Origin of the sequence: Microbacterium sp. NPDC078814 (genome assembly GCF_040702645.1) — a bacterium.
Lineage (GTDB): Bacteria > Actinomycetota > Actinomycetes > Actinomycetales > Microbacteriaceae > Microbacterium.
The window spans coordinates 334,545-444,367 of the sequence record NZ_JBFBLT010000001.1 but is presented as its reverse complement, the minus strand read 5'-3'; the positions used below and the strand labels follow the sequence as shown (position 1 = coordinate 444,367).

The 109,823-nt window shown below is 69.9% G+C and carries 120 protein-coding genes, 2 tRNA genes and 2 pseudogenes (2 of these 124 cut by a window edge); 108 read left to right on the top strand and 16 right to left on the bottom strand.

The window, feature by feature from the left end; genetic code table 11:
* The 40 genes from AB0300_RS02320 to rplQ all read left to right on the top strand — a co-directional run.
* Positions 1-223, top strand: the 3' end of a protein-coding gene (locus AB0300_RS02320) for a hypothetical protein (protein WP_085606386.1). Its footprint begins 428 nt before the window's first position; only the last 223 of its 651 coding nucleotides appear in the window; its start codon lies beyond the left edge, outside the window; its stop codon occupies positions 221-223.
* Between the two features lie 64 nt (positions 224-287).
* Positions 288-440, top strand: a complete 153-nt coding sequence (locus AB0300_RS02315) for a hypothetical protein (protein WP_164498161.1) — start codon at positions 288-290, stop codon at positions 438-440.
* A gap of 112 nt (positions 441-552) precedes the next feature.
* Positions 553-1,656: an ABC transporter gene (locus AB0300_RS02310; RefSeq protein ID WP_366215369.1), complete on the top strand. Its 1,104-nt coding sequence runs from the start codon at positions 553-555 to the stop codon at positions 1,654-1,656.
* A gap of 71 nt (positions 1,657-1,727) precedes the next feature.
* Complete coding sequence (locus AB0300_RS02305) at positions 1,728-2,156, top strand: hypothetical protein (RefSeq protein ID WP_238695598.1); 429 nt, start codon at positions 1,728-1,730, stop codon at positions 2,154-2,156.
* Between the two features lie 49 nt (positions 2,157-2,205).
* A complete protein-coding gene (locus tag AB0300_RS02300; protein ID WP_062765222.1) occupies positions 2,206-2,853 on the top strand; it encodes a hypothetical protein in 648 nt (215 codons plus the stop codon).
* A gap of 227 nt (positions 2,854-3,080) precedes the next feature.
* On the top strand, positions 3,081-3,449 hold the full coding sequence (gene rpsL, locus AB0300_RS02295; protein WP_013584051.1) for a 30S ribosomal protein S12: 369 nt from the start codon (positions 3,081-3,083) through the stop codon (positions 3,447-3,449).
* 5 nt (positions 3,450-3,454) lie between these two features.
* Positions 3,455-3,925: a 30S ribosomal protein S7 gene (rpsG, locus tag AB0300_RS02290; protein WP_017201608.1), complete on the top strand. Its 471-nt coding sequence runs from the start codon at positions 3,455-3,457 to the stop codon at positions 3,923-3,925.
* Between the two features lie 96 nt (positions 3,926-4,021).
* On the top strand, positions 4,022-6,136 hold the full coding sequence (gene fusA / locus AB0300_RS02285; protein WP_062632877.1) for an elongation factor G: 2,115 nt from the start codon (positions 4,022-4,024) through the stop codon (positions 6,134-6,136).
* A gap of 164 nt (positions 6,137-6,300) precedes the next feature.
* Positions 6,301-7,494, top strand: a complete 1,194-nt coding sequence (gene tuf, locus AB0300_RS02280) for an elongation factor Tu (protein ID WP_062632876.1) — start codon at positions 6,301-6,303, stop codon at positions 7,492-7,494.
* Positions 7,495-7,641: 147 nt separating this feature from the next.
* Positions 7,642-7,854: a hypothetical protein gene (locus tag AB0300_RS02275; protein WP_062765219.1), complete on the top strand. Its 213-nt coding sequence runs from the start codon at positions 7,642-7,644 to the stop codon at positions 7,852-7,854.
* Between the two features lie 870 nt (positions 7,855-8,724).
* The gene (gene rpsJ, locus AB0300_RS02270; RefSeq protein WP_017201594.1) at positions 8,725-9,033 is read left to right on the top strand and encodes a 30S ribosomal protein S10; all 309 of its coding nucleotides are present in this window, start codon (positions 8,725-8,727) and stop codon (positions 9,031-9,033) included.
* An 8-nt stretch (positions 9,034-9,041) separates the two neighbouring features.
* Positions 9,042-9,701 (top strand): 50S ribosomal protein L3, encoded by a 660-nt coding sequence (gene rplC / locus AB0300_RS02265; RefSeq protein WP_062632874.1) that lies wholly within the window; start codon positions 9,042-9,044, stop codon positions 9,699-9,701.
* A gap of 2 nt (positions 9,702-9,703) precedes the next feature.
* Positions 9,704-10,366 (top strand): 50S ribosomal protein L4, encoded by a 663-nt coding sequence (rplD, locus tag AB0300_RS02260; protein WP_025102407.1) that lies wholly within the window; start codon positions 9,704-9,706, stop codon positions 10,364-10,366.
* Positions 10,363-10,686 carry a 50S ribosomal protein L23 gene (gene rplW / locus AB0300_RS02255; protein ID WP_025102406.1) on the top strand — a complete coding sequence of 108 codons (324 nt, stop codon included), beginning with the start codon at positions 10,363-10,365 and terminating at the stop codon, positions 10,684-10,686. The genes rplD and rplW overlap by 4 nt, the downstream gene beginning before the upstream one ends.
* 20 nt (positions 10,687-10,706) lie before the next feature.
* Complete coding sequence (gene rplB, locus AB0300_RS02250) at positions 10,707-11,546, top strand: 50S ribosomal protein L2 (protein ID WP_025102405.1); 840 nt, start codon at positions 10,707-10,709, stop codon at positions 11,544-11,546.
* Positions 11,547-11,558: 12 nt separating this feature from the next.
* The gene (gene rpsS, locus AB0300_RS02245) at positions 11,559-11,840 is read left to right on the top strand and encodes a 30S ribosomal protein S19 (protein WP_017201589.1); all 282 of its coding nucleotides are present in this window, start codon (positions 11,559-11,561) and stop codon (positions 11,838-11,840) included.
* A 25-nt stretch (positions 11,841-11,865) separates the two neighbouring features.
* On the top strand, positions 11,866-12,264 hold the full coding sequence (gene rplV, locus AB0300_RS02240) for a 50S ribosomal protein L22 (protein WP_025102404.1): 399 nt from the start codon (positions 11,866-11,868) through the stop codon (positions 12,262-12,264).
* Positions 12,264-13,016: a 30S ribosomal protein S3 gene (rpsC, locus tag AB0300_RS02235; protein WP_025102403.1), complete on the top strand. Its 753-nt coding sequence runs from the start codon at positions 12,264-12,266 to the stop codon at positions 13,014-13,016. The genes rplV and rpsC overlap by 1 nt, the downstream gene beginning before the upstream one ends.
* Positions 13,016-13,435 carry a 50S ribosomal protein L16 gene (rplP, locus tag AB0300_RS02230; RefSeq protein WP_025102402.1) on the top strand — a complete coding sequence of 140 codons (420 nt, stop codon included), beginning with the start codon at positions 13,016-13,018 and terminating at the stop codon, positions 13,433-13,435. The genes rpsC and rplP overlap by 1 nt, the downstream gene beginning before the upstream one ends.
* Complete coding sequence (rpmC, locus tag AB0300_RS02225) at positions 13,435-13,752, top strand: 50S ribosomal protein L29 (protein WP_025102401.1); 318 nt, start codon at positions 13,435-13,437, stop codon at positions 13,750-13,752. The genes rplP and rpmC overlap by 1 nt, the downstream gene beginning before the upstream one ends.
* Positions 13,752-14,069 (top strand): 30S ribosomal protein S17, encoded by a 318-nt coding sequence (rpsQ, locus tag AB0300_RS02220; protein ID WP_025102400.1) that lies wholly within the window; start codon positions 13,752-13,754, stop codon positions 14,067-14,069. The genes rpmC and rpsQ overlap by 1 nt, the downstream gene beginning before the upstream one ends.
* Positions 14,066-14,434, top strand: coding sequence for a 50S ribosomal protein L14 (rplN, locus tag AB0300_RS02215; protein WP_025102399.1), 369 nt, complete (start codon positions 14,066-14,068; stop codon positions 14,432-14,434). The genes rpsQ and rplN overlap by 4 nt, the downstream gene beginning before the upstream one ends.
* 2 nt (positions 14,435-14,436) lie before the next feature.
* On the top strand, positions 14,437-14,796 hold the full coding sequence (gene rplX, locus AB0300_RS02210) for a 50S ribosomal protein L24 (RefSeq protein WP_025102398.1): 360 nt from the start codon (positions 14,437-14,439) through the stop codon (positions 14,794-14,796).
* Positions 14,796-15,386 (top strand): 50S ribosomal protein L5, encoded by a 591-nt coding sequence (rplE, locus tag AB0300_RS02205; RefSeq protein WP_025102397.1) that lies wholly within the window; start codon positions 14,796-14,798, stop codon positions 15,384-15,386. The genes rplX and rplE overlap by 1 nt, the downstream gene beginning before the upstream one ends.
* A gap of 132 nt (positions 15,387-15,518) precedes the next feature.
* Positions 15,519-15,917, top strand: coding sequence for a 30S ribosomal protein S8 (gene rpsH / locus AB0300_RS02200; protein WP_025102396.1), 399 nt, complete (start codon positions 15,519-15,521; stop codon positions 15,915-15,917).
* A 6-nt stretch (positions 15,918-15,923) separates the two neighbouring features.
* Positions 15,924-16,460 (top strand): 50S ribosomal protein L6, encoded by a 537-nt coding sequence (rplF, locus tag AB0300_RS02195; protein WP_025102395.1) that lies wholly within the window; start codon positions 15,924-15,926, stop codon positions 16,458-16,460.
* A 2-nt stretch (positions 16,461-16,462) separates the two neighbouring features.
* The gene (gene rplR, locus AB0300_RS02190) at positions 16,463-16,822 is read left to right on the top strand and encodes a 50S ribosomal protein L18 (protein WP_025102394.1); all 360 of its coding nucleotides are present in this window, start codon (positions 16,463-16,465) and stop codon (positions 16,820-16,822) included.
* A 20-nt stretch (positions 16,823-16,842) separates the two neighbouring features.
* Entirely contained in the window at positions 16,843-17,517 is a 675-nt protein-coding gene (gene rpsE / locus AB0300_RS02185) for a 30S ribosomal protein S5 (protein WP_200838869.1), read from the top strand.
* On the top strand, positions 17,517-17,702 hold the full coding sequence (rpmD, locus tag AB0300_RS02180; protein ID WP_017201575.1) for a 50S ribosomal protein L30: 186 nt from the start codon (positions 17,517-17,519) through the stop codon (positions 17,700-17,702). Before rpsE ends, rpmD begins: the two co-directional genes overlap by 1 nt.
* Positions 17,702-18,319 (top strand): 50S ribosomal protein L15, encoded by a 618-nt coding sequence (gene rplO, locus AB0300_RS02175; RefSeq protein WP_082758410.1) that lies wholly within the window; start codon positions 17,702-17,704, stop codon positions 18,317-18,319. The genes rpmD and rplO overlap by 1 nt, the downstream gene beginning before the upstream one ends.
* Positions 18,320-18,472: 153 nt before the next feature.
* Positions 18,473-19,795 (top strand): preprotein translocase subunit SecY, encoded by a 1,323-nt coding sequence (gene secY / locus AB0300_RS02170; RefSeq protein WP_025102391.1) that lies wholly within the window; start codon positions 18,473-18,475, stop codon positions 19,793-19,795.
* Positions 19,792-20,397, top strand: coding sequence for an adenylate kinase (locus tag AB0300_RS02165; protein ID WP_062765215.1), 606 nt, complete (start codon positions 19,792-19,794; stop codon positions 20,395-20,397). Before secY ends, AB0300_RS02165 begins: the two co-directional genes overlap by 4 nt.
* Before the next feature lies 1 nt (position 20,398).
* Positions 20,399-21,250, top strand: a complete 852-nt coding sequence (gene map, locus AB0300_RS02160; protein ID WP_085606378.1) for a type I methionyl aminopeptidase — start codon at positions 20,399-20,401, stop codon at positions 21,248-21,250.
* Positions 21,250-21,921 (top strand): thioredoxin domain-containing protein, encoded by a 672-nt coding sequence (locus tag AB0300_RS02155; protein ID WP_126893296.1) that lies wholly within the window; start codon positions 21,250-21,252, stop codon positions 21,919-21,921. The genes map and AB0300_RS02155 overlap by 1 nt, the downstream gene beginning before the upstream one ends.
* Before the next feature lie 172 nt (positions 21,922-22,093).
* Entirely contained in the window at positions 22,094-22,315 is a 222-nt protein-coding gene (gene infA / locus AB0300_RS02150; protein WP_018171468.1) for a translation initiation factor IF-1, read from the top strand.
* Positions 22,316-22,379: 64 nt separating this feature from the next.
* Positions 22,380-22,496: a 50S ribosomal protein L36 gene (gene rpmJ, locus AB0300_RS02145; protein ID WP_005050492.1), complete on the top strand. Its 117-nt coding sequence runs from the start codon at positions 22,380-22,382 to the stop codon at positions 22,494-22,496.
* 147 nt (positions 22,497-22,643) lie between these two features.
* Entirely contained in the window at positions 22,644-23,018 is a 375-nt protein-coding gene (rpsM, locus tag AB0300_RS02140) for a 30S ribosomal protein S13 (RefSeq protein ID WP_062632862.1), read from the top strand.
* A 30-nt stretch (positions 23,019-23,048) separates the two neighbouring features.
* Positions 23,049-23,447: a 30S ribosomal protein S11 gene (gene rpsK / locus AB0300_RS02135; RefSeq protein WP_045249905.1), complete on the top strand. Its 399-nt coding sequence runs from the start codon at positions 23,049-23,051 to the stop codon at positions 23,445-23,447.
* 130 nt (positions 23,448-23,577) lie between these two features.
* Positions 23,578-24,567, top strand: coding sequence for a DNA-directed RNA polymerase subunit alpha (locus AB0300_RS02130; protein WP_025102386.1), 990 nt, complete (start codon positions 23,578-23,580; stop codon positions 24,565-24,567).
* 34 nt (positions 24,568-24,601) lie between these two features.
* Entirely contained in the window at positions 24,602-25,174 is a 573-nt protein-coding gene (gene rplQ, locus AB0300_RS02125) for a 50S ribosomal protein L17 (RefSeq protein WP_062632861.1), read from the top strand.
* A gap of 53 nt (positions 25,175-25,227) precedes the next feature.
* Here rplQ and AB0300_RS02120 read toward each other — a convergent pair whose 3' ends face one another.
* Positions 25,228-26,448, bottom strand: coding sequence for a PAS domain-containing protein (locus AB0300_RS02120; protein ID WP_366215368.1), 1,221 nt, complete (start codon positions 26,446-26,448; stop codon positions 25,228-25,230).
* A gap of 160 nt (positions 26,449-26,608) precedes the next feature.
* Here AB0300_RS02120 and AB0300_RS02115 point away from each other — a divergent pair, with 160 nt between their 5' ends.
* The 18 genes and pseudogenes from AB0300_RS02115 (at position 26,609) to AB0300_RS02030 (ending at position 43,726) form a co-directional block, all read left to right on the top strand.
* A complete protein-coding gene (locus AB0300_RS02115) occupies positions 26,609-27,628 on the top strand; it encodes a tripartite tricarboxylate transporter substrate-binding protein (protein ID WP_315107486.1) in 1,020 nt (339 codons plus the stop codon).
* Position 27,629: 1 nt separating this feature from the next.
* Positions 27,630-28,190, top strand: a complete 561-nt coding sequence (locus AB0300_RS02110; RefSeq protein ID WP_082758408.1) for a tripartite tricarboxylate transporter TctB family protein — start codon at positions 27,630-27,632, stop codon at positions 28,188-28,190.
* Positions 28,190-29,736, top strand: a pseudogene (locus AB0300_RS02105) (tripartite tricarboxylate transporter permease). Before AB0300_RS02110 ends, AB0300_RS02105 begins: the two are co-directional and overlap by 1 nt.
* A 46-nt stretch (positions 29,737-29,782) precedes the next feature.
* Complete coding sequence (locus tag AB0300_RS02100) at positions 29,783-30,580, top strand: sulfite exporter TauE/SafE family protein (RefSeq protein ID WP_025102380.1); 798 nt, start codon at positions 29,783-29,785, stop codon at positions 30,578-30,580.
* A 191-nt stretch (positions 30,581-30,771) separates the two neighbouring features.
* Positions 30,772-31,776, top strand: coding sequence for an SIS domain-containing protein (locus AB0300_RS02095; RefSeq protein WP_062765192.1), 1,005 nt, complete (start codon positions 30,772-30,774; stop codon positions 31,774-31,776).
* A gap of 19 nt (positions 31,777-31,795) precedes the next feature.
* Positions 31,796-33,079, top strand: a complete 1,284-nt coding sequence (locus tag AB0300_RS02090) for an extracellular solute-binding protein (RefSeq protein ID WP_161973035.1) — start codon at positions 31,796-31,798, stop codon at positions 33,077-33,079.
* 65 nt (positions 33,080-33,144) lie between these two features.
* Positions 33,145-34,026 carry a sugar ABC transporter permease gene (locus AB0300_RS02085; protein ID WP_085606364.1) on the top strand — a complete coding sequence of 294 codons (882 nt, stop codon included), beginning with the start codon at positions 33,145-33,147 and terminating at the stop codon, positions 34,024-34,026.
* 1 nt (position 34,027) lies between these two features.
* Positions 34,028-34,870 carry a carbohydrate ABC transporter permease gene (locus tag AB0300_RS02080; RefSeq protein WP_126893303.1) on the top strand — a complete coding sequence of 281 codons (843 nt, stop codon included), beginning with the start codon at positions 34,028-34,030 and terminating at the stop codon, positions 34,868-34,870.
* The gene (locus tag AB0300_RS02075; protein WP_082758402.1) at positions 34,867-35,781 is read left to right on the top strand and encodes a PfkB family carbohydrate kinase; all 915 of its coding nucleotides are present in this window, start codon (positions 34,867-34,869) and stop codon (positions 35,779-35,781) included. The genes AB0300_RS02080 and AB0300_RS02075 overlap by 4 nt, the downstream gene beginning before the upstream one ends.
* 14 nt (positions 35,782-35,795) lie before the next feature.
* Positions 35,796-36,533 (top strand): GntR family transcriptional regulator, encoded by a 738-nt coding sequence (locus AB0300_RS02070; RefSeq protein ID WP_025102374.1) that lies wholly within the window; start codon positions 35,796-35,798, stop codon positions 36,531-36,533.
* Positions 36,534-36,626: 93 nt separating this feature from the next.
* Positions 36,627-37,082 (top strand): MaoC family dehydratase N-terminal domain-containing protein, encoded by a 456-nt coding sequence (locus AB0300_RS02065; protein WP_062765177.1) that lies wholly within the window; start codon positions 36,627-36,629, stop codon positions 37,080-37,082.
* Positions 37,079-37,483, top strand: coding sequence for a MaoC/PaaZ C-terminal domain-containing protein (locus tag AB0300_RS02060; protein ID WP_062765173.1), 405 nt, complete (start codon positions 37,079-37,081; stop codon positions 37,481-37,483). Before AB0300_RS02065 ends, AB0300_RS02060 begins: the two co-directional genes overlap by 4 nt.
* Positions 37,480-38,610, top strand: a complete 1,131-nt coding sequence (locus AB0300_RS02055) for a UDP-N-acetylmuramate dehydrogenase (RefSeq protein WP_062765170.1) — start codon at positions 37,480-37,482, stop codon at positions 38,608-38,610. The genes AB0300_RS02060 and AB0300_RS02055 overlap by 4 nt, the downstream gene beginning before the upstream one ends.
* Positions 38,607-39,317, top strand: coding sequence for a FadR/GntR family transcriptional regulator (locus AB0300_RS02050; protein WP_085606360.1), 711 nt, complete (start codon positions 38,607-38,609; stop codon positions 39,315-39,317). Before AB0300_RS02055 ends, AB0300_RS02050 begins: the two co-directional genes overlap by 4 nt.
* A gap of 136 nt (positions 39,318-39,453) precedes the next feature.
* Positions 39,454-40,881 (top strand): four-carbon acid sugar kinase family protein, encoded by a 1,428-nt coding sequence (locus tag AB0300_RS02045; RefSeq protein ID WP_062765164.1) that lies wholly within the window; start codon positions 39,454-39,456, stop codon positions 40,879-40,881.
* Positions 40,878-41,768, top strand: a complete 891-nt coding sequence (locus AB0300_RS02040; protein WP_062765161.1) for an NAD(P)-dependent oxidoreductase — start codon at positions 40,878-40,880, stop codon at positions 41,766-41,768. Before AB0300_RS02045 ends, AB0300_RS02040 begins: the two co-directional genes overlap by 4 nt.
* Positions 41,769-41,807: 39 nt before the next feature.
* Positions 41,808-43,229, top strand: a complete 1,422-nt coding sequence (locus AB0300_RS02035) for a GntP family transporter (protein ID WP_062765157.1) — start codon at positions 41,808-41,810, stop codon at positions 43,227-43,229.
* 95 nt (positions 43,230-43,324) lie between these two features.
* On the top strand, positions 43,325-43,726 hold the full coding sequence (locus tag AB0300_RS02030; RefSeq protein ID WP_062765154.1) for a VOC family protein: 402 nt from the start codon (positions 43,325-43,327) through the stop codon (positions 43,724-43,726).
* 93 nt (positions 43,727-43,819) lie between these two features.
* Here AB0300_RS02030 and AB0300_RS02025 read toward each other — a convergent pair whose 3' ends face one another.
* Positions 43,820-45,022 (bottom strand): pyridoxal phosphate-dependent aminotransferase, encoded by a 1,203-nt coding sequence (locus AB0300_RS02025; RefSeq protein ID WP_126893305.1) that lies wholly within the window; start codon positions 45,020-45,022, stop codon positions 43,820-43,822.
* An 81-nt stretch (positions 45,023-45,103) separates the two neighbouring features.
* Entirely contained in the window at positions 45,104-46,198 is a 1,095-nt protein-coding gene (ald, locus tag AB0300_RS02020) for an alanine dehydrogenase (RefSeq protein WP_102208876.1), read from the bottom strand.
* A gap of 106 nt (positions 46,199-46,304) precedes the next feature.
* Here ald and AB0300_RS02015 point away from each other — a divergent pair, with 106 nt between their 5' ends.
* Positions 46,305-46,823 (top strand): Lrp/AsnC family transcriptional regulator, encoded by a 519-nt coding sequence (locus AB0300_RS02015; RefSeq protein ID WP_029989076.1) that lies wholly within the window; start codon positions 46,305-46,307, stop codon positions 46,821-46,823.
* A 16-nt stretch (positions 46,824-46,839) separates the two neighbouring features.
* On the opposite strand, the gene AB0300_RS02010 is transcribed toward AB0300_RS02015, so the two are convergent.
* The 3 genes from AB0300_RS02010 to aceA all read right to left on the bottom strand — a co-directional run bounded on the left by AB0300_RS02010 (position 46,840) and on the right by aceA (position 50,429).
* Complete coding sequence (locus AB0300_RS02010; protein WP_315107460.1) at positions 46,840-47,271, bottom strand: hypothetical protein; 432 nt, start codon at positions 47,269-47,271, stop codon at positions 46,840-46,842.
* Between the two features lie 89 nt (positions 47,272-47,360).
* Complete coding sequence (aceB, locus tag AB0300_RS02005) at positions 47,361-48,995, bottom strand: malate synthase A (RefSeq protein ID WP_366215367.1); 1,635 nt, start codon at positions 48,993-48,995, stop codon at positions 47,361-47,363.
* A gap of 108 nt (positions 48,996-49,103) precedes the next feature.
* Positions 49,104-50,429 (bottom strand): isocitrate lyase, encoded by a 1,326-nt coding sequence (aceA, locus tag AB0300_RS02000; protein ID WP_249521557.1) that lies wholly within the window; start codon positions 50,427-50,429, stop codon positions 49,104-49,106.
* Positions 50,430-50,671: 242 nt separating this feature from the next.
* Between aceA and AB0300_RS01995 the strand changes: the two genes are divergently transcribed.
* From AB0300_RS01995 to AB0300_RS01965, 7 genes are all read left to right on the top strand, one after another.
* Positions 50,672-52,117, top strand: coding sequence for a helix-turn-helix transcriptional regulator (locus AB0300_RS01995; RefSeq protein ID WP_085606343.1), 1,446 nt, complete (start codon positions 50,672-50,674; stop codon positions 52,115-52,117).
* A gap of 22 nt (positions 52,118-52,139) precedes the next feature.
* Positions 52,140-53,264, top strand: coding sequence for a DUF6226 family protein (locus AB0300_RS01990; RefSeq protein WP_366215366.1), 1,125 nt, complete (start codon positions 52,140-52,142; stop codon positions 53,262-53,264).
* Between the two features lie 190 nt (positions 53,265-53,454).
* Complete coding sequence (locus tag AB0300_RS01985; RefSeq protein WP_231729496.1) at positions 53,455-54,558, top strand: ABC transporter substrate-binding protein; 1,104 nt, start codon at positions 53,455-53,457, stop codon at positions 54,556-54,558.
* Positions 54,558-55,355 carry an ABC transporter ATP-binding protein gene (locus tag AB0300_RS01980; protein ID WP_029989074.1) on the top strand — a complete coding sequence of 266 codons (798 nt, stop codon included), beginning with the start codon at positions 54,558-54,560 and terminating at the stop codon, positions 55,353-55,355. The genes AB0300_RS01985 and AB0300_RS01980 overlap by 1 nt, the downstream gene beginning before the upstream one ends.
* Complete coding sequence (locus AB0300_RS01975) at positions 55,348-56,196, top strand: ABC transporter permease (protein ID WP_062765124.1); 849 nt, start codon at positions 55,348-55,350, stop codon at positions 56,194-56,196. Before AB0300_RS01980 ends, AB0300_RS01975 begins: the two co-directional genes overlap by 8 nt.
* Positions 56,197-56,304: 108 nt before the next feature.
* Positions 56,305-57,684 (top strand): NtaA/DmoA family FMN-dependent monooxygenase, encoded by a 1,380-nt coding sequence (locus AB0300_RS01970; RefSeq protein ID WP_062765121.1) that lies wholly within the window; start codon positions 56,305-56,307, stop codon positions 57,682-57,684.
* On the top strand, positions 57,677-58,561 hold the full coding sequence (locus tag AB0300_RS01965) for a ribokinase (RefSeq protein WP_062765118.1): 885 nt from the start codon (positions 57,677-57,679) through the stop codon (positions 58,559-58,561). Before AB0300_RS01970 ends, AB0300_RS01965 begins: the two co-directional genes overlap by 8 nt.
* A 31-nt stretch (positions 58,562-58,592) precedes the next feature.
* On the opposite strand, the gene AB0300_RS01960 is transcribed toward AB0300_RS01965, so the two are convergent.
* On the bottom strand, positions 58,593-59,195 hold the full coding sequence (locus tag AB0300_RS01960; protein WP_062765115.1) for a PadR family transcriptional regulator: 603 nt from the start codon (positions 59,193-59,195) through the stop codon (positions 58,593-58,595).
* Positions 59,196-59,298: 103 nt separating this feature from the next.
* Here AB0300_RS01960 and AB0300_RS01955 point away from each other — a divergent pair, with 103 nt between their 5' ends.
* Positions 59,299-59,808, top strand: a complete 510-nt coding sequence (locus tag AB0300_RS01955; RefSeq protein ID WP_060923367.1) for a flavin reductase family protein — start codon at positions 59,299-59,301, stop codon at positions 59,806-59,808.
* Positions 59,805-60,194 carry a riboflavin kinase gene (locus AB0300_RS01950; protein WP_366215365.1) on the top strand — a complete coding sequence of 130 codons (390 nt, stop codon included), beginning with the start codon at positions 59,805-59,807 and terminating at the stop codon, positions 60,192-60,194. Before AB0300_RS01955 ends, AB0300_RS01950 begins: the two co-directional genes overlap by 4 nt.
* A gap of 167 nt (positions 60,195-60,361) precedes the next feature.
* On the opposite strand, the gene AB0300_RS01945 is transcribed toward AB0300_RS01950, so the two are convergent.
* Complete coding sequence (locus tag AB0300_RS01945) at positions 60,362-61,870, bottom strand: PucR family transcriptional regulator ligand-binding domain-containing protein (protein WP_366215364.1); 1,509 nt, start codon at positions 61,868-61,870, stop codon at positions 60,362-60,364.
* Positions 61,871-61,963: 93 nt separating this feature from the next.
* Between AB0300_RS01945 and gabT the strand changes: the two genes are divergently transcribed.
* From gabT to poxB, 8 genes are all read left to right on the top strand, one after another.
* Entirely contained in the window at positions 61,964-63,325 is a 1,362-nt protein-coding gene (gene gabT / locus AB0300_RS01940) for a 4-aminobutyrate--2-oxoglutarate transaminase (RefSeq protein WP_062633027.1), read from the top strand.
* Between the two features lie 91 nt (positions 63,326-63,416).
* The gene (locus AB0300_RS01935) at positions 63,417-64,799 is read left to right on the top strand and encodes an NAD(P)/FAD-dependent oxidoreductase (protein ID WP_062765104.1); all 1,383 of its coding nucleotides are present in this window, start codon (positions 63,417-63,419) and stop codon (positions 64,797-64,799) included.
* Positions 64,799-65,683, top strand: coding sequence for a universal stress protein (locus AB0300_RS01930; RefSeq protein ID WP_366215363.1), 885 nt, complete (start codon positions 64,799-64,801; stop codon positions 65,681-65,683). Before AB0300_RS01935 ends, AB0300_RS01930 begins: the two co-directional genes overlap by 1 nt.
* On the top strand, positions 65,683-67,239 hold the full coding sequence (locus tag AB0300_RS01925) for an APC family permease (protein WP_062765097.1): 1,557 nt from the start codon (positions 65,683-65,685) through the stop codon (positions 67,237-67,239). The genes AB0300_RS01930 and AB0300_RS01925 overlap by 1 nt, the downstream gene beginning before the upstream one ends.
* Before the next feature lie 14 nt (positions 67,240-67,253).
* Positions 67,254-68,720 carry an NAD-dependent succinate-semialdehyde dehydrogenase gene (locus tag AB0300_RS01920; RefSeq protein WP_312675566.1) on the top strand — a complete coding sequence of 489 codons (1,467 nt, stop codon included), beginning with the start codon at positions 67,254-67,256 and terminating at the stop codon, positions 68,718-68,720.
* 25 nt (positions 68,721-68,745) lie between these two features.
* Positions 68,746-70,110 carry an NAD-dependent succinate-semialdehyde dehydrogenase gene (locus AB0300_RS01915; RefSeq protein WP_062765093.1) on the top strand — a complete coding sequence of 455 codons (1,365 nt, stop codon included), beginning with the start codon at positions 68,746-68,748 and terminating at the stop codon, positions 70,108-70,110.
* Between the two features lie 122 nt (positions 70,111-70,232).
* Complete coding sequence (locus AB0300_RS01910) at positions 70,233-70,670, top strand: pyridoxamine 5'-phosphate oxidase family protein (protein ID WP_025102343.1); 438 nt, start codon at positions 70,233-70,235, stop codon at positions 70,668-70,670.
* 40 nt (positions 70,671-70,710) lie between these two features.
* Positions 70,711-72,435: a ubiquinone-dependent pyruvate dehydrogenase gene (gene poxB, locus AB0300_RS01905; RefSeq protein WP_136052587.1), complete on the top strand. Its 1,725-nt coding sequence runs from the start codon at positions 70,711-70,713 to the stop codon at positions 72,433-72,435.
* 63 nt (positions 72,436-72,498) lie between these two features.
* On the opposite strand, the gene AB0300_RS01900 is transcribed toward poxB, so the two are convergent.
* Positions 72,499-75,291 carry a hypothetical protein gene (locus AB0300_RS01900; RefSeq protein WP_366215362.1) on the bottom strand — a complete coding sequence of 931 codons (2,793 nt, stop codon included), beginning with the start codon at positions 75,289-75,291 and terminating at the stop codon, positions 72,499-72,501.
* 28 nt (positions 75,292-75,319) lie between these two features.
* Positions 75,320-77,140, bottom strand: a complete 1,821-nt coding sequence (locus AB0300_RS01895; protein ID WP_366215361.1) for an HSP90 family protein — start codon at positions 77,138-77,140, stop codon at positions 75,320-75,322.
* Between the two features lie 192 nt (positions 77,141-77,332).
* On the opposite strand from AB0300_RS01895, the gene AB0300_RS01890 reads away from it, so the two are divergent.
* The 9 genes from AB0300_RS01890 (at position 77,333) to AB0300_RS01850 (ending at position 83,060) form a co-directional block, all read left to right on the top strand.
* A tRNA-Trp gene (locus AB0300_RS01890) sits at positions 77,333-77,405 on the top strand.
* Positions 77,406-77,444: 39 nt separating this feature from the next.
* Positions 77,445-77,717, top strand: coding sequence for a preprotein translocase subunit SecE (gene secE, locus AB0300_RS01885; RefSeq protein ID WP_025102339.1), 273 nt, complete (start codon positions 77,445-77,447; stop codon positions 77,715-77,717).
* Between the two features lie 42 nt (positions 77,718-77,759).
* Positions 77,760-78,794: a transcription termination/antitermination protein NusG gene (gene nusG, locus AB0300_RS01880; protein ID WP_025102338.1), complete on the top strand. Its 1,035-nt coding sequence runs from the start codon at positions 77,760-77,762 to the stop codon at positions 78,792-78,794.
* Positions 78,795-79,058: 264 nt separating this feature from the next.
* Entirely contained in the window at positions 79,059-79,490 is a 432-nt protein-coding gene (gene rplK / locus AB0300_RS01875; protein WP_025102337.1) for a 50S ribosomal protein L11, read from the top strand.
* A gap of 11 nt (positions 79,491-79,501) precedes the next feature.
* Positions 79,502-80,191 (top strand): 50S ribosomal protein L1, encoded by a 690-nt coding sequence (gene rplA, locus AB0300_RS01870; protein ID WP_025102336.1) that lies wholly within the window; start codon positions 79,502-79,504, stop codon positions 80,189-80,191.
* A gap of 197 nt (positions 80,192-80,388) precedes the next feature.
* Positions 80,389-81,204, top strand: a complete 816-nt coding sequence (locus tag AB0300_RS01865; protein ID WP_025102335.1) for an amino acid ABC transporter substrate-binding protein — start codon at positions 80,389-80,391, stop codon at positions 81,202-81,204.
* A gap of 3 nt (positions 81,205-81,207) precedes the next feature.
* Entirely contained in the window at positions 81,208-81,873 is a 666-nt protein-coding gene (locus AB0300_RS01860) for an amino acid ABC transporter permease (RefSeq protein ID WP_366215360.1), read from the top strand.
* Positions 81,860-82,663: an amino acid ABC transporter ATP-binding protein gene (locus AB0300_RS01855; protein WP_366215359.1), complete on the top strand. Its 804-nt coding sequence runs from the start codon at positions 81,860-81,862 to the stop codon at positions 82,661-82,663. Before AB0300_RS01860 ends, AB0300_RS01855 begins: the two co-directional genes overlap by 14 nt.
* A gap of 40 nt (positions 82,664-82,703) precedes the next feature.
* Positions 82,704-83,060 (top strand): iron chaperone, encoded by a 357-nt coding sequence (locus AB0300_RS01850; RefSeq protein WP_025102332.1) that lies wholly within the window; start codon positions 82,704-82,706, stop codon positions 83,058-83,060.
* A 4-nt stretch (positions 83,061-83,064) separates the two neighbouring features.
* Here the strand turns inward: AB0300_RS01850 and lysE are convergent, their stop codons facing one another.
* Positions 83,065-83,718: an L-lysine exporter gene (gene lysE / locus AB0300_RS01845; RefSeq protein WP_025102331.1), complete on the bottom strand. Its 654-nt coding sequence runs from the start codon at positions 83,716-83,718 to the stop codon at positions 83,065-83,067.
* A 69-nt stretch (positions 83,719-83,787) separates the two neighbouring features.
* On the opposite strand from lysE, the gene AB0300_RS01840 reads away from it, so the two are divergent.
* A complete protein-coding gene (locus AB0300_RS01840; RefSeq protein WP_025102330.1) occupies positions 83,788-84,672 on the top strand; it encodes a LysR family transcriptional regulator ArgP in 885 nt (294 codons plus the stop codon).
* 30 nt (positions 84,673-84,702) lie between these two features.
* On the opposite strand, the gene AB0300_RS01835 is transcribed toward AB0300_RS01840, so the two are convergent.
* Entirely contained in the window at positions 84,703-85,383 is a 681-nt protein-coding gene (locus AB0300_RS01835; protein ID WP_025102329.1) for a YqaJ viral recombinase family protein, read from the bottom strand.
* Positions 85,384-85,639: 256 nt separating this feature from the next.
* Between AB0300_RS01835 and AB0300_RS01830 the strand changes: the two genes are divergently transcribed.
* From AB0300_RS01830 to rplL, 3 genes are all read left to right on the top strand, one after another.
* Positions 85,640-86,599, top strand: coding sequence for a hypothetical protein (locus AB0300_RS01830; protein ID WP_366215358.1), 960 nt, complete (start codon positions 85,640-85,642; stop codon positions 86,597-86,599).
* A gap of 327 nt (positions 86,600-86,926) precedes the next feature.
* Positions 86,927-87,415 (top strand): 50S ribosomal protein L10, encoded by a 489-nt coding sequence (gene rplJ / locus AB0300_RS01825; protein ID WP_025104226.1) that lies wholly within the window; start codon positions 86,927-86,929, stop codon positions 87,413-87,415.
* Positions 87,416-87,463: 48 nt separating this feature from the next.
* On the top strand, positions 87,464-87,847 hold the full coding sequence (rplL, locus tag AB0300_RS01820) for a 50S ribosomal protein L7/L12 (RefSeq protein WP_025104227.1): 384 nt from the start codon (positions 87,464-87,466) through the stop codon (positions 87,845-87,847).
* Between the two features lie 66 nt (positions 87,848-87,913).
* On the opposite strand, the gene AB0300_RS01815 is transcribed toward rplL, so the two are convergent.
* The gene (locus tag AB0300_RS01815; protein ID WP_062766962.1) at positions 87,914-88,918 is read right to left on the bottom strand and encodes a LacI family DNA-binding transcriptional regulator; all 1,005 of its coding nucleotides are present in this window, start codon (positions 88,916-88,918) and stop codon (positions 87,914-87,916) included.
* Positions 88,919-89,201: 283 nt separating this feature from the next.
* On the opposite strand from AB0300_RS01815, the gene AB0300_RS01810 reads away from it, so the two are divergent.
* The 7 genes from AB0300_RS01810 to AB0300_RS01780 all read left to right on the top strand — a co-directional run bounded on the left by AB0300_RS01810 (position 89,202) and on the right by AB0300_RS01780 (position 97,011).
* Positions 89,202-90,524 carry an extracellular solute-binding protein gene (locus AB0300_RS01810; protein WP_126893315.1) on the top strand — a complete coding sequence of 441 codons (1,323 nt, stop codon included), beginning with the start codon at positions 89,202-89,204 and terminating at the stop codon, positions 90,522-90,524.
* 111 nt (positions 90,525-90,635) lie between these two features.
* A complete protein-coding gene (locus AB0300_RS01805) occupies positions 90,636-91,973 on the top strand; it encodes a sugar ABC transporter permease (protein ID WP_025104230.1) in 1,338 nt (445 codons plus the stop codon).
* Positions 91,973-92,941 (top strand): carbohydrate ABC transporter permease, encoded by a 969-nt coding sequence (locus AB0300_RS01800; protein WP_025104231.1) that lies wholly within the window; start codon positions 91,973-91,975, stop codon positions 92,939-92,941. The genes AB0300_RS01805 and AB0300_RS01800 overlap by 1 nt, the downstream gene beginning before the upstream one ends.
* Before the next feature lie 174 nt (positions 92,942-93,115).
* Positions 93,116-94,486, top strand: a complete 1,371-nt coding sequence (locus AB0300_RS01795) for a cystathionine beta-synthase (RefSeq protein ID WP_126893316.1) — start codon at positions 93,116-93,118, stop codon at positions 94,484-94,486.
* A gap of 54 nt (positions 94,487-94,540) precedes the next feature.
* The gene (locus AB0300_RS01790) at positions 94,541-95,701 is read left to right on the top strand and encodes a cystathionine gamma-synthase (RefSeq protein WP_126893317.1); all 1,161 of its coding nucleotides are present in this window, start codon (positions 94,541-94,543) and stop codon (positions 95,699-95,701) included.
* Between the two features lie 47 nt (positions 95,702-95,748).
* Positions 95,749-96,390: a phosphatase PAP2 family protein gene (locus AB0300_RS01785; protein WP_234024150.1), complete on the top strand. Its 642-nt coding sequence runs from the start codon at positions 95,749-95,751 to the stop codon at positions 96,388-96,390.
* Between the two features lie 18 nt (positions 96,391-96,408).
* Positions 96,409-97,011 carry a GNAT family N-acetyltransferase gene (locus AB0300_RS01780; RefSeq protein ID WP_126893318.1) on the top strand — a complete coding sequence of 201 codons (603 nt, stop codon included), beginning with the start codon at positions 96,409-96,411 and terminating at the stop codon, positions 97,009-97,011.
* A 52-nt stretch (positions 97,012-97,063) separates the two neighbouring features.
* Here AB0300_RS01780 and AB0300_RS01775 read toward each other — a convergent pair.
* Positions 97,064-97,151, bottom strand: a tRNA-Ser gene (locus AB0300_RS01775).
* 165 nt (positions 97,152-97,316) lie between these two features.
* Here AB0300_RS01775 and mpaB point away from each other — a divergent pair.
* The 12 genes and pseudogenes from mpaB to AB0300_RS01715 all read left to right on the top strand — a co-directional run bounded on the left by mpaB (position 97,317) and on the right by AB0300_RS01715 (position 106,920).
* Positions 97,317-98,384: a daptide biosynthesis RiPP recognition protein gene (gene mpaB, locus AB0300_RS01770; RefSeq protein ID WP_238695599.1), complete on the top strand. Its 1,068-nt coding sequence runs from the start codon at positions 97,317-97,319 to the stop codon at positions 98,382-98,384.
* The gene (mpaD, locus tag AB0300_RS01765) at positions 98,381-99,640 is read left to right on the top strand and encodes a daptide-type RiPP biosynthesis aminotransferase (RefSeq protein WP_366215357.1); all 1,260 of its coding nucleotides are present in this window, start codon (positions 98,381-98,383) and stop codon (positions 99,638-99,640) included. Before mpaB ends, mpaD begins: the two co-directional genes overlap by 4 nt.
* A pseudogene (gene mpaC / locus AB0300_RS01760) lies at positions 99,637-100,740 on the top strand (daptide-type RiPP biosynthesis dehydogenase); the annotation flags it as partial. The gene mpaD and the pseudogene mpaC, both read left to right, overlap by 4 nt.
* Positions 100,741-100,807: 67 nt before the next feature.
* The gene (mpaA1, locus tag AB0300_RS01755; RefSeq protein WP_366215456.1) at positions 100,808-100,948 is read left to right on the top strand and encodes an MpaA1 family daptide-type RiPP; all 141 of its coding nucleotides are present in this window, start codon (positions 100,808-100,810) and stop codon (positions 100,946-100,948) included.
* A gap of 43 nt (positions 100,949-100,991) precedes the next feature.
* Positions 100,992-101,117, top strand: a complete 126-nt coding sequence (gene mpaA2 / locus AB0300_RS01750) for an MpaA2 family daptide-type RiPP (RefSeq protein ID WP_257721411.1) — start codon at positions 100,992-100,994, stop codon at positions 101,115-101,117.
* 10 nt (positions 101,118-101,127) lie between these two features.
* The gene (mpaA3, locus tag AB0300_RS01745) at positions 101,128-101,247 is read left to right on the top strand and encodes an MpaA3 family daptide-type RiPP (RefSeq protein WP_301178377.1); all 120 of its coding nucleotides are present in this window, start codon (positions 101,128-101,130) and stop codon (positions 101,245-101,247) included.
* Positions 101,248-101,315: 68 nt separating this feature from the next.
* The gene (gene mpaM, locus AB0300_RS01740) at positions 101,316-102,128 is read left to right on the top strand and encodes a daptide-type RiPP biosynthesis methyltransferase (RefSeq protein ID WP_366215356.1); all 813 of its coding nucleotides are present in this window, start codon (positions 101,316-101,318) and stop codon (positions 102,126-102,128) included.
* Entirely contained in the window at positions 102,125-103,810 is a 1,686-nt protein-coding gene (gene mpaP / locus AB0300_RS01735) for a daptide biosynthesis intramembrane metalloprotease (protein ID WP_366215355.1), read from the top strand. The genes mpaM and mpaP overlap by 4 nt, the downstream gene beginning before the upstream one ends.
* The gene (locus AB0300_RS01730; protein WP_366215354.1) at positions 103,807-104,529 is read left to right on the top strand and encodes an ATP-binding cassette domain-containing protein; all 723 of its coding nucleotides are present in this window, start codon (positions 103,807-103,809) and stop codon (positions 104,527-104,529) included. Before mpaP ends, AB0300_RS01730 begins: the two co-directional genes overlap by 4 nt.
* Positions 104,526-105,254 (top strand): ABC transporter permease, encoded by a 729-nt coding sequence (locus tag AB0300_RS01725; protein ID WP_126893322.1) that lies wholly within the window; start codon positions 104,526-104,528, stop codon positions 105,252-105,254. Before AB0300_RS01730 ends, AB0300_RS01725 begins: the two co-directional genes overlap by 4 nt.
* Positions 105,251-105,982: a hypothetical protein gene (locus tag AB0300_RS01720; protein ID WP_366215353.1), complete on the top strand. Its 732-nt coding sequence runs from the start codon at positions 105,251-105,253 to the stop codon at positions 105,980-105,982. The genes AB0300_RS01725 and AB0300_RS01720 overlap by 4 nt, the downstream gene beginning before the upstream one ends.
* Before the next feature lie 29 nt (positions 105,983-106,011).
* The gene (locus AB0300_RS01715; RefSeq protein WP_126893324.1) at positions 106,012-106,920 is read left to right on the top strand and encodes a rhodanese-related sulfurtransferase; all 909 of its coding nucleotides are present in this window, start codon (positions 106,012-106,014) and stop codon (positions 106,918-106,920) included.
* Positions 106,921-106,939: 19 nt separating this feature from the next.
* Here AB0300_RS01715 and AB0300_RS01710 read toward each other — a convergent pair whose 3' ends face one another.
* Both AB0300_RS01710 and AB0300_RS01705 read right to left on the bottom strand, forming a co-directional pair.
* Positions 106,940-109,204: a DUF3488 and transglutaminase-like domain-containing protein gene (locus tag AB0300_RS01710; RefSeq protein WP_126893325.1), complete on the bottom strand. Its 2,265-nt coding sequence runs from the start codon at positions 109,202-109,204 to the stop codon at positions 106,940-106,942.
* On the bottom strand, positions 109,191-109,823 hold the 3' portion of the coding sequence (locus tag AB0300_RS01705; RefSeq protein ID WP_366215352.1) for a DUF58 domain-containing protein. The gene runs 558 nt beyond the window's last position; the window shows 633 of its 1,191 coding nt (coding positions 559-1,191); its start codon lies beyond the right edge, outside the window; the stop codon is at positions 109,191-109,193. The genes AB0300_RS01710 and AB0300_RS01705 overlap by 14 nt, the downstream gene beginning before the upstream one ends.

Below are 109,823 nucleotides of genomic sequence, written 5' to 3'. Positions count from 1 at the left end.
CGCGGCCACGGGGCTGTCCTTCCTGATCACCTCGACCATGACGGGGTTCTCGACGGGGTCGGCCTCCGGCAGCTCGACCGACGGCGACGCGGTGTCGGACGTGGTGAACCCGCTCGTCCCGTCCTTCGGGGAGTGGCACCTGCTCCTGCTGCTGGGGTTCCTGCTGGTCCCGGCCTCCGGGCTCTGGCTGCTGTGGCGGATGCGCGGCCGCGGCGTCCGCTGACCGAGGCCGCCGCGTCGCGGCGTTGCTCACGGCCCGGGCGGGGGCGCGGGCCTACGGTGGGACCATGGCACGGGTGGGTGGTCGGAACCTCGGGATGAGCTGGTTCGCCGGCATCGTGTGCGCCGGGATCGTCGGCGCTCTGGTCTGGCTCTCACTGCCGATGCTCCCGATCCTCGCGCAGTTCGCCGGCGACGCGCTCCGCAGCACTTTCCCCTGAGCCGCGGAACCCGCGCGGCGACGCGTATGGCGACACGACGGCACGCCTCCGGAAGCGCCGGGACGCGCGGCGGTAATCTCGCACTGCACATCCCCGATGAGAGGCGCATCCCATGAGTGATCCCGAGGCTCGTCAGCCCGAGAAGTCGAACGACGTCGACGACGTCGTCGGCAGCGCGAACGCCGGTCTCGACGCCGCAGCGGCAGCCCGCGGAGATGTTCCCGGCGGCGCGGACGACGTCGACCGCTCGCGTGCCGAAGGCGCGACGCCGGCGTCTGCGGAGACGCCGGCCGACCAGGCCGCAGCGCGGCAGGAGCCCGCGGTCGACCCCGATCTCGCCGCGTTCGAGGCCGCCGAGCGGGAGCACCCCGGCACCTTCGCCTCCGCCGCACCGGCACCGAGCCGCACGGAGGGCGACCGTCCCGGCGCCGACCGCTTCGGTGACGAGCGACGCGACGCGACCCCCGAGACGTCGCTGTACGCGACGCCGGAGACCTCGCTGTACGACACCTCGGCCCCCCGCGCGCACGAGGAGTCGGCCATGGCAGGCGCCGCCTACGCCTCCCATGCCGACGACACCGACACCCGGATCGTGCCCTCCGAGCCGCTCACGAACGGTGCCGCTGCCGCCGCGCCGCAGCCTCAGCAGCCGCAGCCGATCTTCGTGCAGGCGCCGGAGCCGCCGCGCGAGCGCGGCAACCGCGGCACCGCCGGGGCCATCGGCCTGCTCGCCACCGTCGCCTTCGCGCTGCTCTACCTCGCGACCGTCCTCGGCCTCGGCGCTCTCGCCGGCGACGTGAACGGGGAGAACATCGGCGAGGCGCTCGTGGCCCCGCTGCTCACCTGGGGCTTCTGGACGCCGGTGGTCGTGTTCTTCCTCGGCTTCTGGCTCCTCGGAGCGATCATCAACCGTGGCCGCTGGGGCCTGTGGGTGGTGTTCGGCATCGTGGTCGGACTCATCGCCTACGCCGGACACATCCTGGGGCAGCTCTTCGAGGCGCCGTTCTGGAAGCTCACGGCGTCGCAGGGCCTCGAACTCGCGGGGGAGCAGCTGCTGGCACCGCTGGCGATCGCGGCCTTCGTGTTCGCCCGCGAGCTCACGATCTGGTTCGGCGCCTGGGTGGCCCGCAGCGGCGCCCGCAAGACCGAGCTGAACGAGGAGGCGCAGCGCGAGTACGAGCGCACCCTCGAGGCCGGTCCCACCCTGTCGAGGTAATCACGAACACCACCACGCCGAACCCCCGCGGGCCCGAGTCCGCGGGGGTTTCGGCTGTCCTCGCGGCAGTGATGGCCACCATCGCCTTCTTCGCCCTCGCCGTCTTCGGCCTGGGTGCGCTCAGCGTCGCCACCGACCGGGACATCATCGATGCACCGGGCCTCGGGCAGATCCCCGGGGTGTCCGGCATGGTCGCGGCGGTCGTGGTGTTCGCACTGGTCCTGTGGGCGACGGTGCGGCGGGGACACGCCTCCTTCGGCTCCGCTCCCGTGATCGCGCTGCTCACGGCCCTCGTGCACCTGGCCACCGTCTGGTTCGCCGTGCTCGTCGCGACGAGCGACGTGGTCGTGGCCACGGCCGTCGCCGGAGATCTCGTCCGCGGCGGCGCGAGTCTCGTGCTCCTCGCCGCGGCGGCGGTGGCCGCCTGGGGCGGGATCGCCCTGCGCCGCACGAAGTCGGCGCAGCCGCGATGGCCGTGGGAGCGCGACGAGGGGGAATGACACCCCGGAAATCCGCGCCGTGAGCGGCGACGCGCCGTACCCTGGTGGGGTGGAGCGCTCATTGGAGACGCAGGTCGACCAGGCCGTCGAGGCCTGGTTGCGCTGGGTGCCGCGCTGGGAGCCGGCGACGCACCGCGGCCGGACCGCGCCCTGCCGACGCTGTCTCGGCTCGCCCATCCTCGCCGCCGCGGGAATCGCCGGCACCACCCCGCACGGCGTCCAGCACGGCCTGTCGACGCGCATCAAGACGATCGTCGACCACGCGGTCGCCGAGTACACCGCGCGGAACCTCCCCACGCTGCAGCGGGAACTCGACCAGCAGGCCGCGCGCAACAGGGCACGCAGCTATCGACCGACGGAAGACCTCGACCCCGAGTTCGAGGGCATGCCGCTGGACCCGGAGCCGGTGCCCGGTGCCCCCTTCCTCTTCACGATCGCCGGCCTCGCCGACGACTCCGCGGCCGAGCTGCCACCGCTGCCTCCGCTCTCCGACGAGGCCAAGACGGCACTGCGACAGGAGGTCGCCCTCGCGGACGAGTACGCGAACCTCGTCGGCCGGGAGATCTGCGGGATCCTGCTCCGGCACCGCATCACGATCCAGGCGGCGGTGTCCCGGCACGTCGAGCCGCAGATCGAGGCGCTCCTCGCCGAGCTGACGGAGTCGCTGGACTCCCCGTTCGACCCCGACATCCCCTGACTCCGCGCGGGCCGGGCGAGGGCGGCCGTCATTTGACCGTCAGGTTACGCGGCATTACACTTGATCAGGTGTGTGCACGTCCTGACGTGCGCGCTGGGCGTCGGCACCTCGCCGGTCCGCCCCCACGGCATACCCACCACACCAAAAGCTCGCCGGTTCCGGCGTGCCGGTGGGTCATGATGTGAAACCCATCACGCTGTCACCGTGCAGCACTATGAGGAGAGAACGTGCCAACCATTCAGCAGTTGGTTCGCAAGGGTCGCTCGCCCAAGGTCTCGAAGACCAAGGCGCCCGCGCTCAAGTCGAACCCGCAGCAGGCCGGGGTCTGCACCCGCGTCTACACCACCACCCCGAAGAAGCCGAACTCGGCGATGCGCAAGGTCGCTCGTGTGAAGCTCCGCAACGGGACCGAGGTCACCGCGTACATCCCCGGTGAGGGCCACAACCTGCAGGAGCACTCCCTGGTGCTCGTCCGCGGCGGTCGTGTGAAGGACCTCCCCGGTGTGCGTTACAAGATCGTCCGTGGCGCTCTGGACACCCAGGCCGTCAAGAACCGTAAGCAGGCTCGTTCCCGCTACGGCGCGAAGAAGGGTTGAGTTAGATGCCTCGTAAGGGTCCCGCCCCCAAGCGCCCCGTCGTCAACGACCCGGTCTACGGCGCTCCGATCGTCACCTCGCTGGTGAACAAGATCCTCGTCGACGGCAAGAAGTCGCTGGCCGAGTCGATCGTCTACGGCGCCCTCCGCGGCGTCGAGGCGAAGAACGGCCAGGACGCCGTCGCCACCCTGAAGAAGGCGCTCGACAACGTGCGCCCCACGCTCGAGGTCCGCAGCCGCCGCGTCGGTGGCTCGACCTACCAGGTTCCGGTCGAGGTCAAGCCGCACCGCGCGAACACCCTCGCGCTGCGCTGGCTCGTGAGCTACGCCAAGGGTCGTCGTGAGAAGACGATGACCGAGCGTCTCCAGAACGAGATCCTGGACGCGTCGAACGGCCTCGGTGCCGCGGTCAAGCGCCGCGAGGACACCCACAAGATGGCCGAGTCGAACCGCGCGTTCGCTCACTACCGCTGGTAACCCCTTCGACGGGCTCAGGGACCCTTCCGCGTTCCTGGGCCCGTCGCACCCCCTCTTCGCAGTACACCTGCTGCTCCAATAGATAAGGACACTCCTGTGGCACAAGACGTGCTCACGGACCTGAGCAAGGTCCGCAACATCGGCATCATGGCGCACATCGATGCCGGCAAGACCACGACGACCGAGCGCATCCTGTTCTACACGGGCGTCAACCACAAGCTCGGCGAAACGCACGACGGTGCCTCGACCACCGACTGGATGGAGCAGGAGAAGGAGCGCGGCATCACGATCACGTCTGCCGCCGTGACCTGCTTCTGGAACAAGAACCAGATCAACATCATCGACACCCCCGGTCACGTGGACTTCACGGTCGAGGTGGAGCGCTCGCTCCGCGTCCTCGACGGCGCGGTCGCCGTGTTCGACGGCAAGGAGGGCGTCGAGCCCCAGTCCGAGACCGTGTGGCGTCAGGCCGACAAGTACAACGTCCCCCGCATCTGCTTCGTCAACAAGATGGACAAGCTCGGCGCGGACTTCTACTTCACGGTCGACACGATCATCAACCGCCTCGGCGCCAAGCCGCTGGTGCTGCAGCTCCCGATCGGTGCCGAGAACGACTTCGTCGGCGTCATCGACCTCATCGAGATGCGCGCCCTGGTGTGGCCCGGCGACGCCAAGGGTGACGTGACCATGGGTGCCTCCTACGAGGTGCAGGAGATCCCGGCCGACCTCAAGGACAAGGCCGAGGACTACCGCCAGCAGCTGCTGGAGACGGTCGCCGAGACCGACGAGGAGCTTCTCGAGAAGTTCTTCGGCGGCGAGGAGCTCACCGTCGCGGAGATCAAGGGCGCCATCCGCAAGATGGTCATCGCCAGCGAGATCTACCCGGTCCTCTGCGGCTCCGCCTTCAAGAACCGCGGTGTGCAGCCGATGCTGGACGCCGTCGTCGACTACCTCCCCTCCCCGCTGGACGTGCCCGCCATCGAGGCGCACGACCCGAAGGACGAGGAGAAGATCATCGAGCGTCACCCCGACGCGAAGGACCCGTTCGCGGCCCTGGCCTTCAAGGTCGCCGTGCACCCGTTCTTCGGCCGTCTGACGTACGTGCGCGTCTACTCGGGCGAGCTCGAGTCGGGCGCCCAGGTCATCAACTCGACCAAGGGCAAGAAGGAGCGCATCGGGAAGATCTTCCAGATGCACGCCAACAAGGAGAACCCGGTCGACAAGCTGACCGCCGGCAACATCTACGCCGTCATCGGCCTGAAGGACACCACCACCGGTGACACCCTCGCCGACATCGCGCAGCCGGTCGTCCTCGAGTCGATGACGTTCCCGGAGCCGGTGATCGAGGTCGCCATCGAGCCGAAGACCAAGGCCGACCAGGAGAAGCTGGGTCTCGCGATCCAGAAGCTCGCTGAGGAGGACCCGACCTTCCGCACGGAGCTCAACCCCGAGACCGGTCAGACGACCATCAAGGGCATGGGCGAGCTGCACCTCGACATCCTCGTGGACCGCATGAAGCGCGAGTTCCGCGTCGAGGCGAACGTCGGCAAGCCGCAGGTCGCGTACCGCGAGACGATCCGCAAGGCCGTCGAGAAGCACGACTACACGCACAAGAAGCAGACCGGTGGATCGGGCCAGTTCGCCAAGATCCAGTTCAACATCGAGCCGCTCGAGCTCGACGGCGAGAAGACGTACGAGTTCGTGAACGCGGTCACCGGTGGCCGCATCCCGCGCGAGTACATCGGCTCGATCGACGCCGGTTTCCAGGACGCCATGAACGTCGGTGTCCTCGCGGGCTACCCGATGGTGGGCGTCAAGGCGACCATCGTCGACGGTGCGGCGCACGACGTCGACTCCTCGGAGATGGCGTTCAAGATCGCGGGCTCCATGGGCTTCAAGGAGGCCGCTCGCCGTGCCAACCCCGTGCTGCTCGAGCCGCTGATGGCCGTCGAGGTCCGTACTCCGGAGGAGTACATGGGCGACGTCATCGGCGACCTGAACTCGCGTCGTGGCCAGATCCAGTCGATGGAGGACGCCGCCGGCGTCAAGGTCGTGCGCGCCGCGGTGCCGCTGTCCGAGATGTTCGGCTACATCGGCGACCTGCGCTCGAAGACCTCGGGCCGTGCCGTCTACTCCATGGAGTTCGACAGCTACGCCGAGGTCCCGCGCGCGGTGGCCGACGAGATCGTCCAGAAGGCCAAGGGCGAGTAACACTTCTGGGAACCCTGGGTCGCTGAGCCTGTCGAAGCACCCGGGGTTCCCAGGTCACCTACAACTTCACATTCCCTCTCTACTAAACTGAGAACCTAACCCGTAGAGAACCGGTCGCAAACCAGTGCCCGGCACCTCTACAACGACGTCCTGAGGAGGACCCAGTGGCTAAGGCCAAGTTCGAGCGGACCAAGCCGCACGTCAACATCGGAACGATCGGTCACGTCGACCACGGCAAGACCACGCTCTCCGCAGCGATCTCGAAGGTGCTTGCTGACAAGTACCCGTCCGACACGAACGTGCAGCGTGACTTCGCTTCCATCGACTCGGCGCCGGAAGAGCGCCAGCGCGGTATCACGATCAACATCTCGCACATCGAGTACGAGACCCCGAAGCGCCACTACGCCCACGTTGACGCCCCCGGCCACGCCGACTACGTCAAGAACATGATCACGGGTGCGGCGCAGATGGACGGCGCGATCCTCGTCGTCGCGGCCACCGACGGCCCGATGGCGCAGACGCGCGAGCACGTGCTGCTCGCCAAGCAGGTCGGCGTCCCCTACCTGCTCGTCGCGCTGAACAAGTCCGACGCGGTCGACGACGAGGAGATCCTGGAGCTCGTCGAGCTCGAGGTCCGCGAGCTGCTCTCGAGCCAGGGCTTCGACGGCGACAACGCTCCCGTCGTCCGTGTCTCCGCTCTCAAGGCCCTCGAGGGCGACGAGAAGTGGGTCGACGCGATCCTCGAGCTCATGCAGGCTGTCGACGACAGTGTGCCGGACCCGGAGCGTGACCGTGACAAGCCGTTCCTCATGCCCGTCGAGGACGTCTTCACGATCACCGGTCGTGGCACCGTCGTCACGGGTCGCGCCGAGCGTGGCACCCTGGCCATCAACTCCGAGGTCGAGATCGTGGGTCTGCGCCCGACGCAGAAGACGACCGTCACCGGTATCGAGATGTTCCACAAGCAGCTCGACGAGGCCTGGGCCGGCGAGAACTGTGGTCTGCTCCTCCGCGGCACCAAGCGCGAGGACGTGGAGCGCGGCCAGGTCATCGTGAAGCCGGGTTCGGTCACGCCGCACACCGACTTCGAGGGCACGGCCTACATCCTGTCCAAGGACGAGGGTGGCCGCCACAACCCCTTCTACACGAACTACCGTCCGCAGTTCTACTTCCGCACCACGGACGTCACCGGCGTCATCACGCTGCCCGAGGGCACCGAGATGGTCATGCCCGGCGACACCACCGACATGACGGTCGAGCTGATCCAGCCGATCGCCATGGAGGAGGGCCTCGGCTTCGCCATCCGTGAGGGTGGTCGTACGGTCGGCGCCGGTACGGTGACGAAGATCATCAAGTAAGCATCTGCTTCCTCGCAAAGGGGTCGAGCCTTCGGGCTCGACCCCTTTGTCGTTTTCCGGATCGAGGGTTCCGTCGCCCGGTTCTGCCCGGCCCAATGAGGTGTCCGGCGCGATCGTCGGAAGCACACACCTCCGAAGGGGATTCACATGGGTATCGAGGACGCCGTCAACAAGGGCAAGGACCTGTACGAGCAGAACAAGGACAAGCTCGCCGAAGCCGTCAAGAGCGAGCAGGCCGAAGACATCAGCGACAAGGTGCTCGACGGCGTCGCCGACTTCGCGAAGAAGATCGCACCGGGCGCGGCGGACAAGATCGACGAGATCCGCGACAGCGCGGACAAGAGCATCGGCAACGAGTAGAGCCGGACGTCTCCGCGGAAGAGCGGCGGCCCCCGAGACCGGGGCCGCCGCTCTTCCGCGTCCGGGGGAATGCCGGTGCACAGCGCCCTCGGATGTGGCGCATTCGCGGATACATCGAGTAGGATCATGTCGACCGCCTGGGGATCTTGCGGTCGGGGACGCCGAAGGGGTTCGGCTCCCGAATCACGCGGTTCGTCCGCGTTGGAAATCTGGGGAAAACGATTTTGGGGATCATCGTGCGACGCGCGCACTCCGTGCGCCTGAGCGTCTCCCCGCCTGCGCGGCGGGTCTTCCGCCGTGCCCTCGGTCGAGGCGTCCGGCGTCCCTTCACGCTGGATTCCTCGCGTTCGGTGTGCCCCCTCGCACTGAACGCCCTCCCCAAGCGGGGCGAGGCATGGGGATGCCTCGCCCCGCGCTCCTCCGCGGGCTGAACGCTCGCGGAGGAGGGGGTCCCTGAGAGTCCGGTGAGCGCGACACGCCCGGGTTTGCAGAAGTGAAATCCGCCGTGGCAGAATAGACAGGTTCGATATTCCGTCGCCGCTGTGCGTGCGCCGGATCACTGCCAGGGCAGTGCATAGACGGCGCCTCCTCCGGGAGGCCGCAGGGTTCTAGGCCGCGGGCAGCAGAACACAATCCCGACACCTTCATCATCGAGGGCACTGCCGTGCGCGGCGGGGGTCGGGCATCCGTCACCTCCGGGTGTGCGGCTGACAGCAGAACAGTGGTGCAGCCTCTTCGACAGGCTCCCGACCGCGAGGTCGAGGGCCCGAGAAGAACGAGTGCCGAGGCGCGAACAGCGCCGACGTGCGTCCAATGCCCCAGGGCCACCCGGTCCCGGACGGTAAGACGCTTAAAGAGAGAGAGCAGACAATGGCGGGACAGAAGATCCGCATTCGCCTGAAGTCGTATGACCACGAGGTCATCGACACGTCCGCACGCAAGATCGTCGACACCGTGACCCGTGCGGGCGCGACCGTCGTCGGACCCGTGCCCCTTCCGACCGAGAAGAACGTCGTGTGCGTCATCCGGTCGCCCCACAAGTACAAGGACAGCCGCGAGCACTTCGAGATGCGCACCCACAAGCGCCTGATCGACATCGTCGACCCGACGCCCAAGGCCGTCGACTCGCTGATGCGTCTCGACCTGCCGGCCGACGTCAACATCGAGATCAAGCTCTGAGGTTCGACATGGCTGACATCAACTCCAAGGTTTCCAAGGGCATGCTCGGCACCAAGCTCGGCATGACCCAGGTCTGGAACGAGAACGGCAAGCTCGTTCCCGTCACCGTCATCGAGCTCGCGCCGAACGTGGTCACCCAGATCCGTACCCCCGAGAAGGACGGCTACAACGCCGTGCAGATCGCGTACGGCCAGATCGACCCGCGCAAGGTGAACAAGCCCCTCTCGGCTCACTTCGAGGCTGCCGGCGTCACGCCGCGTCGCCACGTGACCGAGGTCCGCACGGCCGACGCCGCCGACTACACCCTGGGCCAGGAGCTCACGGTGGACGGCACGTTCGAGGCCGGCCAGCTCGTCGACGTCGTCGGCACGAGCAAGGGCAAGGGCACCGCCGGTGTCATGAAGCGCCACAACTTCAAGGGCGTCTCGGCATCGCACGGTGCGCACCGCAACCACCGCAAGCCCGGCTCCATCGGCGCATCGTCGACCCCGAGCCGCGTCTTCAAGGGCATGCGCATGGCCGGCCGTATGGGTGGCGAGCGCGTGACCGTCCTCAACCTCACGGTGCACGCCATCGACATCGAGAAGGGACTCATGCTCGTCAAGGGCGCCGTCCCCGGTGCTCGCGGCCGCATCGTCTACGTCCGCAACGCAGTGAAGGGTGCCTGATCATGGCTGACTCCACTCTCGCGCTCGACGTCCTCAAGGCAGACGGCAAGAAGGCAGGCTCCGTCGAGCTTCCCGCCGCGCTGTTCGACGTCAAGACGAACATCCCGCTCATCCACCAGGTCGTCGTCGCCCAGCTCGCGGCGGCTCGCCAGGGCACGCACTCGACCAAGCGTCGTGGCGAGGTCTCGGGTGCCGGCCGCAAGCCCTTCAAGCAGAAGGGCACGGGTAACGCCCGTCAGGGCTCGATCCGCGCGCCGCACATGACCGGCGGTGGCATCGTGCACGGCCCGAAGCCGCGCGACTACTCGCAGCGCACCCCCAAGAAGATGATCGCGGCCGCCCTGCTGGGCGCGCTCAGCGACCGCTTCCGCGGTGACCGTCTGCACGCGATCGACACCTTCGGCACCGACGGCGCGCCGTCGACCAAGGCCGCCGCGGGCTTCCTCGCCCAGGTCGCCACGTCGAAGAACGTCCTCGTGGTCATCGAGCGCGGCGACGAGCTCGCACTCAAGAGCATCCGCAACCTCGGCCACGTCCACGTGCTGACGTTCGACCAGCTCAACGCCTACGACGTGCTCGTCTCCGACGACATCGTCTTCACCCAGGCCGCGCTCGAGGGCTTCATCGCCTCCAAGTCCGGCGCCAACCAGGAGGTCTCCGCATGAGCGAGCAGGCATCTGTTCTCCAGACGGCCCTGAACAAGGACCCGCGCGACATCATCCTGAAGCCGGTCGTGTCCGAGAAGAGCTACGGCCTGATCGATGAGGGCAAGTACACCTTCCTCGTCGACCCGCGCGCTTCGAAGACCGAGATCAAGCTCGCCATCGAGAAGATCTTCGGCGTCAAGGTCGCGTCCGTCAACACGATCAACCGCGTCGGCAAGGCCCGTCGCACCCGCTTCGGCACCGGTAAGCGCAAGGACACCAAGCGCGCCATCGTGAGCCTGAAGTCGGGCACCATCGACATCTTCACGGCAATCGGCTGATCCGGGGGATAAGGACAATCATGGCTATTCGCAAGTACAAGCCCACGACCCCGGGCCGTCGCGGCTCGTCGGTGGCTGACTTCGCCGAGATCACCCGATCGACGCCGGAGAAGTCGCTGCTGCGCCCGATCTCGAAGACCGGTGGTCGCAACAACCAGGGCCGCATCACGACCCGTCACATCGGTGGTGGCCACAAGCGCCAGTACCGCGTCATCGACTTCCGTCGCAATGACAAGGACGGCGTGAACGCCAAGGTCGCGCACATCGAGTACGACCCCAACCGCACCGCGCGCATCGCGCTGCTGCACTACTTCGACGGCGAGAAGCGCTACATCCTCGCGCCGGCGAAGCTGAAGCAGGGCGACATCGTCGAGTCGGGCCCCGCGGCGGACATCAAGCCGGGAAACAACCTCCCGCTGAAGAACATCCCCACGGGTACCGTCATCCACGCCATCGAGCTCCGCCCCGGCGGCGGCGCGAAGATGGCGCGCTCGGCCGGTGCGTCGGTCCGCCTCGTCGCCAAGGACGGCCCTTACGCCCAGCTGCGTCTGCCCTCCGGTGAGATCCGCAACGTCGATGCGCGCTGCCGCGCGACCATCGGCGAGGTCGGCAACGCCGAGCAGTCGAACATCAACTGGGGCAAGGCCGGCCGCATGCGCTGGAAGGGCGTCCGCCCGACCGTCCGCGGTGTCGCGATGAACCCGGTCGACCACCCGCACGGTGGTGGTGAGGGCAAGACGTCCGGTGGACGTCACCCCGTCTCCCCGTGGGGTCAGGCCGAGGGCCGCACCCGCCACGCCAACAAGGAAAGCGACAAGTACATCGTGCGTCGTCGCAACGCCGGCAAGAAGCGCAAGTAGGAGTAAGAGAAGATGCCTCGCAGTCTCAAGAAGGGCCCCTTCGTCGACGAGCACCTGCTTCGCAAGGTGGTCGTGCAGAACGAAGCCGGCACGAAGAACGTCATCAAGACCTGGTCCCGCCGGTCCATGATCATCCCGGCCATGCTGGGTCACACGATCGCGGTCCACGACGGTCGCAAGCACATCCCCGTGTTTGTCTCCGAGACCATGGTCGGTCACAAGCTGGGCGAGTTCGCGCCCACCCGCACCTTCCGCGGCCACGAGAAGGACGACAAGAAGGGCCGTCGCCGCTGACGCGGCGGCGATAGAGGAGAGAGAAATGGTGGAGTCCATCGCACGCGTGCGACACATCCGCGTGACCCCTCAGAAGGCTCGTCGTGTCGTCGCGCTCATCAAGGGCAAGCAGGCCCAGGAGGCTCTGGCGATCCTGAAGTTCGCTCAGCAGTCCGCCAGTGAGCCGATCTACAAGCTTGTCGCGTCGGCCATGGCCAACGCGCAGGTCAAGGCGGATCGTGACGGCGAGTACCTCGACGAGCAGGACCTGTACGTGAAGAACGCGTACGTGGACGAGGGCACGACGCTCAAGCGTTTCCAGCCCCGTGCACAGGGTCGCGCTTTCCAGATCAAGAAGCGCACGAGCCACATCACGGTCGTGCTCTCGACGCCGGAGGCGGCTCCTGCCGCGGCCGGCGACAGCAACAAGAAGGCGAGCAAGTAATGGGACAGAAGGTCAACCCGTACGGCTTCCGCCTCGGCATCACCACGGACCACGTGTCGCGCTGGTTCTCCGACTCGACGAAGCCGGGTCAGCGTTACGCCGACTACGTGGCCGAGGACATCAAGATCCGTCGCCTGCTGCAGACGCAGCTCGACCGTGCCGGCGTCTCGAACATCGAGATCGAGCGCACCCGTGACCGCGTCCGCGTCGACATCCACACCGCCCGCCCGGGCATCGTGATCGGTCGTCGTGGTGCAGAGGCCGAGCGCATCCGCGGCGACCTCGAGAAGCTCACGGGCAAGCAGATCCAGCTGAACATCCTCGAGGTCAAGAACCCCGAGGCCGACGCTCAGCTGGTCGCCCAGGGCATCGCCGAGCAGCTCTCGGCTCGCGTGGCGTTCCGTCGCGCGATGCGCAAGGGTCTGCAGGGCGCGCAGCGCGCCGGCGCCAAGGGCATCCGCATCCAGGTCTCGGGCCGTCTCGGCGGCGCCGAGATGAGCCGGTCGGAGTTCTACCGCGAGGGTCGTGTGCCGCTGCACACGCTGCGCGCGAACATCGACTACGGCTTCTACGAGGCCAAGACCACCTTCGGCCGCATCGGCGTGAAGGTGTGGATCTACAAGGGCGACCTCACCGCCAAGGAGCTCGCGCGCGAGCAGGCCAACGCGCCGAAGTCGCGCCGTGACGACCGTGGTGACCGCCGCCGTGCCCCGCGCAACGAGGCACCTGTTGCAGAAGGAGCGTCGGCATAATGCTCATCCCCCGTAAGGTCAAGTACCGCAAGCAGCACCACCCGGGGCGCTCGGGTCAGGCCACCGGCGGCACGAAGGTCTCCTTCGGCGAGTTCGGCATCCAGGCCCTCACCCCCGCGTACGTGACGAACCGTCAGATCGAGTCCGCTCGTATCGCGATGACCCGTCACATCAAGCGTGGCGGCAAGGTGTGGATCAACATCTACCCGGACCGTCCGCTCACGAAGAAGCCGGCCGAGACCCGCATGGGTTCCGGTAAGGGTTCCCCCGAGTGGTGGGTCGCCAACGTCAAGCCGGGCCGCGTCCTCTTCGAGGTCGCGGGTGTCGACGAGCAGCTCGCTCGCGAGGCACTGACCCGTGCAATCCACAAGCTGCCGCTCAAGGCACGCATCATCAAGCGCGAGGAGGGCGACGCGTAATGGCGATCGGCACCAAGGAGCTCGCTCCGGCAGAGCTCGACACGTTCGAAGACCAGCGCCTCGTTGAGGAGCTGCGCAAGGCCAAGGAGGAGCTGTTCAACCTCCGTTTCCAGTCGGCCACCGGCCAGCTGGAGAGCCACGGCCGCATCCGCGCCGTCAAGCGCGACATCGCGCGCCTCTACACGGTGATCCGCGAGCGCGAGCTGGGCATCCGTGCGACGCCCGCTCCGGTCGAGGCTCCCGCGAAGAAGGCGACCAAGTCGAAGGCGAAGAAGGCGGACGCCGCCGAGGACGCCCCGAAGGAAGAGGCTGAGTGATGGCCACCAAGAAGGAAGCCGCCGTCGAGGCTGAGCACGCCGCTCACGACGTGCGCGACGCCGACGCCCGCGGGTACCGCAAGGCCCGTCGTGGCTATGTCGTCAGCGACAAGATGGACAAGACGATCGTCGTCGAGGTCGAGGACCGCGTGAAGCACCCGCTTTACGGCAAGGTCATCCGCCGGACGTCGAAGGTCAAGGCGCACGATGAGGCGAACTCCGCCGGCATCGGCGACCTGGTCCTGATCAACGAGACCCGCCCGCTGAGCGCCACCAAGCGCTGGCGTCTGGTGGAGATTCTGGAGAAGGCCAAGTGATTCAGCAGGAGTCCCGTCTCAAGGTCGCCGACAACACCGGCGCCAAGGAGCTGCTCACGATCCGCGTCCTCGGTGGCTCGCGCCGCCGGTACGCCGGTCTGGGCGACACCATCGTCGCGACCGTCAAGGACGCGATCCCCGGTGGCAACGTCAAGAAGGGCGACGTCGTCAAGGCGGTCATCGTCCGCACCAAGAAGGAGACCCGTCGTCCCGACGGCTCCTACATCAAGTTCGACGAGAACGCCGCCGTCATCCTGAAGAACGACGGGGAGCCCCGCGGCACCCGTATCTTCGGGCCGGTCGGCCGTGAGCTTCGCGACAAGAAGTTCATGAAGATCGTCTCGCTGGCACCGGAGGTCATCTGATCATGGCGAAGATCAAGAAGGGCGACCTGGTTCAGGTCATCTCGGGCGCCAAGCCCGAGCGTGGTGGCGACCGCGGCAAGCAGGGCAAGGTCCTCGACGTCCTCGTCGAGCAGAACCGTGTCGTCGTCGAAGGCGTCAACTACGTCACCAAGCACACGCGCGTCGGTCAGACGCAGCGTGGCACGAAGACGGGTGGCCTCGAGACCGTCGAGGCGCCCATCCACATCTCGAACGTCGCACTCGTCGACCCCTCGACCAAGAAGCCGACCAAGGTCGGCCACCGGGTCGAGGAGCAGACCAAGGACGGCGTGAAGCGCACCGTCCGCGTGCGCTTCGCGAAGAAGAGCGGTAAGGACCTCTGATGGCAACGACCGACGCTGCGGTGGCTGGCAAGATCCAGCCCCGCCTGAAGGCGAAGTACAACGCCGAGATCAAGAAGGCTCTGCAGGACGAGTTCGGCTACGAGAACGTCATGCAGATCCCCGGCCTGGTCAAGGTCGTCGTGAACACCGGTGTCGGCGAGGCTGCTCGCGACAGCAAGGTGATCGATGGTGCGGTCGACGACCTCACCAAGATCACCGGCCAGAAGCCGATCGTCACCAAGGCCCGCAAGTCCATCGCGCAGTTCAAGCTGCGTGAGGGCCAGGCCATCGGCGCGCACGTCACCCTCCGTGGCGACCGTGCGTGGGAGTTCGTGGACCGCCTGGTCTCGCTCGCGCTGCCCCGCATCCGCGACTTCCGCGGTCTGTCGGCCAAGCAGTTCGACGGCAACGGCAACTACACCTTCGGTCTCCAGGAGCAGAGCGTGTTCCACGAGATCGATCAGGACAAGATCGACCGCGTCCGTGGTTTCGACATCACCGTCGTGACCTCGGCGAAGACGGACGACGAGGGTCGGGCGCTGCTCCGTCACCTCGGCTTCCCGTTCCGCGCGGACGACGCCCAAGCGTGACCCTTCGACGGGCTCAGTGGTCTCGTGTCACTGAGCCCGTCGATGTGCACGTACAATTGAAGATTGCGTGCTCATCGCAGGCCGTCTGTCGTGTAACGGCAGCCGGAACCTCATGAACGAAAGTAGACAACAATGACAATGACAGACCCGGTCGCAGACATGCTGACCCGTCTGCGCAACGCGAACTCGGCGCACCACGACACCGTGACGCTGCCGTCGAGCAAGCTCAAGACGCACATCGCAGAGATCCTCCAGCAGGAGGGCTACATCGCCGGTTGGGAGACCTCCGACGCGCGCGTGGGCAAGAACCTCACGCTGACGCTGAAGTACGGCCCGAACCGCGAGCGCTCGATCGCGGGCATCAAGCGCGTGTCGAAGCCCGGCCTCCGCGTGTACGCGAAGTCGACCGAGATCCCCACGGTCCTCGGCGGCCTCGGCGTGGCCATCCTGTCCACCTCCTCCGGTCTCCTCACGGACCGCCAGGCTGAGCAGAAGGGCGTGGGCGGAGAAGTTCTCGCCTACGTGTGGTAATCCGAAATGTCGCGTATTGGACGACTTCCCATCGACGTTCCCGCGGGCGTGACCGTTTCGGTCGACGGCCGTGAGGTCGCGGTGAAGGGCCCCAAGGGTGAGCTCACCCTCACGGTGGCCAGCCCCATCGAGGTGTCGGTCGAGGAGAACCAGGTTCTCGTCACCCGCCCCGACGACGAGCGCGAGTCCCGGTCGCTTCACGGCCTGACCCGCACGCTCATCAACAACAACATCATCGGCGTGACCCAGGGCTACACCAAGGGTCTCGAGGTCGTCGGCACCGGTTACCGCGTGCAGCAGAAGGGCAACTCGGTCGAGTTCGCCCTCGGCTTCTCGCACCCGGTCCTGGTCGACCCGCCCGCCGGCATCACGCTCACGGTCGAGGGCACGAACAAGCTCACCGTCAGCGGGATCGACAAGCAGGCCGTCGGTGAGGCGGCTGCGAACATCCGCAAGATCCGCAAGCCCGAGCCGTACAAGGGTAAGGGTGTGCGCTACGCCGGCGAGGTCGTGCGTCGCAAGGCCGGAAAGGCTGGTAAGTAACCATGGCTGTGAAGTCGAAGTCCGACGCCCGCGCGCGTCGTCACGCCCGTCTTCGCAAGAAGATCGTGGGCACCGAGGTGCGTCCGCGCCTCGTCGTCAACCGTTCGGCGCGTCACGTCTTCGTGCAGCTCGTCGACGACAGCAAGGGCCACACGGTCGCCTCGGCCTCGACGCTCGAGACCGACCTGCGTTCGCTGGATGGCGACAAGACCGCCAAGGCTCGCAAGGTCGGCGAGCTCCTCGCCGAGCGTGCGAAGGCCGCAGGCGTTTCCGAGGCAGTGTTCGACCGTGGCGGCAACCGCTACGCGGGTCGTGTCGCCGCCATCGCCGACGGCGCCCGTGAAGGGGGTCTGGCACTGTGAGTGACAACAAGGAGAACGAAGTGACCGAAGCGGCTGCTGCCACTTCCGAGACGGCCGCCGGCACCACGCAGGCTGAGCCCACTCGCGACCAGCGGGACGGCCGCCGCGGCGGACGTGACCGCAACCAGGGCGGCCGCGACCGCAACTCGCGCGACCGCGGCGACAACCAGTTCCTGGAGCGCGTCGTCACCATCAACCGCGTCTCGAAGGTCGTGAAGGGTGGTCGTCGCTTCAGCTTCACCGCTCTCGTGGTCGTCGGCGACGGCAACGGTCTGGTGGGCGTCGGCTACGGCAAGGCCCGTGAGGTCCCCCTGGCGATCTCGAAGGGTGTCGAAGAGGCCAAGCGCAACTTCTTCCGCGTCCCGCGCGTCGGCAGCACCATCCCGCACCCCGTGCAGGGTGAGTCGGCCGCCGGTGTGGTGCTCCTGCGCCCCGCCGCCGCCGGTACCGGTGTCATCGCCGGTGGTCCGGTCCGCGCCGTGCTCGAGTGCGCCGGCATCCACGACGTGCTGTCCAAGTCGCTCGGCTCGTCGAACACGATCAACATCGTGCACGCGACGGTCACCGCCCTGAAGGAGCTCGAGGAGCCCCGCGCCGTCGCCGCACGTCGTGGTCTCGAGTTCGACCAGGTCGCCCCGGCCCGGCTCGTCCGCGCCGAGGCCGAGGCCATCGCCGCACAGAAGGTAGGTGCCTGATGGCCGCGCGACTCAAGGTCACGCAGATCAAGTCCAAGGTGAGCGAGAAGCAGAACCAGCGCGACACGCTGCGCAGCCTCGGTCTCAAGCGGATCGGTGACACCACCGTCCGCCCCGACGACGCGCAGACGCGCGGCTACGTCAAGACCGTCGCCCACCTCGTCAAGGTTGAGGAGATCGACTAATGGCTGAGAAGAACGAGGCCGTCGAGGCCGAGAAGGCCACGAAGAAGGCGGCGGCTCCCAAGGCCGACGCCGCCAAGAAGCCCGCCGCGAAGAAGGCACCGGCCAAGACCGCTGCCGCCGACGCGAAGGCCGACGGCTCCGCCAAGGCTGCGCCGAAGAAGGACGCCCCGGCGTCCCGCCCCGGCGTGCTGAAGGTCCACCACCTGCGTCCGGTCCCGGGTGCCAACACCGCGAAGACCCGTGTCGGTCGCGGTGAGGGCTCGAAGGGCAAGACGGCCGGTCGCGGCACGAAGGGCACCAAGGCTCGCAACACCGTGCGCGTCGGCTTCGAGGGTGGCCAGATGCCGCTGCACATGCGCACGCCGAAGCTGCGCGGCTTCAAGAACCCGTTCCGCGTCGAGTACCAGGTCGTGAACCTGGAGAAGCTCGCGGAGCTCTACCCCCAGGGTGGCGACGTCACCGTGAGCGACCTGGTCGCCAAGGGTGCGGTTCGCAAGAACGAGAAGGTCAAGGTTCTCGGCAACGGCGACATCGCCGTGAAGCTCACCGTCGCGGTCGACAAGGTCTCGGGTTCCGCCGAGCAGAAGATCGTGGCTGCGGGCGGATCCGTCAAGTAACCACTGCGGAAGAGGGGTCGGAGATTCTCCGGCCCCTCTTCTGGTTCGGTGGGGGAGAAGCCGACCGCCCGCATTCCCCGGACCTCGGAGTGGGTTACCCTGGTGTTTCAGCCGCCCCTCGGGGGTTCGGCCACCTTTTCAGGAGGAACGTTCTTGTTTAGCGCCATCGCGCGGATCTTCCGCACGCCCGACCTGCGTCGGAAGATCGGTTTCACTCTCGCGATCATCGCGATCTACCGTCTCGGCTCGAACGTCCCCGCGCCGTTCGTCAACTTCCCGAACGTGGAGCAGTGTCTCGCGGCCAATGCCGGCACCGAGGGTCTGCTCGGACTCGTCAACCTCTTCTCCGGCGGCGCTCTGCTGCAGCTGTCGATCTTCGCGCTCGGTGTCATGCCGTACATCACGGCGACGATCATCACGCAGCTCCTGCGCGTCGTCATCCCGCACTTCGAGGCGCTGCACAAGGAGGGCCAGGCCGGACAGGCCAAGCTCACCCAATACACGCGGTACCTCACGATCGCGCTCGCGCTCCTGCAGTCGACGACCCTCGTCACCGTCGCCCGCACCGGTCAGCTCTTCGGAACGACCGACATCGGCGCGTGCACCCAGCTCCTCACGAACGACGTCTGGTGGGCGCAGGTGCTCATCATCATGGCGATGACGGCCGGCACCGGTCTGATCATGTGGTTCGCCGAGCTCGTCACCGAGCGCGGCATCGGCAACGGCATGTCGCTGCTGATCTTCACCTCCATCGCCGCGACCTTCCCCGGTGCGATGTCGATCATCTGGCAGACCCGCGGCTTCGAGGTGTTCCTCCTCGTGCTCCTCGTCGGCATCATCGTGATGGGTCTCGTCGTCTTCGTCGAGCAGTCCCAGCGGCGCATCCCCGTGCAGTACGCGAAGCGCATGGTGGGACGCCGGACATACGGCGGCACCAACACGTACATCCCGATCAAGGTCAACATGGCGGGCGTGATCCCGGTCATCTTCGCCTCGTCGCTGCTGTACATCCCCGCGCTCATCGCCCAGTTCAACACCCCGCAGGACGGTTCGACGCCGCCCGCCTGGGTCAGCTGGATCAGCGCGAACTTCACCACCGGCAACAGCCCGATCTACATGGCGGCGTACTTCCTGCTGATCATCGGGTTCACCTACTTCTACGTCGCGATCACGTTCAACCCCGTCGAGGTCGCCGACAACATGAAGAAGTACGGCGGCTTCATCCCCGGGATCCGGGCCGGCCGTCCGACCGCGGAGTACCTGGACTACGTGCTCACCCGCATCACGCTCCCCGGTTCCCTCTACCTGGGCCTGATCGCCCTCATCCCGTTGATCGCCCTCGCCACGGTCGGCGCCAACCAGAACTTCCCGTTCGGTGGCGCGTCGATCCTCATCATCGTCGGCGTGGGTCTCGAGACGGTCAAGCAGATCGACGCCCAGCTGCAGCAGCGACACTACGAAGGACTTCTCCGATGACAGCATCCGCACGTCTTCTCATCGTCGGTCCGCAGGGTTCCGGCAAGGGCACGCAGGGTGTGCGCATCGCCGAGTCCTACGGCATCCCCGTCGTCTCGACCGGCGACATCTTCCGCGCGAACATCAAGGAGGGGACGGCGCTCGGCCAGCAGGTCACCGCGATCCTCGACAAGGGCGACCTCGTGCCGGACGAGCTGACGAGCGAGATCGTGCGCGACCGGCTGAGCCAGGACGACGCGCAGAACGGCTTCCTCCTCGACGGCTACCCCCGCAACACCGCGCAGGTGTCGCACCTGGACGCGTTCCTCGAGGGACGCGGCGAGGCGCTGGACGCGGTGATCCTCCTCGACGTCCCCCGTGAGGAGAGCATCGCCCGCCTCGCCCTTCGCGCCGCCGAGCAGGGCCGTTCCGACGACACCGACGAGGCCATCGCGCACCGACTCGACATCTACGAGAAGGAGACGGCGCCGATCATCGAGGTTTACAGCAGCCGCGGCATCGTCGACCGCATCGACGGCGTGGGCTCCCTCGAGGAGATCACGGAGCGCATCGCCGCCGCCCTGGCCGCTCGCGGACTGCGCTCCGCCGCCTCCGCCGCCTGAGATGTTCCGCCGCTCGATCTACAAGACCCCGGCTCAGCTCCGAGCCCTGGTCGAGCCCGGCCTCATCACCGCCGAGGCCCTCGACGCCGTCCGCGCCCTCATCAAGCCCGGAGTGAAGACGATCGAGCTCGATGCCGCCGCCAACCGCGCGATCGTGCAGCGGGGAGCGGAGTCGAACTTCCAGCTCGTCAAGGGCTACCACCACACGATCTGCGTCTCGGTCAACGAGCAGGTCGTGCACGGCATCCCGGGGGAGCGCGTGCTCCAGCCGGGCGACATCGTCTCGGTGGACTGCGGCGCCCAGTTCGACGGCTGGAACGGTGACAGCGCGATCACGGTCGTCGTCCCCGATCCCGAGCGCCCGGAGCTCGTCGCCCGCCGCGAGGAGCTCTCCCGCGTGACCGAGGGGTCGATGTGGGCGGGCATCGCCGCGATGGCGACGGCATCCTCGATCGACGAGATCGGCGCCGCCATCCAGGACTACATCGAGGCGCAGGGGCCGTCTGCCGTGAGCGGCGAGCCCTACGGGATCCTCCGCGAGTACGTCGGCCACGGCATCGGGCGGAAGATGCACGAGGCGCCCAGCGTCTTCAACTACCGGACACCCGACCGCGGCGCGGACGTGAAGCCCGGGCTCGTGCTCGCCATCGAGCCCATGGTGACCGCCGGCGGCGAGGCGACCTTCGTGGAGGACGACGACTGGACCGTCACGACGGTCGACGGCACTGACGGCTCACATTGGGAACATAGCGTCGCCCTGCATGATGGGGGCATCTGGGTGCTCACCGCGCCCGATGGTGGAAGAGCCGGACTCGCCCCGTTCGGGGTCGAGCCTCGAGAGATCGGAAAGTAATGGCAGCGGCGAAGAGCAACACCAACTGGTTCGCGATCGGCGTCTCCATCGCCGTCGTCGTGGTCCTGGTGGCCCTCGGCGGACTCGTGGTGTTCCTCAACAACCAGGCGACCTCTCCCGGCGCCACCCCGACCGCGAGCGACAACTTCGACGCCGACGCTGGCTCCATCTCCATGGGTGACGGCGACACCACGGTGTCGGTCTTCCTCGACTTCCAGTGCCCGGTCTGCAAGTCCTTCGAGGACCAGTTCGGCGCCGCCCTCGAGGCCAAGGCGCAGAGCGGCGAGATCACCCTCGAGCAGCACCCCATCGCGATCCTGGACCGCTTCTCGCAGGGCACCGAGTTCTCCTCCCGTTCGGCCGGTGCCGCGTTCTGCGTCGCCGAGTCCGACTCCGACCTCTACTTCGACTACGCGAAGGTCCTGTTCGAGAACCAGCCGGCGGAGAACAGCCCCGGCCTCACGAACGAGCAGCTCGCCGAGTTCGCCACCCAGGTCGGCGCGGGCGACGATGTGGTGTCCTGCATCACGGACGAGACGTACCGCAAGTTCGGTGCCGCGCAGGCGAAGGCCAACGACATCCAGGGCACCCCGACCGTCGAGATCGACGGCGAGCGGCTCGACCTCCAGAACCAGGACGACATGAAGCGGTTCACCGACCTGCTCGGCTGACACGCACTGACCCCTCGACGCCCCGTCCGGCCAAGTTGCCGGATGGGGCGTCGTCGGATAACATAGATCTTTGGTGCCTTGTGCCATGCGTTCGGCGTGTCCGATCCGGCCCGGTACCGCACATCACCCACCCACCGCAGATCGACCGGTCTGCAGAAGCGTCAGCGAGGCTATGGCTAAGAAAGACGGTGTCATCGAGATCGAGGGCGTCGTGTCGGAGGCTCTGCCCAACGCGATGTTCCGCGTTGAGCTCAGCAATGGACACAAGGTTCTGGCGACGATCTCCGGAAAGATGCGGCAGAACTACATCCGCATCATCCCCGAGGACCGCGTGGTCGTGGAGCTCAGCCCCTACGACCTGACCCGCGGCCGCATCGTCTACCGCTACCGCTGATCGGTCGAGAAGTAACACCCCAGGCTCCACGCCTGCCCGGTGAAGACAGCGAACAGGAAACATCATGAAGGTCAACCCCAGCGTCAAGCCGATCTGCGATCACTGCAAGGTGATCCGCCGCCACGGCCGCGTGATGGTGATCTGCAAGAGCAACCCGCGTCACAAGCAGCGCCAGGGCTGAGTGCCCCGCTGCGTGGGCGCCGCTCTCGCAATCTCATAACTCAATACGACACGGCAGGATCAGAACCCGCGGAAGCGGGGGACACCTCGGGGCGGAGGCCCGGGCACCGATCCTGCTCCACACCTCCACAACACCCAGGAGAACCGCATGGCACGTCTTGCCGGCGTTGACATCCCGCGCGACAAGCGCGTGGTGATCGCCCTTACCTACATCTACGGCGTCGGCCGTACCCGCTCGGTCGAGATCCTCAAGGCGACCGACATCGACGAGAGCATCCGCGTGAAGGACCTCAGCGACGACCAGCTCGTCGCCCTCCGCGACTACATCGAAGGCAACTACAAGGTGGAGGGTGACCTGCGCCGCGAGGTGGCCGCAGACATCCGCCGCAAGGTCGAGATCGGCTCCTACGAGGGCCTCCGCCACCGTCGTGGCCTCCCGGTCCGCGGTCAGCGCACCAAGACCAACGCCCGTACCCGCAAGGGCCCGAAGCGCACCGTCGCCGGCAAGAAGAAGGCCCGCTAAGCAGCGGCCAGGGACTAGGAGAACACTTTCATGGCTGCACCCAAGGCCGCCGCGCGCAAGCCGCGCCGCAAGGAGAAGAAGAACATCGCGCTGGGCCAGGCCCACATCAAGTCGACGTTCAACAACACCATCGTTTCGATCACCGACCCGTCCGGCGCTGTCATCAGCTGGGCCTCGTCGGGTGGCGTGGGCTTCAAGGGCTCCCGCAAGTCGACCCCGTACGCCGCAGGCATGGCCGCCGAGTCGGCCGCCCGCCAGGCGCAGGAGCACGGCGTGAAGAAGGTCGACGTCTTCGTGAAGGGTCCGGGCTCCGGCCGCGAGACCGCGATCCGCTCGCTGCAGGCCGCCGGCCTCGAGGTGGGTTCGATCCAGGACGTCACCCCGCAGGCGCACAACGGCTGCCGTCCGCCGAAGCGTCGCCGCGTCTGATGCGTGTGCCGAGCCGCTCGTCCTTCGGGTCGAGCGGCTCGGCGCCCCGCGTGGGGCATCGACTTCCACAACTCAAGACCTCACCCCACCACATGTCATATAGCGGGCATGTGATCGAAAGGAACACAGAGTGCTTATTGCACAGCGTCCCACACTGACCGAGGAAAAGATCGTCGAGAACCGGAGCCGGTTCATCATCGAGCCTCTGGAGCCCGGCTTCGGCTACACGATCGGCAACGCGCTGCGTCGCAGCCTGCTGTCGTCGATCCCCGGCGCCGCTGTCACCAGCGTCCGCATCGACGGTGTGCTGCACGAGTTCAGCACGATCCCCGGCGTGAAGGAGGATGTCACCGAGATCATCCTCAACATCAAGCAGCTGGTCGTCTCCAGCGAGCGCGACGAGCCCATCACCGCGTACCTTCGCAAGACCGGTGCCGGTGAAGTGACCGCCGCCGACATCTCGGCTCCGGCCGGTGTCGAGGTGCACAACCCCGAGCTCGTCATCGCGACGCTCAACGACACCGCCAAGTTCGAGCTCGAGCTCACCATCGAGCGCGGCCGTGGCTACGTCTCCGCGACGCAGAACCGCAACGAGTACGCCGAGGCCGGTCAGATCCCGATCGACTCGATCTACTCGCCCGTGCTGAAGGTCAGCTACCGCGTCGACGCCACCCGTGCCGGTGAGCGCACCGACTTCGACAAGCTCATCCTCGACGTCGAGACCAAGTCGGCGATCAGCCCCCGCGACGCCGTCGCCTCGGCTGCCAAGACGCTCACCGAGCTGTTCGGTCTCGCCCGCGAGCTGAACGTCGAGGCCGAGGGCATCGAGATCGGCCCGGCGCCGGTGGAGGCTGTGAACTCCAGCGAGCTGTCGATGCCGATCGAGGACCTCGACCTGTCGGTCCGCTCGTACAACTGCCTGAAGCGTGAGGGCATCAACACCGTTTCTGAGCTCGTCGCCCTGTCGGAGACGCAGCTCATGAACATCCGCAATTTCGGCCAGAAGTCGGTCGACGAGGTGCGCGACAAGCTCATCTCGCTCGGTCTGTCGCTCAAGGATTCGGTGCCCGGTTTCGACGGCGCCCACTTCTACGGCGGCAGCGAAGACGAGTCCTTCTGATACCCGACCCTTTCTGACCAGGAGTTAGACGATTATGCCCAAGCCCACCAAGGGTCCCCGCCTCGGAGGCGGCCCCGCCCACGAGCGCCTGCTGCTTGCCAACCTCGCTGCTGCGCTGTACACCCACAAGTCGATCAAGACGACCGAGACGAAGGCCAAGCGCCTGCGTCCGCTCGCCGAGCGCCTCATCACCTTCGCCAAGCGCGGAGACCTCCACGCCCGCCGTCGCGTGCTGTCGGTCATCGGTGACAAGGAAGTCGTGCACGTCCTGTTCAACGAGATCGCTCCGCTCGTCGCGGACCGCGAGGGTGGCTACACGCGCATCACCAAGGTCGGGAACCGCAAGGGCGACAACGCCCCCATGGCCGTGATCGAGCTCGTCCTCGAGCCCGTCACCCCGAAGGCGAAGTCGACCAAGAAGGCCGCTGCGGCCCCGAAGGACGAGAAGCCGGCTGCCGAGGAGGCTCCCGCCGAGGAGACCGTCGAGGCCCCCGCGGACGAGACCCCTGCCGAGGACACGGCTGCCGAGGCCGGCGCCGAGTCGCAGGCCGAGGGCGAGGCCGCTGAGGCCGCCGCCGAGGACGCTGTCGAGAAGAAGTCCGAGTAAGGACAGATCTCCCACGAAGCCCGCCGCCCCTCCGGGGTGGCGGGCTTCGTCGTTCAGCGGGGGTCGGTGATCCGGTAGCGTGCCCCGGGACGCCCCTTGGTGGAGTAATCCAGAGACCGCACCGCCTGGCCCGTGGCGGCGAGGTGCTCGAGATAGCGGCGCGCACTGACGCGGGAGATGGCGAGATCCTCTCCGATCTCGGTCGCGGAGGCATCCGGCCGGGCGGCGAGGGCGGCGGAGACCCGCTCCAGCGTCTCGGCGCTCAGCCCCTTCGGCAGCCCGTACCGCTCCCGGAAGGCGATGATCGCATCGGCGGCCTCGACCCGGCGCACGACGTCGTGCAGCTCGGTGTGGTCGCGCAGCAGCAGCGTCGCCCCCACATCGGCGGACCCGCTCCCCGAGGCCGTGCTCCGCGCGACCAGCACATGCGAGCCGACGATGACGGGGCGTCCCGCGGCCTCGCCGTCGCGGAGCACGGTGGCGAGCTCGTCGCCGAGGACGTCATCCGCGGGAGCGCCGTCGAGATCGGCGGCATCGCGACCGAGGAACCGCGCCGCCGCGTCGTTGACCAGGGTGATCCGCCCTGTGCCGTCCACCGTGACGACCCCTTCGCTCAACCCATGCAGGGTCGTCTCCTGGTTCTTGACCAGCGCCGCGATCTGGTGCGGCTCGAGCCGGTAGATGCGGCGCCGGATGAACGACGTCACCCACGCAGCGCCGAAGACCCCCAGAACCGCCGCGGCGAGCATGGCGGAGATGAGTCCGACGAGGTTGCTGGTGAACTCCTCGTTCAGCTCGGACTCCAGGATGCCGACGGAGGCGGTGCCGATGACCGTGCCGTCCTCGTCGCGGATGGGCACCTTCACGCGCCACGAGGCCCCGAGCGTCCCGGTCTGCGTGCCCACGAAGATGTCGCCGCCCAGCGGGATCGACGGGTCGGTGGACACCCGCTCGCCGATGCGGTCGGTGTTCGGATGCGAGTACCGGATGCCCTCGTCGTTGGCGACCACCACGTAGGCGAGATCGGAGGCCTCGCGGATGACCTCGGCGACCGGTTGGATGGCGGCGGCCGGGTCCTCGTCGTCGAACGCGTCGAGGACGACGGGGAGAGCGGCGACGGACTGGGCGACCGCCTGCATGCGGTCCTTGTAGGCCTCGCGGAGCGCGTTCTCCTGGAACGCCCCGGCGGCGATGCCGGTGGCGAGGGTCACCAGGAACACGATCAGCGCCTGCAGCGCGAGCAGCTGCACACGGAGCGTCATCTTCGAGGCCACGGGTCCATTCTCCCGGGTGGGTGGACGGGCCGCGAGCCGCCGGCGGAGGTGTTCACGACCAATAGTTACGGAACGCGACCAATGGTTTCCGAAGCTTGAGCGGGCGCATCCGCGCCTCGACAGTGGACGGATTGCACCCGAACGCTCAAGGAGGAGCGCCATGAATCACGCCCGCATCGGGACCCTCGCCGCGGCCGTCGCCGCGACCGCCCTGGTCCTCACCTCGTGCTCGACCGCGGACGGCGGAACCGCCGGCTCCGACGGCGGAGACGAGGCGGTCGCCATCACCGACGTGAACATCGTCGTCCCCGCCGACCCGGGCGGCGGCTGGGACCAGACCGGTCGTGCCCTCTCCCAGCTGCTCACCCAGGAGGACATCGTCGGCTCGGCGCCGGTCACCAACGTCGGCGGGGCCGGGGGAACGGTCGGCCTCGCGCAGCTCGCCAATGAGAAGGACCCGGCGACCCTCATGGTCATGGGCCTCGTGATGGTCGGTGCGGTGGAGACCAACGCCTCGGCCGTGCGCATCGAGGACATGACCCCGATCGCCCGCCTCACCGACGAGCCCCTCGTCGTGGTGGTCCCCGCGGACTCCGAGTACGACACCCTGGAGGACCTCGTCGAGGACGTCGTGGACAAGGGCCAGGAGGTCACGATCACCGGCGGCTCCGCCGGGGGAGCCGACCACATCCTCGCCGGACTGCTGCTCGAGGAGGCGGGGCTCGACGGCGCGGAGATCGCCGAGAAGCTGAACTACACGCCCAACTCGGGCGGCGGCGAGGCCACGTCGCTGATCCTGGGCGGCAAGGTGTCGGCAGGAATCTCCGGTGTCGGCGAGTTCCTGCAGCACATCGAGGCCGGCACCATGAAGGCTCTCGCCGTCTCGTCGGAGGAGCCGGTCACGCAGCTGCCGGACGTCGATACGATCACCGACTCCGGATACGACGTCGTGCTCACCAACTGGCGCGGCGTGATCGCGCCGGGCGGCATCAGCGACGCCGAGCGCTCGGAGCTCGAGCGCATCGTCACCGAGTTGGAGGCGTCCGAAGCCTGGAAGGACGAGCTGGAGACGCGGGGCTGGGCGGATGCCTTCCTCACGGGCGCCGAGTTCGCCGAGTTCCTCGACGGCAACATCACCGAGGTCACCACGACGCTGCAGAACATCGGGCTGGTCGGCTGACATGACGACCGGGTCTTCCGGACCCGGCGAGGAGGTGCGGACCGACGCCCGTCGGTCCGCACGCCTCGTCGCGTCCCTGCCGCGGGGGGAGCTCGTCTTCGCCCTGCTCATGGTGGCGCTCGGCGTGTTCGCGTTCGCCGGTGTGTTCACCATCCATGTGCCCGCGGGTGGCCAGGTCGGCCCGACGGTCTTCCCGCTGTTCGTCTCGGTGCTGCTGCTCGGCTCCTCTCTCGCCGTCGTGGTGAGCATCCTCCGCGGGCACCGCGGTGTGCCGGAGGAGGGGGAGGACGTCGATCAGAGCCTGCCGACCGACTGGCTCACCCTCGTGAAGATCGTGGCGCTCGTGGTCGCTCATCTGCTCCTCATCGAGCCGCTCGGCTGGGCCCCGGCAGCGGCGCTGCTGTTCGGCGGCGTCGCGTGGGCGCTCGGCGCGCGGCGGTGGTGGATGGCGCTCCTCATCGGCGCGGTCATCGCGCTGGTCGTGCAGGTCGTGTTCGGCGGTCTGCTCGGGCTCTCGCTCCCGTGGGGACCGGCGCTCGGCTGGCTGGGAAGGACGTTCTGATGGACAGCTGGAGTCTGCTCCTCGAGGGGTTCGCGACCGCGCTGCAGCCCCAGTACCTCGCGTTCGCCTTCTTCGGCGTGCTGATCGGCACGGCCGTGGGCGTCCTGCCCGGAATCGGGCCGGCGATGACCGTCGCCCTGCTCCTTCCGCTCACCTACACGCTCGAGCCGGCCGCGGCGCTCATCACGTTCGCGGGCATCTACTACGGCGGCATGTACGGCGGGTCGACCACGAGCATCCTGCTGAACACCCCGGGGGAGTCGTCGTCGATCGTGACGGCGATCGAGGGCAACAAGATGGCCAAGCTCGGGCGGGGTGCAGCGGCGCTGGCCACCGCGGCGCTCGGGTCGTTCGTCGCCGGAACCCTCGCCACTGTGGGCCTGACGCTGCTCGCCCCGGTGCTCGCGCAGTTCGCCGTGAACCTCGGGCCCGCCGACTACGTCGCGCTCATCGTCGTGGCCTTCGTCACGGTCGGCGCGCTCATGGGGTCCTCCGTGCCGCGCGGCCTGCTGTCGCTCGGCGTCGGCCTGTTCCTCGGCCTGGTCGGCACCGACTGGCTCTCGGGCAGCAGCGGTACACGCTCGGCCTGCTGCCGCTGGCGGACGGCATCGACGTGGTGCTCGTGGCGGTCGGGCTCTTCGCCGTCGGCGAGACTCTGTACGTCGCGGCCCGGCTGCGGCACGGCGCGATCGACGTGATCCCCGTGTCGCGCGGGTGGCGCAGCTGGATGACGAAGGACGACTGGCGCCGCTCGTGGAAGCCCTGGCTCCGCGGCACCGCCATCGGCTTCCCCATCGGCACGATCCCGGCCGGTGGCGCCGACGTGGCGACCTTCCTGTCCTACGCCACCGAGCGCAAGCTCTCGCGGCGCAAGGACGAGTTCGGCCGCGGGGCCATCGAAGGCGTCGCGGGCCCGGAGTCGGCGAACAACGCCGCGGCCGCGGGCGTGCTCGTGCCGCTGCTGACGCTGGGCCTTCCGACGACGGCGACCGCCGCGATCATCCTCACGGCGTTCCAGACGTACGGTCTGCAGCCCGGACCGCAGCTGTTCACCGGACAGGCAGACCTCGTGTGGGCACTGGTGGCGAGCCTCTACATCGGCAACGTGATCCTGCTCGTGCTGAACCTGCCGCTGGTGGGCATGTGGGCGAAGCTCCTGCAGATCCCGCGGCCGTATCTATACGCGGGCATCCTCCTGTTCGCCGCCTTCGGGGCGTACGCGCTGAACTTCGCGGTCGTCGACATCCTGATCCTGCTCATCATCGGCGTCCTCGGCTACTTCCTGCGGCGGTACGGCTTCCCCGTCGCGCCGCTGGTGGTGGGCATGATCCTCGGGCCGATGGGGGAGGAGCAGCTGCGGCGCGCGCTGCAGCTCAGCCAGGGCGACCTGACGACGCTCATCGCGCAGCCGTTCTCCGCGGTCGCCTACGTCATCCTCGCGCTGCTCATCGCCGGCGGTCTGTGGCTGCGGCGTCGGCAGCGCCGGTACGAGCAGGCGCTCACGGAGTCCATCGCGGTGCCCGTCAAAGCGGACTCGGAGGTCTGAGCCCGCACGATTCGAGGAGGGGAGAGGCCGGGAGTAGGCTGATCCGGTGAGCGATGCGACGGTCCTGAAGCGCGGACCCCGCGCCTACGCCACGTTCATCGGCATCGGCCTCCTCGCCGGCCTCCTCTCCGGTCTCTTCGGCGTCGGCGGCGGCACGGTGATCGTCCCGCTGCTGGTGCTCCTGCTCGCGTTCGACCAGCGGCTCGCGGCCGGGACCTCGCTGGCGGCGATCGTCCCGACGGCGACCGTCGGCGTCATCTCCTACGCCGCATCGGGCTCCGTCGCCTGGATCCCGGCGCTGATCCTCGCGGCCGGGGCCGTGGTCGGAGCGCAGATCGGCACCCGCCTGCTCCCGCGGATCTCGCAGACCGCCCTCCGCTGGGGCTTCGTCGGCTTCCTCGTCGTCGTGATCGTGAGCCTCTTCCTCGTGATCCCCTCGCGCGACGCCGTCTTCGAGCTCACCTGGCTCACCGGGATCGCCCTGGTGGTCGTGGGAATCGGAACGGGCATCCTGGCCGGGCTCATCGGCGTGGGCGGCGGTGTCATCGTCGTCCCGGTGCTCATGCTCGCGTTCGGCACCAGCGACCTCGTCGCGAAGGGCACCTCGCTGCTCATGATGATCCCGACCGCGCTCTCCGGCACGGTCGGCAACCTCCGCAACCGCAACGTCGATCTCCTCGCCGCGCTGCTCATCGGCGTCTCGGCGTGCACCACGACGGCCCTCGGCGCCTGGCTGGCGACCATCGTCGACCCGACCGTCGGCAACCTCCTCTTCGCCGCGTATCTCGTCGTGATCGCGGTGCAGATGGCCCTCAAGGCCGTCCGCGGGCGCCGGCGCGGCTGACGCCGCGGCCGCCGTTCCTGCGGCGCGAGCCGACCGCTGAAGCGCGCCGGACCCGTCCCTTTCCCTGACTCCCGCGAACGATTTTCGCCGCGCCCCTTTACAGGCGGTGCTGCGCTCGCTATCGTCAGTCATCACATGACGTCATATAACGAGTCATGATGTTTGATCGAAGGTCATCAGAAGGGACCATCTTGTCTGCCACCGCTCTGTTCGTCGACTCCGCCGCTATCGAGAACCAGCTCGCTGCGGCCCGCCAGGCGATCGCGACCCGAGACACCATCTCGCGCGTCGTGCTCACCGCCTGCGGCGGCTCCTTTGCCGTCATGCAGCCCATCGAGTACCTGTTCGGCACCAAGGCGGTGTCGCTCGAGGCGACCGCACTCAATGCTGCCGAGTTCACCAGCCGCGCCTCGTCGCGCGTCGACGCCGACACCCTCGTCGTGCTCTGCTCGCACTCCGGCACCACGCCGGAGACGGTCGCCGCGGCGAAGCACGCACGTGAGCGCGGTGCGCTCACGGTCGCCTTCACGTTCGACCCGACGTCGCCGCTCGCCGAGGCATCGGAGCACGTGGTGGCGTATCAGCACGGCGAGGGGAAGAGCGAGGCCCACGTCGGCCCCGCGCTGCTGCTGCGCTTGGCGGCCGGCATCCTGGACGACCGTGAACAGGCCGGCATCGCCGGTGCGGTCGACGAGGCCGTCGCCCAGCTGCCGACCCTCGTGCCGGCAGCGCGCGAAGCGCACTCCGCAGCCGCCGATGCCTGGGGATACCGCCACCGTCGCGAGCCCCTCATCTACACGATGGCGGCAGGCTCCAACTACGGCTCCGCGTACTCGTTCGCCATCTGCCTGCTGCAGGAGATGCAGTGGGTGCACTCCGCCGCCATCCACGCCGGCGAGTACTTCCACGGCCCCTTCGAGATCACCGAGGAGGATGTGCCGTTCATCGCGCTGCTCGGACTCGATGAGACTCGGTCCGTCGAGCAGCGCGCGGTGGACTTCGTCACGAAGCACTCGGATCGGGTGCTCGTCCTCGACGCCCAGGAGTTCGGCCTCGATGTCGTCGCTCCGGAGGTGCGCGGCATCGTCGCCCACCTCCTCTTCAACGTCGTGCTCCGCGCGTACGCGGATGCACTCGCCGACCACCGAGGACACCCCCTCAGCGTGCGCCGCTACATGTGGCGCATGGAGTACTAGGAACGAAAGGATCGCAACGATGCGAACATCAGCCCGGATCGGCGTGGCGGCTGCGGCCGCCGCCGCCCTCGTCCTGCCCCTGGCCTCGTGCGCCGGCGGCGAGAGCGAGGCCTCGGACGGCCAGGTGGAGATCAGCTTCTTCCACCGCTGGCCCAACGAGCCGAAGAACTCGTACTACACCGACATGGTGGCGGAGTTCGAGAAGGAGAACCCCGACATCAATGTCTCCGTCGAGAGCGTGCTCAACGACGCCTACAAGGACAAGGTGAAGGTCGTCGCGGGCTCCGCCAACGCTCCGGACGTCCTGTTCACCTGGAGTGGCTCGTTCGTGGACGAGCTCGTCTCCAACGACGCCCTGCTCGATCTCGGGCCGTGGCTCGAGGAGGACACGGAGTTCCGGGACAGCTTCTACCCGAGCCAGTTGGAAGCCTTCGAGGTCGACGGCACCTCCTACGGTCTGCCGGTGGGGATGCAGTCGAAGCTGTTCTTCTACAACAAAGACGTGTTCGAGGAGCTGGGCCTCGAGCCGCCGGCGACGTGGGACGAGTTCATCGACGTCCTGGAGACGATCCAGGACGCCGGCATGACCCCGATCGAGTACGGCGCGCAGGAGCAGTGGACGATCGCGCACTACGTCGGCACGCTGAATCAGCGTGTCGTCGATCCGGAGGTGTTCGCAGCGGATCAGGATCCGGCGACCGGCGCGTTCACGGACGAGGGGTATGTCCGGGCGCTGGAGCGCTTCCAGGAACTCGCCGAGTACATGAACGACGACCTCACGGCCGTCGGGCATGAGATCGCGCGTAACGCCTGGATCGCGGGGGAGGCGCCGATCATGTACATGCAGAGCGCCGAGGTGGGGTACTTCGGCGACGCGCAGTTCGAGTACGGCACGTTCAACTTCCCTGCGGTCGAGGGGGGCAAGGGCGATCCGGCGGAGCTGACCGGAGCTCCGGAGGGCTTCGCGATCTCGAAGACCACGAAGCACCCCGAGGAGGCGCAGCGGTTCCTCGAGTTCCTGCTCAGCAAGCAGAGCGGCATCGCCTATGCGGAGCGCGCGGGCGAGCTGAGCCCGGTCAAGGGTGCGGTCGAGGAGGCGGACGTGCCCGAGATCTCACGGGAGCTCGCCCAGGGGATCGTCGACGCCTCGGCGATGACGACCTGGCTCGACAACGCCTACGATCCGCAGATCGTGCAGGCGTACCTGTCCGAGACTCAGCTGATGCTCAGCGGCCAGCAGACCCCCGAGGGAGTCATGGCCGCCGTGCAGGAAGCCGCGAAGCGCGTGCGCGACGCCTCCTGATCCGCACCGGGGCCGCCGGCATCCTCGGCCGGCGGCCCCTCCCACCTTTCGGAAGAGACACCGTGATGAGAACACGCTCTCGAGCCTGGTCGAACCTGCTCTACGTGCTTCCCGCGATCATCCTGATCGGGGTGTTCGTGTACTACCCGCTGGTCGCCAATGCGGCCTTCGGCTTCTTCTCCTTCAGCGCCGGCAGCGGCGAGATGCGCTTCGTCGGCCTCGACAACTTCGCGCGGCTCTTCGGTGATCCGATCATCGCGACGGCCCTGGGCAACAACATCCTGTACGCGATCGTCTCGATCGTGTGCCAGGTGGGTGGTGCCCTCGTGATCGCCGCCTGGCTGACCCGGCTGCTCGGTCCGCGCATGGGCGCATTCCTGCGCAGCGTGTACTTCCTGCCCGCCGTGATCTCGATGACCGTGATCGCGCTGCTGTTCACGTTCGTGTACAACGCCCGCGGCGGACTCCTCAACGCTCTGCTGGAGGCGATCGGACTCGGCAGCCTGCAGACGGCGTGGCTCGCCGATGTCGACACGGCGATGGTAGCGGTCATCGGCGTCTCCCAGTGGCAGAGCATCGGCTACGTCTGCATGCTCTACGTCGTCGCACTGCAGCAGATCCCGGAGGAGTACTACGAAGCCGCGTCGCTGGACGGCGCCGGACGGGTTCGCCAGTTCTTCAGCATCACCGTCCCGCAGGCCAAGGAGATGATCTTCGTCGCGATGATCCTCACCGTCTCCGGCGCTTTCACGGTGTTCAACGAGCCTTACATCCTGACCAAGGGCGGTCCGGGAAACACCACCCAGGTCCTCGCGACCTATATGTACAACCAGGGTTTCTTCCAGAACGAGATGGGCTACGCCTCGGCCATCGCGAGCCTGATCTTCGTGATCACGCTCGTGCTGTCCGTCGTGCAGATGGTCTCGTTCCGAAGCGGGAGGCAATGACATGAGCAGTACCCGGCTTCGTCCGGCGGAGCGTATCCGCCGTGCTCCGGTCCAGGTGATCCTGGCCGTCTACGCCGTCGTGATCGCCTACCCCCTGCTCTGGATGGTGATCTCTTCGTTCAAGTCCTCATCCGAGATCTTCGCCGATCCGTGGGGGCTGCCGTCGGTCTGGCTCGTCCAGAACTATGCCGCCGCCTGGGATCGCGGGATCTCCGACTACTTCCTCAACTCCGTCATCGTCACGGTCATCTCCACCGCCGCGACCGTCGCATTCGCGGCACTGTGCGCCTACGGCATGGTGAGGCTGTCGAGCCGCGTGGCGAACGTCGTGTTGATCGTGGCGATGGGCGGGCTGGTGGTGGCACCGCAGGTGAGCCTCATCCCGCTCTACCGCCTTCTCGACACGATGGGACTGCTGAACACGTACTGGGCGATGATCCTCCCTTATGTGGCGTTCCGTCTGCCGATGGCGATCCTGCTCATCCGTTCGGTCTTCCTCGGCATCCCCCGCGAGCTCGAGGACGCCGCGACCATCGATGGCTGCCGCTCGTTCGGCGTCTTCCGGCACGTCTACCTGCCGCTGAGCGCGTCCGTGCTGACGACCGCCGCCGTCCTCACCGGTTACTTCGCCTGGAATGAGTTCCTCTTCGCGATCGTCTACATCGACGCTGATGCGCTCCGCACCATCCCCGCGGGACTCATGTCGTTCCGCGACTCCCTCTCCACGGAGTGGGGTGTGCTCCTGGCAGGATTGACCATCGCGGCCCTGCCCATCGTGGTGGTGTTCCTCGCGCTGCAGCGGTACTTCGTCGCCGGCGTCGCGGCGGGGAGTGTGAAGGGATGACGATGGATACGGATCAGCTCCGGGATGCGCTCGCCGCGGTCCCACCGCCCTCGCTGGTCGGCGTCGGGGACAACGTGCTCGACTGCTATCTGCATGAGGACCTGGCCTACCCCGGGGGCAACGCCCTGAACGTCGCCGCGTACAGCCGGCTCTTCTTCGGCGGCACAGCCGGATTCGTCGGGATCATGGGAGACGACCGTTTCGCGGACCACGTGCGGGGCGTCCTCGACGAGGTCGGAGTGGACGGCGCCCGCATCAGACGCGTGCGCGGCGCGAACGGCATGGCTTTCGTCGCGTTGGACGAGGACGGCGACCGGCGCTTCGTCGCCTCGAACCGCGGGGGAGTCCAGGCCGAGCTGCGGCTGCGTCTGAGCGAGGCCGATCACGAGTACCTCTCCGGCTTCGACCGCGTGCACACCTCGGTCTACTCGTCGTTGGAGCCGGAGCTTCCGGCCATCGCGGAACGGGGGAGCCGCGTGTCGTACGACTATTCCGACGACGCGTCGCCGGATGTGATCCGGGCGACAGCTCCGCACGTCGACGTGGGGTTCTTCTCCGGCGGCCACCGCAGTGATTCCGAGATCGACGCCCTCGGCCGCTTCGCCGTGGCCTGCGGTATGGGGTCGGCCGTGGTGACGCGGGGTGCCCGCGGCTCTGTCGGCTTCGACGCCACTTCCGTGCGGCGTACCGGTATCCGCGAGGTCGACGCCGTCGATGCGCTCGGCGCCGGGGACGCCTTCCTCACCGGGTTCCTCGCGGCGCGGGCGGGCGGGGCCGATCTCGCCGAAAGCCTCGATATCGCCGCTGTCAGCGGAGCGCTCGCCTGCACGTTGCGCGGGGCGTTCGGATACCCTGTGCATGCGGGGGACGACGCACGCGCGCAGATGCTGCGACGATACCCGGCGCCGTAGAGGAGGACTCCGACGTGACTCAGCTGTCGTCAGCCGTCGGTTCGACCCCGCTGCACGAACAGGTGCGAAGCCTGCTGATGCGGGAGATCGACGCCGGGACCTATGCCGAAGGCGAGCGGCTTCCGTCCGAACCCGAGCTGTGCGAGCGCTTCGGTGTCAGCCGGATCACCGTGCGGCGGGCGGTGGCCGACCTCGAGGGCCTCGGCATCGTGCGTCGACAGCAGGGCCGTGGGACCTTCGTCGCTCCGCGACGCGAGGTGATCGGCGCCATGACCCTCGGTGGCTTCGCGGACACCGTGGTGGCAGACGGGGTCAAGTCCCGACGGATCATGCGCGCTGAGACGACCCCCGCCGACGAGAAGCGCGCGCGCCGCCTCGGCGTCCCCGTCGGCGACCCGGTGTTCCGGCTGGTACGCGTCTTCGCTCTCGACGGCATCCCGCTCTCCATCGACGACAGCCGGTATTCTCTGACGCGCTTCCCGGATTTCGATCGGCACATCGACCACGACACCTCCACGTATCAGGTGCTCCGCGACGTGTACGGCGTCGAGTTCTCGGAGATGTACCGCGAGATCGACGTCGGCTTCACGACCGCGCAGACCGCGGAGTGGCTGGCCCGCCCGGAGCACGATCCGCTCATCGTCGTCCGGAAGCGCGCACTCGACCGGGCTGGTGAGGTCGTTCACACGTCACGGGTGAAGGTCGTTCCGAGTCGGATGACGCTGAACATGGTGGTTCGCTCCCAGGGATGAGGGCAGCCCGGGTCTCGCGATGCCGCATATCGTCCGGGTTTCCGCCGGCCCCGCCCGGACCGGACTGTCGGCGTGCCTCGGTAGGATCGACGGGTGGCAGTGAACCAAGAACTCGTCGGCCGGGAGTTCCCGCCGACCGCCCCCTACCTCGTCGGGCGGGAGAAGGTGCGCGAGTTCGCGCGCGCCGTCTTCGCCGACGCCCCCCAGCACACCGACGTCGAGGCGGCCCGTGCGGCGGGCTTCGCCGACGTCGTCGCGCCGCCGACCTTCGCGATGGTCCTGCAGGACCTCACGCTGCAGCAGCTGCTGGCCGAACCGGATTCCGGCATCGTCCTGGCGCGGTCCATCCACGCCGAGCAGCGGTTCCGCTACACCAGGCCGATCGTCGCGGGAGACGAGCTGACGGCGCAGCTGCGCGTCACCGGCATCCGCATGATGGGCGGCAACGCCATGATCACGAGCGAGGCCGAGATCACCGACGACGGGGGCGCGCATGTCGTCACCGCCACGAGCGTGCTGCTCGTGGGCGCCGAGGAGGAGGCCGCATGAGCGCGTTCACCGTGGGAGACGTGCTGGCCGAGCGCACCGTGCACCTGACGAGGGAGTCTCTCGTCCGCTACGCCGGCGCCTCCGGGGACTTCAACCCGATCCACTACCGTGACGACGTTGCCGCCGCGGTGGGCCTTCCCGGCGTGCTCGCGCACGGCATGCTGACCATGGGGATCGCCTCGTCCGTGGTCGTCGCCGCGCTCGACCCGCAGACCCGGATCCTCGACTACGGCGTGCGCTTCACGAAGCCCGTGGTGGTCGATCCCGAGACCGGCGCCGACGTGCACGTCGTCGCGACGGTCGGCGCGGTGGACGACGAGTCCGCGCGCATCGACCTCAAGGTCACGACGGGCGAGACCACCGTGCTCGTCAAGGCGCAGCTGCGCGTCGCCGTCCGATGAGCGACGTCGAGCCGATCCGGCTGGCCGAGCTCACCACGCTCCGCACCGGCGCCGCTCCCGCGCGCATGCGCGAGGCGACGACGACGGCGGAGCTCGTCGAGGTTCTCCGGGAGACCTGGGCGGAGGGCGACCCCTGGCTGGTGCTCGGCGGGGGCTCGAACCTCTTCGTCGGCGACGAGCCGTTCGAGGGCACCGTCATCCGCATCCGCACGAGCGGCATCGAAGAGCTCCCGTCGCCGCACGCCGGCCGCATCCGCCTGCGCGCGCAGGCCGGACACGGCTGGGACGACCTGGTGTCGTACGCGGTCGAGCGGGGCTACGCCGGGCTCGAAGCCATGAGCGGCATCCCCGGCACGGTCGGCGCCGCGCCTGTGCAGAACATCGGCGCCTACGGGCAGGAGATCCAGGAGACCCTGGTCGAGGTCGAGCTGATCGACGAGGACTCCGGCGAGATCTCCACTGTTCCGGCGACCGAGCTCGGGCTCGGATTCCGCACTTCGGTGCTCAAGCACCATCACGGGAGCGAGCCGCAGCGCCGGGCCGTGATCCTGTCCCTCACGGTCGATCTCCTCGTCGCCCGCGAACGCGTGGTCCGCGGGGAGCAGCTGCGACGCGCTCTCGGTCTGACCGACGACACCCCGGTGCCGCTGACATGGGTCCGAGAGCGCATCCTCGCCACGCGCGCATCGAAGGGCATGCTGCTCGACGCCGACGACCCGGACACGCACGGGGTCGGCTCCTTCTTCCAGAACGCGATCGTCACGGCCGCGCAGGCCCGGTCCCTCCCGCCGGAGTGCCCGCGCTGGCCGGTGGCCCCCGATCTCGACGCCGTGACCGTCATTCCCCTCGCCTCCTACGACGGACACGTGCCGCCGACGAAGACCGAGGCCCCGGACGTGAAGGTGAGCGCCGCCTGGCTGATCGAGCAGGCGGGTATCCGCAAGGGGTTCAAGCTGCCCCGCTCGCGGGCGTCCGTCTCGACCAAGCACGCGCTGGCCCTGACCAACCGGGGCGGTGCCACGGCGGCCGAGGTCGCCGAGCTCGCCCGTTTCATCCAGCACCGTGTGCACGCCGAGTTCGGTCTGGTGCTGCAGCCGGAACCCGTTCTGGTGGGCGTCGACCTGTGACGAAGCTCGAGCGGGTGTCGCGGACGCAGGCCGTCGTGGACGGACTGCTCGACGCCATCATCGCGGGTCGGCTCGAGGCCGGACAGCCGCTGCCGCCCGAGGGGGAGCTCGCGGAGCAGTTCGGGGTCTCCCGCCTCACGATGCGCGAGGGCGTCCGCCTCCTGCAGGCGCAGGGCGTGATCGTCGCGGTGCCCGGCACCCGACACCGCATCGCGCCGACCGACGAGTGGACGGGCCTCGACGCGGTCGTCCGGCACGCCCAGAGCGCAGGCGCCCGAGAGCGCTCCTCGCTGGAGATGCTCGAGATGCGCATGATGTTCGAGACCGGGGCGGCGGAGTTCGCGGCGGGTCGGCGCACCGAGGAGCACCTCGCCGAGATGGCCGCGCTCCTCGAGGAGATGCAGGCGGCGCACGAGCGGGCCGACGTGGACGCCTTCGTGGCCGCTGACCTCGCCTTCCACGACGTGATCATCCGCGCGGCGGAGAACCGCATCCTCGTGGCCTCGATGCGCCCGCTGACGACGATGCTGCAGGCGACCCGCAGCGAGACGAGCGCCATCCCGGACATCCGGGAGCACGCGCTGGAGGAGCATGCGGCGGTGCTGGACGCGATGCGGACCGGGTCCGGTGCGGCTGCCCGCCAGGCCATGCGCAGCCACATGCGCCAGACCCGCGACGACCTGCTGCACTACGTCCACGGGCGCTGAGCAGTACGCTCTCCGTCGGTTTGGAGGGACGGTGATCGTGAGGTACGCTCATCGTTATCTGATATCGGATAACGATGCAGATTCCCCTGGCCCGTGGCCCCCACCACGGGCCATCTTCCGGAACGAAGGAGTTCGTGTGCACATCGACGACCTGCTGGCCCCCCTGCCTGCACCCGTCGCCGTCACCGCGGCCGACGTCCGCACCGAGGTCGACCCCGCCGACGTGCTCCTCGTCCTCGACGACGACCCGACCGGCACGCAGTCGGTCGCGAACCTCCCGGTCCTCACCCGATGGGAGCGCGCCGACCTGGACGAGGCGCTCGCGACCGGCGCCGCCGCCGTCTATGTGCTCACGAACACCCGGTCCCTCGACGAGGAGGCCGCGGCCGCCCGCAATCGCGAGATCGTCGACGTGGCCCTCGCCGCCGCCGAGGCCCAGGGGCGGCGCGTGACGTTCGTCTCCCGGGGCGACTCGACGTTGCGCGGCCACTTCCCGCTCGAGACCGATGTCCTCTCCGCGGAGATCGGATCCCGCACCGGCCACGCCCCCGCGCTGACCCTGCTCGTCCCCGCATTCCCGGACGCCGGGCGCATCACGGTCGACTCTGTGCACTACTGGGTGACCGACGGCGAGGCCACCCCGGTCGGCGAGACGCCGTTCGCGGCGGACGCGACCTTCGGCTACGCCTCTTCCGACCTGCGCGAGTGGGTCGCCGAGAAGACCGGCGGACGCATCCCGGCGTCTGCGGTCGCGGGTCTCGACATCCGCACCATCCGCGCCGGGGTGGACGCCGTGGCCGGATTCCTCGAGGCGCTGGCCGACGGCACGGTCGTTGTGGTCGACGTGGTCGAGGAATCGGACATGCGCGTCGTCGCGCTCGCGCTGCACCGCCTGCGGGACCGCGACGTGCTCCTCCGAGTCGGTCCGCCCTACGTGCGCGCGCACATCGGACAGGAGATCGCCGAGCCGGTGCGGGCGGAGGACATCCCCTTCGCGCACGATCGCGGCGGTCTCGTGGTCGTCGGAAGCCACGTGCCGCTCACCACCGCCCAGCTCGAAGCCCTCACGGCGGCGCGGCCCCGCACCCGCACGGTCGAACTCGACGTGCGCGCCCTCGTCGGCCCCGACCGCGAGTCCCATCTCGAGACGCAGGCGCACGCCGTCGCCGAAGCGCTCGCCACGGGGACCGTGATCGTGCACACCACCCGCGAACTCATCACGGGCGCCGACGGCGACGAGAGCCTGGCGATCGCCCGCCGCATCTCCGGCGGCGTGGTGGAGCTCGTGCGTCGGGTGCTCGCCATCGCTCCGCCCCGCTTCGTCATCGCGAAGGGCGGCATCACGTCGAGCGATGTCGCGAGTGAGGCCCTCGAAATCCGCCGGGCCACCGTGCTCGGTCCGATGCTGCCCGGCCTCGTCTCGCTGTGGCAGCCGGAGACCGGCCCCGCGGTCGGCATCCCGTACGTCGTGTTCGCCGGCAACGTCGGCGACGCGGACTCCCTCGTCACGGTCGTCGCCACGCTCGCAGGCGACGATGGAAACAACCCGGAAGGACACTCATGACATCCACCGTCGCTGTCATCGGACTCGGCGCCATGGGGCTGCCGATGGCCACCCGCCTCGCCGAGCGCTTCGCGGTGCGCGGCTTCGACATCGCCGCCGAGCGCATCGCCCTCGCCGCAGAGGCGGGTGTCACGCCGGCGGCGTCCGCGGCCGACGCCGTCGACGGTGCCGACGCGGTGCTCGTCGCCGTCCGCACCGGCGCGCAGCTCGAGGCGCTGCTCTTCGGTGAGGACGGGCTCGCCCCGCACCTCGCCGACGGCGCGGTCGTGATCCTCACCAGCACGGTGGGCACGGACGGCATCGATGCGATCGCCGCCCAGCTCGCCGCGCACGGTGCGCAGCTCGTCGACGCTCCGCTGTCCGGAGGGCCGGTCCGTGCCGGGGAGGGCGACCTCCTCATCGTCGTCGGCGCCACCCCGACCGCTCTGGAGACCGCGCGGCCCGTGCTCGACCAGCTCGCCTCGACGCTGTCCATCGTCGGCGACAAGCCCGGGGACGGCCAGGCGCTGAAGACCGTCAACCAGCTCCTCTGCGGCGTGCACATCGCCGCGGCCGCGGAGGCGCTCGCGCTCGCCGACGCCCTCGGACTGGACCGCGCCCGCACGCTGGACGCGCTGACGGCCGGTGCCGCGAACTCCTTCATGCTCGGCAACCGCGGTCCGCGCGCCCTGCAGGCCTACGACGAGGAAGGCGCCGAGGTGCTCAGCCGCCTCGACATCTTCGTCAAGGACCTCGGCATCGTCGGCGACGCCGCCCGCCGGGCGCACCTGTCCACGCCGGTCGCCGCCGCGGCCGAGCAGCTGTTCCTCCTCGGCGAAGCGCAGGGCCTCGGCGCCCTGGACGACTCCGCCGTCATCCGCGTCGTCGCACCCGAACGACTGTCCTGAGCGCGACGTCGCGCCCTCACTGAAAGAAGAGATCCAGAGATGCTTCCTCTTCCGATCCTCATCCTGATCGGCCTGGCAGGCCTCGGCCTGCTGCTCCTGCTCATCATCCGGTTCAAGATGCAGGCGTTCTACGCCCTCATCCTCGTGTCGATCATCGTCGGCATCGCGGCAGGCCTGCCGCTGACCACGATCCCCGCCGACGGCGACACCCCCGAGCAGCTCGGCGTCATCCAGGCGATCATCGCCGGTGTCGGCGGCACCCTCGGCTCGGTGGCCGTGCTCGTCGCCCTCGGCTCGATGCTCGGCAAGATCATCGAGCTGTCCGGCGGCGCCGAGTCGCTCGCCGGACGCTTCACCAGCTGGCTGGGCCCGAAGCGCGTCGGCATCGCGCTCGTCATCGCCGCCGGCATCCTGGCGATCCCGGTGTTCTTCGACGCCGGCTTCATCATCCTCATCCCCATCGTGTTCGCCTTCTCGAAGGTGGCCGGTCTCAACCCGATCAAGTTCGGCCTGCCGGTCGCGGGCATCATGCTCGCCGTGCACGTCGCGGTGCCTCCGCACCCGGGCATCGTCGGCGGTTCGGCGATCCTCGGTGCCGACATCGGCTGGGTCACGATCTTCTCCCTCGCGATCTCCGTGCCGCTCGGCGTGCTGTCCTACCTGGTGGCGAAGTGGATCAACACCCGCGAGTTCGCGATGCTCGCGGCCACGAAGGAGATGTACGACAACTTCGGGACGGAGAAGTCGACGCTCACCGGCGGACTCGGCGAGGGCGAGAAGGCGCCGGGCGCAGGCACCGTCCTCGGCCTCATCCTCCTGCCGCTCGTGCTCATCATGCTCGGCACCGCGGTCGCGCCGCTGTTCGAGGCGGGCACGTTCTGGAACGGATTCCTCAGCATGGTCGGTCAGCCGATCTTCGCCCTCATGGTCGCGATCGCCGCCGCGATGTACCTGCTCGGCGTGCGCCGCGGCTGGTCGGCCTCCCATCTCGGCGAGGTCATGGAGTCGGCGCTGCCGGCCGCCGCCGTCATCATCCTCGTCACGGGTGCCGGTGGTGCCTTCGGCCGCATCCTCACGGAGACCGGGATCGGTGGAGCGGTCGCCGAGGTGCTCGCGTCCAGCGGCATGCCCCTGCTCCTCGCGGCCTTCCTCATCTCCCTCATCATGCGTGCCGCCCAGGGGTCCGCCACCGTCGCGATCGCCACCACCGCGGGGCTCCTGCTGCCGTCGGTCTCCGCGATGGGGCTCGATACCGTGCACACCGCGCTGCTCGCGGTCGCCATCGGCTACGGCGGCCTCGGTCTCAGCCACGTGAACGACTCCGGATTCTGGGTGGTCACGCGATACCTGGGCCTCTCGGTCAAGGACGGTCTGCGCACGTGGACGCCGCTCACGACGGTGCTGGGCGTGGCCGGCTTCGCGCTGACCTGGATCCTGTACGCGGTGATCCCGGTCTCCTGACCGCGCTCCTATGAACGGCCGTCGCCTCCGGGTGGCGGCCGTTCGTCGTCCCCGGCGGGTGGCCGCCGGGGGCTGCCGCGGACTACGCTCGCGGGATGAGCGGACTGATCCCGTACCTGCTGTTCCCCGGCAACGCCGCCGAAGCGCTCGGCCACTACCGCGACGTCTTCGGCGGCGAGCTCCAGCTGATGGACTACGCGAGCGCGGGTCGTCACGACGGTCCGGGCGATGCCGTCGCGCACGGACAGCTCAGCGGGCTGGTCGAACTCGCCGGGGCCGACGCGGGAGCCGATGACGACGCGGTCCAGATGAGCGGGATGTTCCTCTCGCTCCTCGGCACCGCCGCCCCCGGAACGCTGACCCGCTGGTACGACGAGCTTTCCGCCGGCGGCCGCGTCATCGACCCGCTGCAACAGCGCCCGTGGGGAGATTTCGACGGCACGCTGGTGGACCGCTACGGCATCCGCTGGCTGATCGGCTTCCACCCCGAGGACTGACCGCCTCCCTCGCCGAAACCCCGCGTTCACGCCGAGACCCCCTCGAACCTGCGCAGGTACGAGGGGGTCTCGGCGGTAAAGCGGGGTCTCGGGTCAGGAGGAGAACAGACGCTGGAGGCGCTGCACGCCCTCGAGGAGCTGGTCGTCACCGAGCGCGTACGACATGCGGATGTAGCCCGACGGACCGAACGCCTCGCCGGGGACGACCGCGACCTCGGCCTGGTCGAGGATGAGGTCGGCGAGCTCCAGCGAGGTGGTCGGGGTCACGCCACCCCAGGTGCGACCGAGCAGGCCCTGCACGTCGGGGTAGACGTAGAACGCGCCGAGCGGGTTCGGGACCACGAGTCCGTCGATCTTCGACAGCTCCGACACGATGAGCTGGCGGCGGCGGTCGAAGGCCTCGCGCATCTTCTCGGCCTCGTCCTGCGGGCCGTTGAGCGCCGCGATCGCCGCCTTCTGCGCGACGTTGTTCACGTTGCTCGTGAGGTGCGACTGCAGGTTGCCGGCGATCTTGATGGCGTCGGCCGGACCCACCATCCAGCCCACGCGCCAGCCGGTCATCGCGTAGGTCTTGGCGACCCCGTTGACGAGGATCGTCTGGTTCGCGGCCTCCGGCACGGCCTCCACGATCGAGGTCGCCTTGACGCCCTCGTAGGTGAGGTTCTGGTAGATCTCGTCGCTGATGATCCAGATGCCGTGCTCCACCGCCCACTCGCCGATGGCCTTCGTCTCCTCGGCCGTGTACACCGAGCCGGTGGGGTTCGACGGCGACACGAACACGAGGACCGTCGTGCGGTCGGTCCGGGCGGCCTCGAGCTGCTCGACGGTCACCTTGTACTCCTGGTCGGCGCCGGCGAAGACCTCGACGGGCGTGCCGTCGGCGAGACGGATCGCCTCCGGGTAGGTCGTCCAGTACGGGGCCGGCAGCAGCACCTCGTCGCCGGGGTTCACGACGGCCTGGAACGCCTGGTACACCGACTGCTTGCCGCCGTTGGTGACGATGATCTGGCCGGGGGAGACCTCGAGCCCGGAGTCGCGGAGCGTCTTGGCGGCGATCGCCTCGCGCAGCGCCGGCAGCCCGGGAGCGGGGGTGTACCGGTAGCTCGCGGGGTCGGCCAGTGCCTCGGCCGCCGCATCCACGATGAACTGCGGCGTGGCGAAGTCGGGCTCGCCCGCGGCATACGAGATGACGAGCTTGCCCTCGGCCTTGAGGGCCTTGGCCTTGGCGTCGACCTTGAGGGTCGCGGACTCGGCGATGGCGGACAGCTTGCGGGAGAGAGGAGCGCGTTCGGTCACGGTTACGAGCGTACTCGGGTCGATACGGCGGGGGAGGTGTGGGATGACGCCAAGATCCGAGGTTCTTTCGGGTTCGGCAGGTCAGTCGGTCGTGAGGCCGTGCGCCTGGGCGACGGCGTCCAGGGTGATGCGTCCCCCCTGCACGTTGAGCCCCTTCGCGAGGGCAGCGTCGTCGGAGGCCGCCCGCTCCCAGCCCTTGGCCGCGATCGCCGAGACGTAGGGGAGGGTGGCGTTCGTCAGCGCCCGGGTCGCGGTCGTCGGAACGGCGCCCGGCATGTTCGCGACGCAGTAGTAGATCGAGTCGTGCACCGCGAAGGTCGGGTCGTCGTGCGTGGTCGGACGGGAGCCCTCGAAGCAGCCGCCCTGGTCGATCGCGATGTCGACGAGCACGGACCCCGGCTTCATGGCCGCGACCATGTCGTCGGTCACCAGCTTGGGGGCCGCGGCGCCGGGGATGAGGACCGAGCCGATCACGAGGTCCGCCGTCGTCAGCTCCTCGGCGATGTCGTACCGGCTGGAGGCGCGCGTCTCCAGAGCACCGCCGTAGCGGTGCTCGAGCTCGCGCAGGCGGGGGAGCGCCACGTCGACGACGGTGACCTTGGAGCCGAGTCCGAGCGCGTTCGCGGCGGCGTGCTCGCCCGCGACGCCGCCGCCGATCACGACGGTCTTCGCCCGCGGGGTGCCGGCGATGCCACCCAGCAGCATGCCGCGGCCGCCCTGCGAGCGCAGCAGCGAGTGGGACCCCATGATGACGGAGAGGCGGCCGGCGATCTCGCTCATCGGCACGAGCAGCGGCAGGGTGCGATCCGGCAGCTGCACGGTCTCGTAGGCGACGGCGGTCGTGCCGGCCGCGACGAGCGCCTCGGTCAGCGGGCGATCGGCCGCGAGGTGGAGGTAGGTGAAGAGCGTGAGGTCGGGACGGAGGAAGCCGTACTCCTCGGCCACGGGCTCCTTGACCTTGATGAGGAGGTCGGCCTCGCCCCACGCGTCGGCGGCGGTCGCGACGATCTCGGCACCGGCCGCGCGGTACGCGTCGTCATCGATGCTCGACCCGACGCCGGCTCCCGACTGCACGAGCACGCGGTGCCCTTCCCGCACGAGCCGATCGGCGCCGGCCGGGGTGAGGGCGACGCGGTTCTCGTTGTTCTTGACTTCGGTCGGGACGCCGATCTTCATCGATCCTCCAGGTGTCGGGGCGCAGGGTGCAGACAAGGATCGCAGAAACGTCGAGACATCGACAGATTCGATGAAGACTCTTCGGTGAAGGCTCGAATCCTGAATAATGCTTCGTATGACCACCGCCGCCGCGTCATCCGAGCCGAACAGCGTTCGGGCTCCCGCGCTCGACCCCACCGACGCGCGGATCGTGCAGCTCCTCACCGCCGACGGCAGGATGACGAACGCCGAGCTGGCCGGACGACTGGGAGTCGCCCCGTCGACGGCACACGCACGCCTGCGCGGGCTGATCGAGCGCGGGGTCATCACCGGGTTCCACGCGAGCGTCGACGAACGCGAGCTCGGCGCCGGACTCCAGGCGATCATCGGCGTCAGCCTGCGCCCGGCCGCCCGGCGGGAGAGCATCGTGGAGTTCGCGGACCGCGTGCGTGCCCTGCCGCAGGTGATCCAGGTGTTCTTCCTCGGCGGGGACGACGACTTCCTCCTGCACATCGCGGTCGCCGACTCATCGGAGATGCGCGAGTTCGTGCTCGAGCACCTGTCCGCGCAGAGCAGCGTGGCATCGACCCGCACGAGCATCGTGTTCGACTACCACCGCAACTCGGTCGCCGCGTCGTTCCACTGAGTCGGCGCGCGGCGACTCAGGTCTCGAACGAGGAGGGGACGGCGCAGTAGTCGGCGAAACGCCGGGTGGGATGGGCCGGATCGGTCACGTCGACCAGGGCGTTCGCCGCGGTGTGCGGGGGCTCGTCTCCCGCGAGCTGCCAGAGGACGTAGTTCCACATCCCGCGTGCGCTCGGCGACACGATCGCGCCCGGTCCGGACACGAGGAGCACGGCGTCGCTGTCGGTGGCGCGGAACGGCCCGACCACGTCGGTGCGGAGAGCGGCTTCCTCCCCGTCGGCGGTGTGTGCGCGCTCGACGGTCTGGCCGGAAGCGGTGAGAGCGGCGGCCAGGCCATCCGCGGCCGCGCGCGAACGCTCGGCGTCGGCCCCGGCGACCGCGACCAGCCGTCGCCCCCGCGGGTACAGGTGCAGGAACTCCTCGGCGATGCTGTCCCATACGGCGCTCATGGCTCCAGGCTACGCCCGGCAGGGAACGTGCGGGCCGGGTGGGACGCGAGGATGCCGCGGACCTCGCGGCCCGCGGCATCCCGGCATCGTCAGTCCTCGTCGATCAGGAACCGGCTGTAGGCGCCCAGGGTGAGGAAGGTCGGGAACTCCTCGCGAAGGGCGACCTCGCGGAAGATCTCGGCGGCGTCGTCGAAGCGGTCGCCCTCGCGTCGCTCGACCTCGTCCAGCACCTCGCCGATCAGCCCTTCGACGTACTCGACCGTGATGGGAGTGCCGTCCTGCGTGGTGCGGTCCTGGTGGATCCACTGCCACACCTGCGAGCGGCTGATCTCCGCGGTCGCGGCATCCTCCATGAGGTTGTCGATCGCCACGGCGCCGAGCCCGCGCAGCCAGGCCTCCAGGTAGCGGATGGCCACGGAGACGTTGTCCCGCACGCCCTGGGCGGTGATCGGCCGACCGATGTGCAGGTCGAGCAGGTCGCGCGCCTCCACGTGCACGTCGTCGCGCTGGCGGTCGATCTGGTTCGGGCGGTCTCCGAGCACGGCGTCGAACTCGGCCTGCGCCGTCGGGATGAGATCCGGATGGGCGACCCAGGTGCCGTCGAAGCCGTCTCCGGCCTCGCGCTTCTTGTCGGCCGACACCTTCTCGACCGCGCGTGCCGTCACCTCGGGGTCGCGACGGTTGGGGATGAACGCGCTCATGCCGCCGATGGCGAAGGCGCCGCGCTTGTGGCACGTCTGCACGAGCAGCTCGGTGTACGCCCGCATGAACGGCACCGTCATCGTGACCTCGCTGCGGTCGGGGAGCACGAAGCGAGCCCCGCGGCCGCGGTAGTTCTTGATGATGGAGAAGATGTAGTCCCAGCGCCCGGCGTTGAGGCCCGCGCAGTGGTCGCGCAGCTCGTACAGGATCTCGTCCATCTCGAACGCGGCGGGCAGGGTCTCGATGAGCACGGTCGCGCGGATGGTGCCGTGCGGGATGCCGATGTACTCCTCGCTGAAGGAGAACACGTCGTCCCACAGCTTCGCCTCTTCGCTGGACTCGAGCTTCGCGATGTAGAAGTACGGTCCGCGTCCGCCCTCGATCAGCGCCTGCGCGTTGTGCAAGAAGTAGAGGCCGAAGTCGACCAGCGATCCGGAAGCCGAGGTGCGGCGGCCGGCGCGGTCGATGAAGGCGAGGTGCTTCTCCGGCAGATGCCAACCGCGCGGGCGCATCACGATCGTGGGGGTGCGCTCGGCGGTGACGCGGTACTCCTTGCCCTCGGAGGAGGTGAAGGAGAGCTCGCCGCGGATCGCGTCGCGCAGGGACAGCTGCCCCTCGATGACGTTCTTCCAGGTCGGGCTCGTGGCGTCTTCCTGGTCGGCGAGCCAGACGCGAGCCCCGGAGTTCAGGGCGTTGATCGTCATCTTCGGGTCGGTGGGGCCGGTGATCTCGACGCGGCGGTCCTCGAGCCCGGGGCCGGCGCCGGCGACCTGCCAGGTGGTGTCCTGGCGGATGTGCGCGGTGTCCTCGCGGAACTGCGGGTCGTGCCCGTTGCCGATCTCGAAGCGGCGGCGCATCCGGTCGGCCAGCCGGTCATGGCGGCGGGAGGCGAACCGGTGGTGGAGCTCGGTGAGGAAGGCGAGCGCCTCCCGGGTGAGGATCTCGTCGTAGCGGTCGCGCATGGGCCCGGCGATCTCGATCGCGGGTCCCTGCCGGGTCGTCTGCATCGGTGCGGTGGTCATGATCGTGTCCTTTGCCTTGTGCCGAGCCCCCGGGTTATCGTCGAGACCCCGGGCTCCCGGCGTGTGCGGGGCGGGGTCTCGACGAGAACCGGGGGTCTCAGGGGAGAATCAGTGGAACTGGGCGGTCTCGGTGGAGCCGGCCAGGGCGAGGGTCGCGCTGTCGGGGTTGAGCGCGGTGGAGATGACGTCGAAGTAGCCGGTGCCCGCCTCGCGCTGGTGCTTGGTGGCGGTGTAGCCGTCGGCCTCGGCGGCGAACTCGGCTTCCTGCAGCTCGACGTAGGCGCTCATGGCGCGCTCGGCGTAACCGCGGGCGAGGTCGAACATGGAGTGGTTCAGGGCGTGGAACCCGGCCAGGGTGATGAACTGGAACTTGTAGCCCAGGTCTGCCAGCTCCTGCTGGAACGTCGCGATCTCGGCGTCCGACAGGTGGCGCTTCCAGTTGAAGCTCGGCGAGCAGTTGTAGGCCAGGAGCTTACCGGGGAACTGTGCGTGGATCGCCGCGGCGAACTCCCGGGCCAGCGCGATGTCCGGCTCCCCGGTCTCGACCCAGAGCAGGTCGGCGTAGGGGGCGAACGCGAGGCCGCGGCTGATGACCGACTCGATGCCCGGGCGGATCCGGTAGAAGCCCTCGGACGTGCGCTCGCCGGTGGTGAACTCCCGGTCGCGCTCGTCGACGTCGCTCGTGAGCAGATCGGCGGCGAGGGCGTCGGTGCGGGCGATGATGACGGTCGGCACGCCGGCGACGTCCGCCGCGAGTCGGGCCGCGTTCAGCGTGCGGATGTGCTGCTGCGTGGGCACGAGCACCTTCCCGCCGAGGTGCCCGCACTTCTTCTCGCTCGCCAGCTGGTCCTCCCAGTGGATGGCCGCGGCGCCGGCCTGGATGAGGGACTGCGCGAGCTCGTAGGCGTTGAGCGGACCGCCGAAACCCGCCTCGGCGTCGGCGACGATCGGCGCGAGCCAGTCCTGCGTGATCTCGCCCTCGGCGTGCTCGAGCTGGTCCTGCCGGAGCAGGGCGTTGTTGATGCGGCGCACGACCGCCGGGACCGAGTTCGCGGGGTAGAGCGACTGATCGGGGTAGGTCTGTCCGGCGAGGTTGCCGTCCGCGGCGACCTGCCAGCCGGAGAGGTAGATGGCCTTCAGCCCGGCGCGCACCTGCTGCACGGCCTGGCCTCCGGTGTAGGCGCCGAGAGCCCGGATGTAGTCCTCCGTGTGCAGGAGGTTCCAGAGGTTCTCCGCGCCGCGGTGGGCGAGGGTGGCGTCCTCGCGGACCGAGCCGCGGATGCGGATGACGTCCTCCGCGGAGTAGGTGCGCTCGACGCCGTCCCATCGCGGGTCGGTGTCCCAGATCTCCTGAAGCTCCGCGGCCGTCTGGACCTGGTCGCCGGCGCGCAGGCCGGCGGGGCGCGGGGTGGGGGTCGCTGCGGTGTTCGTCATGGTGTCTCCTCGGATGGGAATCGGCGTCGGTGCCGATGGCGTGCCTCCACTCTGTGTGAAGTTCCCCTGCTCTCCCTCGCTGAATCGAGGAGAAGTTTGCGCGAATTTCTGTTTTCGTGACAGACTCGGCCCTCACGCCCCGCTCACCCGGCCTGGCGGGATCAAGAAGGATCCCGGCGCGGCCTCGCGCGGAGCATTCCCGATCCCGCACCGGCGCGGACGGCGGGCTGAGAGGAGCCGACATGGACGACACCGCGGAAGACACCGACGCCCTCACCGTCGGCCGACGCATCCGCCAGCTGCGCACAGCTCGGGGCCTGACGCTCGAGGAGCTCGCCGCCGCAGTCGATCGGGCGCCGAGCCAGCTGTCGATGATCGAGACCGGCAAGCGCGAGCCGAAGCTTACGCAGCTGCAGGCCATCGCCCGCGCGCTCGGGGTGACCATCGACGCGCTGCTTTCCGGGGAGCCGCTCGACGAGCGCAGCGCGATCGAGATCGCCCTGGAGCGCGCGATGAAGGGGCAGACGTTCCAGGCGCTGGGCATCGCGCCGTTCCGCATCGCCAAGAGCGTGCCCACGGAGGCGCTGAAGGCGCTGCTCGCCCTGCAGGGTGAGATCGACCGGCTGAAGGACGAGCGCGCCGCGACGCCCGAGGAGGCCCGGCGTGCCAACGTGGAGCTCCGACACTTGATGCGCCGCCAGGACAACCACTTCGCCGACCTCGAGGCGAAGGCGGCCGACATCCTCGCGGCCGTCGGCCATCCCGGGGGACCGCTGACCCAGCGCACCGCGTCCGAGATCGCGGCGCACCTCGGCTTCACCCTCCACTACGCCGCCGACCTGCCGCAGACCACCCGCAGCGTCGCCGACCTCGCGAACGGCCGGCTGTACCTGTCGAGCAGCGTGCCGGCGAAGGGTGATGCTCGCACCGCCGTGCTGCAGGCGCTGTCGAGTCGGATCCTGGGGCACGCCGAGCCGCGCAGCTACGCCGAGTTCCTCCGGCAGCGCGTCGAGACGAACTACCTCACCGGCGCCCTGCTGATGCCTGAGGCCGACGTCGTCCCCGCCCTGAAGGACGCGAAGCAGCGGCGCGCGATCTCCATCGAAGACCTCCGGGATGCGTACTCGGTATCGTACGAGACGGCGGCGCACCGGTTCACGAACCTCGCCACGCGGCACCTCGACATCCCCGTCCACTTCCTCAAGGTGCACGAGTCGGGCACGATCACCAAGGCGTACGAGAACGACGACGTGAACTTCCCGACCGACCGCCTCGGCGCCATCGAGGGGCAGATGTGCTGTCGCCGGTGGACCTCCCGGGTGGTCTTCGACGAGGATGACCGCTTCAACCCGTACTACCAGTACACCGACACCGGCAACGGCACCTACTGGTGCACCGCCCGCGTCGAGGCGTCGAGCGAGGGCCTGCACTCGGTGAGCGTGGGGGTACGGTTCGACGACACGAGGTGGTTCGTGGGCAGGGACACCCCGCACCGCGGCGTCTCGAAGCACTCGGTCGAGGTGTGCTGCCGTCGGGCTCCCGCCGAGCTGGAGGAGCGGTGGCGCGAGAACTCCTGGCCCAACGTGAAGACCCCGCGCACGCTGCTGGCGACTCTGCCCACGGGAGCCTTCCCCGGCGTCGACACCACCGACGTGTACGAGTTCCTGGAGTCTCACGCGCCCCGGTGATCCCGCTCGGTACGCTCGGTCGATGAGCAGTGACGTCTTCCCCGGTCCCTTCGGCGCGATGCCCGAGGCGGGTGCCGCCGCGATCCTGTGGATGCCCCCGCAGGCGGATGCTCCGGGGCCGGTCCGCTTCGTCGACGGCTTCGAGCCCTTCGCCGAGTTCGCGTGGGGCCAGGGGGCCGACCCCGCAGTGCTCGCCGTCGACCTCGGGGCGACGTGGGACTTCGTCGCCGGTCATCCAGAGGCGCTGGAAAGCGAGAGGCTGGCCACGGCGGCGGCGCGGTTCGTGGGGAACGTCATCGCGGTCGTGCACCCGGCCGCGACATGGAGGATGACGGGCGAGCCGGAGATCGGGACCAACACCCTCTCGATCCCGGTCGCGGGGCTCGTGCAGGGGATGGTCCAGCAGCCCGAGCAGCGGGACGCGTTCCTGCAGATGCTCGCGTCGTGGGAGCAGGACGACCTCGATGACCAGGAGATGAGGGCGCTGTCCGCGGAGGACTCCGCTCCTGCGGTCGTCGTCCCGGCACGCGCGTACGTCCGGCCTGCTCTCCCGCTGCTGGACTTCCATGACGAGAGCGGCGAGGTCATCCGCTACGGACACCGCTGGCCCGACGGCATCGCGCCGGAGGAGTCGTACTCCCGCGAGTCCCACCCGGAGCGCTTCGCACCGCTCTCCCTCGTGGTCGACGCGCTCGTCGAGCACCTCTCCCGCGAGTACGCGGTCGAGGTGCGGCGAGAGGCGGGGGAGGGCGCGACGGAGCGCATCGTGCTCGCACCGGCGCGCGGTGCGCAGATCACGATCACGCCGGCCGTTCCCTCCGTCTGCGTCGAGGCCGGCGCCCTGTTCCACGCGATCGTGCCGTCGTGCATCTGCGATGCGTGCGATGAGACCGCCGAGACCGCGGCGGACGAGCTGGAGCGGATCGTGCTGTCGATCGCCGCTGGCGGCTTCCGGGAGAAGTACCCCGTCGGTCACCGTGCGTGGCTGTACACGGAGGTCCGGTCACCGGACGGCGAGCGGCGGGAGAGCAGCTCAGGCCCCGCCCCGGAGGCGCCCGCGGAGGCGCGAGAGCGCGCGGCCGTCCTGCTGCGCGGGCTCGACGACGGCTGGTGGCCCGCCTGGCCCCTCCGCTCGACCCCCGCCTGACCCCGCGCCACCCCGGCCCACCTCCGCCCCGCCTGCACGACGGTGTTCCGCGTGCACGACCCGAGGGGCGGGTGAATCGTGCATCCGTCGCCGGATCGTGCAGGGGAAGTTAGTTTGATCTTGCTTAGTCAAGATTGACTATGTTACTTTCATCGAGCCATCAATGACGAACGGCCGAGAAGGGACCCTCATGGCTACTTCCTCTGCGGAAACCCGATTCCGCACCACTGCCACCCTGACGTGCGTTCTCGCCGCCACGCTGACGCTCGGAGCATGCTCCTCGCCGGCGCCCGGCGGCGATACCGCCCCCACGAGCGCGGGCGGCAGCGACGCCTGCCAGCGCAACCAGGATGCCGGCACCATCACCTACATCTCCGGCTACGGCTACTCCGCCAGCGCCGGGCAGCTCGACGTGTTCCTGGCGAAGGAGCTGGGCTACTTCGACGACCTCTGCCTCGACGTGGAGATCAACGCCTCCGGCGCGAACGGGCAGCAGCTCGTCGCCTCGGGGCAGGCGCAGTTCACCGCGCTCGGCTCCGCCTCCGACGTGATGCTCGCCGCGGCGAACAGCAAGAACCTCACCGCGGTCGCGACGTACGGCACGACCCCGCCGTTCTCGATCTTCGGCAATGAGAAGCTCACCGACCTCACCGACCTCGAAGGCGGCTCGCTGGGGTACTTCATCAACCTCACGCCCATCGCCTCGGCCATGCTCGACGAGGCCGGCGTCGACGTCTCGAAGGTCGAGATGGTGAAGATGACCAACTACGACCCGACCGTCGTCGTGCGCGAGCAGGTCGACGCGATCGTCGGCTACGCCTCCAACCAGCCGCAGACCCTCAAGGCGCAGGACCTCCCGTTCAGCGAGTTCCTGCCCGCCGACCTCGGCGTCGAGGGCACGTACAACGTCATGGAGGTGAACTCGCGCTTCCTCGACGAGCACCGCGAGGTCGCGGCCGACTTCATGCGCGCGAGCCTCAAGGCCCTGCAGTTCTGCCTCGACGAGGCGGACGAGTGCATCGACATGCTGGCGGCCCTCGCGGAGGAGAACGGTCAGGGCGCGGCGTTCCCGCGCGATCAGCTCGCCCGCACGTGGGAGGTCGAGTCGGCCTGGGTGCGCGAGAGCGCGGGCGGCAACCCCGGCGTGCAGACGGCAGACATGTGGCAGCCGGAGTACGAGATCGTGCAGGAGTACGGCGATGTCAAGGACCTCCCCGCCATCGCCGACATGATGGACCCGGATCTCGTGGCCGACCTGTACGACGGCGACACCCTCATCTGGGCGGAGAAGTGATGACCGCGGCACAGGGGGCGGGCGTCGAGGTCAGGAACGTCTCGAAGGCCTTCGGCGTCGACGGAGCCCAGGTGACCGTGCTCGACGACGTGAGCCTCACGATCGGCATGGGCGAGTTCGTGTCGGTGATCGGCCCCAGCGGATGCGGCAAGTCCACGCTGCTCAAGGTGGTCGCCGGACTCCTCGACGCCGACTCCGGCACCGTCACGATCGACGGCGAGAGCGTCACGGCGGCCTCCCGCGACAAGAAGATCGGTCTCGTCCCGCAGTCCCCGGCGCTGCTGCCGTGGAAGACGGTCCGCGAGAACGTCGAGCTCCCCGTGCGGATCAACCGCGGGGCCAACGGCGACCGCGCCCTCCGTGACCCGGCCGAGCTGCTGTCGACGTTCGGTCTCGGCCATGCGTTGAAGAAGTACCCCGGGCAGCTCTCCGGCGGCATGCAGCAGCGCGCCGCGATCGCCAGGGCCTTCGTGTTCGATCCGGCCATCATGCTGATGGACGAGCCGTTCTCGGCCCTCGACGAGATGAACCGCGACCTGCAGCGCATCGCCCTGCTGGACTTCTGGCAGTCGAACCGCAAGGCCGTGATGTTCGTGACGCACTCGGTGCCGGAGGCGATCATGCTGTCCGACCGCATCGTGGTCATGGCCGCCCACCCCGGACGCATCGCCGAGGTGATCGATGTGAACCTCCCGCGGCCGCGGACCGAGGAGGCGTACGCGACGGACGAGTTCCGCGACCTGGAGGCAGTCGTGCGCGGTGCGCTGCGCGCGCAGACGGAGAAGGCCCATGTCTGAGCTGACGATGAGAGACACCACCGCGACCCTCGCCACCGCCCGGCTGAAGGCGCAGCCCCGACGCGGCATCCCCGGGTGGCTCCGCTGGGGTTCCTGGGTCCCGACCCTGATCACGTTCGTGATCGCGGCCCTGCTCTGGCAGATCGTGGCGTGGACCAACCCGTACGTCCTCCCGACGCTGGAGGCCATCGGCGCCAGCCTCGTCGAGGACGCCGGCATGTACTGGTCCAACTTCCTCGTGACGCTGCTCGAGGTCGTCGTCGGAGCCTCCGCCGGCATCCTCGCGGGCTTCCTCCTGGCGGTCGTGATGGCCGAGTTCCAGATCATCGAGCGCGCCGTCATGCCGTTGGTCATCATCGTGATGGTGACGCCGATCGTCGCGATCGCTCCGGCGCTCGTGGTCGCCTTCGGGTTCGGCATGGTGCCGAAGTTCATCGTCACCGGCCTCGTGGTGTTCTTCCCGATGCTCGTGAACTCGCTCGCCGGCCTCCGCGACGTGGACCAGAAGGCGCTCGACGTGTTCACGACGCTGCACGCCTCGCGGTGGGAGATCTTCCGCGAGCTGCGGTTCCCCGGCAGCATGCCGTACGTGTTCGCCGGTCTGCGGATCGCGCTGCCCCTCGCCGTGGTCGGCGCGGCCGTGGCCGAGTTCGTCGCGGCAGGGCAGCAGGCCGGTCTCGGCTCCCTCGTCACCACCTCGGCTGCGCAGGCGAACCTGCCCGTGACCTGGGCGAGCATCGCCCTGCTCTGTCTGCTCGGGGTGCTCCTCATCGTGCTTCTCGCGGTCGTGCGCCGGCGCGTCCTGTGGTGGAGCGACGGCGAGGTCACCGCGAAGGGCTGAGCCCACGACCCCCGGTCCCGGGGGCGCGACCCCTGCGCCCCCGGGTTCCCCCGGCGTGCCCGGAAACTCCGAACGACACCATCCCCCACTCCCAGGAAGGCATCCGCCATGACCGCTCAGCACCCCGTGAAGACCCTGCGGCTCGGGCTCTTCGAGAACGCCCAGGCCAACGACTCCGGCACCGCGACCTGGCGCCACCCCGACAACCGGCGCTACCTGTTCGACAAGCTCGACTACTGGCGCGACACCGCGCGCCTGGTCGAGGACGCGGGCTTCGACTTCCTCTTCCTCGCCGATGCGTGGGGCTGGGCCGACGTCGCCGGTGAGCGCCCGGACATCTGCTCGGTCGAGGGCCTGGACCTGCCGCGGCTCGACCCGGCGATCATCCTCGCCGCGCTCATCCCGGAGACCACCCGCCTCGGCCTCGTCGCCACGGGGTCGACCCTGCTCGAGCCGCCCTACTCCTTCGCCCGGCGCCTGGCCACCCTCGACATCCTTTCCGGCGGCCGGATCGGCTGGAACGTCGTCACCACCGGCACCGCCGACACCGCGGTGCAGGGCTTCGGTGTGCCGATGGTCGGGCACGACGAACGCTACCTGATGGCGGACGACTTCATGCAGGTGGTCTACAAGCTGTGGGAGGAGGCCTGGGAGGAAGGGGCCCTGGAGCGTGACAAGGCGGGCCGCTTCGCCGACCCGGCCAAGGTGCACCGCATCGCGCACGACGGGCCCTACTTCCGCTCGCACGGCTACGGCAACACGCAGCGCTCGCCGCAGGGCACGCCGGTGCTGTTCCAGGCCGGGGCCTCGCCCGCCGGCCGCGAGTTCGGCGGCAGGCACGGCGAGGCGATCTTCGTGGGGAGCGGCTCGGTCGAGCAGCTCCGTGCGCACTCCTCGGCGATCCGCGAGGAGGCGGTGAAGAACGGCCGTGGCGCGCACGAGGTGAAGATCATGTCGGCGTTCGCCGCGGTCGTCGGAAGCACCGAGGAGGAGGCGCGCCGCACGTACGCGGAGGTCGCCGACGCGCAGAACCCCCAGGTCACCGTGGCGTCCTACGCCTGGTTCACCGGGCTCGACCTGTCGTCGTACGACCCGAGCACCCCGATGTCAGAACTCAGCACCGAGCTCTCGCAGACGCAGGTCGCCCGCTTCGCCGACAAGACGGTGGGCGACGTGCTGGGCGACTGGCACGCGCACGGGGTCGGCGCCCGGCCCATCGTGGGCACGCCGGAGCAGGTGGCGGACCGGATGATGGAGCTCGCCGACGGCGCCGACCTCGACGGCTTCCTCTTCGCCCCCGTGATCCCGCCGGCGTCGACCGCCGACTTCATCGAGCACGTGCTGCCGATCCTCAAGGAGCGCGGGGCGATCAGCGACCCCGCCGCCGAGCCGGAGTCGCTGCGGGAACGGCTGATGGGCACCCCGACGCCCGCGCTCGCCGAGTCCCACGTGGGCTCGTCGTTCCGGCGGACGATGGCCCGTGTCTGAGACCTTCGCCGGCGTCGCCGTCGTGGGGAGCGCGAACCTCGATCTCGTGGTCGAGGTCTCGCGCCCACCCCGCGTCGGAGAGACGCTGCTCGGTCGTGCCGGGGGACGCTTCCCCGGTGGCAAGGGCCTCAATCAGGCCGTCGCGGCGGCGCGCACGGGAGCCTCGACGCGGTTCTGCGGTGTCGTCGGAGCGGACGAGGCGGGGGCCGTGCTGGAGGCGGCGCTGACGGAGGCGGGCGTGGACGCCGTGCTCCGCCGCTCCGCGTCCGCGCCGACCGGGGTCGCGCATGTGCTGGCCTTCGACGACGGCGACAACAGCATCCTCGTGGCGGCGGGGGCGAACGGCGAGCTCACTCCGGAGGACGCCCTGGCCGGGATCGCCGGGGCGGCTGTGGTGCTCGCTCAACTCGAGGTGCCGTTCGCCGCAGTCGCTGCCGCCCTCGCGGCCGCCCGGGGTGCGGGGGCGCGCACGATCCTCAACGCCGCCCCCGCGCACGAGGCGGCGGTCGCGCTGCTGCCGGAGGTGGACGTGCTGGTCGTGAACGAGACCGAGTGCGCGGAGCTCGGCGGCGTCGAGCGGCTCCTCAGCGCGGGTGCCGGAGCTATCGTGCTCACGGAGGGGGCCGCGGGGGTGACGCTGCATCGGCCGGGACGGCCCGGTGCGCACGTGGCGGCCTTCCGCATCGACGCTGTCGATACGACGGGGGCCGGGGACGCCTTCTGCGGCGCCCTCGCCGCCGGGCTCGCCCAGGGGCGCGACATCGAGCACGCTCTCGTGCGCGCCTGTGCCGCGGGGGCGATCGTCGCCCGACACCGCGGGGCGACCACGCCGGCGCTGTCTGTGGCGGCCCTGGAGGCTCTGGTGGCCGGGCGCTGAGTCCCGTGCGCCGTGCGTGCGCCTTCCGAGGTCACCGTGGGGGAGCGGGTTCCGCCTCCGTCGTCTCCGCCGTCTCGCCGGCGAACGTGTACGCCCCGGCGCGCAGCCGCTCCAGCAGTGCCAGGAGCCACTCCTTCTCGGCGGTGAGTCGGGCGGTGGAGAGGTCGAAGATCTCGCGGACGTACTCCGGCGTCGTCTCCGAGCGCAGCGTGTCCTGCACGTCGAAGCCGTTCTGCGTGATGATGGCATCGCTCTTGATGAGGCGGTGCTCGAGGCCGGCGATGACCTCCTGCCGGCTGAGGACGAACATGAACGAGGCCACGGTCATGATCGCCTGCGTGTCGAATGCCGCGACGTTCCAGAGGTTCTCGCGTAGCATGCGCTGCAGCTCCACCTCGCCGGCCGGGGTGATGCGGTAGGTGGTGCGCGCGGGGCGCTTGCCCTCCGTCTCGGTGCCGCTCTCCGCCACGTAGCCGTCGACCTCGAGCGCGCGGAGGGCGTTGTAGATCGAACCGGGCTGGATGTGCGCCCATTCGTCGACGTGCCACGTCATGAGTTCGCGGCGGAGGAAGTAGCCGTGAACGGGCTGGAACTGCTTGACGGCGCCGAGGACGACGAGGCGGGTGGTCGACATGCGCTTCATGCTAACGGCTCGGTGTCGCGAAACCTGTTGTTTGCATGGTCAAAAATGCCTATGATTCAAACTAGTCAAAGTTGACTAACGAAAGGACTTCGTGATGACCACTGCCGTGACCGACGCCCTGCCGCGGGACCGCGCTCTCCGTCGCGCCTTCTCCGTCTATCCGACCGGTGTGGTCGCGCTCGCCGCGCACGTCGACGATCGAGCCGTCGGCATGGCGGTCAACTCCTTCACCTCGATCTCACTGGAGCCCGCCCTCGTCGCGGTCAGTGCGGCCCGCACCTCGAAGACCTGGCCGGTGCTCCGAGCCGTCCCGGAGCTGGGGATGAGCGTCCTCGCGGCGCACCACGAGCCGCTCAGCCGCTCGCTGTCCGCGCGCGAAGGGGACCGGTTCGGCGGCCATGCCTGGCATCGCTCCGAGGGTGGGGCCGTGTTGATCGACGACGCCGCGCTCTGGCTCACCTGCCGCCTGCACAGCACGTTCGACGGCGGCGACCACGAGATCGCGCTCTACGAGATCCAGGACGTGACGCTCTTCGACGACGTCGAGCCGCTCGTGTTCCACCAGAGCCGCTACCGCGCGATCTCGCCCGCCGCAGACGTGTGACCGGACCGGCGCTCCCGGTGCTCTCCGGCCTCGTCGTCCCCGGCGACGGCCGCGGGCGACTGCTCGGCTTCCCGACCGCGAACCTCGCCCTGCCCGAGCGGCTGCTGCCCGACGACGGCATCTACGCGGCCTGGGCGCGGCTGCCCGATGACGACCGGCGGTGGGAGGCGACGGCGAGCGTCGGGGCCAACCCGACGTTCTGCGGCGACCGGGCGCGGCGACTCGAGGTGCACCTGCACGACGTCGACCGCGACCTCTACGGACAGCGGCTGTCGGTCGAGCTCGTCGCGCTGCTCCGGCCGACCCTCCGTTTCGATGGGGTCGAGGAGCTCGTCGCTCGCACCGCCGCCGACATCACGGCCTCCCGGCGGCTTCTCGCCCGCTGACACCCGATCCGACTCCGGTCCTGCGGTTCGAGTTCCGGGTTCCGGGTTCCGGCGGCACGATCCCGGTCCGGGTGCACGACTCATCGGGGCGATCCGTCGTGCATACGTGGCGAGGTCGTGCAAGCGTCGCGGGGGAGAGGGGAGAGGCCGGGACGGAAGGGGCCGGGTCAGTCGCGGGCGGTCTGCAGGAGGGCCCACACCTCGGCCCGGGCGGGGAAGGTCGTCAGGTCGACCCCGAGGAGGGCGCCGGCATGGGAAACCCGGGAGCGGAGGGTGTGCCTGTGGATGCCCAGGGCGGCCGCGGCCTGCTCGGCTCGCGCATCGTGGTCGAGCCAGGTGCGCAGCGCGTGTTCGAGCGCGGTGCCGTGGGCGGCGTCGTGTTCCCGGAGCGGGGCGAGCCGCGACTCCGCGACGAGCCGGGCCTCATCCGTGGCCAGAGCGGTGAGCAGGCTCGACCCGACCGTGTCGGCGTACCGGACGGCGCCGCTCGTGCCGGGCTGACGGAGGGCGACGAGCGCCTGCGCGTGTGCCCGGGAGAAGGCGTCGTACCCCTCCGGAGCGGAGACGCCGACGCGGGCGGTGAAGCGGGCGGCCACATCGTCGAGAAGCGGCTCGTCGGTCGCGGAGATGCAGATGACGACGCCGTCCTCGGAATCGGCGAGGAACGCGGGGGTGCCGTGGTCGAGGCGTCGGCGCTCCCACCAGTCCAGGAGCGGCTCCGCCGGGGCGTCGCCCGTCACGGCGACCACCACGGGGGCGGGCGGGAGGCTCCCGAGCACCCGGCGCGCGAGGCCGGGGTCGTCGCCCAGGAGCGAGCGCAGCAGCTGCGTGTGCAGGCGGCGACGGCCACGGGTGAGCTGCTCGCTCTGCTCCCGCGCGAGTCCGGCCATCGCGATGACCGACGTGACGACGGCTCTGGCCTCCTGGTCGAGGGCGTCGGCCTCCACGGCGAGGACGCCGCGCAGGTGCCCGCCCCGCCCCACCGTGAAGAGCATGAAGGTGTGCGCCTCGAGGGTGAGGGACTGCCCCGCCTCGAGTCCGCGGTCGAGGATCTCCTGGACCCGCGTCCCGAGCTCTTCCCGGACAGTCGTCGAGAACGCATCGCGGGGGTGGGCGACGAGCAGGTCGCCCGCCGCGTCGAACATGCCGGCCCAGGCGCCGAGACGACGGCCGAGCTCGGTGACGATGGCGTCCAGCCCCCGCGGTCGGAGCGCGGCGAGGGCCAGGGCGCGCTGGGTGTCGAGCGCCCAGGTGCGCCGGGCGTAGGCCTGCGCCGCGATCGCCTCGGAGTGCGCGCGGGCCACGGCGATGAACGGCGTGCGGTACGGCACCTCGAACAGCGGAATGCCCTGGTCGGCGCACGCCGCGATCAACTCCTCCGGCGTTCCCGAGCGATGCACGTCGGTGCCGAACCCGAGCCCCAGCACCCCGCGCTCGGCGAGGCGCACGACGTAGGGCGGGATGGCGTCCGCGTCGTCGAACTGGGTACCCGTGGTCAGGAGCACCAGGTCTTCCGCGAGGAAGGGCGTCGGGTCCGCGAGATCCGAGCTGTGCACCCAGCGCAGCGGCCGGTCGAGCGAGCCGTCCGGCAGGTCGGTGGCGGCGGAGACGAGGCGCAGGTCCAGATCACGGCGCCGCAGCAGGGCGGACAGCGTGGGCGGATCGGTGGGGGCCATGCGATCTCCGGTTGTACGAGACGGCGAAATCAATCCTCCGATTGTACGACCCGGCGAATGCGGGCGTCTCCGCTGCCGCCGTACGCTCGCGACATGGCTCTCCTCGACACCGCAGCACCCGCAGTCCCCCTCGGCGGCCCCGACCTCCCGCAGGAGCGTCGCCTCGTCACGGAACTCCCCGGCCCGCGGTCGGCCGAGGTCCTCGCCCGCAAGGCGGACGCGGTCGCCGCCGGTGTCGGACACACCGTGCCCGTCGCCGCCGTCGCGGCCGGGGGAGGGGTGGTCGTCGACGCCGACGGCAACTCGCTCATCGACCTCGGCTCCGGCATCGCGGTGACCACGGTCGGCAACGCACACCCGAAGGTCGCCGCGGCCGTCGCCGCGCAGGCCGCACAGTTCACGCACACCTGTTTCATGATCTCGCCGTACGAGTCGTACGTCGGCGTCGCCGAGGCGCTCAACCGCGTCACCCCGGGCGACTTCGCCAAGAAGAGCGCCCTGTTCAACTCCGGCGCGGAGGCCGTCGAGAACGCGATCAAGATCGCCCGCAAGCACACCGGACGCCAGGCCGTCGTCGCGTTCGACCACGGCTACCACGGCCGCACGAACCTCACCATGGCGCTGACCGCGAAGTCGATGCCCTACAAGAGCGGCTTCGGCCCGTTCGCCCCCGAGGTCTACCGCGCGCCGATGTCCTACCCGTTCCGCGACGGACTCGAGGGCGGCGAGGCCGCGGCCCGCGTGATCCTCCAGCTCGAGAAGCAGATCGGCGCCGACAACCTCGCGGCCGTCATCATCGAGCCCATCCAGGGCGAGGGGGGCTTCATCGTCCCCGCCGACGGCTTCCTCCCCGCGATCGTCGACTGGTGCCGCGCGAACGGCGTCGTCTTCATCGCCGACGAGGTGCAGACCGGCTTCGCCCGCACGGGGCACATGTTCGCCAGCGAGATCTTCGGCATCGAGCCCGACCTCATCACCACCGCCAAGGGCATCGCGGGCGGGCTGCCGCTCGCGGCCGTGACCGGTCGCGCCGAGATCATGGACGCCTCGCACTCCGGCGGCCTCGGCGGCACCTACGGCGGCAACCCGATCGCCTGTGCCGCGGCGCTGGCTGCGATCGACGTGTTCGAGAACGACGGCGTCATCGAGCGGGCCCGCGAGATCGGCGAGATCCTCATCGGCCGCCTCACCGCCCTCCAGGCCGAGGACGCCCGCATCGGCGACGTCCGCGGTCACGGCGCGATGGTCGCGGCCGAGTTCGTGGACCCGGAGACCAAGGCTCCGGACGCCGCGCTCACGGCCGCCGTGGCCAAGGCGTGCATCGCTCAGGGCGTCATCGTCCTCACCTGCGGCACGTACGGCAACGTCATCCGCTTCCTCCCGCCGCTGTCCATCGGCGACGAGCTGCTGAACGAGGGCCTCGACGTCGTGGCCGAGGCGCTCGCTGGCGCCTGACACACTGTCCGGTCGCGTCCCCGGATCGGGGGATTTCGGGACGCGACCGGTACTTCTTCCCCCGCATCCCCCGACGACGAAGGAGTTGCAGATGGCTGAGATCACCCGCGACGTGCTGATCGTGGGCGCCGGAGCCGCAGGGCTCACGGCGGCCAACGACCTGCGGAAGGCCGGACTGTCGGTCGCCGTGCTGGAGGCCCGCGACCGCGTGGGCGGCCGGCTGTGGACCGACGTGATCGACGGCGCCATGCTGGAGATCGGCGGCCAGTGGGTCTCGCCCGACCAGGACGCCCTCAAGGACACGATCGAGGAGCTGGGGCTCGAGACCTACAGCCGGTACCGCGAGGGTGACAGCGTCTACGTCGGCCCGGACGGGAAGGCCCATCGCTTCACGGGCGAGATGTTCCCGGTGTCGGCGGAGACCGAGGCCGTGATCGCCCGCATCACCGGCATCCTCGACGCCCTCGTCGCCGAGATCGACCCGGACCGCCCGTGGGAGCACCCGAACGCGGCCGAGTGGGACTCCATCTCCTGGGACGCCTGGCTGCGCTCGCAGACCGACGACGACGAGGCGGTGCGCAACCTTGCCTTCGCGACCGGCTCGGCGATGCTGACCAAGCCGACTCACGCCTTCTCGCTGCTGCAGTCGCTGCTCATGGCGGCGTCCGCCGGCTCCTACTCGAACCTCGTCGACGCGGACTTCATCCTCGACAAGCGCGTCGTCGGCGGGCTGCAGCAGGTGCCGCTGCGTCTCGCCGAGCGCCTGGGCGACGACGTGCTGCTGAACCAGCCCGTCCGCAGCCTGGAGTGGTCGGACGACGGGGTCGTGGCGACCACCGACGACCTCACGGTCCGGGCGCGGTACGCGATCCTCGCGCACGCCCCCATCCTCTACAACCGCATCTCCTTCGTCCCGCCGCTGCCGCGTCGTCAGCACCAGCTGCACCAGCACCTGTCGATGGGCTTCGTCATCAAGGTGCACGCCGTCTACGACCGCCCGTTCTGGCGCGAGCAGGGCCTGAGCGGTACGGCGTTCAGCCCGTACGAGCTCTCGCACGAGGCGTACGACAACACCAACCACGGCGACGAGCGCGGCACCCTGGTCGGCTTCGTGTCCGACGCGAACGCCGACGGCGTGTTCGAGCTGTCGGCCGAGGAGCGCAAGGAGCGCATCCTCGAGTCGCTCTCGCACTACTACGGTCCCGAGGCCAAGAACCCCATCGTCTACTACGAGAGCGACTGGGGCAGCGAGGAGTGGACCCGCGGCGCGTACGCCGCGAGCTTCGACCTCGGCGGACTGCACCGCTACGGCGCCGACCTGCGCACGCCGGTCGGACCGATCCACTTCGCCTGCAGCGACATGGCCGGAGCGGGGTACCAGCACGTCGACGGGGCGATCCGCATGGGCCACCTCGTCGCGGCGAACATCGTCGACGCCCGTCGCGAGACCGGCGCTCCCGAGAGCATCGGCTGATGACCGGCTCGGTCGTCGTCGGCTACACGGCGACGGATGCGGGGGCCGACGCGGCGGCGCTGGGCGCGCGACTGGCGCGCAGCATCGGGGCGACCCTGCACCTCGTGATCGTGCTGCCGACCGAGGGCACCCGGAGCGCCGCCGTACCGCCGGAGCGCGCCTACGAGGACGTCATCCGGAAGCAGGCCCGGAGCTGGCTGCAGGACGCGGTCGTGCGCCTGCCGCAGGAGCTCGTGCGCAGCGGCCACGTGCGCTTTTCGGAGTCGTTCGCCGAGGGCCTCATCGCCGCCGGTGAGGAGTTCGACGCCAGCGTCATCGTGATCGGCACGGCCGGCGGGGGCCTCTTCGGTCGGCACCGCCTGGGCAGCGTGGCATCGGAGCTGCTGCACTCCTCGCCGATCCCGGTGGCTCTCGCGCCGTCCGGTCTCGCGCAGCAGGACGACCACGTGCTCCCGCGCGTCACCGTCGCCGTCGGCACCCGTCCCGGCGCGGAGGGCGTGCTCGACCAGGCCGTGGCCCTCGCCGGCGCCGCCGAGGTGAGCCTGCGCCTGGTGTCCCTCGTGCCGTTCGACGTGCCGCCGGGGCTCGACACGGGCGCCATCCGCCTCGCCGGCAGCGAGCACGCGCACAAGGTGCTGGCCGTGGCCGCCGAGCGGCTGCCGGACGGTCTCGGTGCCGTCGTCGAGGAGGCCCCCGGCGAGACGGTGGAGGACGCCGTCGCCGGGCTCTCCTGGCTCCCCGGTGAGGTCGTGCTCGTCCGCTCCAGCCGGCTGGCGCAGCCGCGCCGACTCTTCCTGGGCTCCACGGCGGCGAAGATGCTGCACGAGCTGCCCGTCCCCATGATCGTCGTCCCGCGTACCCGCGATGAAGCAGGAGACCGCTGATGAGCAGCACCAACCGGGCGACGGAGCCCGCATCCGGCGTCACGACCGGAATCTCGACGAAGGGCCTGAGCGCCGGCACCGTCGGCCTGATCGGCGCCGTCGTGATCGGCATCTCGTGCATCGCCCCCGCCTACACCTTCACGGCCGCCGTCGGCCCCACCGCATCCGAGGTCGGCGCGCAGATCCCGGCGATCATCCTCGTCGGCTTCATCCCGATGCTCCTCGTGGCCTTCGGCTACCGCGAGCTCAACAACCGCATGCCCGACTCCGGCACCTCCTTCACCTGGGCCGCCAGGGCGTTCGGGCCGTGGGTGGGCTGGATGGCCGGCTGGGGCCTCGTGGTCGCCACGATCCTCGTGCTCTCCAACCTCGCCGGCGTCGCGGTCGACTTCCTGTTCCTGCTGCTGTCGCAGATCACGGGCAATCCGGAGATCGCTGATCTCGCCGGCGTGACCTGGATCAACATCGGCGTCTGCCTGCTCTTCATGCTCGGCGCGACGTGGGTGTCGTACCGCGACATGCAGACCACGCAGAAGCTGCAGTACTGGCTGGTCGGATTCCAGATCCTCGTGCTCGTGTTCTTCGCGGTCGCCGCGATCGTGCAGGCCGTGGGCGGCAATGGCTTCGACTACCAGCCGTTCGACCTCAACTGGTTCAACCCGTTCGCGATCTCGTCGTTCAGCGCCGTCGCCGCGGGTCTGTCGCTGTCGATCTTCATCTTCTGGGGCTGGGACGTCACCCTCACCATGAACGAGGAGACGAAGGACCCGGAGAAGACCCCGGGGCGCGCGGCGACCGTCACGGTGCTCACGATCGTCTCGCTGTACCTGCTCCTCGCCGTCGCGATGATCATGTTCGCGGGCGTCGGCACGGGGGAGCTCGGCCTCGGCAACGGCGACATCCAGGAGAACGTGTTCTTCCACCTCTCCGGACCGATCCTCGGTCCGCTCGCGTTCCTCGTCTCCCTCGCGGTGCTCACGAGCTCGGCGTCGTCGCTGCAGTCGACGTTCGTCGGTCCGGCCCGTACCCTGCTCGCGATGGGCCACTACGGTGCGCTCCCGAAGTCGTTCGCGAAGGTGAGCCCGCGGTTCTTCACCCCGGGCTACGCCACGATCGTGTCGGCCATCGTGGCCTCCGCGTTCTACGCCGTGATGCGCGTGGTCAGCGAGGATACGCTGTGGGACACGATCCTCACGCTCGGCATGATGATCTGCTTCTACTACGGGATCACCGCGTTCGCCTGCGTCTGGTACTTCCGCAAGCAGTGGTTCGACTCGGCGCGGAACGTCTTCTTCACCTTCCTGTTCCCGCTGGTGGGCGGCATCATCCTGGCGATCCTGTTCTTCACCACGCTGATCGACTCCATGGACCCGGCCTACGGCTCCGGGTCGGAGATCGGCGGCATCGGGATCGTCTTCATCCTCGGCATCCTCATCATCGTCGTCGGCATCGCCGTGATGATCTGGAACGCCATCCGCCGCCCCGCCTTCTTCCGCGGTGAGACGCTGGGTATGGACGCTCCGCCCAGCCGCCGCCGTCGTCCCACGTCCGTCTGAAAGAGAGAGAATCCATGAGCACTCAGAACGAGCAGGCGCTGCTCGACAGCATCCCCACCGGCCTCTTCATCGGCGGGGAGTGGATCGAGGGGGAGACCGGCGCGACCTTCGACGTCAAGGACCCCTCGACCAACCAGGTGATCCGCACGATCGCCGACGCCACCCCCGCGGACGGCATCCGGGCGCTCGACGCCGCGGTCGCCGCGCAGGACGAGTGGGCAGCGACGGCGCCGCGCGTGCGCGGCGAGATCCTCCGCCGGGCGTTCGACCTCGTGCAGGAGCGCAAGGAGGACCTCGCGCTGCTGATGACGCTCGAGATGGGCAAGCCCCTCGCCGAGGCCCGTGGCGAGGTCGCCTACGGCGGCGAGTTCCTCCGCTGGTTCAGCGAGGAGGCCGTGCGCATCAGCGGCCGCTACGGCCTCAACCCCGAGGGCACCGGTCACATGATCGTGTCGCAGCGCCCGGTGGGACCGTCGTTCTTCGTCACGCCGTGGAACTTTCCGTTCGCGATGGCCACGCGCAAGATCGCCCCGGCCCTCGCCGCCGGCTGCACCGTGGTGATCAAGCCCCCGGCACTCACGCCGCTCACGACCATCTTCTTCACGACGCTGCTCGAGGAGGCCGGTCTGCCGAAGGGCGTCGTCAACGTCGTGCAGACCTCGAAGTCGAGCGCCCTGTCCGCGCCGATCATCGCCGACCCGCGTCTGCGCAAGCTGTCCTTCACCGGGTCGACCGAGGTCGGTCGCAAGCTCATCGCCCAGGCGGCCGAGGGCGTGCTGCGGGTGTCGATGGAGCTCGGCGGCAACGCCCCGTTCGTCGTGTTCGACGACGCGGACCTCGACAAGGCCGTGGAGGGCGCGCTGGCCGCGAAGTTCCGCAACATCGGTCAGGCCTGCACGGCGGCGAACCGCTTCATCGTGCACAAGGACGTCGCGGGAGAGTTCGCCAAGCGCGTCACCGAGCGTGTCAACGGCATGAAGATCGGCCGCGGCACGGAGGAGGGCGTGGCGATCGGCCCGCTCATCGACGAGGACGCGGTGGCCAAGGCCGGCGAGCTCGTGGACGACGCCGTCGAGCGCGGCGCGACCCTGCTCGCGGGCGGCAAGGCGCTCGAGGGCACCGGCACGTTCTACGAGCCGACGGTGCTCACCGACGTCGTCCCCGGTTCCGCGATCCTCCGCGAGGAGATCTTCGGCCCGGTGCTCGCGATCGCGACCTTCGAGACCGAGGACGAGGCCGTGCGTCTCGCCAACGACACCGAGTACGGCCTGGTCTCCTACGTCTTCACCGAGAACCTGCAGCGCGGTCAGCGGATGATCGACGCGCTGGAGACCGGCATGATGGGTCTGAACGTGGGTGTAGTCTCCAACGCGGCGGCTCCTTTCGGCGGCGTCAAGCAGTCCGGCGTCGGTCGCGAGGGCGGCTTCGAGGGCATCCACGAGTACCTGTCCACCAAGTACACGCTGATCCCGGTCTCCTGACCGGCACGGCAAGAGGAGGAGACACATGACCGACTACGCCGTCGTCAACCCCGCCACCGGCGAGACCCTGGCGTCGTACGACACGTTCACCGACGCCCAGATCGAGGAGGCCGTCGCGGCCGCCGACGAGGCGCACCGCGAGTGGTCACGCTCCACCACGGTCGCCGACCGTGCCGCGCTGCTGCGTCGCGCGGCCGAGCTCCACCGGGAGCGCCGCGAGGAGCTGGCCGACATCTTCGTGCGCGAGATGGGCAAGCCGCGGGAGGCCGCACTCGGCGAGGTCGACTTCGCCGCCGACATCGCGGAGTACTACGCGGACCAGGCCGAGGACATCATGGCCGACCAGCCCATCAAGATCCTCGGGGAGGGTTCGGCGATCATCCGCCGCTCCTCGCTGGGACCGCTCGTGGGCATCATGCCGTGGAACTTCCCGGCGTACCAGATCGTGCGCTTCGCCGCGCCGAACCTGATCGTCGGCAACACGATCCTCCTCAAGCCCGCGCCGCAGTGCCCGGAGTCGTCGAGCGCGATCGAGGCGATCTACCACGACGCGGGCTTCCCGAAGGGCGCGTACCAGAACGTGCTCGCCACGAACGACCAGATCGCGGCGATGATCGCGGACTGGCGGGTGCAGGGCGTGTCGCTGACCGGCTCCGAGCGCGCCGGCGCCGCGGTCGCCGAGGTCGCCGGGCGCAACCTCAAGAAGGTCGCGCTGGAGCTCGGCGGGTCCGACCCGTTCATCGTGCTCTCCACCGACGACCTCGACGCCACCGTGCAGGCGGGTGTGGATGCGCGCCTCGACAACAACGGCCAGGCCTGCAACGGCGCCAAGCGCTTCATCATCGTCGACGAGCTCTACGACGCGTTCGTGGAGAAGTTCACTGCGGCGATGGCGGCCGTCGAGGCGACCGATCCCACGCTGGACGACACGGTCCTCGGTCCGGTCTCGTCGGAGGCGGCGGCGGAGAACCTGCAGAAGCAGATCGACACCGCCGTGGCCCAGGGCGCGACCCTCCTCACGGGCGGCACGCGCGACGGGGCGTTCTTCGCACCGACCGTGCTCGCCGACGTGACCCCGGAGATGGACGTCTACCGCGAGGAGCTGTTCGGCCCCGCAGCCGTCGTGTACCGCGTCGCGGACGAGGACGCGGCGGTCGCGCTGGCCAACGACACCACGTTCGGTCTCGGCTCCTACGTCTTCACGACGGACGAGGCGCAGGCGGAGCGGGTGGCCGACCGGATCGAGGCGGGCATGGTCTACGTGAACCTCGTGCTCGCCGACAGCCCCGAGCTCCCGTTCGGCGGCATCAAGCGCAGCGGCACGGCCCGCGAGCTCGGCCACCTGGCCGCCGACGAGTTCGTCAACAAGAAGCTGATCCGCATCGGCTGACCGTCGACCCACCCCCTTGCGGCCGAGCGGCCCCCTTGCGTGCGCACGCAAGGGGGCCGCTCGCACGAGAGGGGCCGGGTCGACGGGGTGCGCGTCGAAGACGGACGAGGCACAATGGCGGCATGAGCGCGCACACGGATCCGGTCCAGTCCCTCACCGCGGAGCAGAGCTGGGAGCACCTGCGCAGCCAGGAGCTCGGGCGGCTCGTCACCAGGGTCGGCGAGACCATCGACATCTTCCCCGTGAACTACGCCGTCGACGGCGAAGGACTCCTGTTCCGCACGGCCCCCGGGAGCAAGCTGTTCGAGCTGACGGTCAACGCCGACGTGCTCTTCGAGGTCGACGACCACACCGACACTGCGGCGTGGAGCGTCATCGTGCGCGGGCGTGCCGAGGCACTGGAGACCGACGCCGACATCGAGCGGGCGGAGGCGGCGGGTCTGCGCCCGTGGATCCCGACCGACAAGCGGGTGTACGTGCGCATCGCCCCGGCATCGGTGTCCGGCCGCGCGTTCCAGCGCGATCCCGAGCCCGACCGGGACGGTCCGCAGGAGTACTGAGCCCGGCCCGGGGAGGCCTCGGCGGGCGTAGGGTCGGGGTATGGCCAACGTCGCTGAGAACATCGTCAAGACTCTGAACGCCAACGGAGTCGACCGGGTCTACGGCATCCCGGGCGACTCCCTGAACGGTCTCACGGACGCCCTCCGCAAGGACGGCCGGATCCGCTGGGTGCACGTGCGCCACGAGGAGTCCGCCGCCTTCGCCGCCGCGGCCGACGCCGGCACCACCGGAGACCTCGCCGTCGTGGCGGGCTCGTGCGGCCCCGGCAACCTGCACCTCATCAACGGCCTGTACGACGCGCAGCGCTCTCGCGTGCCGGTGCTCGCCATCGCCGCGCACATCCCGACCGTCGAGATCGGTACCGGGTACTTCCAGGAGACGCACCCGCAGGAGCTGTTCCGCGAGTGCAGCGTGTACGTCGAATACGTCGCTGACCCGTCGCAGATGCCGCGGCTGATGGAGATCGCGATGCGCGCGGCCATCGAGCAGCGCGGCGTCGCCGTCCTCGTGATCCCCGGCGACGTGGCGCTGTCCGAGATCGCGGACGACCGCGCCGTGGTGATCGAGCGCACCCGCCCGCTGATCCAGCCCAGCGGCCCGGAGCTGGAGAAGGCAGCGACCATGCTGAACGCGGCCAAGAAGGTCACCATCCTCGCCGGGGCCGGCGTCGAGGGGGCGCACGACGAGGTGATCGCGCTCGCCGACGCGCTCGGTGCCCCCATCGTCCACGCGCTGCGCGGCAAGGAGTTCATCGAGTACGACAACCCCTTCGACGTCGGCATGACGGGACTGCTCGGCTTCGCGTCCGGCTACCGCGCCATGGAGGCGGCCGACACGCTCCTCGTCCTCGGCAGCGACTTCCCGTACGAGCAGTTCTACCCGGATCACGCGACCACCATCCAGGTCGACATCCGCGGGTCCCAGCTCGGCAAGCGCCACCCGCTCGACCTCGGTCTCGTCGGTGACGTGAAGGCCACCGCCGAAGCCCTGCTGCCCCGCATCGCGCGGAAGGACGACCGCGGCCACCTCGACGACGCCGTGGCCCACTACCGGAAGACACGGAAGAAGCTCGACGAGCTCGCGGTGCCGGCCAAGGGCACGCGCCCCATCCACCCGCAGTACCTCGCCCGGCTGCTCGACGAGTACGCCGCCGACGATGCGATCTTCACCGCCGACGTGGGGTCGCCGACCGTCTGGGCCGCGCGGTACCTGTCCATGACCGAGGGGCGCCGGCTGATCGGATCGTTCACGCACGGCTCGATGGCGAACGCCCTGATGCACGGCATCGGCGCGCAGGTCGCGCATCCGGATCGTCAGGTCGTGGCGCTCGCCGGCGACGGCGGCCTCGCGATGATGCTCGGCGAGCTGCTCACGCTCACCCAGAACGGTCTCCCGGTCAAGACGATCGTGGTGAACAACTCGTCGCTGAACTTCGTGGAGCTGGAGATGAAGGCCGCAGGCTTCGTCACCTACGGCACCGGGCTGGACAACCCCAGCTTCGCCGCGATCGCCGAGGCCATGGGGATCTTCGCCCGTCGGGTGGAGCGCAGCGAGGATCTGCCGGAGGCCGTCCGCGAGGTCCTCGCGCACGACGGCCCCGCGCTGCTCGACGTCGTGACCGAGCGGCAGGAGCTGTCCATGCCGCCCGCGATCGAGGCCGCGCAGGTCAAGGGCTTCGCGCTCTACGCGATCCGCACGGTCATGTCGGGTCGCGGAGACGAGCTGCTCGACCTCGCGCGGGCGAACTGGCGTCAGCTCTTCTGACGCGGCCCTCCGCCGCATCCGCATCGGCGCGGGATCCCCTCCGGATCCCGCGCCGGTGTCGCGTCAGCTCTCGACGAGGGCCCTGACCTCGGCGGCCTCGGCGTGCCGCCCCAGCGCCTCCAGCACGTCGCCGAGCTCCAGCGCCGCGACCTGACGCAGCGGCGGGAAGCCCTCGGCATGCTCCAGGGCGCTCCGGTACACCGGCACGGCATCGGCCGGGCGGTCGTTCCCCGCGAGCACCCGGCCCGCGAACAGTTCCGAGCTGCCGGCGGCGCCCTGATCGCCCAGCGCGGCGAAGCCGTCCGCCGCGGTGAGGGCGGCGGCGACGGCCTCATCGATCCGGCCCAGCTGGGCCAGCGCGCGGCCGCGGGAGTCGGTCACGTCGGCGAGCAGCCAGCCGGCTTCGTGCTCCTGGGCGAGTGCCGCGACCTCGTCGAAGAGGGGGAAGGCGCGCTCGTCACCCCGGCCTGCATAGGCCTGGCCGAGGCTGTGCAGCACCTCGGACAGCGCGCCGACGGCCTCGGGGGCACGCCGCACGATGTCCGCAGCGCCCTCCAGCAGCCGCACCGCGTCGTCGTGCTCCTCGAAGCGGGCGAGGATCTTCGCCTGCTCCGTCATGGCCATGGCCTGGTCGGCGTGGGCCTCCGCCTGTCCGAACAGCTCGGCCGCGTAGCCGTGCGCGCCGACCGCCTGTCCGTACTCTCCGGACTCGGCGAGCGACCGGGCCAGGAGGGAGGCGGTCATAGCGCGCGAACCCGCAGGGGTCTCGGCGTTCTCCTCGCGCTGGAGCACGTCGCCGAAGAGCTCGGCTGCCTCCTCGGCGTCTCCCGCGCGGAGCATCGCCCTGGCCAGTCGGAAGTCCACACCGGTGCGATCGCCCTCGTCCTGGAGTCGGGCGGCCAGACGGTAGCGCGTGACGGCCTTCTCGGGCTGCTCGGCGTCCTCCCAGAGCGCGCCCGCGAGCACATGGGCCTCGGCGAGAGCGCGGGTGGCGCCGAGTTCGGCGAGCAGCCGGCACACCTCGTCGGCGTCGACGGCCCCGTCCTGGTACGCACCCGTGCCGCCGCGCACGCGGGCCCGGGTCTGCAGCGCGTGGGCCCGGTGTCCGGCGGACACGTCCTCCTGGGAGAGGAAGCGGTCGAGGAGCGTGCGACCGGCGTCGAGGTCGCCCTTGCTCAGCACGGCGCCGATCGCCACGAGGGTCGTGGTGTTGGACAGCCGGGTGTCCTCGGCCTCCGCGAACGAGCGGGCGGCGAGCTCCGCGAGGTCCAGCGCCGCGTCCGGCTCCTCCGCCCGGAGGTGCAGCGACGCGCGGCTGATCGCCAGGTCGCCGCGCGACCACGCGGGAAGACGGTCGGCCTCGGCCAGTTCCTCTTCGAGCGCCGCCATGGTCTCGTCGGTGTGCAGGCCGAAGGTCGCCAGTCCGAGCCGCTCCTCGAGGTCGGCCTGCGCGTCGTTCCCGGCGGCCCGAAGCGCGGCGATCCGCTCGGGGAGGAGGCGCTCGGCCTCGTCCACGCGATCGAGTGCGACGAGGATGCCGAGGTGCATCGACAGGAGCTGCGCGCGCTTGGCGGCGTCGTCGACTTCCAGGGCGTGCGGGAGCGCGGCGAGGGTCTCCTGCTCGGCGCCGAACTGCGCGAGCTGCATCGCCCGCTCGAACCAGCCGTCCGGGTCGGTCGGGGTCGTGGCCGGCGCGGGGGCGACGAACGCGTCGGAGCGGATCGCGACGTCGTAGCTCTCGTCGGCGAGAGCGCGCATCCGGGCGAGGCTGCGGGCGTGGCCGTCGGTGCCGTCCCGCTCGTCGAACTGTGCGCCGATGCGCTCGGCCGTCGACCAGGCGGTCGCGGCGAGCTCGGCGGCGCTCCACGGGCCGTCGTGCGTGCCCAGCAGCGGCACGAGCGCCGGGGCGTCGGCGCCGCGGACCGGGGTGTCGCCGTGTCCGGCAGCGGTGACGCGGTCGAGAGCGACCGCGAAGGCGGTGAGGGCGGCGAAGTGCGCGTCGACGTTGAGGCCATCGTGGGCCAGCCACGCGATGTGCTTCTCGATCAGGGCCAGCGCCCGCGCCTCGTTGCCGGTGATCGCCGCGAACACGATGTTGTTGGCCACGATCCGCAGGTTGTCCGGGTTGTCCTTCGCCAGGCGGTAGCTGCGCAGGTGCGCGGTCTTCGCGTCCTCCGTGCGACCGGCGCGCAGATACGGGAGCAGCACGCGGGACAGAGCATGCTCCGGCTCCTCGCCGCAGGAGAAGCCGCCTTCGATCATCTCCTCGACGAGGCGGATGGCCTCGGCGTCGCGATCGGTCTCCGCGAAGAATCCTGCGAACTGGCTGCGGCTGCACGCGTCGCAGTGGCTGTGCTCGTCGCGCGGCGTGGCCTCGAGCTGCACGCGCAGGGCTTCGGCGGCGTCGAACCGGCCCGCGTCCCAGGCGTCCTCGAAACGGGCGGTCAGCACGCCGCTGAGGCCGAGACCTGCGGCGCGGTAGTGCGCCTCCATGTCATCGAGCACCGCGGCGATCTGCTCCTGCGAGAAGGCGGGGGAGGAGCGCAGGGACGACGCCATCCACTTGAACTGCCACATGAGGTCGGCGCCGCCGTTGTCGAGGTCGGCGGGGAACCGCTGCGGGTCGGCGTCGTGGTGCGCGAGGCACCACGCGAAGGAGTTGAGCATGACGTCGGTGGCCCCGACCATGTTCGCCGACGCGGTCTGCCGCATCCGGGCCTCGTACTCCAGCCGTTCGTCGCCGATCTCGACGGCCAGCGCCACCGCCTCCGCCACGAGGGCCTGCTCCGCCGGGCCCCACGGGGTGCGGTCGATCTCCTCGATGAGCTGCTGGAAGCGCTTCTTCGGACGTGCCATGGAGGGCCCTTTCGGGTAGTCGGGGGTGTCAGCGCGCGTCGAAGGGGAGCGTGTCCCCCTCGATGCCGGCGGAGAGCGAGACGAGGTCGGAGAGGGCGCTGGTCATGAGGGCCCGGTCGGCGTCCGAGAGGGGGTGGTGTCCCGCGAGGAGCGCCTGGATGTAGAGGAGCTGGACCGTGCGCGCGAACACGGCGTCGTCCTCGACGCGGACGAGGGCGCGGACGACGCGGTTCGACCAGTTCAGGCACAGTCGCGCCGTGAGGTCGTCGTCCCGTGCGGAGGAGAGCGTCTGATCGATCCGGTCGAGCACCCCGCCCCAGAGCGTGCTCGCGATGCCCTTGGTGCGCCCGCGGTCGATCGTGCGCAGGACCTCGGGATCCGCGACGTAGAGTCCGGTCAGCTCGGGGCGATCGATCGCCCTGACGACGACGGCGCAGTCGGAGGCGGCGAGCACGGCGCCGGCGCGGGACTCCAGCGCCATCGCGATGTCCCGGTCGTCGAGCGGCGGCGGGTCGAGGCGATCGAGCTCGCCGGTCACGTCGACCTTCTCCACCGTGACCTGCGGGTACAGGTCGGGGAGCAGGCGGATCAGATCCGCGTCATAGAGGTAGCCGCCGTTGACCAGTACCTCGTCCGAGGGGGAGATGCCCGCCACCTGGCGGAACTCGTCGACGGTCTGGGCGTAGCGCACGTGCGGGTAACGCTCCACGAGCTCGCCGATCCGCAGCGTGCCGTGCGTGGTCTCCACGGTGAGCCAGCGCGTGATGAAGCGCGCGAGCTCCTCGTCATGACGCACCAGCGACTTGAGTCCGACCTCGTGCACGGCGACGAACTGGGCGAGGCGATGCGGTTCGCGCAGCCCGAGCTCGAGCACCCAGCGGCGGATCCCGGCGCCGAGATGCTCCCGGACGTGCTCCAGGGCCGTGTCCTCGACGAGGGACTCGCGGCTCGCGGTCGGCGCGAGGCCGGTGGAGTCGACGACGGCGCGAACGAAGAAGGCCCAGTCGGGCAGCACGTCGTCGACGCGCTCGGACAGCAGCATGCGCCCGAGGTACATGCGGGTCGCCTGCCGGGCGCCGGGCGGAGGAGCGAAGGGCAGGACGTACGCCAGGCCCTGCGTGCCGGTCGCCGGCTCGCTCAGCGGGATCACGTCCAGCGGAGCGGCCCCGAGCAGGTCGCGACCGTACTGCACGGCCGCCTCGACGTCGGCGGCGGGGTCGAGGAAGGGAGGCTCGCGCGTCACATCGATGTCCCCGCCGGTCGCGTCGATGGTCACCCGCACCGGCAGGAACTCCCCGAAGGTGGTCGCGAGCTCGTGCACGGCCGCCGGCCGCAGCAGCTCGTCGGCGTCGAAGCGCGGCACGAGGTGCACGCTGGTGCCGATCGGGAGGTCGTCATCGATCTCCGTGACGCGGAAGGTGCCGTCCGCGCTGCCCGTCCACTCCACCGCGGAGCCGCCTCTGGCGCTGCGGGAGCGGATGACGATGGTGTCGGCGACCATGAAGCAGCTCAGCAGCCCGATGCCGAACTGGCCGAGGAAGTCGCTCCGGGGGAGGTCGAAGATGTCCCGCTTGGAGCTGCGCCCGACGGTCGCGAGCAGATCGGCGACCTCGGCGGCGGTCAATCCCACGCCGTCGTCGCGGAGCACGAACTCGCCCGACTGCGCGGTCAGCGGTGTGATCCGGATGCGGCTGCCGCCGCCGTCGACGTCACGGCGCGCGGCGATCGCGTCCCTCGCGTTCTGGAGCAGTTCCCGCAGATAGACCCGGGGACTGGAGTAGATGTGCCGGCTGAGCAGATCGACGACTCCGCGCAGGTCCACCTGGAACTGCTGCACATCCCCACTCACATGCGTCCCTTCCTGCTTCGTCCGCCCGCCGAGCCTAGCAACAACGCCGGTTCCGCTTCCTGTTCGGCACCACCGGATCGATGCCGTATGCTTGGTGAGCAGTTGTTCTCTGCATTCTTTCGCCGTGCCTGGCGTCTACGACATCGGCCGGTGACAGGGTGGGGAGGGCATCCCCGAGACCTCCGGGTCTCTAGGGCGGTAGCTCAATTGGCAGAGCAGCGGTCTCCAAAACCGCAGGTTGCAGGTTCGATTCCTGTCCGCCCTGCGCGTCAGCGCACGCTGACACACGAAAGGTACATTCAGGATGGATCAGGACGAACCGCGCGGCGACGTCGTCGCGGCCGGCGCCACGCGCCAGAAGAAGGGCAACCCCTTCTCCCGGTTCTTCGGGGGCATCGCCCTGTTCATCCGCCAGGTCATCGCCGAACTGCGCAAGGTCGTCACCCCGACCCGCAAGGAGCTTTTCAAGTTCACGGGTGTGGTGCTCGTCTTCGTCCTGATCGTCATGGGCATCGTCTACGGTCTCGACTACGTCTTCGGGCTCCTGACGCACTACGTGTTCGGAATCCCTGGCTGATGACCCCCGCGGCGACCGCCGCAGCTATGGAGAAGAAGCAACGTGTCTGAACGATATTCCGACGACGCCGACTGGGCGACCGCCGCAGAGCAGTCCAGCGAGGAGGACGAGGCCCAGGAGGGCAACGTGCTCGCCGCGGAGGAGCTCTCGGTCACCTCTGCCGAGCACGTCGCGGTCCACGTCGAGGACGAGGACGGCGAGCAGGAGACGGAAGACATCGACATCGACATCGACGACCCGGAGGCGGACGCCATCGTGAACGACGCTCTGAACCTGGACGAGGCCGCGGAGTCCGAAGCCGCCGCCGAGGTCCTCAACGATTCCGTGGCCGAAGAGGTCGCGGAGCAGGAGGCCGAAGCGGCCGACGAGGTCACCCCGTACGAGGGGCCCGACGTGAACGGCGAGGACGACCGTCCCGCCGCCGAGTCCGACGAGGACGAGTCGGCGTCCGAGGAAGACCCGTACGAGGCCTTCCGCATGGACCTGCGCATGCTCCCGGGCAAGTGGTACGTCATCCACTCGTACGCCGGCTTCGAGCGCAAGGTCAAGGCGAACATCGAGCAGCGCAAGTCGACGCTCGAGGTCGAGGACGAGATCTACCAGGTCGAGGTCCCGATGGAGGACGTCGTCGAGATCAAGAACGGCCAGCGCAAGATGGTCACCCGCGTGCGCATCCCCGGCTACGTGCTGGTGCGCATGGAGCTGACGGAAGACACCTGGTCGGTCGTGCGGCACACCCCCGGCGTCACCGGCTTCGTGGGCAACGCCCACAACCCGACGCCGCTGCGCTTCGAAGAGGCCTTCAACATGCTGAAGTCCCTCGTCGAGGTCAAGGACGTGCCGACCGCCAAGAACATCGCGGCCAAGGGTGGCGTCGCCGTCGCCCGTCCGCTTCCCGCCGAGGTCGACTTCGAGGTCGGCGAGACCATCACGATCAAGGAGGGCTCGTTCGCGGGTCTTCCCGGTTCGATCAGCGAGATCAAGCCGGAGAGCGGCAAGCTCACGGTCCTCGTCTCGCTCTTCGAGCGCGAGACCCCGGTCGAGCTGTCGTTCGACCAGGTCACCAAGATGATCTGACACTGTCACGAGAACGGCCGCCCTCTTCCGGGGCGGCCGTTTTCTTTCCCCCGACCCACCCCCTTTCGTGTCTCCCGGCCCTTTGAGGATGCGCGCAGAGGGCCGGCTCGCACACAAGGGGCCGGCTCGCGAGTGGGGGAGTGATCAGGTAGACTTACGTGGTTTGTGTGCCGCTTCGGCGTGCACAGAGACGACCACGGGCCGGAGAGGCCGGAGCCGTGGGAGAAGCGGATGCTCGCATCCGCCTCGAGGAAAGGAAAGAGAATGGCACCGAAGAAGAAGGTGACCGGCCTGATCAAGCTTCAGATCAACGCCGGTGCCGCCAACCCGGCGCCGCCGATCGGCCCCGCGCTCGGTCAGCATGGCGTCAACATCATGGAGTTCTGCAAGGCGTACAACGCCGCGACCGAGTCGCAGCGCGGCAACGTCATCCCCGTCGAGATCACCGTCTACGAGGACCGCAGCTTCACCTTCGTCCTGAAGACCCCGCCCGCGGCGGAGCTCATCAAGAAGGCCGCCGGCGTGCAGAAGGCTTCGGCCACCCCGCACACCGTCAAGGTCGGCAAGATCACCAAGGACCAGGTCCGTCAGATCGCCGAGCAGAAGCAGGCCGACCTGAACGCGAACGACATCGAGGCCGCCTCGAAGATCATCGCCGGCACCGCCCGTTCCATGGGCATCACGGTCGAGGGCTGAGGAGAATAATCATGGCTACCAAGTCCAAGGCTTACAAGGCTGCCGCCGAGAAGATCGAGGCAGACCGTTTCTACACGCCGTCCGAGGCCGTCGCGCTCGCGAAGGAGACCGGTTCGGCGAAGTTCGACTCGACCGTCGAGGTCGCGCTGAAGCTCGCTGTCGACCCCCGCAAGGCGGACCAGATGGTGCGCGGCACCGTCATCCTGCCCCACGGCACCGGTAAGACCGCCCGCGTCATCGTGTTCGCCACCGGCCCCGCAGCCGAGGCGGCGATCGCGGCCGGCGCCGATGAGGTCGGCGGCGCCGAGCTCATCCAGAAGGTCGCCGACGGCTGGACCAACTTCGACTCCGCGGTCTCGACCCCGGAGCTCATGGGCCAGGTCGGCCGTCTCGGCAAGGTGCTCGGTCCCCGTGGCCTGATGCCGAACCCGAAGACCGGCACCGTGACTCCGAACCCGGCCAAGGCCGTCGAGGAGATCAAGGGCGGAAAGATCGAGTTCCGCGTCGACAAGCACGCCAACGTGCACTTCGTCATCGGCAAGGCCTCCTTCTCGGCCGAGCAGCTGAACGAGAACATCGACGCCGCGCTCGAGGAGATCGTCCGCCTCAAGCCGTCCAGCGCCAAGGGTCGTTACATCCAGAAGGGTGCGGTGTCGACCACGTTCGGCCCCGGCATCCCGCTGGACGTCAACGCCATCTGACGCGTCGACGGGTCTCGCACCTGTCGCACCGAACGCCCCCGGGTCCGCCCGGGGGCGTTCTGCGTTCCCGGGGCGGTTCGGCGCGCGACATCCGGCGTCATCCGATGCGCGGACGTCGGAGGCGCCGCGTACTGTGGGGGAGTTCCCGCGGTCGTCGCGTAAACTCGCTCCCGCGCTTTCTCACCCCAGGAGGGTCCATGTCCCGTCGTCTCATCGCCGTCACCGCACTCGTCGTCGCCGCCGCCGCGCTGACCGCCTGCAGCGGGTCCAGCACGCCCGCGAGCACGGACGGCGAGGGCGCCGCGGGCTCCGACTTCGGCCTGGTGAAGGACGGCACGCTGACGGTCGCGACCGAGGGCACCTACCGCCCGTTCAGCTTCCACGACGACGGCGGTTCCGGTGACCTCACCGGCTACGACGTCGAGATCATTCAGGCCGTCGCCGACGAGCTCGGCCTGAAGGTCGAGTTCCAGGAGACGCAGTGGGATGCGATCTTCGCGGGTCTCGACGCCGGCCGCTTCGACGTGATCGCGAACCAGGTGTCGATCAACGAGGAGCGCGAGGCGAAGTACCTCTTCAGCACCCCGTACACGGTGTCGCCCGGCGTGATCGTGGTGAAGGAGGACGACGACTCCATCTCGTCCTTCGACGACCTCGAGGGCAAGACGACGGCGCAGTCCCTCACGAGCAACTGGTACGAGCTGGCCACCGAGTCCGGCGCCAAGGTCGAGGGCGTCGAGGGGTGGGCGCAGGCCGTGGAGCTCCTCCGCCAGGGCCGGGTGGATGCGACCGTCAACGACAAGCTGACGTTCCTCGACTACGAGACGACCAACAGCCCGACGGGCCTGAAGATCGCGGCGGAGACCGATGACGCCGGTGAGCAGGCCTTCGTGTTCACGAAGGACAAGGAGGCGCTCGTCGATGCGGTCGACGAAGCGCTCGACACGCTCCGTGCCGACGGCACCTTGGCCGAGATCAGCGAGAAGTACTTCGGCGAAGACGTCTCGCAGTAGGCGATGCAGAATCCCTGGGAGCTCTTCTTCTCCTCGCTCGGGCCGATCGCCTGGGCGGGGCTGACGGCGACGATCCCGCTCGCCCTGGTGTCGTTCGCGCTGGGGCTCGTGATCGCGATCGGCATGGCGCTGATGCGGATCTCGGTGCATCCGGTGGTGTCCGGCGTCGCGCGGTTCTACATCTCGGTGATCCGCGGCACGCCGATGCTCGTGCAGCTCTTCGTGATCTTCTACGGCCTGCCGTCCGTCGGGGTGACCCTCGATCCGTGGCCGAGCGCCATCATCGCGCTCTCGCTCAACGTCGGCGGCTACGGCGCCGAGGTCGTGCGGGCGGCGATCCTCTCGGTGCCGAAGGGGCAGTGGGAGGCCGCGTACACGGTCGGCATGAACCGCACCCGCACGCTGACCCGCATCATCCTGCCGCAGGCCGCCCGGGTGTCGGTGCCGCCGCTGTCCAACACGTTCATCTCGCTCGTGAAGGACACCTCCCTCACCTCGCTGATCCTCGTGACGGAGCTGTTCAAGGTGGCGCAGCAGATCGCCTCCACCACGCTCGAGTTCATGGTGGTGTATCTGGCCGCGGCGCTGGTCTACTGGGTGATCTGCCTGGTGCTCTCCTTCGGGCAGAGCGCCCTGGAGAGGAGGCTCGACAGTCGTGTCGCGCACTGACCCCACGACCGGACCGCTGCTCACCGCACGGGGCCTGCACAAGAGCTTCGGCGCCACCGAGGTGCTCCGCGGCTTCGACCTCACCCTGCACCGCGGCGAGGTCGTGGTGCTCATCGGGCCGAGCGGCTCCGGGAAGACGACCGTCCTGCGGGCTCTGAACGGCCTGGAGACGCCGGACGCCGGCACCATCGCGATGGCCGGGGGCCCGGAGATCGACTTCGCACCGGAGGTCCGCCCGAAGCCACGCGTCGCGAAGCAGCAGCGGCTCGCGCTCCGCGATCGGTCGGCGATGGTGTTCCAGCACCACAACCTCTTCCCGCATCTCACGGTGCTGGAGAACGTGATCGAGGGGCCGTGGCGGGTGCAGGGGCGTCCGAAGGCGGAGGTCGTCGCCGAAGCGCAGGCCCTGCTCGCCCGGGTGGGCCTCGCCGACAAGGCCGACGCGAGGCCGCATCAGCTCTCCGGCGGGCAGCAGCAGCGCGTCGGCATCGTGCGCGCCCTGGCTCTGGAGCCGGACCTGCTGCTGTTCGACGAGCCGACGAGCGCGCTCGATCCCGAGCTCGTGGGAGAGGTGCTGCTCGTCATCAAGGAGCTCGCCGACGAGGGCTGGACGATGGCCGTCGTCACCCACGAGCTGAGCTTCGCCCGCGAGGCCGCAGACCATGTGCTCTTCCTGGACGACGGCGTCGTCGTCGAGCAGGGGCCGCCCGCCGAGCTGTTCAGCGCTCCGCAGCACGAGCGCACGCAGCGGTTCCTCACCCGCATCCTCCGGCCCCTCGACGGCGCGTGAGTCCTCGACCCCGCGGGCGATCGGTGGCAGGATGCGGTGCGTGGGCACCATCGACGACTACCTGACCGATCTCGACGCCGCAGACCGTGCGGTGATCGATGGCGTGTACGCGATCGCCACGGAGGAGGTGCCGGAGGCGGAACAGGGCAAGGGCTACGGGATGCCGGCCCTCGTGTACGACGGCAAGCCGCTGCTCTCGGTGATGCGTGCGAAGAAGCACATCGGCGTCTACCCGTTCAGCCCCGAGGCGGTCGCTGCCGTAGCGGGTTTCCTCGACGGTCACCCCGGGGTCAGCCTCGACAAGGGGACGATCCGGTTCCAGCCGGAGCACCCCCTGCCGGTCGAGGCGGTCCGCGCGCTCATCCGGGCGCGGGTGTCGCAGATCGACGCCGGGTGAACGCCTAGCCGCCCAGCACCGGGAGCACGAGGCTCACCGCCAGCGTGATCATCACGACCGCGATCACCGCGTCGAGGAGGCGCCAGGAGCGCGGGGTGCGCAGCCACCGTCCGAGGTAGCGGGCGCCGAAGCCGAGGGCGGTGAACCAGAGGATGCTCGCCGCGACCGCCCCTGCCGCGAACAGCCACCGCTCCTCCCCGTGCGTCGCCGCGATCGACCCGAGCATCAGCACCGTGTCGAGGTACACGTGCGGGTTCAGCCACGTCAACGCCAGCGTCGTGAGGATCACCGGGGCGAGGCGGGTGCGGGTGAGCGTGCCGGTGCCCCCGGACGCCTCGAGGACCGGGGCGTCGCCCCCGTCGACCACCAGCTCCTCGCCGCCACGCCAGGCCCGCCGCGCCGCGAGCAGGCCGTACCCGAGCAGGAACAGCGCCCCTGCCCAGCGAGCAACGACGACGAGCCAGGGGGCGGCGGACAGCACGAACCCGAGCCCGGCGACGCCGGCGATGATCAGCACGGCGTCGGAGAGCGCGCACACGATCACGACGGCGAGGACGTGCTCGCGCCGGATGCCCTGACGCAGCACGAAGACGTTCTGCGCGCCGATCGCGACGATGAGGGAGAGACCGAGGCCGAGACCGGCGAGGACGGTGAGCATGTGTCGAGCCTAGGAGGGCTGAGCATGAGGTGCAGCGAAGATTCCTTCCGCACCATTAGCATCGCTGATGTGAGGATCGACCCGGAGCTCGCCGCCACGCTGGCCGCCGTCGCCGACGAGGGCACCCTCGATGCCGCGTCGCGTCGGCTGCAGGTCACCCCATCCGCGGTCAGTCAGCGTCTCAAGGCGCTGGAGCAGCAACTCGGGCGGATCCTCCTCGTGCGCAGCAAGCCGGTCCGCCTCACCGAGGCGGGGGAGTCCGTCGTGCGGCTCGCGCGGCAGATCGCCCTCCTCGAAGAGGATGCTCTCGCGGGAGTCGGGATCGAGGGGAGCGCTGAGGGGCGGCGGATCAGCGTGCCGCTCGCCGTCAACGCGGATTCGATGGCGACCTGGTTCCTGGCACCGATGGCCCGGCTCTCGGCTGTGCACGACATCGATCTGGATCTTCATCGTGACGATCAGAACTTCACCGCGCGCCTGCTCGAATCGGGGACCGTCATGGCGGCGGTCACGAGCGAGGCCACGGCGGTCGCGGGGTGCACGGTCACGCCCCTCGGCGTGCTCGAGTACCGCGCCATGGCCGAAGCCGCCTACGCCCGTCGATGGTTCCCGGACGGCGTGACCCCCGGTGCTCTGGCGCACGCGCCGTTCGTCGACTTCGACCGCCGGGACACCCTCCAGCACGAGTGGCTGGCCGCGCGGGGAGTGCCGGCGGCCGGGGTTCCCCGGCACTACGTCCCGGCGTCGCACGACTATGCGCTGGCCGTCGGCCTCGGGCTGGGGTGGGGGATGGTGCCGCGGCTGCAGGAGGTGCCGGGACTCGTGGCGCTGGGCGGTCCGATCCTGCGCGTGGCGCTGTACTGGCAGCAGTGGAACCTGCGCTCCGCGCTCCTCGACACGATCGCGTCCGAGGTCGCGGGGGAGGCGCGTCGGGTGCTCGCTCGCGAACCCTGACGCGGCCGGGACGGCATCGCCGCCGCGCGGTCAGTCGGCGAGGGCGAGGGCGCGGAAGGCGTCGCGCTCGCGGAGCTGCTCCCGACGGCTGTCCGCCGGGGATGCGGAGCGGGCCGGGACCGTGCGTCCGGTCGTGCGGCGGTACAGCTCGTCGATGAGGTCGGTGGCGAGCCCCACGAGCTTGGCGATCTCGCGGTCGTCGCGGTCGATCCATACGCAGCGGGGCTCGTCGTGGACGGGGGAGAAGTCGACGTGCTCCTCCCAGACGAACAGGGTGCGCTCGGCGCCCAGCACGTGCTGCTGCCACCACACCTGGCGCAGGTAGGTGCGGGGGATCCCCCGGAAGGCCTTGTTGGTGGTCTTGATCTCCGCGAGGCTGACACGGCCGTCCGCGTCCACCGAGATGCCATCGGGGGTCGCCAGGTGGCGGTGCTCGACCTCGGCGCGGAACAGCGCGGAGGAGGGGAAGATGCCGTGCGTCGCGGCGACCCAGGCGGCGATCTCCGGCTCGCGGCGCCGGCCGTGGTCGGTGTAGGCGTTGCCGCCGAACCGCGGCCCGCCGCCGAGCTTGGCGTCGGCAGCACGGGCGATCGAGCGCTCGCTGGTGAGCCCGGCGACGTCGGTGGCCGTGATGCCGCGCGATCGTGCCCTCATCCATGCCACGCGGTCGCGCGAGTCCGCGACGATGCGAGCTTGGAGTTCCGGGGTCACCAGAAGACTCTAACTCTCCCCCACCCCCCGTTCCCGTCGTACACGCCGCCCCCTCCCGCCGACCCACCCCCTTGCGTGCGTCCCGGCCCCCTACGCACGCGCGCAAGGGGGTGGCTCGAACGCAAGGGGGTGGGTCGGCGGGGGAGGACGGTTCCTGCACAGGGGGCGGGAGGGGAGAGAGGGGTGTGGAGAAACCGGGGAGGGCGGGGGAGTGGCGAGAGGAGAGGGGAGAGTCGGAGGGGTGAGACAGGTGAGCGTGGACGAGATCAGGGGGATGCTCCTCGGTCGTCGACGACTGGAGGAGGAGGGGTGGGGGTCTCGGACGCTCCACGCCGCGGTGGAGGGGCGGCAGCTGCATCATGTGCGCCGTGGGTGGTACCTCGCGTTACGGACGTGGAGCGAGCTCGCCCCGGAGTCCCGGCATCGTGCGGAGGTGGTGGCCGCCGACCTCGCGGCCTTGGGGACGCGGCCCGTGTTCTCGCACACCTCGGCCGCGGTGCTGTGGGGGCTGCCGCTGTATCGGGTGCGTCCGACGAGGGTCCATGTGACGGCGCCACCGGACCGCCGGCACAGCACATCCGGGATCCTGCGGCACGAGGGCACTGTTGCCGCCGGTGACATCGTGGAGCGCGACGGCATCCGCTGCACCTCCCTCGCCCGGACGGTCGTCGACCTCGCCCGCACGGTCGCTCCGGAGGCGGCTCTCGCGGCAGCCGATGCCGCTCTCGCTCTGGTCGGCGGTGACCCGTGGGAGTTCGACGACACCGCGGAGCAGGCTCTCCTGGCCGACCTGGCGGATCGGGTGCGCCGTCCGCGGCTCCGCGGCATCGTGCAGGCTCGCCGGATCGTGGGCTTGGCCGACGGTCGCGCCCAGCTGCCTCTGGAGAGCGTGACGCGGTATCGGCTCCATCAGCTCGGCTTCGGCAGACCGCGGCTGCAGGTGCCGGTGGACGGACCGCGCGGCGGTCGGTTCTGGATGGACATCGCCGTCGACCAGTGCCGCACCTTCGTGGAGTGCGACGGCCGCGACAAGTACCTGGATGACGCTCTCCGCGGGGGCCGCACCGCGGAGAGCGTCGTGCTCGACGAGAAGATCCGCGAGGACTGGGCGCGCGGGACCACCGGCTGGCGGGTGATCCGGGTGTCGAGCGAGCACGTCGCCTCCCTCGCCGCGGCCGACGCGCACTTCCGTGCCTTCCGCCTCTTCGCCCGGTGAACCGTTGACCCACCCCCTTCCGTGCCCTCCGGCCCCGTGCGTGCAGGCGTAAGGGGCCGGGGTGCACGCAAAGGGGTGGGTCGACGGGAAGAGGAGGGGGGATTTGGGGGAGAGGTGGGGGTGGGGTACAGTGGTCATAACCGAAGACCGCTGGTCATCGTGTGCGCGCGAGTGCACAGGATCGAAGCTCTGCATCGCAGGGGCCCGCGCAGGTGTCACGAACTTCCGAGCTCCGTGCGCTTGCGCCGGAGCTCTTCTCTTTTGCAGGGGGGTCGGAGGCTGGCGCCCCACCACCGTGCGGCGCCTCGTACACACCAAGGAGTGACCATGGCGCAGAAGGATGCATCGGTCAACGAGCTCACGAAGTCATTCGAGAACTCGAACGCCGTCCTGCTGACCGAGTACCGCGGTCTGACGGTTGCCCAGCTCAAGCAGCTGCGCAACAGCATCCGTCAGGACGCTGAGTACGCCGTGGTGAAGAACACGCTGACCAAGATCGCCGCCAACAAGGCAGGCATCTCCGCGCTGGACGACGACCTCAAGGGGCCGTCGGCTGTCGCGTTCGTGCACGGTGACTTCGTCGCCACCGCCAAGGCTCTGCGTGACTTCGCCAAGGCCAACCCGCTTCTCGTGATCAAGTCGGGCATCTTCGAGGGCAAGGCCCTCACCGCCGACGAGGTCAACACGTACGCCTCGCTCGAGAGCCGCGAGGTTCTGCTGGCGAAGGCCGCGGGCATGATGAAGGCGACGATGGGCAAGGCTGCGGCCACCATCGACGCGCTTCGCGAAAAGCTGGAGACCGCCGAGGCCGCGTAAGCGACCGGCGATCTCGTCTACAAACCCCATCTATCTAGGAGATACATCATGGCGAAGCTTTCCACCGAGGAGCTGCTCGAGCAGTTCGCCGGCCTGACCCTCATCGAGCTCAACGAGTTCGTGAAGGCGTTCGAGGAGAAGTTCGAGGTCACCGCTGCTGCTCCCGTCGCCGTCGCCGGTGCCGCTGGTGGCGCGGGCGAGGCCGCGGCCGAGGAGGAGAAGGACTCCTTCGACGTCATCCTCGAGGCTGCTGGCGACAAGAAGATCCAGGTCATCAAGGCTGTCCGCGAGCTCACCTCGCTCGGCCTCGGCGAGGCCAAGGCCGTCGTCGACGGTGCTCCGAAGGCCGTCCTCGAGGGCGCCAACAAGGAGACGGCCGAGAAGGCCAAGGCTGCTCTGGAAGAGGCCGGCGCGACCGTCACCCTCAAGTAATTCCAGCGCACCAGCGCTTCTGCGAAGGCCCCGGGTTCCGCCCGGGGCCTTCGTGCGTCTGCGGGGTCAGCGCGGCGCCGCGGTCGAGCTGCGGACGACGAGCGCCGAAGCGGCCTCGACGTGCTCGACCGGAGCGTCGGGCTCGCTGATCCGTCGCATGAGCAGGCGCACGGCCTCCCGGCCCTGGTCCCGCGGCGACTGCCCGATGGTCGTGAGGGCGAACATCTCCGCATGCTCGTGGTCGTCGATGCCGACGACGCTGAGTTCGGTCGGCACCGCGATGCCCAGGCGGCGGGCGGCGATCACGGCGCCGATGGCCGCCTCGTCGCACACGCCGACGATGGCGGTCGGTCGGTGGCGGCGGTCGCCGAGGAGTCCCGCCGCCGCGGCATAGCCGCCGGGCATCGTGGGGGCCGCCCCGGCGATGCGCGCCCGCGGAGTCAGCCCCGCCGCGTGCAGCGCCTCCCGGTAGCCGGCCAGGCGTCGGGCGTCGCCGTAACTGAGGTCGGTGTCGTCGGTGGCGCCGCCCACGAAGGCGATGTCGGTGTGGCCGAGCTCGATCAGGTGCTCGGTGGCGATCCGGGCGGCGGCCGCGTCGTCGATCGACACGGCGCTCGATCCGGCGCTGTAGGGCCCCACGCTGACGAGCGGGCGCCCGGTGCGGTGCAGGCGCTCCAGCTCGCGGGCGCTGGGCTGGATGCCGACGGCGATGATGCCGTCGAATCTCCGACCGGGCAGCACGCTCTCGAACAGCCGCTCCCTGGTCTCCGAGCGCTCAGGGACGCCGTACAGCGACAGGTCGTGGTCGCGCACGAGCAGCGCCTCCTGCACGCCCGCCAGCAGCTCCGAGAAGAACCACCGGTCGACCGGTGGCATCACCAGGCCGATGGTGCCGGTGCGCCCGGTCGCCAGGCTGGTGGCGGAGGAGTGCGCGACGTACGCGAGGTCGTGCGCCGCCTCCTCCACGCGCTGTCTCGTCTCCTCCGAGACGTAGCCGCGGCCGCTCAGGGCGCGGCTCGCGGTCGCCTTGGACACACCGGCGCGCGTCGCGACGTCGGCGATCGTGCTCATCGTGTCCTCCTCGACCCGGTTCCACGACGGCGAGCCATCGGGCGCTCGCCGGGAGCCATCGTAGCCGTTCCACACGCGAGGAGGAACCGGTTCCAGACCCGTGGAACTGGGAGCGCTCCCACCACACGGAGGGCACCGACCTCAAACGGTTGTGATCTTGTAACATTCCCCAGTTGTACGGCGCGAAGGAACCCGAGTAGGTTGGCCTGGAATCGGTTCCCCAATGGATGTGGCGATTGCTCTCCTTGGGCGGACTGAAGATCCACCGGAAGAGGAGAAGTACATGGCTTTGTCACAGCGATACCGCCTGCTCGCCCCCATCGCACTCGTCGGCGTCGCGTCTCTCGCGCTCGCCGGCTGCGCCGAGGGCGGGGGCGATGAGGGCGGAGAGACCAAGGACACCGTCCGGATCTCCGGCGGCATCACGGGCGTCGAGGCCGATGACCTGAACGCCTCCTTCGAGCAGTTCACGAAGGACACCGGGATCAAGGTCGAGTACACCGGCGACAAGGGCTTCGAGGGCAACATCGTCACCAAGGTGACCGGTGGCGACGCCCCCGACATCGCGATCGTCCCGCAGCCCGGTCTGCTCAAGACCCTCGTCGACACCGGCAAGGTCATGCCGGCGCCGGAGGCGGTCGAGTCCGCCGTCGACGAGAACTGGTCCGAGGACTGGAAGAAGTACGGCACGTTCGACGACACCTTCTACGCGGCGCCGATGCTCGCGAACCTCAAGGGCTACGTCTGGTACTCGCCGAAGCAGTTCGCCGAGTGGGGCGTCGAGGTCCCGGAGACCTGGGACGACATGATCGCCCTGACCGACACGATCGTCGAGAAGACCGGCGGTCCCGCCTGGTGCGCCGGCTTCGCCTCCGAGGCGGCGTCGGGCTGGCCGGGGACGGACTGGATCGAGGACCTCGTCCTGCGCCAGTCGGGCCCCGACGTGTACGACGACTGGGTGGCCGGCGACGTGAAGTTCACCGACCCCGAGATCAAGCAGGCCTTCGACGCCGTCGGTGAGATCTTGCTCAACCCGGACTACGTCAACGCGGGCTACGGCGACGTCAAGAGCATCAACTCGACCGCTTTCGGTGACGTCGCCAACGCGGTGGCCAAGGGCGACTGCGCGCTGACCCACCAGGCGTCGTTCCTGTCGGCGAACTTCCTCGACACGGAGACCGCGGACGGCAACGTCCCCGAGGTCGCGCCGGACGGCGACGTCTACGCGTTCATCATGCCGGGCGAGACCGCCGGTGAGCTCCAGGTCGAGGGTGGCGGCGAGTTCGTCGCGGCCTTCTCCGACGACGAGGCCACCCAGCAGGTGCTCGAGTTCATGGCATCGCCGGAGTTCGCCGACGCCCGTGTCGAGCTCGGTGGCGTCATCTCCGCCAACAAGAACGCCGACCCGAGCCTCGCCTCGAGCGAGTTCCTCCAGGAGGCGATGACCATCATGCAGGACGATGCGACGACCTTCCGGTTCGACGCTTCCGACCTGATGCCGTCGACCGTCGGCTCGGGATCGTTCTGGAAGGGGATGGTCGACTGGATCGACGGCAAGGACACCGACACGGTGCTCTCCGACATCCAGGCCGGCTACGAGAACTGATCGCCTCGACGCGATCTTCTCAGGCTGAGCGGGGCCGGGCTGCACAAGCCCGGCCCCGCTCCACCCATCCATACTGCGCGGGAACCCAGCACGATCCAGAAGGGGACGTTCATGTCGCACGCGACCATCGAGAAACCCGTCGAGGCTGACGCGCCGCCGACGACGCACGGCACCGACGAGAAGGGGAGGAAGACCACACGCACGATCCTCGCGATCGGCTTCGTGGTCGTCGTCGCGCTGGCTCTCCTCCTCGTCTTCACCGCTCCGACCGAGGAGTCCTCGCGGATCACGATCGGGTTCTCGCTCAACAGCTTCTTCCTGTGGCTGGGCGGTCTGAATCCGCTGGTGCAGATCCCCGCCGTGCTGCTCGTGTTCGGCGTGGTCGTGGCGATCATCCTCGTGCTGATCGAGTTCGCGCCCCGCCCTGGTCGCGGCTACTTCATCATGCGGCTGGTCGCGTGCCTCGTCATCCCGGTGCTCGCGCTGCTGCTGCTCCGTCCCTACGCGAACGCCGTCGTGTACGTCGTCGCGATCGCGCTCCTCGTCGGGGCGCTCCTCTTCTTCGCGGACTTCCGCGCGCGGCAGGGAGCGGGCTATCTCTTCCAGCTCGTGCTCTTCATGGCCCCGGCGGCCATCATGCTGCTGCTCGGCCTCATCTACCCGGCGATCTCGACGATCTTCAAGTCCTTCTTCGACAAGACCGGCGACGAGTTCGTCGGGCTCGAGAACTACATCTGGGTCTTCACCAACCCGGTCGGCACGTCGTCGGTGATCAACACGATCATCTGGGCGCTGCTCGCTCCGGTCATCTCCGTGGTCATCGGCCTCGCCTACGCCGTCTTCATCGACAGGGCCCGCGGCGAGAAGTTCCTCAAGGTGCTGGTCTTCATGCCGGTGGCGATCTCGTTCGTCGGCGCCGGCATCATCTGGAAGTTCATGTACGACGCCCGGCAGGGTGACCAGATCGGTCTCCTCAACGCGATCGTGACCGCTTTCGGCGGCGACCCCGTGCAGTGGCTGGCGATCAAGCCGATCCTCAACACGCTCATGCTGCTCATCGTGTTCATCTGGACCCAGACCGGCTTCGCCATGGTCATCCTCTCGGCCGCGATCAAGGCCGTGCCGGTGGAGCAGATGGAGGCGGCCGAGCTCGATGGCACGAACGCCTGGCAGCGCTTCCGCAACGTGACCGTGCCCGGCATCCGGTCGTCGCTGATCGTCGTGCTCACGACCATCACGATCGCCTCGCTCAAGGTGTACGACATCGTCGCGGTGATGACCGGCGGACGGGACGAGACCAGCGTCCTCGGCTTCGAGATGGTCAATCAGCAGCAGCGGTTCCAGAGCTACGGGCACTCGTCGGCGCTCGCCGTCGTGCTGTTCCTGTTCGTGTTGCCGCTGATCATCTACAACGCCCGATCGATGGCCAAGCAGAGGGAGATCCGCTGATGAGTGCAACGCAGGCCACCGTCGTGGACAACCGCACCAAGCGCCAGGTGGCGCGGGACACGCGCCGCAACGAGGCGACCGCCCACAAGAAGCTGACCTCGAAGGGGGCGACGATCGCGGCCGCGGTCATCGCGCTCTTCTGGACGATCCCGACCTTCGGCCTCTTCGTGACGTCGTTCCGCCCGGGCGCCGACACGCAGAACAGCGGCTGGTGGACGGTCTTCTCCAACCCGGAGTTCACGTTCGACAACTACGTGCAGGCGTGGAACTCGGGCGGCACCTCGACGACTCTCGCGACGGCGTTCATCAACTCGCTGGCGATCACGATCCCCGCGACCGTGTTCCCGATCGTGATGGCGTCGCTCGCCGCGTACGCGTTCGCATGGATCGACTTCAAGGGTCGGAACATGCTCTTCATCTTCGTGTTCGCGCTGCAGATCGTGCCGCTGCAGATGGCCCTCGTGCCGCTGCTGAGCCTGTTCTCGGACGGACTGACGATCAACGACGTGCCGATCTTCCCCGGGTTCGGGCTGAACGAGGTGCAGTACAGCTTCGCCCGCGTCTGGATCGCGCACGCGATCTTCGCGCTGCCGCTCGCGACGTTCATGCTCCACAACTTCATCTCCGAGATCCCCGGCGAGATCATCGAGGCGGCCCGCGTGGACGGCGCCGGACACGGTCAGGTGTTCTTCCGGATCATCCTGCCGCTGGCGGCTCCGGCGATCGCGTCCTTCGCGATCTTCCAGTTCCTCTGGGTGTGGAACGACCTGCTGGTCGCGACGATCTTCGCCTCGCCCGGCGCCCTGCCGATCACGCAGGCGCTGAACTCGCTCTCCGGGACCTGGGGGAACAAGTGGTTCCTGCAGTCCGCGGGAACGTTCATCTCGATCATCGTCCCGCTGATCGTGTTCTTCGCCCTGCAGCGCTTCTTCGTGCGCGGCTTGCTGGCCGGCGCGACGAAGGGCTGACCCTTCGACGGGCTCAGGCCCTTCGACAGGCTCAGGGACCCAGGCCCTTCGACGGGCTCAGGAAGCCAGGGCCCTTCGACAGGCTCAGGGACCCAGGTTCTGGGTCGCTGAGCCTGTCGAAGCGCGGGTGAAACACAGCCCCGGAGGCGAGGGCCCGCGCCGTACCCTGAACAGATGAAGTACGCAGACTCGATCGTCGACCTCGTCGGCGACACGCCCCTGGTGAAGCTCCAGCACGTCACCGAGGGCATCGCGTGCACGGTGCTCGTGAAGCTCGAGTACCTGAACCCGGGCGGGTCGGCGAAGGATCGGATCGCCGCACGCATCATCGACGCCGCCGAGGCCGCGGGCGATCTGCAGCCGGGGGGCACGATCGTCGAGCCCACGAGCGGCAACACCGGCGTCGGGCTCGCCCTCGTGGCGCAGCAGCGCGGCTACCGGTGCGTCTTCGTGCTCCCGGACAAGGTGGGCGAGGACAAGATCGACGTGCTCCGCGCGTACGGTGCCGAGGTCGTCGTGACCCCGACCTCCGTCCCGGCGGACAGCCCGGAGTCGTACTACAGCGTGAGCGACCGGCTCGCACGGGAGATTTCCGGGGCCTTCAAGCCGAACCAGTACGAGAACCCCAACGGGCCGCGCAGCCACTACGAGACGACGGGGCCGGAGATCTGGCGCGACACCGACGGGCGCGTGACGCACTTCGTCGCAGGCGTGGGGACGGGCGGCACGATCACCGGTACAGGACGCTACCTGCGCGAGGTGTCCGACGACGCGGTGCGCATCATCGGCGTCGACCCCGAGGGCAGCGTCTACAGCGGCGGCACCGGTCGGCCCTACCTCGTCGAGGGCGTGGGCGAGGACATCTGGCCCGGAGCGTACGACCCTGCCGTCCCGCACGAGATCGTCGCGGTCGGCGATGCGGAGTCGTTCGCGATGACGCGGCGCCTGGCCCGCGAGGAGGGCATCCTCGTCGGCGGCTCCAGCGGCATGGCCGTCGTCGGGGCGCTGCGGGTGGCGAAGGACCTGCCGGCGGATGCGATCATGGTCGTGCTCCTCCCGGATGGCGGACGCGGCTACCTGGGCAAGATCTTCAACGACGGCTGGATGCGCTCCTACGGCTTCAGCGACGTGGAGGAGGGGGAGACGGTCGCCGACGTGCTCGCGGCCCGGGCCTCCCGCCACGGCCTCCCCGACCTCGTGCACGCGCACCCCACCGACACGGTGCTCGAGGTGATCGGCATGATGACGGAGTACGAGGTCTCGCAGCTCGTCGTCCTCAGCGCGGAGCCGCCGGTGATGATGGGCGAGGTCGTGGGCACCGTCGACGAGAAGGGCCTTCTCGACCTGCTCTTCCGGGGCGACGCCGAACCGAGCGACGCCGTCGGCGCACACGTGGGGGAGCGGCTGCCGCTCATCGGCATCCACGCGTCGGTCGCGCAGGCACGGGCCGCGCTCGCCGACGCCGACGCCCTCCTCGTCACCGAGGACGGCAAGCCGCACACCGTGCTGACGCGACAGGACCTGCTCGGCTACCTCTCCCGGTGACGCGGGACGTAACAGGCCGGCACCCGTCGGAGGGCCCGGACATAGGCTGAGAGCATGTCCGACCACGACCACGCCTTCGCCACCCGAGCCATCCACGCCGGACAGGCGCCCGACCCGATCACCGGGGCGATCATCCCGCCGATCTATCAGTCGTCGACGCACGTGCAGGACGGCATCGGCGGCTTCCGGGAGGGCTACGAGTACAACCGTGCGGGCAACCCGACGCGCTCCTCGCTGGAGACGCAGCTCGCCGCTCTCGAGGGCGGGGTCGGGGCGCTGTCGTTCGCGTCCGGTCTCGCGGCCGAGGACGCGCTGCTGCGCGGCATCCTCAAGCCCGGCGACCACGTGCTCCTCGGAAACGACGTCTACGGCGGCACCTACCGCCTGCTCACGAAGGTCCTCGCGCCCTGGGGGATCGACACGACCACGGTCGAGCTCTCCGACGTCGACGTGATCCGCGCGGCGATCCGTCCCGAGACGCGCATCGTGTGGCTGGAGACGCCGAGCAACCCGCTGCTGAAGGTCGTCGACATCGCGCTCATCGTCGAGGTGGCGCACGCGGCCGGTGCCCTCGTCGTGGTCGACAACACGTTCGCCTCGCCGGCTCTGCAGCAGCCGCTCGCGCTCGGCGCCGATCTCGTCGTGCACTCGACGACGAAGTACCTGGGCGGGCACTCCGACGTGCTGGGCGGTGCCGTCGTCTTCGGTGACGACCGCTTCGTCGAGGCCGTGAAGTTCCAGCAGTTCGCGGTGGGTGCGGTCTCCGCGCCTCTGGACGCCTGGCTGACGACCCGCGGCATCAAGACCCTCGCGGTGCGGGTGCGCCAGCACTCCGAGAACGCGCAGGCCATCGCCGAATGGGCCCAGGCGCGGCCGGAGTTCGCGCAGGTGTTCTATCCTGGCCTCGCGTCGCACCCCGGTCACGAGATCGCGGCGCGGCAGATGAGCGGCTTCGGCGGCATGCTGTCGCTCGGTCTCGCCGCGGGTGCGGACGCCGCCCGGGCCTTCGCCGAGAGCACCCGCGTGTTCCAGCTCGCCGAGTCGCTCGGCGGCGTGGAGTCGCTCATTGGCTACCCGCCGGAGATGACCCACGCGTCGGTCCGCGGCACCGAGCTCGCCGTCCCGGAGAACATCGTGCGTCTCTCGGTCGGCATCGAGGACGTGGCCGACCTCATCGCGGATCTCGAGGAGGGTCTCGCCCGCATCGCCCGCTGACCGGCTCGGCGACCCGCGATCGCCGGGGCGTCCGTCACAATGGGACGATGAATCGACGGATGCTGCTGTGGTGGGGCGTCGCCTGCCTCCTCCTGGCCACTGCCCTCGGCGCACTCGTCGTCTTCGTGTATCCGCAGACGCCGGGCCTCGACCAGTGGTGGAACGACACGATCGCCGCGGTCCGCGCGGACTGGATGCTGAGCTTCGCCCTCGCACTGAACTGGATCGGCGGTGGCTGGGTCGCCATCCTCGCGGTGCCGCTGGCGACCATCGCCGTCCTGCTGCTCCTGCGCCGATGGCGGGGGGCGCTGTTCGCCGCGTTGTGCTTCCTCGTCAGCGCCGGTGCCGTCCAGCTCTTGAAGAACGTGTTCGGCCGCGCCCGCCCGCACGACATGCTCGTCGTGAGCGACTACGGCTCGTTCCCGTCCGGTCACACCGCGAATGCGGCGACCATCGCCCTGGTGCTCTGGGTGCTCTTCCCGCGGGTCTGGGTGGCGATCGTGGGGGCGGCCTGGATCGTGCTCATGGCCCTGTCGCGCACCTTCCTGTCGGTGCACTGGGCCACGGACACGCTCGGCGGGGCGTTCGTCGGCGCCGGCGTCGTCCTCGTGCTCGCCGCCTGGCTGGTGCCGTGGGTGCGACGCGACGTCGAGGCGACCGCCCGCGCCGATAGGCTGAGCGGAACCTGACCCGTCCGAGGAGCCCCCGTGTCGCGCATCCGTCCCTACCGTCCGACCGATCGCCCGGCGATGTTCGAGATCTGCCTGCGGACGGCCGACGCCGGAGGAGACGCCACCGGGGTGCTGTCCGATGACGAGCTGTGGGGGAATCTCTTCGCGGTGCCGTACGTCGAGCGGCACCCGGACCTCGCCTGGGTCGTGGAGGCCGAGGACGGGCGCACCATCGGCTACATCGTCGCCACCGACGACACCGACGCCTTCTACGCCTGGTTCCGCGACGAGTGGTGGCCGGGCCTGCACGCGCGCTATCCGCGATCGGCGGACCCGCAGACGCGCGAAGAGAAGCTGATCGAGTACGGCTACACCAGGGAGCCGGGGGTCGAGCCGCATGCCGCCGAGTACCCGGCGCATCTGCACATCGACCTGCTGCCGGAGACCCAGGGGCAAGGACTCGGTCGCGGTCTCATCGAGACGCTCTTCGCCGAGCTGCGTCGGCGCGGTGTCCCGGCGCTGCACCTCGGCATGGACCCCGCGAACTCCGGCGCGGCCGCGTTCTACGAGCGGCTCGGCATGACCGTGCTCCCGTCCGCGCCCGGTGGTCTGACGTACGGGGTGCGCTTCGACGGCTGACGCCGCCCGAAACGAGAGAAGACCTCCGCGATGCGGAGGTCTTCTTCGTCTGTGGCGGTGACGGCGGGATTCGAACCCGCGGTTGCTTGCACAACACACGCTTTCCAAGCGTGCTCCTTCGGCCGCTCGGACACGTCACCAGGGAACAACCTGTCCATCCTATCCGATGTCCCGGGGGCCTCGTGACATACCGGCGATCCAGGCCTGCGGTCGCGAAAGCTGTTATATTGCACCTCGTCAGAGGCCTGTATATCTTCATATGAAGACGCAACGGCGTCAGACGGATCCGGTTCTCTGGGGGGATCATGGGGACGAGTGCGACGACGGCACGGCAGGGCGACGGGTCGATGGGCGAGGACCCGCTCCTCGGGCCGCAGGCCCTGCGGGCGTGGGTCACGGGCGGGCATGCGGCACGCGGTCGCGTGTTCCTGCGCGAGGCGGAGACCGGCGCTGACGCCCTCGCGGCTGCGGCCGACCCCGAGGACGTGATCCTCGAGCCCGCAGGATCGGTGCCTCGGCCGGGGGCGGCGCGGGTCGTCGGCTACGGAGGACGGCTCGCCGACCTCGGCGACGAGCTCTTCCTGGGGGAGCGCGGCGTCGAGCTCCAGGACTACATCGCGGCCTCCTTCGTCCAGATCGTCGGACCGACGGCGATGCGCTTCTTCGACGAGGCGAGCTGGCGTGCCTTCCTCGACGACGCCGATCTCGCGCGCGGCACCGGAGTCTTCGCCGCGGCCATGCTCGACCCGCGGGTGCTGCTCGCGGACCGCTCCGCTCTCGCGCGGCCGCAGGAGGTGGAGGCTCCGCGCGCCCTCCGCATCGACGCGGACGGCGGTGTGCATCTCGGAGTGCAGGGGGAGGCGATCGGCCACGTGGACGACCTCCCTGCCGCCCTCGGGAAGGCCCTGCCCCTGGCGTCGGCGCTGGGCGGCGTGCCCGGCTCGGCGAACCTCATCGTCGAGCTCGACCGCCGGCCGTGGCTCCGCCGGTACCTCGACGCGGCCGATCTCCGGAAGATGCTCCGCCTGCCGAACGGCGCCGCTCGGATCGCGGGCTTCGGGTGGGCGCTCCTGGATGACGATCTCGCGGACGCGGAACCCTTGACCGACGACCCGTTCCTGCTCGACACCGCCGAGGGGTTCCTGCTCGCCGATGTCCGGACGCTCCGCCGGCACCTCCTGTCCCCGCTGACCGCTGCGGTGGTCGACGCGATCCAGACCTCGAGCACACGCGGACGTGCGGCGGCGCGCGTGGCCCGCGCCTGCGGAGTGCCCGATGCCCACGCGCGGCATCTGTGCCTGGAGGCGCTCGCCGCGCTCGGAGTCCACCTCGGTGCGGGGATCGAGGACACCTCGGGGGGAGGAGCACGATGAGCGCGCCGCACGCGCTGTGGACGTCGATGCTCCCCGCCGACACCGCCTTCCCTCCGGATCGGGTGGCGGTCGGCGCCTCCGGGCATCGCCTCTTCTACGCCGACGGCTCCGACCGCCTCTGCGCGACCAGCGGCCTGTGGAATGTGCCCCTCGGCTTCGGCAACCCGGCGGTGACCGAGGCCGTGAGCAGGGCGACGCGCGACGCCTCCTACCTCTCGCTGTTCCGCGCCCCGCACCGGTACGCCGAGGACGCCGCCGATGCCCTCATCGCCCTCGCGGGTTCCGAGCGCTACCGGCGGGTGATCTTCTCCACCTCCGGCGGGGCGGCCAACGACGCCGCCATGAAGCTCGCCCGGCAGTACTGGGCGCAGCAGGGCGCGGGCTCGCGGTCGCTCGTCGTCGGCCTGCGCGGCAGCTATCACGGCACGATGTACGGCAGCCACGTGCTGAGCGGCGACGACCTGCTGCAGTCGGTCTACGGCGTCGACCGGCGCACGGTGCGGCACGTGTCGCACGCCGACGACGGGGCGGAGCTCGAAGCGCTGCTGGAGCGTGAAGGCTCCCGCGTCGCCTCCGTCGTGGTGGAGCCCGTCCTCGGCAGCGGAGCCCATGCCTTGTCCGCCATCTTCGTCCGTCGTCTCCTGGAGCTGAGGGAGCGGCACGGGTTCCTGCTGGTGGCAGACGAGGTGGCGACCGGTTTCGGGCGCACGGGCGCGATGTTCGCCACCGACCGCTGGGCGGCCGCGCCGGACGTCCTCCTCGTGTCGAAGGCGCTGACGAACGGGGCGATGGGAGCGGCGGCGCTCCTCGTCGGCGACCGCATCGCGACGGCGTTCGCCCGCGGCGGATGGACGTTCGTCCACGGGGAGACGCAGGCGGGCACGCCCGCCTGCGCGGCCGCGGTCCTCGCCGTGATCGACGAGCTCCGCCGCATCGACGTCGAGGCCACCACGCAGGCCCTGGCGTCGACGCTGCGCCGCCTCGCGCGGACCTGGCAGGAGGACGGGATCGTCACCGACGTCACCGGCAGCGGCTGCTTCGTCGGGGTGGGGCTCCGCGGCCCGGACGGGTCCCCGCTCTCCGGGACCGACGTCCTGGAGGTGGTGTCCGCCATCGCCGACAGCGGCGTCGTGGTGCACCCCGGTCCGAGCTCCTTCCAGCTCATCCCCGGCTACGGCTTCACCCCGGCGGAGGTGGCCGAGACCGACCGGGCCGTGCGAGGCGGCCTGGCACGGGTGCGGGAGGCGGCGGCATGACCGTGCCGTTCACCGCACGCGTCCCCACGCTGTGGCACGGGCCGCGCGCACGAGAGACGATGGCGGCTCTGACAGCGGGACGCGACACGCTGGTGATCGCCGACGCGGCCGTCGCGCGCCCGCTTCCCGCCGCAGCGTCCGCCCGGACGATGACGGTGGACGCCTCGGGGGTGGACGAGCTCGGCGTCGTCCTGATCGCCGACGAGCTCGTCCGACGACCGCCCGAGGTCATCGTGGCCGTCGGCGGCGGAAGCGTCCTCGATGCGAGCAAGATCGCGGCCCTCGCGCTCAGCCGCGGACGCCTCCTGGACTTCGCCCTGCGGCACGCGGCGACCTCGGCGCTCACGATCCTGCCCGACGCGCCTCCGCCGGTCGACATCGTCGCGATGCCGACGACGCTCGGCACGTCGTCGGAGACGAACAGCGTCGCCATCCTCCGGAACCGCTGCGGAGCCCGGCTCCTCGTCGGTCGCTCGCTGCGTCCGCGCCACGCCGTCCTCGATCCCGACCAGCTCGCCACACTCACCCCCGCGGCCGTCCGGGAGGGAGCGCTGGAGGCGTTCCTCCGGGTGGCCGGCGCCTCGACGAGTCCACGGACGGCGCGGGCCGACCGCGACGCGCGGCTCCTCGGCCGGGCGCTGCTCGAGGCGGCCTCGGCTGACGTGATGTCGACGACGGGACGGCTGCGCCTCGCGCGGCTCAGCGCCGCGACCCAGCGCACGGCCGCCCTCCGCGGGCCCGATCCGTACAGCGCCCGCCACTGGTACCTCGCGAACGAGGTCGCCTTCCATCTCGGCGTCCGCAAGATGACGGCCACGGCGGCGGTCATCGCCGCCGTCTGGCGGCGGATCGGTGCGGGCGATCCGCGCTGGGGCGACCGCGCCAGCCTCGACGCCTTCTGGGCCGGCGTCGCGGCGGGGACAGCACTGCCTCGTGACCCGGCCGCCGGCATCGCCGCCGTCGTCGACCAGGGAGGGCTCCCGTCACCGCCGCGCCCGAGCGGACGGGAGATCGATCGGATCGCCGCCGCCGTGGAGACGGCGTGGGGGGATCACCGCCCCATGCTGCGCGGAGTCCGCGCCGCGGACGTCCGCGCTGTGCTCCACGACTCCCGGTGGAGCCCGTCCCCGGTCGGCGATCGCCGGCCCGAGCAGCGGAGAGGAGGTGATGGGAATGAACGAAAGCACGGAGATGAGCATCCGGTTCCAGGAGCTCGACCCGATGGAGGCGCCCAGCTGGGACAGCTTCTACCAGGGCGTGATCGGCGCGCTGGTCCTCATCGGGATCGGTGCGGCAGCCGCCACGTGATGCCGTCCGGCAGCACCCGATCGGAGAAAGGAAGGAGGGACGCATGACCGCAGCACTGCCGGCGCTCGAGTTCACCGAACTCGAGGCCATGGACGCGCCGGGCGATGCCGATGACTACATCCGCGGCTTCGCCGTGGGCGTGATCATCGGAATTCTCGCTCTGACCTAGGAGGTGCACTGTGCAGTCCACGTCGCTGGAGTTCCTGGAACTCGAACAGATCGACACCCCGCTCGAGTGGTGGGAGCACGCGAGCTACATCATCGCGATCATCGGCGGAGCCGCCGCCATCGCGACCTGACAGCGGGTGCGGGCGGGATCGTCCGCCCGCACCCCCCGACCATCCAGCCGAGGAGAGGCGATGCACGGATGACGTCCCTGATCACCGAGACCGTGGCGGCACGGCTCGACCTCGTCGGCGCGACCGCCAGGGCACAAGACCTGTACGCCGGAGCCGGCACCGACTTCTACGACCGGCTCGTCGGCCCGGACCGGGCGGAGATCCGCGAGGTCCTGGGGCTCGCGCACACGGCCTCCGGACCCGTGCTGGACCTCGCCGCGGGCAGCGGACGGCTGACGATCCCGCTCGCACGCTCGGGGCATCGCGTCACGGCGGTGGATCTCTCCGCGGACATGCTCGCGCGTCTCCGCGGCGCCGTGCCGCACGGGGCGACCGTCGAGTGCGTCGTGGCGGACATGCGCGACCTCGCGCTCGGCGAGCACTTCGGCCTCGTCGTCCTCGGGGCGACCTCCATCACGCTGCTCGATCGCGAAGACCGGGCGCGTCTCTACGCGGGCGTTCGACGTCATCTGGCCTCCGCCGGCGTCTTCGCCCTCACCATCGCGGACGGGGCGTCGGCGGACACTCTCGCCCTCCCGACCGACCGCGAGATCACGGTCCCCGGCAGCGCGGGAGACGAGCCCTACCTCTTCGCGCAGCAGATCGAGGACGACGGCGCCGTGCGGCTGGTCAACTGGGTCCGCCTCGCGGACATCGCCCCGCGCGCGGAGGTGCCGGTCCTCACGAGTCGCCTGCACGTGCTGAACCCCCGACTCCTGGCCGACGAACTCGTCGAGGCCGGTTTCGCGGTGCCCGAGACGTCCCCGGTGCGGACGCCCGTCGGCGTGGAGATCCTCCTCCTCACCACCACCCGCGCCGAGGATGGAAGGGGCGGGCGATGACGACGGCAGGGCCACGAGCCGTGCGGCGACGTCGCGGACGAGGACGGGACGCCCTCACTGCCGAGTCGTGTCCGACCCTGGCCGCCGGCGTCGCGTTCGAGCCGACGGCGGAGGGTTCCGGGTGGCTCGTCACTGTCCAGGGCGTGCCGTCGGCGCGGCTGTCCCGACCGGTCGTCGACCTGCTGACGGCGATGGACGGCCGCACCGCGGTCTCCGCGCTGCGTGCCCGTTTCGCGGCGGGGGAGACCGATGAGAGCGTGCTGCGACTGATGGAGCGCTTCCGCGACACCGGGCTCCTGGACGGGGGTGCGTCCCGGCTGCCCGGTCGTGTCACGTATCGACCGCCGTTCACCGTGCAGTTCGCGACCCTCCGCGCGTCCGCGCTCTTCGCGCGTCTCGACCGTGTGGTCGTGCCCGTCCCGCATCGTGCGGTCCTCGCGGTCGTCGCCGCGGTGGTCGGTGCCGGGACCGTCGGCGCGGCCCTGCACCTCGGCGAGCTGGGTGCCGTGCTCGCTCGTCCGGTGCCGCTCGCCGGCTTCGCCCTCGTCGTCGTGGCGCTCGGCCTCGCGACCCTGGTCCACGAGACCGCGCACGGGCTCACCCTCACCCGGCTGGGAGGCCGGCCGCGGCGCGCGGGGTTCATGCTCCTGTACCTCACGCCCGCCTTCTTCGTCGATGTCACGGACGGCTGGCGGCTCCCCGACCGCCGGCATCGTGTGGCGATCGCCCTGGCCGGCCCCGCCGTCCACGCCACGGTGGCGGCGGTGGCGATGCTCGCCGCTCTCGCCCTGCCGTCGTCGGCGGCCCGCGAGACACTGCTGCTCGTCGCGATCTCCTGCACGGTCGTCGTGCTCGTGAACCTGATCCCCTTCGTGCGCTTCGACGGGTACCTCGCCCTGATGAGCGCCCTGGACGAGCCGAATCTCCGGAGGAGGTCGATCCGCGACGGCGCGGGCTTCCTCGCCCGCCTCGTGTTCGGGGCGCCGCGGCAGCCGCGGGCGCTGGAGCGGTGGTGGAGCGTGCCGTTCGGTCTCTGCTGCCTGGCGGCTCCGGTCATCATGGTGCTGTTCGCGGTCGTCCGGACCGCGCAGCTGCTCGACGGAGCCGGCCCGGCGGCGAGCCTCTTCGTGCTCGCTCTGGAGGCCGTCGTGGTCATGGCGGGCGTCGTCCTCCTGGTGCGCGCTCTGGTCCGGATGTGGCGATCCGGTGCCTCGCGGTTCCGCCTCGTCGGCGTGACCGCCGCGCTCGCGGCCGGAATCGTGGCCGCCGGCATCCTCGTCCCGGTCCCGACGGCCGCGGTGCTGGGGTTCTCCGTGGACGACGACCGGGTGGTCCTGGTGCGGGGCGGACGGGATCCCGGCACCCGCATCCCGGACGGCGCCCCGGTGGTCTTGTCGACGCGGGGCATCCTCGCCAGCGAGTACCGCGGCGAGGGGACGATCAGGACCCGACCTGCGACGGAGACCGAGGTGCCGGTCGAGGCGCTCTTCCCGGTCAGGACGCCCGGGGCATCGGTCCCGGCGACGGCCGTGGCGGAGGTGGAGGTGTCGGGGGAGCGCAGCGCCCTCCCGGCAGCGGGACAGGCGCGCGTGCAGCTCGGCACGGCGCCGCTCTGGCAGGCGCTCTGGGCGGCGGTCGCGTCGCCGCTGGCAGCTCTCACGAGCGAGGAGGAGAGAGGATGACCATGAATCAGCACGCCATCGAGGTACGCGGCCTCACGAAGAAGTTCGGACGCCGCACCGCTGTCGAGGATCTGTCGTTCGCGGTGCCCCGCGGGGCGATCGTCGGGCTTCTCGGCCCGAACGGCGCGGGGAAGTCGACGACGCTGCGGGCGATCGTCGGTCTCGTGCGGCCGACCAGCGGCGAGGCCGTGATCGACGGGGCGCCGTTCGGGGCGCTGGACAACCCGGCCGCGCACGTCGGCGTCCACATGGACGGGTTCGGCTTCGAGCCCGGCATCTCCGGGCGACGGCACCTGGAGATCTGCCGACTCGCAGCCGGTGCGCCGCGCGGCCGCGTCGACGAGGTGCTGGACGAGGTGGGCCTCGCCGCCGATGCGCGCCGCCGCGTGAAGACCTACTCGACGGGTATGGCGCAGCGGCTAGGCCTGGCCGCGGCGTTGATCGGTGGGCCGCGGACGCTCATCCTCGACGAGCCGGCCAACGGTCTGGATCCCGACGGCATCCGCTGGCTGCGCGGGTTCCTCCGCGGCTTCGCCGAACGCGGCGGCACGGTGCTCGTCTCCAGTCATCAGCTCTCCGAGCTCGAGCAGGTCGTGGACGAGGTGGTCGTCATCAAACGACGCGCGCTCTTCGCCGGGAGGCTGGACGACCTCGTCACGGGCGGGGCCGACTCGCTCGAGAGCCGGTACTTCGATCTCGTCGAAGGAGCCCCCGCATGAGCGGCGTGATCCGGGGCGAACTGCTGCGCGCGGTGAGCGGGCTGTCGATCCTGGCCGTGTACCTCGTCGCGGTCCTCATGCCGGCCTTCGTGCTCTTCTCCGACGGTTCCCGTCTCGCGGTGGACGGCCTCGACGCGGGCGCGGCGACGGCCCGGCTGCTGGAGCCGCTCGCGTGGTCGGTCATCTCGGCGGCGTTCGTCGGCGCGTACCCCGTGACGCGGGAGTACTACTACGGCTCCATGGACCGGACGCTCACGGCGGTCGGGTTCCGCCGCGCCTTCCCGGGGAAGCTGGTCGCCGGCGTCGTCATCGCCCTCGCGCTGGCCGTGGTGGTCGTCCTGCTGTGGATGCTCGGCATCTCGGTCTTCCTCGCCCGGCACGGGCTCAGCCTCGTGTTCACGGCGGAGGCGGGGCGCATCGTCGCGGGGGCTCTGGGCGGCGTGGTCCTCGGCGCCCTCATCGGCGGAGCGATCGGCTGGATCACCCGGAACTACTACGCGACGGCGATCATCGTCCTCGTCTTCCCGATGGCGCTGGAGTTCGCGATGCTGCGGACGGCACCCGAGATCGCGCGGTTCTCGCCGGGAATGGCCATCGCGGCGCTGAGCGTGCCGGAGTACCAGGGCCGACTGCTCGCCTTCGCGCCCGCCCTCGCCATCGGGACGGCGTGGGCGGTCGGCCTCGTCGCGCTCGCCGCCGTCCGGGGACGCCGGAGCGTCGCGTGATCGGTCGAGCGTTGCGGGCACAGGCGCGGGGCGCGGCCGGGGACGTCGTCCTCCTCGGGGTCGCGCTGGCGGCCTTCCTGCTGTCCCTCTCCCTGGCGACGAGCATCCCGGCGGAGCTCGCCGAGGCCCCGTCGGCGGCCAGGGAGGAGCTCGTCGCCCCCTTCGACGCCGTGCTCGCGACCTACGCCGGCATCCTCGCGGCCGTCTACGGCTCCTTCCGCTACACGATCGACCGGCGGGACGGCGTCGTCGCGCAGCGGCTGATGCTGGAGTCGCGGTGGGCGATGCTCGTCGTCCGCGTGCCCGCCGCGGCGCTGGGCGGCGCGGTCGTGGCGGTCGCCGCGGTGGTCGGCGGGCACACGGCGCTTCTCGTCACCCTGGGCGGCGTCCCCGTGCACGCGTCGGCCGTCGCGTCGGCTGTCGCCCTCGGTGCGGCCGCGGCGCTGTGGGGTCTGGGGGTCGGCATCGTCGTGCAGGCGCATCTCGCGGCGCTCTTCGTCGCCGCCCTCTCGATGGGGGTGGGCCTCCTCGCGGCGATGTTCTGGAGCGCCGGCGCCGTCTACCTGCCGCTTCCCGCCCTGCTCGACGCCTTCCGGTTCGACGTGGCCGCCCTGGGCATCCCCGCGGGAGAGGGGCTCGGGCCGGCGGCGGTGCCGATCGCGGCGGGCTGGATCCTGCTCGCGGTCGGGGCGGGAGCGGTGGTGTTCCTGCGGCGAGACGTGAGCTAGCTCGACGGGAGGCGACGTAGGATTCCTGGGTGGCCACCCCCAAGATCGTCCTCTTCTACGCGTTCACCCCGCTCGCCGATCCGGAGGCCATCCGCGTCTGGCAGCGTGACCTCGGCGAGGCGCTGGGGCTGCGCGGACGGCTGCTGATCTCGTCGCACGGCGTCAACGGCACTCTGGGCGGGGATCTCCCGGCTCTGAAGAAGTGGGCGCGTTCGTTCCGCTCCTACGCCCCTTTCCGGCACACCGACATCAAATGGAGCGAGGGCACCGGACTGGACGAGGCGGGCCGCAGCCTCGATTTCCCGAAGCTGAGCGTGAAGGTGCGCGACGAGATCGTGTCGTTCGGCGCCCCGGATGAGCTGCGGGTCGACGCGCACGGCGTCGTCGGCGGAGGGGCGCGGCTCACCCCCGACGAGCTGCACGCCCTGGTCGCCGAACGCGGGGACGAGGTCGTGTTCTTCGACGGCCGGAACGCGCTGGAGGCGGAGATCGGACGCTTCCGCGGCGCCGTCGTGCCGGACACCGAGACCACCAGGGACTTCGTGCGTCTGCTCGACTCCGGCGTGTACGACGACCTGAAGGGCAAGCCCGTCGTCACCTACTGCACCGGGGGCATCCGCTGCGAGGTGCTGTCGAGCCTCATGGTGTCCCGCGGCTTCGGCGAGGTCTACCAGCTCGAGGGCGGGATCGTCCGCTATGGCGAGACCTATGGCGACGACGGCCTCTGGGACGGATCGCTCTACGTCTTCGACGGGCGCGGATCCGTCGACTTCTCGGACCACGCGCGGGTGATCGGCGTCTGCGCGGGATGCGGGGCGGCGACGAAGCGCACCGCGAACTGCCCCGACCCCTCCTGCCGGGCGCAGTTCGTCGTCTGTGCGGACTGCGACGCGGTCGCCTGCCCGACGCACGCGGAGCCGTCCGCGGCGCACCTCTGACCGCGGCGCCTGCCGACCGTCAGGCCAGGAGTCGGGAGTCGGAACCCCGCGGCGCATAGAGCGACCGCGGCAACAGCAGCGCCTCGGCCCGAGTCCCCCCGGCGACGTGCGCGCGGAGGCTGACGAGCACGGCCTGCAGGGGGAGGGCGAGGTCGTCGGCAGCGGCGGACGTGCGCGCATAGTTCGCGCGCTCCACCGCCGTGACCAACCGGCCCAACGCGGCCTCGTCCGCACCTGCCTCCCTGACGAGCCCGGCGGCACGTATCCGCGGGCTCTCCGCGTCCGAGACGGGGATCCGGAGGTCGATCAGGGTGTCGCGCAGCTCCGCCCACGCCGCGGCGGCGTCTCCGTGGGCGGCACGACGCATCCGGAGGCGCCGCTCGAGGAGCCGGACGACGGCGGGGAGGAGGAGCACGATCACCACGCCGAGTGTCGTGAGGAGGACCGGTGTCGGGTCGAGCCGGCGCAGCTCCCCGGAGTCCGTCGAGCCGGCATCCGCATCCCTCCGGTCGACCTCCGGCCCGGAGGTCTCCTCGGTCTGTGGAGCCGTCGTGGGTGCGGGGGTCGCCGGGCCGCTGCTGCTCCCGCCCCCGGTGGTGCCGGCACGGAAGGCCGTGGGGACACCGAGCGAGGCGGTCGGCTCGAAAGGCACCCAGCCGATGCCGGGGAACAGCACCTCGGGCCAGGAGTGCAGCTGGTCGCTCGACACCGAGAAGATCGACTCGTCACCGCGCTTCTCGTCGGTGGGCGAACCGGGGAGGTATCCGACCACGATCCGCACCTGCATGCCCAGGCTCTCGGCCATGAGCGCGAAGGAGCCGGCGAAGTGCACGCAGTATCCGGAGCGTTCCTCGAGGAATCGCGCCACGGCGTCGGCGCCGGTGCCGTCGAAGCCCTCGTCGACCGGCGTCTCCAGCGAGTACTCGAACTGCGACCGGAACCAGTCCTGCAGCGCGACGAGCCGGTCGTAGTCGGTCTCCTCGTCCGCGGTCACCTCGGCCGCGAGCTCGGGGATGATGGCCGGGAGCTCCACCTCCTCGTCCTCGTCGGTCTCGCGGGGCGGGGCCGCTTCCGTCGCACGGATCTGCTCCAGCGTCGGCGTCACGCGGAGGGAGGTCACGGTGTAGTCGTTGCCGACCGCGTCGGCGCGGCGGGAGAACAACGTGCGGTTGTCGGGCGAGACGCGCCACGCCGCGCTGAGCCCCTGCACGTCCGTGGCCGGATACGGCACGGGCAGCCAGGAGCTCGACATCCGCAGCACCCGGATCGAGGTCGTCTGCTCGGCGGCGGTCACGTCCTCGCTCCACTCCGCGTCGCCGAACCCGTCCGCCTGGGACTGGAGGTCGCCGCGGTCCGGCTGCCAGACGCGGCCGTCGAACCGGGAGAGCGTCGTGAGGCGGAGGTAGGGAGCGGTATCCGCCTCGGTGGCCACCGTCAGCACCTCGACCGGACTCGGCTGTCGGAGGTCGTCGCCCAGGCGCAGGGAGGCGTCGACCGTGACGCCGACCCCGGTCCCGGCGATGCTGGACGCGACCGGGAGCAGCGGGGTCACGAGGAGCGTGGTCGCGATGGCGGCCGCCCCGACGGAGACCGCGACACCCGCCGAGGCGCGGCGCGGGGACTCGGGGTGCCGTCGCGCCGTGACCCGGAACAGGAGGAGGGCCACGACCGCCGCGATGGCGAACCAGGCCACGTTCGGCGGCCCCAGCGTCACGATCATGGGCACCGCGCCGACGGCACCCAGCAGGACGGTGGCGAGGACGGCGGCCCGGTGGGCGAGGAGGTGGTCGAGCAGGATCGCGACGAGGGCGAAGCCCGCGCCCAGGGCGGCCGCGAGCCCGGGGGAGGCCTCCAGCGGAGCCGAGCCGAACACGATCTCCTGGACTGCTGCGGAGCCGAGGGCCTGGAACAGCGTGAGCGTGTCGGACGTCGGCACCACCCCCGCGATGGCGGTGTCTCCCGCGAGGAGCAGGGTGAGGAGACCGACGGCCACGAGGAGCTGCGCGAGAACGGCGACCAGGCCGACGACGGTCGCAGGACGGTCGCGCAGCAGATGCCGTACGAGCATGCCGGCGCCGATCACCGCGACGACGACGAGGGCCACGACGAACGACCAGACCCCGGGGGCGATGACCGAGGTGAAGGGCCAGAGCGCGGTGAGCGCGGCGAGGGCGGCGAGGCCACCGAGGGCGAGGATCCCGGCCGGCTCCTCCCGATCGCGGTGCCAGCGCGGGCGGGTGCCGGTGGGCACGGCGGCGGGCCGCGGCCGCTCATCCCGGAACATCGACGGCTCCCGTCCGTGCCGAGAGCGCGTCGTCCCAGGCCTCGGCGACGTCGGTGCCCAGTCGCGCCACGGTCCAGCCGTGCTGTCGGGCGGCCTCCTCGGCGCCCGGCAGCGGGTCGGTGCTGAAGAGGAGCGGTGCGGCGGCGCCGGCGGGGCGGAGCAGCGCGGCGTCCTCCTCATCCAGTCGGCCGGTCACGTAGACGAGCGGTCCGGGCGGTGTCCCGGCGAGCAGGGCGACGAGGTCGCGGCGCTCGCCGCGCGGTGTGACCATCGCCAGCGCGACCAGCAGGCCGTCCCGGTCGTCCTCGTGTCCGCGGAGGGCACCGAGGAGCGTGCCCGCGCTGTCCAGGACGTCGACGCTGTATCCCTCGGCGGCGAGATGGAGGGCGGCGGATGCACACAGCGAGACCGCGGCCTCGAACGTCGGATCGATCTCCTCGGCATTCGCGGTCCACCCGCTGCCCGAGCGGTCGAGCACGACGACGGCGTCCGGGCTCGACTCCTCCTCCTCCTGCCGGACCATGAGCTCTCCGCGGTGCGCCGTCGCCCTCCAGTGGATGCGGCGCATCGAGTCGCCGGGCGCGTAGCCGCGGGGCGAGAGGTTGTCGCTGCCCTGGCC

What these genes read in the sequence shown, in the direction of transcription:
- AB0300_RS02315 (WP_164498161.1), top strand. Translation starts at nt 288, where the DNA reads ATGGCACGGGTGGGTGGTCGGAACCTCGGGATGAGCTGGTTCGCCGGC.
- AB0300_RS02310 (WP_366215369.1), top strand. Translation starts at nt 553, where the DNA reads ATGAGTGATCCCGAGGCTCGTCAGCCCGAGAAGTCGAACGACGTCGAC.
- AB0300_RS02305 (WP_238695598.1), top strand. Translation starts at nt 1,728, where the DNA reads ATGGCCACCATCGCCTTCTTCGCCCTCGCCGTCTTCGGCCTGGGTGCG.
- rpsG (WP_017201608.1), top strand. Translation starts at nt 3,455, where the DNA reads ATGCCTCGTAAGGGTCCCGCCCCCAAGCGCCCCGTCGTCAACGACCCG.
- AB0300_RS02275 (WP_062765219.1), top strand. Translation starts at nt 7,642, where the DNA reads ATGGGTATCGAGGACGCCGTCAACAAGGGCAAGGACCTGTACGAGCAG.
- rpsJ (WP_017201594.1), top strand. Translation starts at nt 8,725, where the DNA reads ATGGCGGGACAGAAGATCCGCATTCGCCTGAAGTCGTATGACCACGAG.
- rplC (WP_062632874.1), top strand. Translation starts at nt 9,042, where the DNA reads ATGGCTGACATCAACTCCAAGGTTTCCAAGGGCATGCTCGGCACCAAG.
- rplD (WP_025102407.1), top strand. Translation starts at nt 9,704, where the DNA reads ATGGCTGACTCCACTCTCGCGCTCGACGTCCTCAAGGCAGACGGCAAG.
- rplW (WP_025102406.1), top strand. Translation starts at nt 10,363, where the DNA reads ATGAGCGAGCAGGCATCTGTTCTCCAGACGGCCCTGAACAAGGACCCG.
- rplB (WP_025102405.1), top strand. Translation starts at nt 10,707, where the DNA reads ATGGCTATTCGCAAGTACAAGCCCACGACCCCGGGCCGTCGCGGCTCG.
- rpsS (WP_017201589.1), top strand. Translation starts at nt 11,559, where the DNA reads ATGCCTCGCAGTCTCAAGAAGGGCCCCTTCGTCGACGAGCACCTGCTT.
- rplV (WP_025102404.1), top strand. Translation starts at nt 11,866, where the DNA reads ATGGTGGAGTCCATCGCACGCGTGCGACACATCCGCGTGACCCCTCAG.
- rpsC (WP_025102403.1), top strand. Translation starts at nt 12,264, where the DNA reads ATGGGACAGAAGGTCAACCCGTACGGCTTCCGCCTCGGCATCACCACG.
- rplP (WP_025102402.1), top strand. Translation starts at nt 13,016, where the DNA reads ATGCTCATCCCCCGTAAGGTCAAGTACCGCAAGCAGCACCACCCGGGG.
- rpmC (WP_025102401.1), top strand. Translation starts at nt 13,435, where the DNA reads ATGGCGATCGGCACCAAGGAGCTCGCTCCGGCAGAGCTCGACACGTTC.
- rpsQ (WP_025102400.1), top strand. Translation starts at nt 13,752, where the DNA reads ATGGCCACCAAGAAGGAAGCCGCCGTCGAGGCTGAGCACGCCGCTCAC.
- rplX (WP_025102398.1), top strand. Translation starts at nt 14,437, where the DNA reads ATGGCGAAGATCAAGAAGGGCGACCTGGTTCAGGTCATCTCGGGCGCC.
- rplE (WP_025102397.1), top strand. Translation starts at nt 14,796, where the DNA reads ATGGCAACGACCGACGCTGCGGTGGCTGGCAAGATCCAGCCCCGCCTG.
- rpsH (WP_025102396.1), top strand. Translation starts at nt 15,519, where the DNA reads ATGACAATGACAGACCCGGTCGCAGACATGCTGACCCGTCTGCGCAAC.
- rplF (WP_025102395.1), top strand. Translation starts at nt 15,924, where the DNA reads ATGTCGCGTATTGGACGACTTCCCATCGACGTTCCCGCGGGCGTGACC.
- rplR (WP_025102394.1), top strand. Translation starts at nt 16,463, where the DNA reads ATGGCTGTGAAGTCGAAGTCCGACGCCCGCGCGCGTCGTCACGCCCGT.
- rpmD (WP_017201575.1), top strand. Translation starts at nt 17,517, where the DNA reads ATGGCCGCGCGACTCAAGGTCACGCAGATCAAGTCCAAGGTGAGCGAG.
- rplO (WP_082758410.1), top strand. Translation starts at nt 17,702, where the DNA reads ATGGCTGAGAAGAACGAGGCCGTCGAGGCCGAGAAGGCCACGAAGAAG.
- AB0300_RS02165 (WP_062765215.1), top strand. Translation starts at nt 19,792, where the DNA reads ATGACAGCATCCGCACGTCTTCTCATCGTCGGTCCGCAGGGTTCCGGC.
- map (WP_085606378.1), top strand. Translation starts at nt 20,399, where the DNA reads ATGTTCCGCCGCTCGATCTACAAGACCCCGGCTCAGCTCCGAGCCCTG.
- AB0300_RS02155 (WP_126893296.1), top strand. Translation starts at nt 21,250, where the DNA reads ATGGCAGCGGCGAAGAGCAACACCAACTGGTTCGCGATCGGCGTCTCC.
- infA (WP_018171468.1), top strand. Translation starts at nt 22,094, where the DNA reads ATGGCTAAGAAAGACGGTGTCATCGAGATCGAGGGCGTCGTGTCGGAG.
- rpmJ (WP_005050492.1), top strand. Translation starts at nt 22,380, where the DNA reads ATGAAGGTCAACCCCAGCGTCAAGCCGATCTGCGATCACTGCAAGGTG.
- rpsM (WP_062632862.1), top strand. Translation starts at nt 22,644, where the DNA reads ATGGCACGTCTTGCCGGCGTTGACATCCCGCGCGACAAGCGCGTGGTG.
- rpsK (WP_045249905.1), top strand. Translation starts at nt 23,049, where the DNA reads ATGGCTGCACCCAAGGCCGCCGCGCGCAAGCCGCGCCGCAAGGAGAAG.
- rplQ (WP_062632861.1), top strand. Translation starts at nt 24,602, where the DNA reads ATGCCCAAGCCCACCAAGGGTCCCCGCCTCGGAGGCGGCCCCGCCCAC.
- AB0300_RS02115 (WP_315107486.1), top strand. Translation starts at nt 26,609, where the DNA reads ATGAATCACGCCCGCATCGGGACCCTCGCCGCGGCCGTCGCCGCGACC.
- AB0300_RS02110 (WP_082758408.1), top strand. Translation starts at nt 27,630, where the DNA reads ATGACGACCGGGTCTTCCGGACCCGGCGAGGAGGTGCGGACCGACGCC.
- AB0300_RS02090 (WP_161973035.1), top strand. Translation starts at nt 31,796, where the DNA reads ATGCGAACATCAGCCCGGATCGGCGTGGCGGCTGCGGCCGCCGCCGCC.
- AB0300_RS02085 (WP_085606364.1), top strand. Translation starts at nt 33,145, where the DNA reads ATGAGAACACGCTCTCGAGCCTGGTCGAACCTGCTCTACGTGCTTCCC.
- AB0300_RS02080 (WP_126893303.1), top strand. Translation starts at nt 34,028, where the DNA reads ATGAGCAGTACCCGGCTTCGTCCGGCGGAGCGTATCCGCCGTGCTCCG.
- AB0300_RS02075 (WP_082758402.1), top strand. Translation starts at nt 34,867, where the DNA reads ATGACGATGGATACGGATCAGCTCCGGGATGCGCTCGCCGCGGTCCCA.
- AB0300_RS02060 (WP_062765173.1), top strand. Translation starts at nt 37,079, where the DNA reads ATGAGCGCGTTCACCGTGGGAGACGTGCTGGCCGAGCGCACCGTGCAC.
- AB0300_RS02055 (WP_062765170.1), top strand. Translation starts at nt 37,480, where the DNA reads ATGAGCGACGTCGAGCCGATCCGGCTGGCCGAGCTCACCACGCTCCGC.
- AB0300_RS02040 (WP_062765161.1), top strand. Translation starts at nt 40,878, where the DNA reads ATGACATCCACCGTCGCTGTCATCGGACTCGGCGCCATGGGGCTGCCG.
- AB0300_RS02035 (WP_062765157.1), top strand. Translation starts at nt 41,808, where the DNA reads ATGCTTCCTCTTCCGATCCTCATCCTGATCGGCCTGGCAGGCCTCGGC.
- AB0300_RS02030 (WP_062765154.1), top strand. Translation starts at nt 43,325, where the DNA reads ATGAGCGGACTGATCCCGTACCTGCTGTTCCCCGGCAACGCCGCCGAA.
- ald (WP_102208876.1), bottom strand. Translation starts at nt 46,198, where the DNA reads ATGAAGATCGGCGTCCCGACCGAAGTCAAGAACAACGAGAACCGCGTC.
- AB0300_RS02015 (WP_029989076.1), top strand. Translation starts at nt 46,305, where the DNA reads ATGCTTCGTATGACCACCGCCGCCGCGTCATCCGAGCCGAACAGCGTT.
- AB0300_RS02010 (WP_315107460.1), bottom strand. Translation starts at nt 47,271, where the DNA reads ATGAGCGCCGTATGGGACAGCATCGCCGAGGAGTTCCTGCACCTGTAC.
- aceB (WP_366215367.1), bottom strand. Translation starts at nt 48,995, where the DNA reads ATGACCACCGCACCGATGCAGACGACCCGGCAGGGACCCGCGATCGAG.
- aceA (WP_249521557.1), bottom strand. Translation starts at nt 50,429, where the DNA reads ATGACGAACACCGCAGCGACCCCCACCCCGCGCCCCGCCGGCCTGCGC.
- AB0300_RS01995 (WP_085606343.1), top strand. Translation starts at nt 50,672, where the DNA reads ATGGACGACACCGCGGAAGACACCGACGCCCTCACCGTCGGCCGACGC.
- AB0300_RS01990 (WP_366215366.1), top strand. Translation starts at nt 52,140, where the DNA reads ATGAGCAGTGACGTCTTCCCCGGTCCCTTCGGCGCGATGCCCGAGGCG.
- AB0300_RS01985 (WP_231729496.1), top strand. Translation starts at nt 53,455, where the DNA reads ATGGCTACTTCCTCTGCGGAAACCCGATTCCGCACCACTGCCACCCTG.
- AB0300_RS01980 (WP_029989074.1), top strand. Translation starts at nt 54,558, where the DNA reads ATGACCGCGGCACAGGGGGCGGGCGTCGAGGTCAGGAACGTCTCGAAG.
- AB0300_RS01975 (WP_062765124.1), top strand. Translation starts at nt 55,348, where the DNA reads ATGTCTGAGCTGACGATGAGAGACACCACCGCGACCCTCGCCACCGCC.
- AB0300_RS01970 (WP_062765121.1), top strand. Translation starts at nt 56,305, where the DNA reads ATGACCGCTCAGCACCCCGTGAAGACCCTGCGGCTCGGGCTCTTCGAG.
- AB0300_RS01960 (WP_062765115.1), bottom strand. Translation starts at nt 59,195, where the DNA reads ATGTCGACCACCCGCCTCGTCGTCCTCGGCGCCGTCAAGCAGTTCCAG.
- AB0300_RS01955 (WP_060923367.1), top strand. Translation starts at nt 59,299, where the DNA reads ATGACCACTGCCGTGACCGACGCCCTGCCGCGGGACCGCGCTCTCCGT.
- AB0300_RS01945 (WP_366215364.1), bottom strand. Translation starts at nt 61,870, where the DNA reads ATGGCCCCCACCGATCCGCCCACGCTGTCCGCCCTGCTGCGGCGCCGT.
- gabT (WP_062633027.1), top strand. Translation starts at nt 61,964, where the DNA reads ATGGCTCTCCTCGACACCGCAGCACCCGCAGTCCCCCTCGGCGGCCCC.
- AB0300_RS01935 (WP_062765104.1), top strand. Translation starts at nt 63,417, where the DNA reads ATGGCTGAGATCACCCGCGACGTGCTGATCGTGGGCGCCGGAGCCGCA.
- AB0300_RS01930 (WP_366215363.1), top strand. Translation starts at nt 64,799, where the DNA reads ATGACCGGCTCGGTCGTCGTCGGCTACACGGCGACGGATGCGGGGGCC.
- AB0300_RS01925 (WP_062765097.1), top strand. Translation starts at nt 65,683, where the DNA reads ATGAGCAGCACCAACCGGGCGACGGAGCCCGCATCCGGCGTCACGACC.
- AB0300_RS01920 (WP_312675566.1), top strand. Translation starts at nt 67,254, where the DNA reads ATGAGCACTCAGAACGAGCAGGCGCTGCTCGACAGCATCCCCACCGGC.
- AB0300_RS01915 (WP_062765093.1), top strand. Translation starts at nt 68,746, where the DNA reads ATGACCGACTACGCCGTCGTCAACCCCGCCACCGGCGAGACCCTGGCG.
- AB0300_RS01910 (WP_025102343.1), top strand. Translation starts at nt 70,233, where the DNA reads ATGAGCGCGCACACGGATCCGGTCCAGTCCCTCACCGCGGAGCAGAGC.
- poxB (WP_136052587.1), top strand. Translation starts at nt 70,711, where the DNA reads ATGGCCAACGTCGCTGAGAACATCGTCAAGACTCTGAACGCCAACGGA.
- AB0300_RS01900 (WP_366215362.1), bottom strand. Translation starts at nt 75,291, where the DNA reads ATGGCACGTCCGAAGAAGCGCTTCCAGCAGCTCATCGAGGAGATCGAC.
- secE (WP_025102339.1), top strand. Translation starts at nt 77,445, where the DNA reads ATGGATCAGGACGAACCGCGCGGCGACGTCGTCGCGGCCGGCGCCACG.
- rplK (WP_025102337.1), top strand. Translation starts at nt 79,059, where the DNA reads ATGGCACCGAAGAAGAAGGTGACCGGCCTGATCAAGCTTCAGATCAAC.
- rplA (WP_025102336.1), top strand. Translation starts at nt 79,502, where the DNA reads ATGGCTACCAAGTCCAAGGCTTACAAGGCTGCCGCCGAGAAGATCGAG.
- AB0300_RS01865 (WP_025102335.1), top strand. Translation starts at nt 80,389, where the DNA reads ATGTCCCGTCGTCTCATCGCCGTCACCGCACTCGTCGTCGCCGCCGCC.
- AB0300_RS01860 (WP_366215360.1), top strand. Translation starts at nt 81,208, where the DNA reads ATGCAGAATCCCTGGGAGCTCTTCTTCTCCTCGCTCGGGCCGATCGCC.
- lysE (WP_025102331.1), bottom strand. Translation starts at nt 83,718, where the DNA reads ATGCTCACCGTCCTCGCCGGTCTCGGCCTCGGTCTCTCCCTCATCGTC.
- rplJ (WP_025104226.1), top strand. Translation starts at nt 86,927, where the DNA reads ATGGCGCAGAAGGATGCATCGGTCAACGAGCTCACGAAGTCATTCGAG.
- rplL (WP_025104227.1), top strand. Translation starts at nt 87,464, where the DNA reads ATGGCGAAGCTTTCCACCGAGGAGCTGCTCGAGCAGTTCGCCGGCCTG.
- AB0300_RS01815 (WP_062766962.1), bottom strand. Translation starts at nt 88,918, where the DNA reads ATGAGCACGATCGCCGACGTCGCGACGCGCGCCGGTGTGTCCAAGGCG.
- AB0300_RS01810 (WP_126893315.1), top strand. Translation starts at nt 89,202, where the DNA reads ATGGCTTTGTCACAGCGATACCGCCTGCTCGCCCCCATCGCACTCGTC.
- AB0300_RS01805 (WP_025104230.1), top strand. Translation starts at nt 90,636, where the DNA reads ATGTCGCACGCGACCATCGAGAAACCCGTCGAGGCTGACGCGCCGCCG.
- AB0300_RS01800 (WP_025104231.1), top strand. Translation starts at nt 91,973, where the DNA reads ATGAGTGCAACGCAGGCCACCGTCGTGGACAACCGCACCAAGCGCCAG.
- AB0300_RS01795 (WP_126893316.1), top strand. Translation starts at nt 93,116, where the DNA reads ATGAAGTACGCAGACTCGATCGTCGACCTCGTCGGCGACACGCCCCTG.
- AB0300_RS01790 (WP_126893317.1), top strand. Translation starts at nt 94,541, where the DNA reads ATGTCCGACCACGACCACGCCTTCGCCACCCGAGCCATCCACGCCGGA.
- AB0300_RS01785 (WP_234024150.1), top strand. Translation starts at nt 95,749, where the DNA reads ATGAATCGACGGATGCTGCTGTGGTGGGGCGTCGCCTGCCTCCTCCTG.
- mpaB (WP_238695599.1), top strand. Translation starts at nt 97,317, where the DNA reads ATGGGGACGAGTGCGACGACGGCACGGCAGGGCGACGGGTCGATGGGC.
- mpaD (WP_366215357.1), top strand. Translation starts at nt 98,381, where the DNA reads ATGAGCGCGCCGCACGCGCTGTGGACGTCGATGCTCCCCGCCGACACC.
- mpaA1 (WP_366215456.1), top strand. Translation starts at nt 100,808, where the DNA reads ATGGGAATGAACGAAAGCACGGAGATGAGCATCCGGTTCCAGGAGCTC.
- mpaA2 (WP_257721411.1), top strand. Translation starts at nt 100,992, where the DNA reads ATGACCGCAGCACTGCCGGCGCTCGAGTTCACCGAACTCGAGGCCATG.
- mpaM (WP_366215356.1), top strand. Translation starts at nt 101,316, where the DNA reads ATGACGTCCCTGATCACCGAGACCGTGGCGGCACGGCTCGACCTCGTC.
- mpaP (WP_366215355.1), top strand. Translation starts at nt 102,125, where the DNA reads ATGACGACGGCAGGGCCACGAGCCGTGCGGCGACGTCGCGGACGAGGA.
- AB0300_RS01730 (WP_366215354.1), top strand. Translation starts at nt 103,807, where the DNA reads ATGACCATGAATCAGCACGCCATCGAGGTACGCGGCCTCACGAAGAAG.
- AB0300_RS01725 (WP_126893322.1), top strand. Translation starts at nt 104,526, where the DNA reads ATGAGCGGCGTGATCCGGGGCGAACTGCTGCGCGCGGTGAGCGGGCTG.
- AB0300_RS01710 (WP_126893325.1), bottom strand. Translation starts at nt 109,204, where the DNA reads ATGTTCCGGGATGAGCGGCCGCGGCCCGCCGCCGTGCCCACCGGCACC.